Source organism: Faecalimicrobium sp. JNUCC 81 (assembly GCF_053667625.1).
This window is the reverse complement of record NZ_CM132203.1, coordinates 3,344,182-3,459,524: the sequence shown is the minus strand read 5'-3', so window position 1 is coordinate 3,459,524 and position 115,343 is coordinate 3,344,182. Positions and strand designations below refer to the sequence as shown.

Genomic DNA, 115,343 nt, shown 5'->3' with positions numbered 1-115,343 from the left:
TTTAGAAGTATGCAAATCCTTAGGATATAAAGTTGTTAAATGGGATGTGGATTCTATGGACTGGAAAGAAATAGGACCAAATCATGTAATAGAAAGAGTAGCTAGAGGCTCACAACCAGGATCAATAGTATTATTCCATGCAAACATAAGTAATGTAGAAGATTACTTAGATTCAATAATAAGTAACCTTCAAAAAGATGGATATGAAATAGTTCCAGTGTCAGAACTAATACATAAGGACAATTATACGATAGATAGCAACGGAGTACAAAAAATTAAAGATTAAATAGATATTAAGAAACTGTAATAAAAAATAAACTTAATCAATATATTTATTATATAAAAAAGATAAAACATAAGAATTAACAATTGTGGGGGGAGAAAAAAATGATAACTGTTAAAGACGATACTAATGTAGTAAACCTAAGGGGAGAATTAGAAGAAAATTTAGAATTTAGTCATGAGATATTTGGTGAAAAATTCTATAATACTAAAATAAAAATAAATAGACTTAGTGATTCATATGATGTACTTCCGATAACTGTATCAGAAAGATTATTAGAGGAAATAGATTTTGAAAATAATAAATCTGTTAAGGTAGTAGGCCAATTAAGATCTTATAATAAAAATATTGATAATAAAAACAGATTAGTTCTTACTATATTTGTTAGAGATATAAAAGTCTGTGATGAAGAAAATAAAGACCCCAATAGTATATTCTTAGATGGATACATATGCAAAAATCCAATATATAGAAAAACTCCATTAGGAAGAGAAATAACTGATTTATTAGTTGCTATAAATAGGCCATATAATAAATCAGACTATATACCATCAATAGTATGGGGAAGAAATGCCAAGTTTGCTAAGAGTTTAAAAGTAGGGGATAGAATACAAATGTGGGGAAGAGTACAAAGTAGAGAGTACGAAAAGAAGACTGATGATGGAGATGTTCTTAAGAAAGTTGCATATGAAGTTTCTATATCTAAAATAAAGAAAACTAGTGAAAATAACAATGAATAGGGTTTCATAAAAAACATTGAAATTTACCTATTGAATAGTTCCCTCGGATTGATTATAATCTATTCTATGATGATTTATATAAATGTATAAAATAAAAGAGGGGGAACACTGTGAAAAGCGTATTATATCATGATTACGAGCCTAATGCTGATTTGATTGATACTTCTGATGATGTAACATGTTTTTTAGATACTATCAAGTATAATATAGGAAACAATATATTACTTGTTGGAGAAATAGGCAATTTAGGAAAAAGATTAAGAATGTTAGGTGTGTATGTAACGATACTAGAAAATAGTGCATATGAGGATGTATGTTACTCTTTAATACACAATGAAAACTGTAGCGTTGTAAAAGGTTGTTTAGAACTACTACCGTTTGAAGATAAATATTTTGATAAAGTTATAATATTAGATCACTTTAATAATACTAATAATTGTAGTAAAGCTTCAAAAGAAATAAATAGAGTTTTAAAGAATAATGGAGAACTTATATTAGAAGATTTAAATCTAAAAAATTTAAAAGTCAAGTTAAAGCATTTAAAGCGTAAGTTATGTGGTGAAAATATAACATATCATTACCCTCAAGATATAATCAATATGTTCTCAAGCTTAAACTTTGAAGGTACTCTTAAAGAAGTTCAAAATGAAAGATATATTTATATAGGAAAAAGAAAGTAGATAATGTAAAATAAAATATATAGATAATAAAAATAAAGACTAGGTTATCCCTAGTCTTTATTCAATATGATGATGAATTTATAAATTCAAACTGTAAACTTGAGCAATATGTTGATTACATGAAGTGTAGCACCAAAGCAATAGCTTAAAATGTTTCGCCTACACGTAGCTCAAGAGTATCGAATTTTATTATAGGAGAGGAAAAATGAACATAAATTATGCTTTAATTATTATTGTAATGTTATTTGTAGTACTTATATCGATTCAGTTAACACTAAATAAGATATATTTAATATTAAAAGATATAAAAGAAATAATTAATATTAAGAAATTAAGGAATGATTAAGATGATAAGCTTAGAATATATTAAAGATGATATTCAAAACATAGCAGAGGCTATTGTGGCTGTTTTAGGTATAGATGTAACTATAGTAGATCAAAATTTAGTAAGGATTGCAGGTACAGGAATATATATAGATAAAGTAGGTAAAAAAGTATATGGATACTCTGCATTTAAAAAATCACTAACTGAACAAATTGATATATTAATTGATGATCCAAGCTGCAATGATATTTGCAAAGAATGTGACAGTAATATAGGATGTAAGGAGTTTGCAGAGGTGTGTTGCCCTATAATATGTGAAGAAAAATCATATGGTGTAATAGGTCTTATAGCCTTCACAGAAGATCAAGCAAATATTATAAAAGACAATAAAGATAATCTTATGAATTTTTTAGGTAAAATGGCTGATTTGATTTCTAATAAATTAAAAGCTCAAATCAAAACTTATGAATTAGAGTTGGAAAAGAAAAGATTAGAAACATTAATAGACAGTATGGATAAAGCTATAGTATCTATTAATGTAGATGGAAAAATAGATAAATATAATTCAAAGTTTATGAAGATATTTAACTTAAAAGGAAGTATAAAAAATAAAGATATATCAGATATACTAAAATTTATTGATAGACAGTCAATGAATAATTTTAAGAAAGATAAATCTTGTAGTTTTAATTATGAAAGTGGAGATTATACTTTAAAAGGAATATACAATGCAAACAAAATAATTTTAAAAAACGAACTTAAAGGATATGTTATAGATTTTATAGATAAAAGAGATGCTATAAAAAACTATAACAAAATAAATAAAGATTATATAATAACCCTAGATAATATAATAGGAGAAAGTGATATTATAAATAGTACAAAAAAAGAAGCTCTTATTGCATCAAAATCAACATCTACAGTTCTTATTACAGGAGAAAGTGGGACAGGCAAAGAGTTATTCGCAAGGGCTATACACAATCATAGTAATAGGAATGAAAATCCTTTTGTAGCGGTAAACTGTGCAGCTATACCAGATAATCTACTTGAAAGTGAATTATTTGGATATGAAGAAGGTGCATTTACTGGAGCTAAAAGAGGAGGTAAATTAGGTAAGTTTGAGCTTGCTCATAAGGGAACTATATTCTTAGATGAAATAGGAGACATGAGTTTGCATTTGCAAGCAAAACTACTTAGGGTGTTGCAAGAAAAGGAGCTTAATAAAATAGGTGCGAAATCAAATGTGTTCATAGATGTAAGAATTGTAGCAGCAACTAATAAAGACTTAGAGAAGATGGTCAATAAGGGAACATTTAGAGAGGATTTATATTATAGATTAAATGTAATTCCAATATCATTACCAAGCCTGAGAGAGCGTAGAGAAGATATTCCTTTATTAGCTAATTTTATGATGAAAGAATACGCTATCAAACTTAATAAAAATGTAGTCGATATAGATAAAAGTGTTATAAACTTAATGATTAATTATAAATGGCCAGGCAATATAAGAGAGCTTCAAAATATTATAGAATATAGTGTAAATATGTCTTCATCATCTGTAATTACATTAGATACAATGCCAAATAGAATGAAAAAAATAGATAAAAATGAAGATATAATAATTAAAGAAGGAATAATTAATCTAGAAGAATTGGAAAGAAGAGAAATTATAAAGGCATTAGATAAATATAAGGATTATAAAAAAGATAAAGATTTAGCAGCAAAGGCCTTAGGTATATCAAGGGCAACTTTATATAGAAAACTAGAAAAGTATAAAATAGTCTCAAAATGATACTAAATCTCATTTTGAGATTTTTTTATATTATTTTTGAGAAAAGTGAAACTATATAATGATATACTCAATTTATAAAAAGTGAATAATCTATTATTATATAAAAAAATTAAAAAATTCTACATAGTTTTATAAAATAATTTATATATTATTTAATTTAAAAAATATGTTTAAATTTCAATGTTTATATAATACTTAATAATAAAAATTTAAATATAAAAAATAATTTTAATCATTCCCAAAATATATAAAAAATAATTTGAATAAAAGTTGGCACGCTTATTGCTATAATTATAAGTCATAATATTATTATTTTGGAGGGATTTATTATGATGGATACAAAAGCTATGGATATAAAAGGAAGATTAATTAATATATTAGTTGAAGAGGTAAAACCAGCTATGGGATGTACTGAGCCTGTTGCAGTAGCACTAGCTTGTGCAAAAGCTAAAGAATTATTAGGAGAAGAAATAGTTAAGCATAGAGTATTAGTAAGCCCTAATGTTTATAAAAATGGTTTATGTGTTGGTATACCGGGAACAGAGAGAGTAGGACTTAAAATATCGGTTGCACTTGGATTTATAGGTGGTCATTCAGAGGATGGGTTAAGAGTATTAGAAGGTATAACTAACGAAGAGGTTAAATTAGCTGAAAGCTATATGGACAATACGCCAATATCAGTATCTCCAGCAGATACAAAAGAAAAAGTATATATAGAAGTTAATTTAGAAGGAAAGAATAATACTTCAAAGGTAATCATAAGAACTAAGCATGATAATTTTGTATACTTAGAAGCTAATGGAAAAGTTCTATTAGCACAAGAAGGATTAGACGAAATTGCTTCTACAACTGAAGTAGCTACAGAAAATATATTAGATACAATAACTATAAAAGAATTAATAGCAAATGTTGAAGATATGGAATTTAAAGATATAGAATTCTTATTAGAAGGAATAACTATGAATGAAGAAATAGCTAATTGTGGATTAGAAAATAAGATAGGTATTGGCGTTGGATACGGAATGAAAAAGTCTATTGAAAAAGGTTTATTAGGTGATGACTTAATGAATAATACAATGATGATAACAGCAGCAGCGGCAGATGCTAGAATGAACGGAGTAAAATTACCAGTTATGAGTTCAAATGGTAGTGGAAATCATGGTATAACAGCAATACTTCCTATAGTTGCATACAATAAAAGATTCCCACAAAGTGATGAAAGATTAGCTAAATCATTAGCAATATCTCATTTAGTAACAGCTTATGTTAAAAACTTTACAGGAAGACTATCAGCAGTGTGCGGATGTGGTGTTGCAGCATCAACTGGGGCGACAGCAGGTATATCTTGGTTAATGGATGGAAGTACAAAACAAATAGAAGGTGCTATGGAAAATATAGTAGCAAGCTTAAGTGGAATGATATGTGATGGAGCGAAATCAGGGTGTTCTTTAAAATTAGCATCAGCAGCATCAGCAGCTATACAAAATGCTATAATAGCAACTCAAGACTGTATAGTACCTCCATTAACAGGTATAGTTGGTAATACGGTAGAAGAAAGTATACAAAATTTAGGAAAAGTATCAGATAAGGGAATGACTACTACAGATGAGGTTATAATAAATGTAATGGATGATATGAACAAGGTTGACTAATTTTGTTGCAAAAGAAGATAATCTTCGATAAAATGGAAAGTATCATTATATATAGTGGAGGATTATACTATGGATATAGAAACTAAAAAATGGGAAGTCCTATGTTCGCAGGAACAGATAGCAAATAGGCTAAAAGAATTAGGTTCTCAAATATCAGAAGAATATAAAGGTGAAAAACTTATAGTTATATCTTTATTAAAGGGAAGCTTCATATTCTGTGCAGATTTAGTAAGAAACATAACTGTACCAGTTAAGATTGAATTTATGACTACTTCAAGTTACGGACACGGAGAAGAAAGTTCAGGTAGAGTAAAATTAGTATCAGATATAGGTTCAGAAATAGAAGGATGCCACGTATTAGTTGTAGATGATATAACAGATACAGCTCTTACAATGGACTTTGTTATGAGCCACTTAAAGTCTAAAAATCCAGCAAGCTTAAAATGCTGTGTGTTATTAGATAAGCCAAGCAGAAGAAAAGTAGAATTAGTTCCTGACTACTGTGGATTTGAAATAGAAGATAAATTCGTTGTTGGATATGGATTAAACTTTGGAGATTACTACAGAAATATACCATATGTATTTAATGTAACAAACGAAGATAGATAATATAAAAAGTTGCTCTAATGGAGCAACTTTTTATATTACAAATAAATTGAATTTTAAGTAACGAATATAACTGAGTGAATACGAATCTATATTCGTTGTCGATATGAAGTGTAGTGAATCTTATGCACATATTAACTATAAAAATTTACAAAAAGTGGATAACTCAGATAAAAAAATATTATAGGAGGTAACAACATGGGGATAAAAATGGTACATCATATATGCATTCAAACTGAAAATTACAAAGAATCTTTAGATTTTTACACAAAAATACTAGGTTTTGAGGTAGTAAGTGAAACACCAAACTTCCATAGTAGAGATTATAATACCTGGATACGTCTAGGTGACTTTATGATAGAGCTACAAACACCGAAATCTGGGGATAAGTTTAATAAATGGAGTTCATTAAATGAAGGACCTGTGCATATGGCATTTTTAGTGGATAATGTAGAAGAAGAATATAAAAGAATTATACACTTAGGATATAATAATTTTAAATTGAAAAATGGAGAAGTTGTGTATAAAGTTGAAGGTGAGAGTTTATTTAAAATAAAGGCTCCTGAAGGAACTGAAATAGAAATAAGAGATACAGATATAAACTAAGAAGGCAGACTAATAAGTCTGCTTTTTTATATAGAAAGATATTATTTGGGCAATGGATTTGAGCGAAGGGAATTTCAAGCAACGGATGTAACTGAATGAATACAAAGTTATATCGTTGGCGACATGAGCGAAGGGAATTTTAGTGTCAAAACTATATGGATAGCAATACTATTATAGTAGAGGGTAAATTTAAATTTTAGGAGGGGATAATAGTGAGAAATTTTGAAGAAGAATATTCATTAATTAGGGCTTTGCACGCAGTTCCGAATAGTGATGCAGTAGATATATATATAAATGACACTTTATTTTTTAAATCTATAAGATTTACTCAATTTAGTCCGTATGTATATGTTCCTGAGGGAACGTATGAGATGAAAGTATATGCTGTTGATACAACAGAAAATCCAATGTTAACAGAAAATATTGAAGTAAGGAATGGAGAACTAGTAACTATTGCAGTATCAGGAAATATTGATGATTTACAAGTAGTTAGTATAAAAGAAGACAAAGAAAGAGCTCAAATAGGATACTCTAAAATAAGAGTAGTTCATTTATCACCGAACGCACCAGAAGTAGATATATTAATAGATGGAGAAGTTTTATTTAAGGATATTGAATTTAGAGATATTAGTGACTATGTAGAGATATTAGCTGGAGACTATAGATTAGATATAGAAGCTGTAGCCAGTGGAAGAATTTTAAGAAGTAATCAAAAAACTATAAATCCAGATAGAATATATACATTTTATGCATTAGGAAATCTACCTAACGTACAAGTGTTTCAATCTTTAGACGGTGCAACTTTTATAGCACCTTCAATATCAGAATAAAAAAAAGCTTAGTTACTATAAGTAACTAAGCTTTTTTATTAATCTAAATCTCTAAGTCCATCCATAGTTTTAGTCTTATCAGATGTTTTTTCATCTTTCATTTTAATAACTTTTGCAGGAGAACCAGCAACTACACACCCTTGAGCTACGTCATGAGTTACAATAGCTCCAGCAGCTACAACAGCTCCTTTTCCTACCTTTACACCTTCAAGTATTACAGCATTAGCTCCAACTAATACATCATCTTCTATTATTGCAGGAGAAGCTGATGGTGGTTCTAATACTCCGGCGATTACAGCACCCGCACCTAAATGAACATTTTTACCAACTATACCCCTGGCTCCAATAACAGCATTCATATCTATCATAGAATTTTCTCCAACAACAGCACCTATATTAATAACAGCACCCATCATAATAACAGCATTCTTTCCGATAGTAACCATGTCTCTAATAATCGCACCAGGTTCTATTCTTGCATGCTCATGTAAGTAGTTATACATAGGTATAGCTGAGTTTCTTCTATCAAATTCAATATGAGTATCAATTATATTATCACTATTATCTTTAAGCGTTTTTGATATTTCTTCATAATCTCCTATTAAAATATATGAATTATTAGAACCAAAAACCTTAAAGCTATCAGTTGATTTAAGTATAATATTATTACAATTTACGTACACCTTTACAGGTGTAGCCTTTTTAGACTGTTTAATAAAATTAGCAATTTCATAAGCATCGTTTAAATTTATCATTAGATATCCCCCTTAGTATATTAATTAAAATCTAATTTAGCATATCGTCCATATTATAATAACCGCAATCTTGATTAACTAGATATTTAGCAGCAGTTATAGAACCTTTAGCAAAAATATCTTTAGACTGAGCACTATGAGAAATTTGAACAACTTCATCATGTCCTGCAAAAATTACATCGTGTTCACCGACAATCGTTCCACCCCTAATAGCATGTATACCAATTTCATTTTCACTTCTTTTTGCAGAACGCCCATATCTACCATAATTGTATTCAACACTAGGTAAAACATCCTTTACAGCGTTAGCGATCATAACAGCTGTACCGCTTGGAGCATCAACCTTCTTATTATGGTGTTTTTCTATTACCTCAATATCAAAACCATTTAAAACTTTTGAAGCTTCTCTTACCAATTTTAAAATAACATTAACTCCTAAGGACATATTAGAAGAGTGGAAAATTGGTATACTTTTTGATGCTATTTTTATTTTTCTTAATTCATCATCGTTATACCCTGTAGTAGCTATTACTAAAGGTGTTTTATTTTGTAGTGCAAATGATAACACATCATTTAGTGCCTCATGATGAGAAAAATCTATAATCACATCAGCTTTTTCCTCTATATCAACCATTTTAGAATACATTTTAAAGGTCGGATTACTTGGTAAATCTTTAGATACTCCACAAACTAATTCCAATTCACTATCTTCTTGAATACATTTTGTTAACACACATCCCATTTTACCAAGGCAACCATTTACTATAACTTTTAGCATAATTAATCTACCACCTTTAATCCTCTATTAATTAATTCTTGTTTTAATACTTGAAGATTTTTTTCATCCATTTCTGCTAAAGGTAATCTTAAATTTCCAACTTCAAATCCTAGTAAATTCATTGCTGTTTTTACTGGTATTGGATTTACTTCAATAAATAAAGCATCTATTAAAGGTTTCATATCAAGCTGTAATTTTCTAGAACCTTCTATATCTCCGTCTAAGAATTTTTGAACTAAATCATGAGTTTCCCTAGGACAAACATTAGCAAGAACAGATATAACTCCGCTTCCACCAACAGATAGTAATTGAACTATAGAATCATCATTACCTGAATATATAGCGAAATCATCAGGAACTAATCTAGCAATTTCAGCTACTTGAGCAAGATCTCCACTAGCTTCTTTAACTGCTACTATATTATCTATTTTAGCAAGTTCAGCTACAAGACTAGGTTTTATGTTCATAGATGTTCTTCCAGGAACATTGTAAAGTATTATTGGTAAATTAACACTTTTAGCTATTTCTTCAAAATGAAGCTTAAGGCCTCTTTGATTAGCCTTATTATAATAAGGAGTGATTATTAATAATGCATCAGCACCTAATTTTTCAGCTTTTTGACTTAAATAAATTGAGTGAGCAGTATTATTAGATCCAGTACCTGCTATAACAGGTATTCTTTTTTGAACCTTATCTACTACATATTTTATAACAGCTAATTGTTCATCATCACTCATAGTTGTAGCTTCACCAGTAGTTCCGCAAATAACCAATGCATCAGTATGATTTTCTATGTGATACTCTACTAATTTACCTAATTTTTCAAAATCAACACCATTATCATTGAAAGGTGTAACTAAAGCGACTGCAGATCCCTTAAATATCATATATAATTCTCCTTTTATATAAAATTCGCTTTGCTTATTTTGCCAACGATTACGTCTGTTGCTTGAGCAACGTGTTGGCGAATTATTTCAAGCTTAGCAGTTGGAAATTATAATTTCCTTCAATTAAAAAATTTAATATTATAGTTAGTTTATATAATTAAGAAATTAAACTAGGTTATAAGATAATAATAATTCAGCTATTTGTACTGCATTAGTAGCAGCACCTTTTCTAATGTTATCAGCTACAACCCATAGGTTAATTCCGTTATCAACACTAAAATCTCTTCTTATTCTTCCAACATAGACTTCATCTTTTCCAGTACAATCTATAGCAGTAGGGTATTCATTGTTTAAAGGCTCATCAACAACTACAATACCAGGCATAGATTCAAGAGCATCTACAAGGTGAGATAAATCAAATGCTTCTTCAAATTCAATGTTTATAGATTCACTATGACAATTTTTAACTGGAACCCTTACTGTAGTAGCAGTAACTTTTAGTTCATAATCATTAAATATTTTCATAGTTTCATTAATCATTTTCATTTCTTCTTTTGTATAACCATTTTCAGTAAAATCATCTATATGAGGTAAGCAGTTAAATGCTATTGGATGTGGATAGAAATTATTAGGCTCTCCTAAAACTCCACCTTCTAGGTCTTTAACTCCTTTAACACCAGAACCAGAAACCGCCTGGTATGTAGAGTAAACAATTCTTTTTAATTTATATTTATCATGAAGAGGCTTAAGTGGAACCATTGCTTGTATAGTAGAACAATTAGGATTTGCAATTATTCCATTATGATTTTTTACAGCCTCAGGATTAACTTCTGGAACAACTAAAGGTACATTTGGATCCATTCTCCAGTAACTAGAGTTATCTACTACTATAATACCATTAGATGCTGCTATAGGAGCATATTTTTTACTAATTTCTCCTCCAGCTGAAAATAATGCAATTTGTATATCTCTATTATTAAACACATCTTCTTTTAGTTCTTCAACTATAGAATCTTTTCCATTAAAAGTGACATGAGAACCTGCAGATTTTGCAGACGAAAATAAATATAAATTCTCAATAGGGAATTGTCTTTCTTGTAATACCTTTAAAAAGGTTCTCCCAACCATACCAGTTGCTCCAACTAAAGCCACATTTACCTTTTTCATTAAAATCACCCCAATTAATAAAATTCAATTAAATTATTTAAAACTTTAATTGTTTAAAATATAGTGCCAAATTGTTATTATAAGACACATTTATTTAAGATGAAGCTAAGTAGATTTATATAAAATAGTCTTTAATTTTATGTATATTCTATTTACTTTAAAAGGATACCTTTTATATAAAATAGAGAAAATTTAAAATATATGTATTTAAAATTTATGCAAGAACATATATAAATATGGGATAAATTTATAGGGGGATTGTATATGATAAAAGATACTAAAAGCTTACAAGAAAATATTTATAATCATAGAAAAACACTTCATAATATAGCAGAGGTAGGTAGAAAAGAATTTAAAACAGCAAAGTATATAAGAGATTATTTAGATAGTATTAATGTTAAATATGATACGTATTTAAAAACAGCAACATTAGGTATTTTAAAAGGAAAAATAGGAAAGAAAACAATAGCTTTTAGAGCTGATATAGATGGTCTTGTTACAGAAGAAGGTGTTAAGCACTTATGTGGCCATGATGGACATACTAGTATATTATTAGGATTGGTTGAATTTATAAATAATAATTTAGAAAACTTAAATGATAATGTAGTATTTATATTTCAACCAGCAGAAGAAGGTCCAGGAGGAGCAGAAGATTTAATAAATGAAGGTATAATAGATAAATATAAAATAGATGAAATATATGGACTTCATATATATCCGGAGTTAAAAGAAGGGTATATAGGTCTTGCTCCAGGATATTTTATGGCACAGGCGGGGGATTTTGATATTGATATAATATCTAAAAGTGGACATGGGGCTATGCCTCAAAATGGTATAGATGGAATTTTGATAGCTTCAAATCTTGTAAATATATTACAAAGTATAGTTTCTAGAAATGTAAGTCCATTAGATAATGCTGTACTTACTGTCGGTAAAATAAATGGAGGAAGTAGAAGAAATATAATCGCAGAAAATATAAGATTAGAAGGGACTCTTAGAACTTTTGACCCGAAAGTTTATGATAGTATGAAAACTAGAATGAGAGAAATATGCCAAGGTATGGAGAAGTCTTATAATTGTAAAATAAATCTTCATATAAAAGATGATTATCCTTCTGTAAACAATAATAAACATTTATATGAAGAATTTGTAGATGCCCTAGGAGAAGAAAAAGTAATAAGATTAGACCCAATGATGATATCTGAAGATTTCTCTTATTATCAAAGGGAAGTTCCAGGATTATTCTTTATGCTTGGATCAAGAGATGAAGAAAAAGGATTTATAAATGGACTTCATAACCTAAACTTTAATTTTAACGAAGAAGTTTTATTAAATGGATTAAATTCATACATTCAATTATTAAGATATAAAAATGTATTAGAATAAAAAATTATTTCATTTTATATTAATAACGACTTAATAATATTATCTGTTACTTAAATATACCCCTTAAATATTTGTATAATTTTTCTTTATATGACAAAAATACAAATATAAATAAAAAGGGGTGTTTTTTATGAATAATGAATTATTAAATAAACCAGGTAAAAAAAGTCAATCAAATAGTAAAAAGAAAAGAATATTGACAGATAATGATATAATGAAATATGAGATAGCATCAGAACTTGGCCTTATGGACAAGGTTAGCGAACAAGGCTGGGCAGGGCTTACAGCTAAGGAAGCTGGAAAAATAGGTGGAATGCTTACATCACGAAAAAAACAAAAGAAGAAGATGATGGAGGAAGCAAATAAGGACGATGGAACAGTATAAAAATTTTGCATTCGTTTATGATGAACTTATGAATGAAGTTGATTATGATGGATGGGTTAAATATATAGAAGACATAATAAAAAGTGAAAATGTTAAAGTTCAAAATATATTAGAATTAGCATGTGGTACAGGGAATATGACTATACCTTTAACTAAGAAAAACTATGATATAGCAGCTATTGATATATCAGAAGAAATGCTTAGTGTTGCTAGGGAAAAAGCAGAAAAAGAAGGTGTAGAATTAGTTTTACTACAACAAGATTTGGCAGAATTAGATTTTGATATACCAAATCTAGACTGTATTTTATGTGCATGTGATGGATTTAATTATATAACTTATGATGATGATTTAGAACATGTATTTAAAAAATCTTATGAACTACTAAAAAAGGACGGTTTATTCATATTTGATATAAGCTCATTTTACAAATTATCTACTATACTAGGAAACAATATGTATGGTGAAAATAGAGAAGATATAGCTTATATGTGGCAAAATTATTTTGATGAAGAAGAAAATTTAGTAGAAATGGAATTATCATTCTTTATTAAAGGTGAAGATGGAAAATTTGAAAGATTTGAAGAAATACATCAACAAAGAGCTTATACAGAAGACGAAATAATAGATTTACTTAAAGAAGCAGGTTTTGAGCATATAAAAACATATGCAGACTTCACTTTTAAAAGTCCAAGTGGAGAAGATGAAAGAATATTCTTCGTATGCAAAAAATAGAGTAAAGTTATTGGAGGAATACAATGAAAGATTACGTAATAAGAGCAACAGCAGGACAAGGACAAATTAGAGCTTTCGTAGCAACTACTACTAATATGGTAGAAGAGGCAAGAAAATTACATGAAACTACTAAGGTTGCAACTGCAGCTTTTGGTAGAACATTAACAGCTACATCTATGATGGGCTTAATGATGAAAAATGATAACGATAAATTAACAGTTATAATAAAGGGTGGAGGACCTATAGGAACAATACTTGCTACATCTAACTCAAAAGGTATAGTAAAAGGATACGTAGAGAATCCATATGTAGAAGTGCCTGATTATGAAAATGGAAAGTTAAATGTTGCAGCAGCTGTAGGAACAGATGGTGTTGTTAAAGTTACTAAAGATTTAGGTCTTAGAGAGCCATATAATGGAGCATATCCATTAGTAAGTGGAGAAATAGCAGAAGATTTTACTCATTACTTTGCACTATCAGAACAAACTCCATCAGTAGTAGCATTAGGAGTTTTAACTAAAGAAGATGAAGTAGAACATGCTGGTGGATTTATAGTTCAATTAATGCCAGATGCAACAGAAGAAAATATATGCAAGTTAGAAGAAAATGTATCTAAATTAACATCTATAACTAATATGATGCAAGAAGGTAAGACTCCAGAAGACATATTAAATATAGTTTTAGATGGATTAGAGCCTAATATATTAGGTAAATATGAAGTTGGATTTGAATGTGAATGTTCAAAAGAAAGAGTTCAAAAAGTTTTAATAGCAATAGGTAAAAAGGAATTAGCTTCTATAATAGAAGAAGATAAAAAAGCTGAGATAGGATGCCAATTCTGTAACTCAAAATACCACTATAGTGAAGAAGATCTTTTAGAAATATTAAAAGAGATGTAATATAATAAATATCAGTACATAAACCCTTTTAGACAAGTTATATTTTAAATGATAAAATATAATTGTATAAGAGGGTTTTTGTATATTAGTGGGAAGTATGAGGTGAAATAAGATGAATTTTAATCAAAGTTTAGACCTAACTCAGTCTCAAAAATTAATAATGACAACTGCGCTTAAGCAATCCTTAAACATATTAAATATGAGTAAGTTAGAAGTAGAAGATATAATTTTAAAAGAAGCAGAGGAAAATCCATTATTAGAAGTAGAGATAAGCAGTGAAGTAAATTGGGAAGAATACATAGCAAATATTGAAAAATCAACTCATATAAGTAAAAATGAATTAAATTATAATCCGGATAATGATATAAATTTAGAAAATATGATAAAAGACTCATCAAATATATATGAACATCTTAAGCTTCAAATAAGCTTATATAAGTTGAATAAGGAAGAAATGAATATATGTGAGTATATTATAGATAGCTTAGATAAAGATGGATATTTAAGAATTGATGAAGGTGAAATTATTGATCTATTAAATATAGATAAAAAATTATTTAATAGTTGTTTAGAAAAAATTTGGCAACTAGAACCAAGCGGTGTTGGAGCTAGAAATTTATCAGAGTGTCTGACAATACAAATGAATAACTTAGGACTACATAATAAGACACTAGAGGAAATAGTTAATAAGGATTTAGATTTAGTGGCAAGCAATAAGTATAAAGAGATAAGTAAAAAATATAATATATCTCTAAAAAGATGTATTGATATGATAAACATAATAAAGGCATTAGACCCTAGACCAGCTGGGTCTTTATCTATAGAAAAAAGTATATACGTACAACCTGATGTAATAGTAGAAAAAATAGATGATGAATTTATTGTTTATACAAATAGTAATGATGCTTGTAGAATAAAAATAAACAACTTTTATAAAGAAGTATTGAAAAATGCACAATATGATAAAAGTGCAAAAGATTTTATAAAGGAAAAATTAAATTCTGCAACAGGGTTAATTAAAAATATAGAAGGTAGAAAAAATACTGTATTAAAAATTGCAGAAGAAATAGTTAAATCACAAGAAGATTTTTTTAGAAAAGGAATTAAATACATAAAACCTATGAAGATGAAAGATATCGCTAACACTTTGAATTTTCATGAATCTACAATAAGTAGAGGTGTAAATGGAAAATATATGTTAACACCTTTTGGATTATTTGAATTCAAATATTTCTTTAGTAGTTCATTAGAAACAAATTATGATGGAGTAATATCTAGTACTAGTATAAAAAAGATAATACAGGAGACAATAAAGGGCGAAAATAAAAAGAAACCTTTAAGTGATGACCAAATATCAAAGCTATTAAAAGACAAAGGATTAAGTGTGGCTAGGAGAACGATTGCAAAGTATAGAGAAGAGCTAGGAATATTATCATCAAGTAAAAGAAAGAAATTTTAAAAATAAAAAAATATAAAAATATCGTAAAAACTATTGAAATATCTTTCCAATTCCTTTAAAATAAAGTTATCTTGTGGGACTGAAATAAATACAAGGGACAAAAAAAGTCCCAAGATGTTTAACAAAGGAGCACAATATGAAAAATTTACTAAAAATTCAACAAAAGTTGATTCCACAAGTAATAGAGCTTATGGAAAGAAGATACTCTATACTAAGGCAGATTTCAATAAGTGAGCCTATAGGGAGAAGAACCTTATCGAATGTAACTGGAATTAGTGAGAGAATAGTAAGATCAGAAACTGAATTTCTAAAAGAACAAAGTCTTATAGATGTAGCAGTATCTGGAATGACTATTACAAGAGAAGGTTCAGACCTTTTAGATGAGCTTAAAGAAATTATGAACGATATCATGGGATTATCTACACTTCAAGATAGAGTGAGAGATAAACTTGGTATAAAAAAGGTAGTATTAGTACCTGGAAGTTATGATAGTAATGAAACATTACTAAGAGATGTAGCTAGATCTGGAGCCGAGTACTTCATAGATGTACTAAAAGATGGAGATATAGTTTCTATAACTGGTGGAAGTACTATGTTAGAGTTTGCAAGTAGTATAAAGACTGATAAAAAATACAACGACGTAGTAGCAGTTCCTGCAAGGGGGAGTATGGGTACAGACGTTGATATTCAGTCAAACAACATAGTAGCAATGGTTAGTAAAAAACTGAACTCTGAGTATAAATTATTACATATACCAGATGAGCTAGGTGAAGAAGCTATGAAAACACTTACTCAAGAGCCACAAATTAAAAAGACATTAGATATTATAGAGAAGACAGATGTATTAGTTTTTGGAATTGGTAGAGCAGATGAAATGGCAACAAGAAGAAAATTACCAAAAGGGCAAGTTGAAGAAATAGTATCAAAAGGTGCAGTAGGTGAAGCTTTTGGTCACTACTTTAACAAAAAAGGTGAAATAGTATATAAGTTAAATACAGTTGGTATTAACTTAGAAACATTTAAAAATGTTAAAGAAAACATTGCCGTATTTGCAGGAACTAGAAAAGCAGAAGCTTTAATAGCTATGGCAAATATAAACAAAAATATAGTGCTTATAACAGATGAAGAAAGCGCTAACAAAATATTAGAACTAATATAATTAAAAGGTTGATTAACTAGCATCGCTAGTCATAATATAAACACATTTTTACTTTATAGGGAGGTAGCAAAATGGTTAAAGTTGCGATAAATGGATTTGGAAGAATAGGAAGATTAGCTTTAAGAAAATTAATGGAGCAAACAGATAAGTTTGAGGTTGTTGCAATAAACGACTTAACAGATGCTAAAACTTTAGCTCACTTATTCAAATATGATACTGCTCAAGGAAGATTCAATGGTGAAATAGAAGTTAAAGAAGGTGCTTTCGTAGTTAACGGACAAGAAATAAAAGTTACTGCTGAAAGAAACCCAGCTGATTTACCATGGGCGCAGTTAAATGTTGATATAGTATTAGAGTGTACAGGATTCTTCACTTCTCAAGAGAAAGCTGGACTTCACTTAGAAGCTGGAGCTAAGAAAGTTGTTATATCAGCACCTGCAACAGGGGATTTAAAAACTGTAGTATTCAACGTAAACAATGATGTATTAGATGGATCAGAAACAGTTATATCAGGAGCATCTTGTACAACTAACTGCTTAGCACCAATGGCTAAAGTATTAAACGATAAATTTGAATTACAAAAAGGATTCATGACTACTATACATGCTTACACTAATGACCAAAATACATTAGATGGACCTCATGCTAAAGGAGACTTAAGAAGAGCTAGAGCTGCTGCTTCTAACATAGTTCCTAACACTACAGGAGCTGCAAAAGCTATAGGTTTAGTTATACCTGCATTAAAAGGTAAATTAGACGGTGGAGCTCAAAGAGTACCTGTTGTAACTGGTTCTTTAACTGAATTAGTTTGTACATTAGGAAAGAAAGTAACTGTAGAAGAAATAAATGCTGCAATGAAAGCTGCATCTAATGAATCATTCGGATACACTGAAGAACCATTAGTATCTTCTGATATAGTAGGAATAGACTTCGGATCATTATTCGATGCTACTCAAACAAGAGTTATGGAAGTAAACGGAGAACAATTAGTTAAAGTTACTTCTTGGTATGACAATGAAATGTCTTACACTGCTCAATTAATAAGAACATTAGGATACTTCGCTGGTTTAGCTAAGTAATTTAATATAAAGTCCGAGGATATGTAGTTTATTACTGCATAACTCGGATTTTTTAAACAGAATATTTAAATAAAGTACACTGTTTAAAATAAATAGAGTATACTTTTGGTAAAAATATATTACATAAAGTGTGAAAAATAGCAAAAATGTGATATGCTAAATTAGAAATTAATTTGCTTTTGAGAGGAGATATAATTATGTCAATGCTTAACAAAAAAACAATAGAATATATAAATGTGAACGGGAAAAAGGTTTTAGTAAGATGTGACTTCAATGTGCCATTAAAAGATGGTGTAATAACTGATGAAAACAGATTAAATGGGGCACTACCTACTATAAAATACTTAATAGATAATGGAGCAAAGGTTATATTATGTTCTCACTTAGGAAAGCCAAAAGGGGAAGCTAAACCAGAATTATCTTTAGCGCCAGTTGCTAAAAGGCTATCGGAGATGTTAGATAAGGAAGTAGTATTTGCTGCGGATGATAATGTTGTGGGGGAAAATGCGAAAACGGCTGTAGAAAAGATGGAAAATGGTGATGTAGTATTATTACAAAACACTAGATACAGAAAAGAAGAAACTAAAAATGAAGAAAACTTCTCTAAAGAATTAGCATCTTTAGCTGAAGTATTTGTAAATGATGCATTCGGGACTGCTCATAGAGCTCACTGTTCTACAGTAGGTGCTGGAGAATTCTTAAATGAAAGAGCTTGCGGATATTTAATACAAAAAGAATTAAAGTTCTTAGGAGAAGCTGTTGCAAACCCAGTAAGACCTTTCACTGCAATATTAGGTGGAGCTAAAGTTTCTGATAAGATAGCTGTTATAGAGCAGTTATTAGAAAAAGTAGACAACATAATAATAGGTGGAGGAATGTCTTATACATTCTTAAAGGCTTTAGGACACGAAATAGGAACTTCATTAGTTGAAGAAGATAGAGTAGAATACGCTAAAGAAATGATGGCTAAAGCAGAAGCTAAAGGTGTTAAATTCTTATTACCAATAGACAATGCTGTTGCTGACAAGTTTGCTGATGTAACTCCAGTTATAACTGAAGGAGCTGATATACCAACTGGTCACATGGGACTTGATATAGGACCTAAGACAATAGAATTATATGTAAATACAGTAAACGATTCTAAAACAATAGTATGGAATGGACCAATGGGAGTATTCGAATTTGAAAACTTCAACAAAGGTACATTAGCTGTTGCTAAAGCTATGGCAGCTTTAACAGAGGCTACTACTGTAATAGGTGGAGGAGATAGTGCTGCAGCTGTTAACCAATTAGGATTTGGAGATAAGATGACTCACGTATCAACTGGTGGTGGAGCATCACTTGAATTCTTAGAAGGTAAAGAGTTACCAGGAATAGTAGCATTAGATAACAAATAAATTTGATAAAAATCATAAAGTATTAAATATGCTAGATGTTTATATAAATATGTCCACAGTTTAAGTTTTACTTTTAGTAAAACTACCTATAAAATATAAGTTAAATCATGAGAAATCTTAATATTAAGATTTCTCAAAGATTTAATTCCAAGTGGGAGGAATAATAAAATGAGAAAACCAATAATAGCAGGAAACTGGAAAATGAACAAAACTATAGCTGAGGCTGTAGAATTTGTGAATGAAGTTAAAGATAAAGTAAATAATGATAAAGTAGAAGCTGTAATATGTGCACCTTTTTTAGCTTTAAAAGATTTAAAAGAAGCTACTAAAGGAAGCAACATAAAAATAGGTGCTCAAAACATGCACTTTGAAGAAAGTGGAGCTTTCACAGGTGAAGTATCACCAGCTATGTTAAAAGAAATAGGAATAGACTATGTAGTTATAGGACATTCTGAAAGAAGACAATACTTCAATGAAACTGATGAAACAGTAAACAAAAAAGTTTTAAAAGCATTAGAACATGGAATAGATCCAATATTATGCTGTGGTGAAACTTTAGAGCAAAGAGAAAATGGTGAAACTAAGTCAGTTTGTAAAGTTCAAATAGAAAAAGCTTTAGAAAATGTAACTAAAGAAGATTTAGTAAAAGTTGTTATAGCTTATGAACCAATATGGGCTATAGGAACTGGAAAAACTGCAACAGCTGAAGATGCTAACGATGTTATAGCTTACATAAGAGAAGTTGTAGCTAACCTTTACGGAGAATTAGCTAATGAAGTTAGAATTCAATACGGAGGAAGCGTTAAGCCTTCAAATGTAACTGAAATAATGAACCAAAGTGATATAGATGGAGCTTTAGTTGGTGGAGCGTCTTTAGCACCTAGCGACTATACAGAGCTTGTTAATTTCTAAGGAGTGACAGATATGAAAAAACCAATTGCTTTAATAATAATGGATGGTTTTGGTGAAAGTAAGATAGAAACAGGTAATGCTGTGGCTGCTGCTAAAACACCTAACTTAGATAAAATAGTTGAAGAATATCCTCATACTTTAATAAATGCTAGTGGACTTGATGTAGGTCTTCCAGATGGACAAATGGGTAACTCAGAAGTAGGGCACACTAACATCGGGGCAGGAAGAATAGTATACCAAGATTTAACTAGAGTTACTAAGGCTATAAAAGACGGAGACTTCTTCGAAAATGAAGTCTTATTAAAAGCTATGGAAAATGCAAAGAGCCACTCTCTTCATTTAATGGGATTATTATCTGATGGAGGAGTTCATTCTCATATAGATCATTTAAAAGCACTTTTAAAAATGGCTAAAGAAAACAATGTTGAAAACGTATTTGTACACGCTTTCACAGATGGTAGAGATACTGCACCAAGAAGTGCTATAGGATATATACAAGACGTAGAAGACTACATGAAAGAATTAGGGGTAGGTAAATTTGCTTCTGTTTCTGGTAGATACTATGCAATGGATAGAGATAAAAGATGGGAAAGAGTACAACTTGCTTATGAAGCGATAGTAGATGGAAAAGGTGTGACTTCAACATCTGCAGTTGAAGCTGTACAAAACTCATATAATGAAGATAAAAATGATGAATTTGTTCTTCCAACTGTAATAGTTGAAAACAATAAGCCAGTAGGCCTTATAAAAGAAGATGATTCTATAGTATTTGGAAACTTTAGACCAGATAGAGCAAGAGAAATAACTAGAGCAATAGTTGATACTGATTTTTCTGGATTTGAAAGACCAAATATGAAAACATTATTCGTATGTTTAACTACATATGATATAACTATAAAAAATGTTAATGTAGCATTTGGACCTCAAAGTTTAACAAATACTTTAGGTGAATACTTAGCTAATAATGGAAAAACTCAGTTAAGAGCTGCAGAAACTGAAAAATATGCTCATGTTACATTCTTCTTTAATGGAGGAGTAGAAGAGCCAAATAAAGATGAAGATAGATTATTAATACCATCTCCAAAGGTTGCAACTTATGACTTACAACCAGAGATGAGTGCTAATGAATTAACAGATAAAATATTAGCAAGAATAGATGAAGATAAATATGACTTTATAGTGCTAAATTATGCTAACCCAGATATGGTAGGACATACGGGAGTAGTGGAAGCTGCTATAGTCGCTGTAGAAACAGTTGATACATGTGTAGGAAAAGTAGTTGATAAAATACTTTCTAAAGGTGGTAGCGCAATAATAACTGCAGATCATGGAAACGCTGAGTACATGAAAGACCCAGAAAGTAATGCAACAATAACAGCTCATTCAATTAATCCAGTACCATTTATAGTAGTAGGGCAAGATTTAAAATCAGCTAAGCTAAAAGAAGATGGAAGATTAAGTGATATAGCACCAACAGTTTTAGATATGATGAATTTAGAACAACCATCAGAAATGACAGGTCATTCTATAATAATAAAATAATATAAGTTAAAAAAGGAAATTATTAATTTCCTATAATATAAAATATTACATGGAAAATTTACAAATTTACCCATCAAAGATAGTTTTTATGTAATATAATAAAAAGGTAAAATAAATTTACGAATATCGAGAGGAGATATAAATATGTCAGTTATCGAATTAGTATATGCAAGAGAAGTATTAGATTCAAGAGGAAACCCAACTGTAGAAGTTGAAGTTGCTTTAGAAAGTGGATCAATAGGAAGAGCTATAGTACCATCAGGAGCATCAACAGGAGCTTTCGAAGCTGTTGAATTAAGAGACGGTGACAAAGGAAGATACTTAGGAAAAGGTACTGAAAAAGCTGTTAATAATGTAAACGAAATAATAGCACCAGAATTAGAAGGTATGGATGCATTTGACCAACCTGGTATAGATGGTTTAATGATAGAATTAGATGGAACTCCAAACAAAGGTAAATTAGGAGCTAATGCAATATTAGGTGTATCTATGGCTGTAGCTAGAGCTGCTGCTGATGAAATAGGATTACCATTATTCCAATACATAGGTGGAGTAAATGCTAAGCAATTACCAGTTCCAATGATGAACATAATAAACGGTGGAGAGCATGCTGATAATAACGTTGACGTACAAGAGTTCATGATATTACCAGTTGGAGCTCCAACATTCAAAGAAGGATTAAGAATGGGTGCAGAAGTATTCCATTCATTAAAGAAAGTTTTAGCTGACAACGGATTAGCTTGTGGTGTAGGTGATGAGGGAGGATTTGCTCCAAACTTAAGTTCAAACAGAGCTGCTTTAGAATTAATAGTAGATGCTATATCTAAAGCTGGATATGAGCCAGGAAAAGACGTTATGTTAGGACTTGATGTTGCTGCTACAGAAATGTACAACAAAGAAACTAAGAAATATGTTTTAGCTGGAGAAGGAAAAGAATTAACTGCAGCTGAAATGGTTGAGTTATACGAAGATTGGTCAAATAACTTCCCAATAATAACTATAGAAGACGGATTAGATGAAGAAGATTGGGATGGATGGAAGTTATTAACTGAGAAATTAGGAAACAAATTACAATTAGTTGGAGACGACTTATTCGTTACTAACACTGAAAGATTAGAAAGAGGAATAGAGCAAGGTGTTGCTAACTCTATATTAGTTAAAGTTAACCAAATAGGTACAATAACTGAAACTCTAGATGCAATAGAAATGGCTAAGAGAGCTGGATACACAGCAGTTATATCTCATAGATCAGGAGAAACAGAAGATACTACTATAGCTGATTTAGCTGTAGCTGTAAATGCAGGACAAATAAAAACTGGTGCTCCATCAAGAACTGATAGAGTTGCTAAGTACAACCAATTATTAAGAATAGAAGAGATGGTTGGAGATTCTGCTAGATACTGTGGATTAAAATCTTTCTACAACTTGAAAAAATAATTTAATTTTTAATTAAATTTAATATATGATAAAGGGTAATAGATATATCTATTGCCCTTTATTTTTTTTATAAAAATGATAATATAAAAATATACTAAAATATAAAAGACATAAAATTTCATGAGAAGAAGGTTGAATTTATGGCAATTAATAAGATTAGTTTTAACTTAGCGCAAGAGATAGTAAATGCAGTAAAAGAAGTTGTAGATAAAGATATAAACTTTATAGATAAAAATGGAATAATAATAGGTAGTACAGATAAAAAAAGACTAAATACATTTCATCAAGCTGGATATGAAGCAATAAGAACATTAAATAATATAGTTGTTGATGATGATAGTGAGTATAAAGGAAGCAGAAATGGTATAAATTATCCTATAAAAATAAATAAGACTGCAATTGGAGCAATTGGGATAACTGGAGAACCTAGCGAAGTTGGTAGATATGGGTTTCTTGTTACTAAGATTACAGAAATATTTATAAAGGAACAGCAATTGAATTTCAAATATGAGGCTGATAAGCAAAGAATAAGCTATGTGGTAAAGTCTTTAATATACAATGATATAGAAGATAAAGATGAAATAGAAAATATATTAGAAGAATTTAATATATCATCTAATCAGAAGTTTGCAGTTGTTATTATGAAAATTAATAAATATCATAGAGATGGAGATTTAGAAATTATAGAAAATGAAATAAAAAAGGTATTTGATTCTATTGGAAATGTTTTTAAGGTATATATTTATCCAAATGAGTTTATTGCTTTAATTAATGAAGAAAGATATGAAAAGCTTAAAACTGTTTATATGGATTTTTTAAAAACATATAAAGGAACATTAAGTGGAGGGGTAGGAAGATTAAAAGAAATTTACGAAACTCATAAATCATACCAAGAAGCTAGAATAGCATTAAAATACTCTACTAATTATAAAAAAATCTTAACCTATATTGATTCTTTAAATTTAGAGCTTATATTAGAAAATGTTGATGCAGAAGTAAAGAAACAATATATGGACAAAATTTTAGATAATCTAGACAAAGAGGAAATAAGTTTATTAGAGATTTATTATAAAAATGATATGTCATTAAAGCAAACATCAGAAGATTTATATATTCATAAAAATACACTACAGTATAGACTAGATAAAATAAACCAAAAAAGTGGTTTTGACCCAAGAAAATTTAATGACTCAGTTATACTGTATTTAGCTATAAATATAAAACTAGGAATATAAATGAATATAAAAAAAGCCATAAATTTATGGCTTTTTTTATATTTAAGAAAATTATAAATTTAAACAAGTATTTGATTAAGGATTTAAAATATATGAAATGCTTATATGTATATAGATTAAGTAAAGTTAAATTTTTACTATTACAATAAAATTAATAGATTTTCAATGTTATAGGTAACAGAAATAAGTGTAGGAAAACGAAATTATTTGTTACAAATAACATTCATGTCGAAATATGTATTTGATACAATATTATCAAAAGGAGGAGAGAAATATGAAAATAGTAATTTCGATAGATTCTTTAAAAGGAAGTTTAACTTCAATAGAAGCAGCAAATGCAATAAAAAAAGGAATATTAAACGTTTATAATAAAGCAGATATAACAATAATGCCTCTGGCAGATGGTGGAGAGGGTACTGTAGATGCCTTAGTAGAAGGTATGAATGGAGAAAAACAAATAATATCCGTAACAGGACCTTTAAATAAAGAAGTGAACGCAGAATATGGAATATTAAAAGATACAAATACAGCAATAATAGAGATGGCTCAAGCTTCTGGACTTACACTAGTTGAACCAGAACTTAGAAATCCTTTAAATACAACAACTTATGGAGTTGGAGAAATAATAAAAGAAGCAATAGATAAAGGATGTAGAAACTTTATAGTTGGAATTGGTGGAAGCGCTACTAATGACTGTGGAGTTGGAATGCTTCAAGCACTAGGCTATGAATTCTATGATGAAAATAATAACTTAGTAGGATTAGGTGGAAAAGTACTAAATGAAATAAAAAGTATAAAAATAGATAATAGATTAAAAGAACTTGATGAGTGTACATTTAAAATAGCTTGTGATGTTAACAATCCATTATACGGAAAAAATGGAGCAGCTCATATATACGGACCTCAAAAAGGTGCAACAGAAGAAATAGTTGAAGAGTTAGATAAAGGTCTTATTAATTTCTCACAAGTTGTTAAAAAAGACTTAGGTAAAGATATAGCACATGTAGAAGGTGTAGGAGCAGCTGGTGGTCTTGGATTTGCATTCTTAGGATTTTTAAATTCAAAATTAGAATCAGGTATAAAGATAATATTAGATGAAATAAAACTAGAAGAAGTAATAAAAGGTGCTGATTTTGTTATAACAGGAGAAGGTAGATTAGATAATCAAACAGCTATGGGAAAAGCGCCTATTGGAGTAGCAAAACTTGCTAAAGCTAATAATGCAAAAGTTATAGCAATAGCAGGATGCACAACAGATGATGCAGTTAAATGTAATGAAGAAGGAATAGACGCATATTTCTCAATAGTAAACTCTTCAATGACAATAGAAGAAGCAATGGAGAAAGAAACTGCAACTAAAAATATGATAGCGACAACAACACAAATATTTAACCTTATAAAATCAGTTAAGTAAATACCGCACAAAAATTCGCTTCACTCATATAGGCAACGGCCTAAGGAGAGGGTACGTTGCTCAAGTTTAGAGGTTGAAAATAATATTAAAAAAACTTATTAGGTGGTGGGATAAATGGATGTACAAATAACAACACTAGGAGCATTACTAGGACTTGCAGTAGCAATTATATTAATAATTAAAAAAATACATCCTGCATATAGCTTAATATTAGGAGCTGTAGTAGGAGGATTAGTAGGTGGAGCAGGACTTAGCGGAACTGTAGATGTAATGATAAGTGGGGCAAAAGATATAATGCCTGCGATACTTCGTATAGTAACATCAGGAGTTTTAGCTGGAGTACTTATAAAAACAGGAGCAGCAGCTAAGATTGCTGATCAGATAATAAAAACATTGGGTGAAAAAAGAGCTTTATTTGCACTAGCTTTATCAACAATGATATTAACAGCAGTTGGAGTATTCGTAGACGTAGCAGTAATAACTGTTGCACCAATAGCACTTGCAATATCTAAAAAATTAGGATATGCACCAATGGTTATTCTTTTAGCTATGATAGGTGGAGGAAAAGCAGGTAATATTATATCTCCAAATCCAAATACTATATCAGCAGCAGAAAACTTTGGAGTTGATTTATCATCTCTAATGGCAGCAAATATTATACCAGCAATAGTAGGGCTTATAGTTACTGTAATATTAGCAAGTATGCTAGCTAAGAAATTTAAAGGAACTAAGATAGAAATAGTAAAAGATGAGCAAGATAATTTAGAATTACCATCTTTCTTTGCAGCAATAATTGGACCACTAGTAGCAATACTTTTACTTGCGCTAAGACCAATAGCAGGAATAGCAGTAGATCCACTTATAGCATTACCAGTTGGTGGAGTAATTGGAGCATTAGCTATGGGTAAAGCAAAGAATCTTAATGAATATATAACTTTTGGACTTTCAAAAATGATGCCAGTTGCAATTTTACTAATAGGAACAGGTACAGTTGCAGGAATAATAAAAGCGTCAACTCTGCAACAAACAACAATAGGATTACTTGATGCAATGAATATGCCAGCATTTTTATTAGCTCCAATATCAGGTATATTAATGTCAGCAGCAACAGCATCAACTACATCAGGAGCAACTATAGCATCAGCAACATTTGGACCAGCTATAATGGGAGTTGGAGTATCTCCAATAGCAGGAGCAGCTATGGTTCATGCAGGAGCTACAGTACTGGATCACTTACCACATGGTTCATTCTTCCATGCAACAGCGGGAGCAACAAATATGAGTATAGGTGAGCGTTTAAAATTAATACCATATGAATCTTTAGTAGGACTTTCTATGACTATAGTTTCAACTATAATGTGGGGAATAATGATGTAATAAATGTAAATTATAAAATAAATAATAGAGACTTATGATAAACAATTAGGAGGCAATAATGTTAAATAATATAAAAAGAACTAAAATAGTATGTACATTAGGACCGGCATCAGATAGAGAAGAAACATTAACAGAGCTTGTAAAGAACGGATTAAATGTATGTAGATTTAATTTTTCTCATGGGTCTCATGAAGAGCACAAAGAAAGAATGAATTTAGTAAAAAAAGTTAGAAAAGATTTAAATCAACCAGTAGCTATATTATTAGATACAAAAGGACCAGAAATAAGAACAGGAAACTTTGCAGACCCTGAAGTTTTATTAGAAGAAGGTCAAAAATTCACTATAACTATGAAAGATGTTATGGGAAATAAAGAAATGTGTAGCGTAAGTTACAAAGGTCTCTCAAAAGATGTAGTGTCTGGAGATACTATATTAATAGATGATGGATTAGTAGGACTTAGAGTACAAGAAGTTAATGGTGACGATATACACTGTATAGTAGAAAACTCTGGAATAGTCAAAAATCATAAAGGAGTTAATGTACCTGGAGTAAGTATAAAACTACCAGCATTAACAGAAAAAGATGTTAGCGATATAGAATTTGGTATAGAGCAAGGAATAGATTATATAGCAGCATCATTTGTTAGAAAAGCATCAGATGTATTAGAAATAAAAGAAGTATTAGAAAAAAATAATGCTACACATATTCAGATAATATCTAAAATAGAGAACCAAGAAGGAATAGATAATATAGATGAAATATTAAAAGTATCTGATGGAATAATGGTTGCTAGGGGAGATTTAGGAGTTGAAATACCAACAGAAGAAATACCTATAGCTCAAAAGATGATGATAAAAAAATGCAACAAATTAGGTAAGCCAGTAATAACTGCTACTCAAATGTTAGATTCTATGATTAGAAATCCTAGACCAACAAGAGCAGAAGTTACAGATGTTGCAAATGCTATATATGATGGAACAGATGCAATAATGTTATCAGGGGAAACTGCTGCTGGTAAGTATCCGATAGAAGCTGTTAAAACTATGGCTACCATAGCAAAAAGAACGGAAGAAACATTAAATTATAATGAATTATTAAGAAAAAGAAAGATAGAAGAAGTAACAGTAACAAATGCAATAAGTCATGCTACATGTACTACAGCTAGAGATTTAAGTGCAGCTTCAATAGTAACCTTTACTTCAACTGGACATACAGCTAGAATGGTTTCTAAATTTAGACCGCAGTGTCCAATAATAGCTACAACAGAAGATGAAGGAGTTATGAGAAGATTAGCTTTAACTTGGGGCGTATACCCAATCAAAACATCTCATGCAGGAAGCACAGATGAAATAATAAATAACTCAATAGAATCAGCTAAAGAAGTTAATTATTTAAAAGATGGTGACTTAGTTGTAATAACAGCAGGTGTACCAGCTGGAGTAAGTGGAACTACAAACTTAATAAAGGTACATGCTATAGAAAAATAATAAAAAATTTAAATGATTAATCTGTTAATTATTTTTAACAGATTAATCTATACATATAGTAAGAATTTGAGAGGAGAATTAAAATGTCAGCTATAGAATTAGTATATGCAAGAGAAGTATTAGACTCAAGAGGAAACCCAACTGTAGAAGTTGAAGTTGCTTTAGAAAGCGGATCAATAGGAAGAGCTATAGTACCATCAGGAGCATCAACAGGAGCTTTCGAAGCTGTTGAATTAAGAGACGGTGACAAAGGAAGATACTTAGGAAAAGGTACTGAAAAAGCTGTTAATAATGTAAACGAAATAATAGCACCAGAATTAGAAGGTATGGATGCATTTGACCAACCTGGTATAGATGGTTTAATGATAGAATTAGATGGAACTTTAAACAAAGGTAAATTAGGAGCTAACGCAATATTAGGTGTTTCTATGGCTGTAGCTAGAGCTGCTGCTGATGAAATAGGATTACCATTATTCCAATACATAGGTGGAGTAAATGCTAAGCAATTACCAGTTCCAATGATGAACATAATAAACGGTGGAGAGCATGCTGATAATAATGTTGACGTACAAGAGTTCATGATATTACCAGTTGGAGCAAAAACATTCAAAGAAGGATTAAGAATGGGTGCAGAAGTATTCCATTCATTAAAGAAAGTTCTAGCTGATAACGGATTAGCTTGTGGTGTAGGTGACGAAGGTGGATTTGCTCCAAACTTATCATCAAACAGAGCTGCTTTAGAATTAATAGTAGATGCTATATCTAAAGCTGGATATGAGCCAGGAAAAGACGTTATGTTAGGACTTGATGTTGCTGCTACAGAAATGTACAACAAAGAAACTAAAAAATACGTTTTAGCTGGAGAAGGAAAAGAATTAACTGCAGCTGAAATGGTTGAATTATATGAAGATTGGTCAAATAACTTCCCAATAATAACTATAGAAGACGGATTAGATGAAGAAGATTGGGATGGATGGAAGTTATTAACTGAGAAATTAGGAAACAAATTACAATTAGTTGGAGACGACTTATTCGTTACTAACACTGAAAGATTAGAAAGAGGAATAGAGCAAGGTGTTGCTAACTCTATATTAGTTAAAGTTAACCAAATAGGTACAATAACTGAAACTCTAGATGCAATAGAAATGGCTAAGAGAGCTGGATACACTGCAGTTATATCTCATAGATCAGGAGAAACAGAAGATACTACTATAGCTGACTTAGCTGTAGCTGTAAACGCTGGACAAATAAAGACTGGTGCTCCATCAAGAACTGATAGAGTTGCTAAGTACAACCAATTATTAAGAATAGAAGAAATGGTTGGAGATTCTGCTAGATACTGTGGATTAAAATCTTTCTACAACTTAAAAAAATAATAAATATTTAAATTTTTATAAAAAAGCTTTTGGTATATGCGAAAGCTTTTTTAGTAACTGTGTTTGAGGTAAATTAGTTAATCGATATATACTTTAGTATAAGCTGATTTTTAGCTTGGATACCTTGAAATGCCTATTTTATTATGATATATTAAAGTGTAAATAAAATTTGACAATACTAAAAGAGAATGGAGGGGTTACAGATGAATCTAGGAACTATATTAATGGGTGTACAAGTTGTACTAGCTGTACTTTTAATAGTTAGTATAATGCCACAAGATAGTAAAGGAGCTGTGCCTTCACAATTTGGTGGAGAAGGAAATCAAACTTACTTCAAGCCAAAAGGAAAAGAAGCTTTTCTTGGTAGATTAACTAAAATAACATCAGTGTTATTTTTCTTAAATGCATTAGCAATGCTTTTATTAAAGAAGTAATATTAAATAACAGGCCATTATTTAATAAATGTATTTAAGTTATTATTTAAAAGTTAAATTTAATTTTTAAAAGAATAATGTATTGAAGTAAAATATAAAAATTTTATTTTAATACATTATTTTAGTTTAAATAAAAAAGCTATGGAAAAAGGTTATATACCAATTCCATAGCTTTTTTAGATTTTTAGTTATCAAATACTGTATTTTTAGCTTTCCATTCTTCCATTTTTATTTCAAGCCAGAATCCATATATTCCAAGTGTTATTATAGTTAATAACCACCATTTGATATAGTTAACAAATAATGATCCACCTGTTCCAGTGAACTTAAGTCTTCTACCTTCTATAACTGTGTGTTTTTTAATCCAGCTATGCTTTAAAGTAACTGCCCAAGGTGTAGCAATTCCTAAAGTGAAAAATGTTATTAAAAATGCCATGATATTAATTCCTATAAGTTCTAAAACCCCACCATCAAATTCTGATTTTTGATAATCCATTATGCCATCTCCCTCTGTGATTTATGATATTGTAATTATACACTAATATTAAAAAAATGAAAATTAATTAAACCTTAAATAAATATTATTTAATTTTAAAGTAAACTGTGAGATTTAGATTGAGGGGATTTATAGGAATTGTTTTATTATTAGACTTAACAATGTAGTTATTTGGTGGAACGTAATTTATTAAATACTAAACGTATAAAAAACGTAACCTTAGGTATAATATATACTTAAGGTTACGTTTTTTACTATCCTTGAGAAACTTGTTGTTTAACTATTGAAATTTCAGTTGGTGAAGCAGGCTGTGCTGGAATATAATAGCCTTTTTCTTTAGCTTTTTTGAAAAGATTATATTGACGTATTTCATCTTGGTCTCTCATTTGTTGTAGAGTTTGACGAAGTTGTTCATTTTCAGTTTGAGCTATTATACCACCATAGCCAGCTAAGCTAGCGTTTATACCAGCTAAATAATCATTTACTATCTCTTTTTCTTGCATTTAGTTACCTCCTATCCTAAGAACATTATTAGTTTTTCTTTGCTTGATTTTGCATCTTGAGCGTCTTTTTCAAACATTTGCTTTAACTCTGCATCAGCACATTGTAAAGCATAGTCATTTAATTTCTTTTCAATTGTGCAGTGAGCACCAATTAAATGTCGTAGGTTTTGTAGCTCTAATTCATTTAAATTATCCATAATAGTCAACTCCTTTACTTTAGATTCAATAGTAGTATTATCGAAGTTGTATGAGTATATTCAACAAAATAACTAATAATATATTTTCTTATTATAGAAGATAATGTAATATAGTTTATTTATTAGTTATTAGAATGGTTTTGCTATGAAATATTAAACAATAAATAATATTAAAAAAATATATAGCTTATAAAAAGTATTTAAATCATAAAAAAGTATTTTAATTGTTTAATTAATTTAATGGCTGGAATTTGACAGTTTTACCAAAGTATTACAATGGTGTATAATGATTAAATGGTAATAATAAAATATAAATATAGAATTAATAAAGTAAATTAATATTAATTATATACAATTAATATCATAGTATAAAATATAATAAATTTTTTGAAAAATAAGATTTATATAATAATGAACATGGAGGTACGTTAATGTTACCAGGACTTAAAGAACGTTTATTGGGACTTATAAATGACCCAGATTATAGCCCTTTAAAGAAAGAAGAACTAGCTGTTATTTTTGATATACATGCATGTGAAGCAGCAATGTTTTATAACTTCTTAAATGAACTAGAAGAAGACGGCTATATTTGTAAAACTAAAAAGGAAAAAATAATAGCACCTAAAACTATGGGATATTTTGTAGGTAAGTTTGTATCGCATAGAAAAGGATTTGGATTTGTTGAATCTGATGAAGAATACACACAAGATTTATTTATACCAGCTTGTGATATAAATGGAGCTATGCATAACGATAGAGTTATGGCGGAAATAGTAACTCCGGCTACAGATGAAAGAAGAGCTGAAGGTAAAATAATAAAAGTTATTCAAAGAGAAGTAACTCGTATTGTTGGTACATTTCAACCAAATAAAAATTTTGGATTTGTTATACCTGATGATAAGAAGTTTAATAAAGATATATATGTACCTAAAAAATTCTTTAGTGGTGCAAGAGAAAATGATAAGGTTGTATGTGAAATAACTGTATGGCCTAAAGAAGATAGAAAACCAGAAGGTAAAGTTGTTGAGGTATTAGGACAAAAAGGACTAAAAGAAGTAGAAATACATTCTATAATAAAAGCACATGGATTACCTGAAGAATTCCCTAAAAAGGTATTAGATGAAGCAGAACATGTAGCTATTCCAATACCACAAGAAGAAATGGAAAGAAGATTAGATATAAGAGGATTAAAAACATTTACAATAGATGGAGACGACGCTAAAGACTTAGACGATGCTATATCTATAGAAATGCTGGATAACGGAAACTTCAGCTTAGGTGTTCATATAGCAGACGTTACTCATTATGTAAGAGAAAAAAGTAAATTAGATAAAGAAGCTTTAAAAAGAGCAACTTCAGTTTACTTAGTAGACACAGTAATACCAATGCTACCTAAAACACTTTCTAATGGAGTTTGTAGTTTAAATCCTAATGAAGATAAACTTGCTTTATCAGTATTTATGGAAATAGACCATAAAGGTAATGTTGTTAAATACGATATAAAAGAAACTATAATAGATTCAGATGCTAGAATGACATATACAGAAGTGTCAGATATTTTAGAAAATGATGATGAAAAGTTAAAAGAAACATATTCTAATCTAGTAGAAGAATTTAAAAATGCAGAAATACTAGCTAGAATATTAATGGATAGAAGAACAAAAAGAGGTTCAATAGACTTTGACTTCCCAGAAGCTAAAATAATATTAGATAAAGAAGGTAAAGTTTTAGAAATACAACAATATGAAAGAAGAATATCAAATAAAATAATAGAAGAATTCATGCTTATAAGTAATGAAACAGTAGCAGAGCATTTCTTCTGGTTAAATGTTCCTTTCGTTTATAGAATACATGAAACTCCATCGGTAGAAAAAATGCAAAACTTAAGCAAGTTTGTTTCTACATTTGGGTATACTATAAAAGGTGATATGGAAGAAGTACACCCTAAAGCTCTTCAAGCAATAGTTGAAGGAATAAAAGGAAAAAGAGAAGAAGAAGCAATAAGTACAATAATGCTTCGTTCATTAAGACAGGCAAAATATGCTCCTGAATGTGTAGGTCACTTTGGATTAGCAGCTAAATATTACTGCCACTTTACTTCTCCAATAAGAAGATATCCAGACCTTCAAATACACAGAATAATAAAAGAGCAATTAAATAATAAATTAAATCAAAAAAGACAAGATCAACTTAAAAATATAGTAGATTATGCATCAGTTCAATCATCTGAAAGAGAAAGAAGTGCAGACCTTGCAGAAAGAGATGTTAAAGACTACTATAAAGCAGTATATATGTATGATAAGATTGGTGAAGAATTTGACGGTGTAGTATCAAGTGTAACTTCATTTGGTATGTTTATAGAACTTCCAGATACTGTTGAAGGACTTATAAGACTTGCAAATATTACAGATGACTATTATATTTATGATGATACAACATATACTATAATGGGAGAGCGTACTAAGAAGACTTTCAGAATAGGTGATCCTGTTAGAATAAAAGTAGATAATGTGAATATAGATGCTAGAGAAATAGACTTTAAATTACTATATAAAATAGATGAAAACACAAATGTAGATAGCGAATAGTGATATATATTGTATTAGTCAATATGACATAGTTATATTGACTAATACATGTAAATATGGTATATTTTTACTAATAATAAGCTTATTGTTTATGAATAATATAGAAGTTAAGAAGGTGAATTTATATGAGTGGTAAAAAGGTATTAGCTACAAACAGAAAAGCAAGACATGAGTACTTTATAGAAGAAACTTATGAATGTGGAGTAGAATTAAAAGGTACAGAAGTAAAATCTATAAGACAAGGTAAGTTAAACTTAAGTGATGGATTTGCATCTGTTGATAATAGTGAAGTATTTTTAAAACAAGTTCATATAAGTCCATACGAGCAAGGAAACATATTTAATGTTGATCCTTTAAGAACTAGGAAATTATTACTTCATAGACATGAAATAAGAAAGCTTATAGGTGCTACTACTATAAAAGGTTACTCATTAGTTCCTTTAAGTGTTTATCTTAAAAATGGTAAAGTTAAAGTAGAATTAGCACTAGCTAAAGGTAAAAAACTATATGATAAGCGTCAAGATTTAGCTAAAAAAGATGCTCAAAGAAATATAGAAAGAGAAATGCGTGGAAAATACTAATGCTTTAGGTAAAGATTTCTTTAATAACAAGTTAATTACATTGATTTTTGCTCTAAAAAGTATTATATTATAGATACACTAAAAAACTAAATATAGATGGTGAAACAAATAAGTTTGCGAATTAAGAAGTCTTTAAGACTCTAAACTTACCACGGGGGCGTAAAGGTTTCGACGTGGGTTTGGAACTTGGGGCTGCGTGTCGTGTTACTCTGGGTCACGTAAAAACTGGGGAAAAAAATAAACGCAAACGATAATTACGCTTTAGCAGCTTAATGCTGCTCGACCCGCCGAGCCCTCCTGCCGGTTAGGCCTGGTCGTCATTTATGCAGGGAACTACTTTTAGGGTGTCTCGACTGAAAGTGGACTAATTGGGACTGGTCGATCACATAGCCCGCAGCTGGGCGATGTGTGAGACGAGAATCTAAATCAGTTGGCTACACACGTAGATGCAACAGGGAAAGAGCTTGCGGACAGGGGTTCGACTCCCCTCGTCTCCACCATTGAAATCCACGAAAAAGATATTGGCTATGTAGTCAATATCTTTTTTTAGTTTAAAATAAATAATAATGAACTGTATCAAAAGTAATATTCTAAATTTCAATTTATTTTAGTAGAACTTACATAGAGTGTAAGTAAGGATTGATTTGCAAATTACATTATAATAAGTTTAAAATGAAATATAATTCTAAATCAGAAATTTATATTGTTATATTATATAAAAAATGGAATTAGATATTATGATAATAATAAAAATAAAGATGAAATAAACCCAAAATTATTATAAGGGGAGTGAGTACTATAGAGAAAACTTATAAAACAAGTGAAGTAGCTAAAATGATAGGAATACATCCAAATACTGTACGTATGTATGAGGATTTAGAGTTAATATCAAAACCTATTAGAAAAGACAATGGTTATCGTGTATTTACAGATTTGCATATATATCAGTTTAAGTTAGCACGTAAGGTTTTCGAAGTTGAAGTTCTACAAAATGGATTAAGAAAAAAGGCTATAGCTATTGTTAAGATGTTAGCTAAACAAGATTTTGATGGATCTATTGTATTAACTAATCAGTATATTAAATCTATTAAAAAAGAGATTGCTAATGCTAATGAGGCTGTAGATATTGCAGGAAAATTAATAAATGGATTAAATCATGAAAAAGAATTTAATTTAAAGCGTAAAGAAGTTTCTGAATTGCTTGGAATAACTATGGATACTATTCGTAATTGGGAGATGAATGGATTAGTAAATGTTAAGAGACAAGAAAATGGATATAGGATTTATACTTATAAAGATATCCAACGCTTAAAGGTAATTCGTTCTCTTAAATGTGGTAATTATTCTCTTTCTGCTATACTTAGAATGCTTAATAAATTATCAGAGAATAATGAAGCTGATATTAATGAGATATTAAATTCACCTGATGAAAATGAAGATATTATTTCAGTATGTGACAAGCTTATAAACTCTTTAAATTTAGCGGCCCAAAATGCTGAGGAAATATTAGAAATGTTATATAAAATGAAAAGAAAATATTCAAACTCTCCACTTTAACACCAGACTTTTGTTTGGTGTTATTATTTTTACATAAAACAAGAGGAGGATGTAAAAATGGATTATGCAATTAAGGTAGATAAACTATCAAAAAGTTATAAAGGTTATGCAGCGATAGATAACCTAAGCTTTGAAGTAAAAAAAGGAACTGTATTTGGGTTACTTGGAGCTAATGGAGCAGGAAAGAGTACAAGTATTGAATGTATACTTGGAACTAAAAAGATAGATAAAGGTGAAGTTTCAATACTAGGATTAAATCCAATATCTAATCGTAAAGAGTTATTCGAAAGCGTTGGAGTCCAGTTTCAAGAGGCTAATTATCAAGAAAATATAAGAGTTGAAGAGCTTTGTGAAGTGACAGCATCACTTTATAAAAATCCAGCTGATTATAAAGAACTATTACAAATATTCGAAATCGAAGATAAAAGTAAAGCTTTAGTAAAGGAAATTTCAGGAGGACAAAAGCAAAGACTGTTTATTATACTTGCACTTATTCCTAATCCGGAAGTAGTGTTTTTAGATGAGCTTACAACTGGACTTGATGCAAGAGCAAGAAGAGATGTATGGAAAATATTAGAAGATTTAAAGAAAAAAGGCTTAACAATTGTGTTAACTTCACATTTCATGGATGAGGTAGAAGTATTATGTGATATTATTTGTATTCTTAAAAAAGGAAAGGTAGTATTTCATGGAACAGTTAAAGAGGCTATTAAAGCAAGCCCTTATGAAAAATTAGAAGATGCATATCTTTGGTATACGGATGAGGAGGTAATGTAATATGAGGTCATTTATTACAATGTTAAAAACAGAGTTGAAGTTATCATTAAGAGGACTAGACATGTTTATATTTGCTATATGTATGCCTATAGTTGTACTTGTAGCAATAGGTATTATTTATGGAAGCAAACCTGCTTTCGAAGGAGCAAATTATACATTTTTAGAGCAATCATTTGGAGCAATAACATCTATTGCGATTTGCGCGGGAGGAGTTATGGGATTACCTTTAGTAGTTTCAGATTATAGAAGTAAACATATTTTAAAGAGATTTAAAGTAACACCTGTTAATCCAATAGTTATATTATTAGTACAAGTTGCTATATATGCTCTATACTCTTTAGTGTCTATGATTTCATTGTTTTTAGTAGCGAAACTTTTCTTTAAATTTAGTATGCAAGGAAGTGTTTTAAAGTTAATTTTAGGGTGGCTGCTTATTATGGTTTCAATGTTTAGTATTGGAATTATGGTTGGTGGTATATCAAAAGATTCAAAAATTGCAGGAGTTATAGCAAGTGTATTATATTTCCCTATGCTGATATTTTCAGGGGCAACAATACCATATGAGGTTATGCCAAATATGATGAAAAACATAGTAGATGTATTTCCACTTACACAAGGAATAAAAATATTAAAATCAGTAACCCTAGGACAACCAGTTGAAAATATTATAATGCCAATATTTATAATGCTAATAATAGCTATTATTTGTTCAACAGTTGCAATTAAGTGCTTTAAATGGGAATAAAAATGATGTATTTATAGCGGATATTAGAAGATTAAGTATAAAACATATTACTAATAGCAACAAGGACTTTGTTTTTGCATGATATCTGAGGGTAAAAATTGTGTAGAAATATGTAAGATTAAATCGTGGGTATTATTCCTACGATTCGTCTCCACCATTGAAATCCACGAAAAAGGTATTATCATAACTTTATGATAGTACCTTTTTTGCATATAAAAAATATATAGTAAAAAGAGAACTCGGATATACTAAAAGAAAATTACTGATTAGGATGTAAATTAGCAAATAACAAACTAAAAACATATATAATGTATGAAAATAAATATATAACTTGATATTTAGACTATCAACCATTCAATGATGGATATACTTTAATCTTACCTAAGAAATACTACAGAAAAACTGAAGAATTAGAGATTAAAACTATAATGCAATTATGAAAGCATCAATACTTACCTCTAAAGCGATTAAATTTTCATACAGTCCAGATGGTATTACAAGATGAAAAATACTTTAAAAGTCAGCATAGACAAATAAGCTCAGACTCAATTCTAAAGTAAGGGTAATACTATAATGGAAAGTAAAATAACAAAATAGCAACTCTACGGTTAGTTTATTGTATGATACCCTGATTTAGTTTAAATTAATAGAAGAGGTGATACAGATGGATTGTAAAAAAATCGGAAATTTAATATATCAACTTAGAAAAGAAAAAAACATGACCCAAAAACAAATTGGGGACATGATGAATATAAGCGATAAAGCCATAAGCAAGTGGGAGAGAGGTCAAGGATGCCCTGATGTATCATTACTACCAGAATTAGCACAAATACTAGGGACTAGTGTAGATGAAATATTATCAGGCGAATTAAATTTAAACGATTTAGTGGGAGGTAATATGAATAAAATAAAATTTTATATGTGTAAACATTGTAATAATTTAATGACAGCTACAGGTGAGGCAACTATTTCTTGTTGTGGAAAAACTATAGAGCCATTAGAACCAAAGAAATCAGAAAGTGAACACACACTTGAGGTTGAGAAGGTAGAAGATGAACTTTATGTAACATCACAACATGAAATGAAAAAAGAACATTATATATCTTTTGTGGCATATGTAAGAGGTGATAGAGCTCTTATAGTAAAGCAATATCCAGAATGGAATATGGAATTTAGATTTAGAAAACAAGGTCATGGTAGGCTGTATTACTACTGCACTAATCATGGACTGTATTATATAAATATATAAATATATAAAATAAGGTTAGCCAATAGATTAATAAGTTAATATAAAAATGATCGGAGATTGAATATGAAAATAATAACATTTAACGGAAGCCCTAGTGGCAGCAATAGTAATACAAATATTATTGTTGAAGCTTTTTTAGAAGGAGCAAGACGTGGAGGGGCTGAAACAGAGAATATATTTTTAATTGATAAAGATGTAAAACATTGTAAAGGATGCTTTACTTGTTGGTTTAAGACACCAGGAAAATGTGTATATAAAGATGATATGGAGGAATTAATAAATAAGTATATGGAGTCAGATATAGTATGCTTTGCTAGTCCTGTATATACTTGGAACATGACAGCAGTACTTAAAAATTTTGTAGACAGATTAGTTCCTTTAAAAAGTCCAATATTGATGAAACAAAATGGTAACTTTGATTTGGAAAATAGTATATTAAAGACACAACAATTTATGGTTATATGTAATAGTGGTTTCCCTGGTGAAAATAATTTTGGGACTATGAAAGAGGTATTTAAGTCTTGTAATCCAACTTTAGAGATTTATAGAAATTGTGGTAGATTGCTTAAGAGTAAGGATGAAAAAATCAAAAAAATAGTAGATGATTATTTGGAGTATGTAAAACAAGCTGGATATGAGATGGCAACTAAAAAGGTAGTTTATGAGGATGTAAAGATGAATTTAGAAAAAGATTTGATTTCATTAGAAGAATATATAAAATACTTAGGAATGTAGATTAGATAGTATATAAATGAATGTAATTCATATAATTAGTACTTATTAAGATCAGATAAGGTTAAGATTACGTATGCTCTTGTTCATTTAAAACAAGTAAAAGATGAAATGAAAAGTAAAGAATTTTAAGATTCCTTAAATATTGTCGTTATCCATAATATTTAAGGGTTTATTATGTAGTGCAGTTATTGACGAGTTATAGAGAAGACTATCTATGTAATGATATTAAACAGTGGGCATTATTCTTGTGAATCATTTCCACAATTGAAATTCATTAAAAAGCTATTGATAAATTATCAATAGCTTTTTAATTTTATATAAAGTTTATTTTACGATATAAATTAAAAATAATAACGTAATACTTATAAATAAGTTTTTGTTTATTTTTATTATTAATATAGTATAATTAAAAAGAAATTACAGGCTAGAGGGAAGAGAGTGTGGTTTCTATATAACTAATTGATATTAATCGATTAAAGCACTCTTATTGTATTAGTAAGAGTGATTTCTTGCGCCTAAGAAAAAAGTTATGAAGCTTTAAAAGTACGAACTAATAATATACGATAGAAATGAGGTTTAAAGTGAAAAAATTTAAGTCTTTTAAGACAATAATTCTAACAATTTTAATATTAACATTAACATCTCTTAGCAGTATAGCTAATGCACAAGAGAACATAGGTCAAATTCAAGGAATAGTTGCCCAATCAGCAATAGTTATGGATATGGACACTGGTGAAGTTATTGCATCAAAAAATGCTGATAATCAGATGCCTATAGCAAGTACTATAAAATTACTAACATCATTAATTTACGCAGAAAATACTTCAAAGTCAGAGAACATTTCATTTACTGAAGATGCACTTAAAACCACTCAAACTGCATTAAATAATTTCAAGAAAGTTAATCCAGGAGATAAAATTTCAAGTGATGATCTTATGAAAGCTGTTATGATTTTTTCTGCTAATGATGCTGCATATCTAATGGGAGACTCTGTAGCTGGAAATACTAAAGATTTCGTAAAGATGATGAACGATAGAGTAAAGTCTATGGGATTAAAAGATACATATGTAGTAAATCCATGTGGGTTAGAAAGTGATGCTCTAAATCCAGAAAATAAAGAAATAAATTTATCAAGTGCGTATGATATAGCAATAATTGCAAGAGAAGCTTATAAGAATGAATGGATTAGAGATACAATATCAGAAAAAAATAAAAAGGTAACTATTGAATTAGCAGGATCACCTATTATTCTTGAAACAAGAAATAAAATGATTGACGAATATGGCAATATAGGTGGAAAAACAGGAAATGAAACTAAAGCAGGTCGTTGCTTTGTTGGTTTCTTTGAAAGAGGCGGTAGAAATCTAGTTACGGTTGCTCTTAATTCTGAGTATGGAGTACATGATGTAGATGTATTTAATGATAGTAAGATAATAGCAGACGATGGATATAATGCTAAAAAGCAAGTATTTAAAAAGACTGGAGAAAAAATTGATACAGTAAAATTAGAGTACAACTTATTTGGGTTCTTTGGACCTAAAAAGACTGTAGAGGCTCCAATTGTAGCATCAAAAGATATAATGTATTATAAAAATCCTATCAATGATAAAAATACAAAAATAGAATATAAAGATAAAAATAAAAATGCATGGAAATTAGCAGATAAAGAAGTAGAGCTAACATTTTCATTACCAAATTATAAAGCAAAAGTATCAGGAAAAGTGGATATATCATTATTTGATTTAATTAAAATGAATATAGTACCATATGGTATTGCTGTTACTGTTTTCGGATTTATTTCAGCAGTGTTTGTAATATTATATAGGAAAATATCTACGAATAGAATACGTAAAAGAAAAGGATATATGTTTTATAAAAAATAAATAGAAGTTAAGAAATAGTGGATATGATTCTTGTGAATCGTCTCCACCATTGAAATCCACGAAAAGGTATTGGCTAAATAGTCAATATCTTTTTTAGTATGTAAATGTTAAGATATGATATTATAAAATAAAACACAAAACAGGGAGATTATGTGTATGTTTAAAGAACATATTTTAGTAGTAGAAGATGATGTAGATATAAATAATCTAATAAAAAAGAAATTAGAAAAAGAAGGATACAAAACAACTCAAGCATTTTCAGGTACTGAAGCATTATTACAGCTATCAATATCAGAATTTGACTTAATATTATTAGATTTAATGTTGCCAGGAATAAATGGGGAGGAAATAATAAATAAAATAAGAACTGAAAAAGAAATAGCAATAATAGTAATATCAGCAAAAACATCTCTAAAAGATAAAGTAAAGGTATTAAATATAGGTGCAGATGATTATATAACCAAGCCTTTTGAAACAGAAGAAGTATTAGCCAGAGTAAATTCAAGCCTAAGAAGATATAGAAAGTATGAGATAAGCGCAAATCAAAGTGAAAAATACAAATTTAAAAATATAGAACTTGAAGAAGATACAAGAAAAGTAACAGTAAAAGGAATCGAGATACACTTAACGGGTCATGAATTTGATATTTTAAGTATCTTAATAAAAAATCCTGATAGAGTATATTCGAGGGAGACTCTATATGAACAGGTGTGGAAGAATGGATACTATGGAGAAGATAATTCAGTAAATGTTCATATAAGCAATATTAGAAAAAAGATAAAGTTAGTATCAGAGGATGAAGAGTACATAAAAACTGTGTGGGGAATTGGATTTAAATTAAATACTAATTAAGAATAATCTTTATACTTTCTTTAAACTTTCTTGAATATTTATTAAAAAAAAATTTATATCATATATATTGTAGGTTAGTTAATGATTTCTAACTTAATTAAATAATAAAGGAGAAAGGTATGAAGGAAGTTATAAAAACTTATGGTTTATCAAAGCAATATAAGAATTTTGATGCCTTGAAGGAGATTAATATTAATGTTAAACAAGGGGATATATATGGATTAGTAGGTGATAATGGAGCAGGTAAGACTACTTTACTTAGGATATTAACAGGTCAGTCATTATCTAGTGAAGGTAGTTTTGAATTATTTTCAACTTCAAATGATAAAGACTTAAAGGAAGTAAAAAAACACATAGGTGTTATCATAGAATCACCAAGTTTTTATCCAAATCTTACTATTGAAAAAAACTTAGAATATTATCGTATTCAAAGAGGTATACCAGGAAAAGAGAAAGTAGGAAAAGCACTTAGAGAAGTTAATATATATGAAGCTAGAAAGAAAAAGTTTAGTCAATTATCTTTAGGTATGAAACAAAGACTTGGGTTAGCATTATGTATTATGGGAGACCCAGAGTTATTAATACTTGATGAACCTATTAATGGATTAGACCCATCAGGTATTATTGAAATTAGAAATCTTTTATTAAGACTAAATAAGGAAAAAAATATCACTATATTAATATCAAGCCATATACTTTTAGAGTTAGCTAATATTGCGACTTGCTATGGATTTTTAAATAAAGGAAGATTAGTAAAAGAAATATCTGCAAGTGAACTTAATGAAAATTGTAAAAGCTATTTAGAAATTAAGGTAACTAATGCTAATAAACTAGCGGCATTGTTAGAAGAGAGGCTGGGATATAGTGATTATAAGGTTTTACCACAAGATGTAATACAGTTGTTTGATGAAGATAGAAATCCAGAAAAAGTAAGCGAACTTATAATTAAAAACGGAATTGGACTAAGCTCACTAGAGGAAAAAACTATCGATCTTGAAAACTATTATATGTCATTGATGGGGGGGACTTATAATGTTTAATTACATAAAAAGTGAGTTTTATCGTAATATAAATACGAAAGGAAACTATATATTTTTATTTGGAAGTATAGGGTTTGTGGTATTTATAAATGTAGCTTTAGGATTATTTGCAAATAGTCAGGTTAATTTTCCATATGGATCTACTAAATATTCTCTTAGTAGTTTCTATACTTATATTGGATTATTAATGCTTATATCTGTTTATTTAGTATCATTAATCTTTGGTCAAGAATTTAAAAATTCTACACTAAAAAATTCTATTTCATTTGGTATTTCTAGAGGTGAAATATATTTTGGAAAGTGGTTAGTAGAAGTAGTAATATGTATAATAAACTTAGTATTAATTAGTAGTGCATATGTTATAGCAGCCTATGTAATGTTAGAGGATAGTGGGATAATATATTTACAAGATTTTATGCGAGCAATAGTAGCAAGTTTACCGTTATTATTAGTTTGCGTTAGCGCATCTAATTGTTTTTATTTTATATTTGATAATGAAGCTATGGCTGTGACAGTTTGGTCAATTATTATAGTTTTTGTGCCATTATTAATATCAATGGCAGGAAGAAAAATAATCATATTAGAGAAAATATCAGGCTGGTTACCATGGAATATAGCTGGAAATGCTATATTTGATAGTAGTATAGGCAGAATAATTATGCCATGGAATAGTAGTGATGGTTTTATTAGATGCTTTATAGTAGGAGTTATTGGAGTGGGAGTTTTCTATATCTTTGGACTTATAATGTTTAAGAAAAAAGAAATAAAATAAGAGAAAGTAGGTGTGTAGATGATGAAATTTATTTTATTAATGTTATTAATAACAAGTGTATATTTTTCTACACGCTTTTTCTTACTTTCTAGAAATATTAATAAAGTAATTAAAGATTTTAAATATATTTCTGAAAATATGGATACAAATCGAAAGTTTAAATTAGGATATCCAGATAGAAATTTAGAAAAATTACTAGTTGAGATAAATAACTATTTAGAAGAAACACAAAACTATAAATTAAAATATATAAAAAGAGAAGAAGATATTAGAAAAGAAATTGAAAATATATCTCATGATTTAAGGACTCCATTAACTTCTATTAGAGGATATTTAGAGTTAATAGATGATGAGGATATTACGGAAAATGAAAAGAAAGATTATATTCAGATTGTAGAAAAAAGGGCTAAAGTTCTTCAAAATCTAATTCAAGATTTTTATGATTTAAGCAGGCTTGAAAATAATGATTATAACTTTAATATAGAAATTATAGATATTAATAAAGAATTAAAAGAACAGATACTTATGTTTTATAATGATTTTGAGAAGAAGAATATAGATGTGGACATAAAATTAGAAGAAAAACCGATGTTTGTAAACTTAGACAAAAATGCTATTGAAAGAGTATTTCATAATCTAATTCAAAATGCTACTAAATATAGTAAGAGTAAGTTCTGTATTTCAATGAATAGTACAGATAATGGAATTATTATAGAGTTAAAAAATGATGTAGATGATATAAATAAAGAGGAGTTAGATTTATTGTTTAATAGATTCTATATTAAGGATAATTCAAGGAGTAGAGATAGTTCGGGACTAGGTTTAACTATAACTAAGTTTTTAGTTGAGTCTATGAATGGAAAAATTGAGGCTAAATTAGATAAAGGATATATTATATTTAAAATTAAGTTTTAGTTTAGATCATTTTAAAATAAACTAGATAAGTGTTCCAATAAATATTTAAAACGTGGGTATTATTCCTGTGAATCGTTTCTACTATTGAAATCAACGAAAAGATATTAACTATTTGCTAATATCTTTTTATTTGTCAAAAACAAGTATATAAGCTATATAATAACTATATATAGCAAACACAAAGAGGTGAAGAATTATGGCTAAAATTGATAACATGATGGCTATACTATGGATGTTAAACTCAGATAAAAAAGTTACAGCAAAACAAATATCTGAAAAACTAGAAATAAATATAAGAACTGTATATCGATATATTGATGCAATTTCGGCTAGTGGAGTGCCTATTATTTCAGATACAGGCCATAATGGTGGATATAGCCTTTTGAATAATTTTGTTAAAGCACCTCTTTTTTTCAATATTGAGGAGAAAACAGCATTACTTCATTCAACGATATTTGCTAAAGAAGCGGGATATTTTTTTGATGAAGCATTAAATAAGGCAACATCAAAGTTAAAAATGTATTCAAATAAAGAACAAGAAAAAATTCTAGATCAACATTTAGTAGGTTTTGAAGTAATAAAACCAATTGGAAAAATATCCATAGAATCAATACTTAAAACATTGGAGTATGGAATAGTAAATGAGTTATCTGTAGAAATTGACTATCGTACAGGTCGTGAAGAAAAATCAAAATGTAGAAATATAAATCCATATGGAATTGTTTATTGGAATAACAATTGGTATGTAGTTGCATTTTGCCAAATGAGAAATGAGATTCGTAGTTTTAGAGTAGATAGAATTAGTAGTATCATGGAAACAATAAATACATTTAATAGACCAAAGGAGTTCTCAGCAAGTGAGTTTTTTATAAAAGGAATTGTAAGTGAAATAAAAGATGAACAAGGTATGATTTCATTAGTTATAGAAGGAAGTATAAATGCTTTGGATAACTTATGCCAGCATTGGTTTTTAGGATATTATTTAAAAGAAAGAACTCCGAATCAGGCAATATTTCTACTTAAGGAAGAAGTAATATGTAAATATATACCAAATATACTTTTATCTTATGAAAAATCGGTACAAGTAATCGAACCACTAAGTTTAAAAAAGAAGATGGTTGAGGCTCTATTAGAATTAGTTAATCATTATCAAGTTTAATAACTTAACTGACTGAATATGTCAGTTAAGTTATTTTATAATTAGTTATATTAATTAGTCACACAAGGAGTAAAAAAGATGAAAAATAGAAAAGTGTATATGTATGTATTTGATACTATGTCAGATTGGGAAGTGGGATATTTAACTGCTGAATTAAATACAGGAAGATATTTCAAAAAAGGATTAGAACCATTAAAGGTAATTACAGTGGGAATTGATAAAAATCTTATAACGACAATGGGGGGATTGAAAGTTATTCCTGATATTTCTATAGAGGAGTGTAATATTGAAAGTAAGGATGTATTAATTTTGCCAGGAGGAGATACTTGGACATCAACAATTCATGAAATAATATTAGAAAAAGCTAAAGAAGCTTTGGTACAAGGGTCTATAGTAGCAGCAATTTGTGGATCTACGTTAGGTCTAGCGAAAAAAGGAATACTAGATTTTAGAAATCATACAAGTAATGACTTAGAATTTCTTAAAATGGTAATACCAAATTACTCAGGAGAAAAATATTATAAAATGGAAGCTGTAGTTAATGATGAAAATTTAGTTACGGCTTCGGGAATTGCTCCGTTGGAATTTACATTTCAAGTATTGAAAATTTTAGAGGTTTTTGAATCAGAATCATTAAATTCATGGTTAAATCTTTATAAAACTTATGATTCAAAATATTTTTTTGAACTAATGAATTGTAACAAATAAATTTAAGGTTTATTTTTAAATTTAATGTAGTACAGTATAATTATATAAAAAATAAAAAGAAACTACAATCTAGTGGAATAGATTAGTGGTTTATAATATAGATTACTTTTTAGTGAACTTGAATTTTATTTTAAATTCAAATTCTAAACCACTTTTTCTACGGCTAATAGATATGTGGTTTTTATTTTATCATATATGAAATTAGTACTTATACCAATACAAATAGGCTAATAGCTCCTATAATAAAATTTATTATTAGTTACATATAGAATGTACCTTTACTGTAGGAACTATGACTATATGAAACCACCACTAATAGATTGCATAGAATAATAAATTCATGTGAATTTTAGGTATAAGTTAATAGTGGGTATTATTCCTACGATTCATATCTACCATTGAAATCCACGAAAACACATTGACAATTTTGTTAGTTTGTTTTTGTGTGTACGGAACAGGCAACAACTTGACGGTGAAAGTCCGTTTCTGTAACCAGTGAAGTATCGCGTAAAATTATTTCACAATCTTTATCAGATTTAACAATTAAGTTAATCCAATCTATTATATCTTTTCTATAATCCCATTTCATTGCAATGTAATCACCTTGATTTTTTCCGTAAGCTCTTAAGTCAGGAATTATCCATGAATAACAATAGCCAATTTGTTAGTTTTATTTTTATTTAAAACTTTATATCCATGTAGCTTAAGATTGTAAAATGAAGTTAGATATACATCTTCATTTACAAGCCTTATGATTTAGGTAAAAGCGGTGATAAATGCAAATGTTTCATATAAAAATAATTTTAAAATTAAATTATTAACATAACGTATTGATTTATTATAAAATATTCAATATACTTAAATTAATAAGATATATATACAGAAAATACCATGAAGGTAGAAATTTCTACATGAAGTAGAATAATATTTTTGTGGTATTTTTTGTTATGCAAAAATATATTGAGGGGGTATATCATGATAAGGGGTATTAGAAAGAAACTTAGTTTATTTTTAATAGTAAGCTTAATGACAGCGAGCATGATTGGATGCAGTTCATCAACTAGTGAGGAAAATAAAGAAGTCAAAAAAAATGATATGTTAGTAATAGCAACGGCTAATGACATTGGAGACTTAAATGCACATGGATATAGTCCTATGTATGGCCAAAATTTTTTGTATGAGGGGTTAACTACTTTTGAAGAAGGGGAAGTAAAACCTGCATTAGCAGAAAAATGGGATGTTTCAGAAGATGGTAAAGAATACACTTTCTATTTACGAAAAAATGTAAAATTTACTGATGGTTCAGAGCTTAATGCTAACGTAGTTAAGAAGAATTTTGATTCGTTTTTAAAGAATAAAGATGCACATTCTTTCTTGGAGTCAGTTAATTTAATGGAATCTGTAGAGGTAGTAGATGATCATACAGTAAAAATAAAGTATAAAGAGTCATATTATCCAGTTTTACAAGAACTTGCTTTATCTAGACCAGTTCGTATAATGGCTGAAGCATCATTTCCAGATGATGGAGATACATCTGAAAAAATAAACGAGCCAATAGGTACGGGTATGTGGAAGCTAAAAGAGCATAAAGCAGGAGAGTATGCTATTCTTGAGAGAAATGAAGATTATTGGGGAGAAAAACCAAAGTTTAAGGAAGTTAAAATGGTAGTTACTCCAGATGGTGATACTGCAGTAAATGCTCTAAAAGCTGGAGAAGTTAATATGATATTTGATGTTGAAAGTAGGCTATCACCAGATGCATTTAATGAATTGAAATCAAGTGGATTTAAAACTCAGGTTTCACAGCCTTTAAGTACAGTTTCTTTAATTGTAAATGCTACTAATGGAGCTACAAAAGATTTAAAAGTTAGAAAAGCATTACAACACGGAGTAGATAAAGAAGTTATTTCAAAGCATGTATTTTATGGATTGCAAGAACCGGCAGATACATTATTTGATAAAAATGTTCCTTATTGTGATATCAATTTAGCAAAATATGAATATGACCTAGAAAAAGCAGGAAAAATGCTTGATGAAGCGGGTTGGAAATTAGAAGAAGGTAAAGAGTATAGATCTAAAGATGGAAAAGAACTAGAATTAGGTTTTTATTATGATGGGGATAATGTCATATACAAATCTTTAGGAGAAGTACTACAAAGTGAATATAAAAAGATGGGTGTAAAGATAAACTTAGAATCTCAAGAAAGACAAGCTTTAATTGATAAGACTAAGAGTGGTGATTTTGACATAACTATAACTGAAACATGGGGAGATCCGTATGATCCACATACATTAGTAGCTTCTATGAAAAATGAGGGGTATGCAGATTATCAAGCTCAAAAGGGACTTCCTATGAAGAAAGAATTAGATGAAAAAATAGGTAAGGTTATAGTTGAAAATGATGAAAAGACTAGACAAGATCTATATACTGATATATTAACAACATTACATGATCAAGCAGTATACTTACCAATTTCTAAGACTACAAGATTGGTTGCATGCGATAAAGACTTAGAAGGAATAAAGTTTAATACACTTTACTACATACCAATTGAAGAGGTTACTAGAGAGTCTAAATAAGATAAATACATAGTTAGATTAAAGTATAAATAAACTTAAGCTCTAGTTATAGGAAATTAATACTAGAGTTTAAGTTTATTGTAATTATAAGACAGGAGGACTTATAATGAAGAAATATGTTTTAAAAAGACTGATTACATTAGTACCCATATTGATTGGAATCTCAGTAGTAGCATTTCTTTTAGTTAGGATTATGCCAGGAGATGCAGCAACAGCATATTTAACTACAGCAAATATTCCTGTAACTGAAAAAAACATACAAATAGCAATGGCAAATCTAGGATTAGATAAACCTATAATAGTTCAATACTTTGATTGGATAAAAAACGTAATACAATTTAATTTAGGAACATCATATATATCTAAAACTTTAGTATCTCAAGAGTTATTATCAGGTCTAAAATATACTATGATGTTAGCAGCTACATCACTATTGTGGATATTTGTTATTAGTATTCCACTTGGTATGTACTCAGCAACTCATCCAGGTAAAAGAGTGGATAATCTAAGCCGTATATTTGCATTTATCGGTTCGTCTATGCCCACATTTTGGCTAGGATTTTTATTGGTACAATTCTTTTCAATAAGATTAGGCATATTACCAGTGGCTGGAGCTGAGAAATTATCAAATATTATATTACCATCAATAACACTAGCTTTTGGATATATTCCAACTTATTCGAGAATATTACGAAATAGCTTACTAGAAAATATGAAGTCACCATCAGTCACTTATGCTAGGGCAAGAGGAATAAGTGAAAGAAAGATATTATTTAATAATGTTTTAAGAAATTCTTTGATACCTATAATAACTTCTCTAGGAATGAATTTTGGAGGAATGTTATCAGGAAGTGTAATAGTTGAGAATGTTTTCTCATGGCCAGGTCTTGGACGTGTAATAGTCGGGTCAATTTCACAAAGAGATTATCCTATGATTCAAGGATACATAATACTTATGGCAGTAATATTTATTTTGAGTAATCTTTTAGCTGATTTAGCATGTGCAAGTATTGATTCAAGAATAAGATTGGAAGGATAGATTTATGAATATAAAAGAAATTACACAGAATCTATTAAAACACAAGTTAACACTATTATGTTTTATTTTTATAATTATAGTAATAATAACAGGAGTTTTTGCACCAATTATAGCACCACATGATCCTTTGGAAATGGAGCTTACAAAAAAATTTATGCCGATATCGATAGAATATCCTATGGGTACTGATAATATGGGTAGGTGTATATTTTCTAGAATAGTTCATGGAATTAGACCAACCATTGGATTTTCTTTAATTGCATGTGCAATATCATCAACTTTTGGAATATTTATAGGAATGTTATCAGGATTTAAAGGTGGGAAAATAGATATGATAATTATGAGATTATGTGATGTATTATACTCTTTTCCAAGTTTAGTTTTAACCTTAGTAATAGTAAGCTTCTTAGGACCGGGTATAAAAAATATTATTATAGCTATGATTTCTGTACAATGGATTTGGTATGCAAGAGTATCAAGAAATTTGACAATAAGAGAGAGAGAGCTAAGCTATGTAGCTTGTAGCAAACTAGTTGGATCATCAAATATAAAAATTTTAACTAAATCTATTTTGCCAAATATTTTTCCGCAAGTATTGTCTATAATAACAATTGATTTTGGTCACACAATATTAGCAGTATCAGGATTTTCTTTTTTAGGGCTTGGAGTTAAGGCACCTCTGCCAGAGTGGGGGATGATGATAAATGATGGACGTTCATTTATGCATAGTAACCCAATGCTAATGTTTTGGCCAGGTATTATGATTTTACTTGTAGTTTTAAGTACAAATATAATAGGAGATAAATTAAGAGATACTTTAGAAGAGGTAGTTAGTTAGTAAATATTAATTTTATAGGGGGATTTTAAACATGGGAGATAATTCAGTTTTAAAAATTGATAATTTAAAAATTGAATTAATTCATAAAAATCAAAAGCTAATAGCAGTAAAGGATGTAAGTTTTGACTTAGACCCGGGAAAGACGATAGGAATTATAGGAGAAAGTGGTAGTGGTAAGTCTATTACATGTTCTGCAATACTAGGGCTTTTAGAAGATAAAAAATGGATTATAAATGGAGATATTTACTTTGGAGAAACGCCAATTCCATATAGAAATAATAAAGATATGAATAAATTTAGGGGAAAGCATATTGCACTAATAACACAAAATCCAATGAGCGCCTTTGATCCTCTAAGAACTATAAGATATCATTTTATAGAAACACTTACTACTCATAAAAATATGTCTAAAAAAGATATTGAAAAAAAAGCCATATATATTCTTAATAAGATGAAAATTCAAAACCCTAAAAATGTATTAGATAGTTATTCTTTTGAGCTAAGTGGTGGTATGCTACAGCGTATAATGATAGCGATAGCAATTGCACTTGAGCCAGAGGTATTAATTGCTGATGAGCCAACTACAGCTCTTGATTTAACAGTTCAATACGAAATAATAAAAATACTTTCTAAAATGCAAAAGGATTTAGGTACTTCAATAATTCTAGTATCTCACGATTTAGGAGTAGTATCAGAATTAGCAGATGAAGTACTAGTAATGTATGGCGGAAGTATAGTAGAAAAAGCACCTATAAATAAAATTATGATAAGTCCAAAACATCCATATACAAAAGGATTAATATCATCTAGACCTAATTTTTCTAAAGAAAGATTAGCTATATTAGAGGGAACACCACCGAACTTATTTGAAAGAGGAAATGGATGCGAATTTTATAATAGGTGTAATAGAAAAAATGAAAAATGTAAAAATAATGTGATTTCTAGTATTAAAGTAAATCAAAATCATGAGGTAAGATGTATTCATTTTGAGGAGGGGGCATATAGTTGTGGAACTGCTTAATATAAATGAAGTAAAAAAAGTATATAAACTAAAAAGTAAAGAGAAATTATATGCAGTTGATGGAGTTAGTTTAAATATTAAAAAAGGTAAGTGTGTAGGATTAGTAGGAGAAAGTGGATGTGGAAAGAGTACTTTAGGTAAAATGATATTAGGAATAGAAGGTATTACAGATGGAAGTATAGTTTTTAAAGGTAAAGAAGTACGAGATATTAAAAGAAGGGATTTACTTAGAAAAGAATTACAAATGGTTTTTCAAGATAGTCTAGCAGCAGTAAATAGAAGAAGTACAGTACTAGAAATTATAGGAGAACCACTAAGGAATTTTTATAAATTATCAAAAGAAAATACAATAAAAAGAGTAGAAGAGCTTCTAGAAAAAGTTGGAATGAATAGAAGTGATAAAAATAAATTTCCACACCAATTTAGTGGGGGTCAGTTACAACGTATATGTATAGCAAGGGCATTGGCATCGAGTCCTAGTCTATTAGTTCTTGATGAACCTTTAAGCAGTCTAGATATTTCAATACAAGCACAAATTCTAAATTTATTATCAGATCTTAAGAAAGATTTAGATTTAACTTATATTTTGATATCTCATGATTTAGAAGCAGTGTATTATCTATCAGATTCAATAGTCGTTATGTATAAGGGAAAGATTATGGAGCAGATAGAAGATATAAAAGATTTTTATGAAATGAAGCATCCTTATACGAAAAGGCTGTTAGCATCATCATTTCAATATAGAAGTAAAGTTGATGATTTGATAGAAGAGGTTAATAACTATGAGAGTATAGATGGATGTCCTTATCTTAATAGGTGTATAAATGCTAGAGATATTTGCAAAGAAAATTCTCCAAAACTTGTTGAAGTATCTAAGGGGCACAAAATTGCGTGCCATTATGCATAATAATTAATTGAAAAACTTTGTGATGAAATTTATATTGTTGGAGATGAAAGTTTAAAGATTATTAGTGAAAAAGAGATACAAAGGTATAAAAGAAGATATATGTAAGAGGGTGCTTTTTATATGACTTAATAAATCATTTATAAGCACTCTCTTTTAATTATTTAATTATTGTGTATGTAAGATAGGTTACATATATGGTAAATAAAACGAAATCTTGATTTTTAACAATATATAAGTGGTTTTTAATTTTATCATATATGTAATTAGTATTTAGACCAATACAGAGAGAGCTAATATCCCACACAATAAAATTTATAATTAGTTCCATATAGATGGCACCTCCTTCCTGATTAATGTAGGAACGATGACTATATGAAACTACCACTCATAGACTGTAGTTTCTTTTGTTGTATTAACTTATTATTACTTTTATCTATAATATTTCTTTGTTCTATCCTAAAGATAATTAAGAATTGATATAATAATTAATGTAAAATAATAAAAGGGGGAGAGTATTATGGAAAAAATTATTCTAATAGAAGATGATGCAAAAATAAGAATAGAACTCAAAAATTTCTTAGTAAATTACAACTATGAAGTAGTAATAATGGAAGAATTTGAAAATATAATAGAAAATACATTAAATGAAAATCCTCATTTAATATTATTAGATATAAACCTACCAATATATGATGGTTACTACATATGTAGAGAAATAAGGAAAAAATCAGATGTACCAATAATAGTAGTGACAAGCAGAGATACAGAAATGGACGAGCTAATGAGTATGAATCTAGGAGCAGATGATTTTATAACAAAACCATATAATACTCAAATACTTCTAGCTCATATAAATTCAATTCTAAAAAGAGCCTACAAAAAAATATCACTAGAAACCCTTACTTATAAAAAATTAGAATTAGATTTGTCAAAAAATAGTATTTATTTTAATGATAAGGAATTAGATTTAACGAAAAATGAATTTAGGATACTTAATTGTTTAATGAAAAATCAAGGTAAGATAGTATCTAGAGGAGACCTAATGGACTATTTATGGGACTTAGATTTATTTATAGATGATAATACACTAACGGTAAATATAAACAGACTTAGAAAAAAACTAGAAACTGTAGGATGTAGCGATTATATACAAACAAGAAGAGGTGTAGGCTATATAATGCCGTAAATTATGAACATAAAAAAATATATAAAAGATAAACAGTTATACATAGTATTAAGACTAGTATTTATAGTTTTTGTAATATATATATTAAATTTGCTTCAAGTAGAAGTTATAACTATAAAATTTATAATAATGTTATGGATTGTATTGAATGCTATTGAAATTGTACATGACTATAATAAAAAAGCTATCTATTACAATGAAGTTGAAAATATTTTAAGACATTTAGATAAAAAGTACTTACTACCAGTAATAATAAATAGGCCAGAATTTATAGAAGGCCAGATTTTATATGATGTACTTAGTATCACAGACAAAGGTATGAATGAAGAAGTAAATAGGTACTTATTTATGCAAGAGGAGTATAAAGAGTACATAGATATGTGGGTACATGAAATAAAAACACCAATAGCTTCAAGCAAACTGGTAATAGAAAATAATAAAAACGAACATACCTTAAGTATATTAGAGGAAATAGAGAAAGTTGAAGACTACATAAATCAAGTACTATATTATTCTAAAAGTAACGAGCTAGAAAGAGATTATATAGTGAAAAAAATAAACTTAAGAAGATGTGCAAATAACGTAATAAAGAAAAATAAAAAAAGTATTAGAGAAAAGCAAATTTCAATAGATATAGAAGATTTTGAAAGGGAAGTTTATTGTGATAATAAATGGTTAGAATTTATTTTAAATCAAATAATAGTTAACTCTGTAAAATACATAGCTAATAAAAATGTAAATAAGAAATTAGAAAAAGAAAAGGGAAAAATAAAAGTTTATATTAAAGAACACAATCATAGCACAGAGTTATACATTGAGGATAATGGAATAGGAATTGATGAAAAAGATGTAAAGAAAGTATTTGAAAAAGGATTTACAGGGATTAATGGAAGAAAACTAAAAAAATCAACAGGTATGGGACTGTATATATCTAAAAAACTGGCAGATAAAATGTCCTTAGGTATATCGATATACTCAAAAGTAAATGAATATACAATAGTTAAGATTACCTTCCCAGAAAATAACACAATGAGAGTGATAAATAATTAATATATATAACTGAAACTTACATTGATGTAAGCTTTATGTAAGGTTTAGTTATTAAAGAAAACCTCTAATATCTATAAACTATAAATATAACAAAAATGAAATCAAGTAAAAGTGCCTTGAGGAACTGTATAAGAGAGATACACTAGAGAAAAATTTATTAGATAATAGATGAGATATTTTAGGGAGGTAAAATATGAGTACAATATTACAAGTAAAAAACATAGAAAAGTACTACGGAAATAAGAGGAACTTAACAAAAGCTATAAATAATATATCTTTTGAAGTTGATAAAGGTGAGTTTGTAGGAATAATGGGTCCAAGTGGAAGTGGAAAAACTACTTTATTAAACTGTATAGCTACAATAGATAAGGTAACAACAGGATCAATAAATATAGAAGGTAAAGACATAACCACTTTATCTAGAAAAAATATAGAAAAGTTTAGAAGAGAAAATTTAGGATTCATATTTCAAGATTTCAACTTACTAGATACATTAAATGTTTATGAAAATATATCATTAGCATTATCAGTTATAGGAGTAAAGGGAAAAGAGATAGATATAAAAGTAAAACAAGTAGCTAATAAGCTTAATATATCAGATATATTAAATAAGTTTCCTTATGAAATATCAGGTGGTCAAAAGCAAAGGGTAGCTTCTGCAAGAGCAATAATAACTAATCCATCATTGATACTAGCTGATGAGCCAACAGGTGCACTCGATTCTAAGTCTTCAAGGATACTCCTTGAAAGCATGGAAGATTTGAATGAAAGCTTAAATTCTACAATAATTATGGTTACTCATGATGCTTTTACAGCAAGTTATTGTAAAAGGATATTATTTATAAAGGATGGTAAGATATTTAACGAACTTATAAGGGGAAATGATAGTAGAAAAGACTTTTTCAAAAGAATAATAGAAGTAGTAACGCTGCTTGGAGGTGACAATGAAAATGTTATTTAAGTTATCTTCAAGAAATGTAAAAAGGAGTATAAAAGATTATACTATATACTTTTTAACTCTAGTATTAGGTGTATGCATATTCTATGTATTTAACTCATTAGAATCTCAGACTATAATGATGGACTTACCAGAAAGTAAAAAAGTATTTGTAGAGTTAATATCAAGAGTAATATCAGTAGTTTCTGGATTTGTATCATGTATTTTGGGATTTCTAGTAATATATGCTAACAGCTTTATAATAAAGAAAAGAAATAAAGAATTTGGTATATATATGACCTTAGGTATTAGCAAAAGTAAAATATCAATAATGCTATTTGTAGAAACTATTATAATAGGGATTTTATCACTTTTAGTAGGTATATTTATAGGAGTATTTTTATCACAAGGTTTAGCTGGCATAACTGCTAAACTGTTTGAAGCGAGTATGACAAAATATCAATTTGTATTTTCAAAAGAATCTTGTTTAAAAACAGTATTTTATTTTGGAATAATGTTTTTTGTAGTAATGTTTTTAAATTTTGTAGTAGTATCAAGATACAATTTAATAGACTTAATATATAGGTCAAAAGCTAATCAAAAGCTTAAAGGTACAAATCTTTTACTATCAGTATTTTTATTTGTAATGTCTATAGTTTGTTTAGTCTTTGCATATAAATTTATACTTGATAATCAGATATTCAATTTGAATGGTAAAGAATTTAATAGAGCCATAATTTTAGGAATTATAGGGACAGTTTTATTTTTCAGAGCTTTAGCTGGATTTTTAATAAAAGTTACACAAAGTAGTAAAAATTATTACTTAAAAAATCTTAATACATTTACTTTAAGACAACTAAATAGCAAAATAAATCTTCATTATGTATCTATGAGTATAATATGTTTAATGTTATTTATAGCAATAGGAATGTCTTCAACTGGAATTGGGATGAAGAGTACTCTTGAAAATACAGTAAGATTTCAAACTCCATTTGATATGTCAATGTATATAGAGGCTTTAGAAGAAAAAGATAACATAGAAATTGATGAATTTTTAAAATCTAAAGGTATACATTTAGGTAATTATGCTAGTGAAGCTATAAAGTATAATTTATATGATAATAATATTCCATTTAAAAAAATGTTTGAAAAGACTAATAGTCAATTTTTGAAAAAGCAGATAGACTCTATGAGAGAATTTAATGTGCCTGTAATTAAAATATCTGATTATAACAAAGTTATGAAAACTCAAGGAAAAGAAGAAATAAAATTAAAAGAAAATGAAGTTGTATTACTTACAGATATGGAATCTATGAGAGAACCTATTGTAGATTTTATAGAGAAAAATCATATCATAGATATAAATAATACTAAGCTAAACATTAAAAATAATTATGAATTTAAAGCAATAGAGACACTTCCGATGAGTATTAATTTTTTAACTTTAATAGTAGATGATAAACAAGTTGAAAATATGAATATTTATAAAAAATTACTAAGTTTTAATTACAAGGGAGATAAATTGGAAACAGAGAGTAAGGTACTAAATGATCTTGAAAAAGTAGCAACTAATAATTTTGAAAAATTAGACATCAAAATATCAGCTATGACAAAAATACTATGTTTTGAAAGTAACATGGCAACAGCAAATATATTCTTGTTTGTAGGTATATATATAGGAATAGTATTTTTAATATCAAGTGCTGCAGTACTTGCTCTTAGTCAATTGTCTGGAGCTACTGAAAGTATAGAAAGATATAAGGCGATTAGAAATCTTGGAGTAAGTACAGAAATGATAAATAAGTCAATATTTGTACAAGTATTACTGTACTTCTTTTTACCAATAGGGCTTGCATTAGTTCATAGTATATGTGGAATAAAGGTAGCAAATAATTTTATTAAGGTCTTTGGAGACCATGATATGATAAGTAACAATATAGTTTCTATTGGAGCGATATTAGTTGTCTATGGAATTTATTTTATAGCAACTTATAATGGATATAAAAGAATAGTCAATAATGACTAATAATAAGCAAAATATTTAATTGTCGATAAAAATATATTGACAAAAATAAAATAGTAGGATTATAATAAATAATAATTTAAAGAATGGAGGAAATATTATGAAAATTATAAATTCGAAAACAACAATAATATCACAATTTAATAGAGTACTCTTGTTAGTAGCCGACTTAATTTAGCAATTGTGTTTATTGATATATATAAATTTATATTTATTACTGTAATAGATGCAATTGCTACTTAGATAATTGTATCTATGACGGCTAATTTTTATTTTACATAAAGTAAGCCTCATAGAATTATTATGAGGCTATTATTATATTATTTTTGATAAAATAAGCCTCATAGATTAATATGGGGCTTTAATTATATCCTAGGTGTAAAGCTCTATATATAACTATGGGGCTTTTATTTTATATTTTAGCAAAATTTTAGCAATAGATCTATATAGGCTGTTGACCAAATAGTTATGCTAAATAAATTTAACTTAGGAGGAAATAAAATGCAAGAAGATAGAGAACAATGGGGAACTAAGATTGGATTTATACTTGCTGCAATTGGATCAGCAGTAGGTTTAGGTAATATATGGAGATTTCCTTATGTAGTATATTCAAATGGAGGAGGAGCATTTTTAATACCTTATTTATGTGCCATATTTACAGCAGGAATACCACTTTTAATATTAGAATATGGAATGGGACATAAGTTTAAAGGTTCAACACCACTTTCTTTAGCAAGAGCAAACAAAAAATTTGAATGGATAGGATGGTGGCCGATAATTAGTTCGTCGGTTATATTATGCTATTACTCAATGATATTAAGTTGGGCAATTAAATACATGACTATGAGTTTTACTAAAGCTTGGGGTCAAGATTCTAATTCATTTTTCTATAATGATTTCTTAAAATTATCAGATTCACCACTTAATTTTGTAGGAATAGTTTGGCCTATATTAATAGGTATTGCGATAATATGGGTTATAAATTGGTTTATATGTTACAAAGGAATAAAATCAGGCATAGAAAAAACTAGTAAGATATTATTACCATCTCTATTAGTAATAATGATAATAATTGTTATAAGAGGTGTTACTTTAGAAGGTGCAAGTGTTGGGTTAAATACATTATTTACACCAGATTGGGGTAAGGTAAAAAATCCTCAAGTTTGGATAGCTGCATATGGACAAGTATTTTTCTCATTAAGTATAGGTACTGGTATAATGATGACATATTCAAGTTACTTACCTAAAAAGACTGATATAAATAATAGTGCATTTATGACTGCGTTTGCTAACTGTGGATTTGAATTTCTATCGGCTATAGGAGTATTTGCCATACTTGGAGTAATGGCTACAAGCCAAGGTGTACCTATGGAAGAAGTTGTTACAGGTGGAATAGGGTTAGCATTTATAGCTTTTCCTAAGGTATTTACAATGATGGGGATATGGGGGAATATATTGGGGGTCTTATTTTTTTCTTGCCTAGTGTTTGCAGGTATAACATCATCAGTTTCTTTAGTAGAAGCAATATCATCAGCTATAATAGATAAGTTTGGTGGGAAGCGTAAAAAAGTTGTTACATATATGTGTTTAATAGGATTTGCTACAAGTATAGTATTTGCAAGTAATGCAGGTTTATATTTACTAGATATTATGGATAACTTTATAAATAATTATGGAATAGTTGTAGTTGGACTATTAGAAGCTTTTATTATCGGATGGATAATTAAGCCTAAGGTTATAAGAGAACATACAAATAATATATCTTATTTTAAAATTGGTAAGTGGTGGGATATAATTATAAAATATGTAACACCTACTTTATTAACAATAACCTTAATTCAAAGTCTTATAAATGAGTTTAAAAGTCCTTATGAAGGTTACGATTCAATATCTTTATTATTATATGGCTGGGCTATTATAGCTCTTGGAATTATCGGTGGATTACTAATTAGTAAAAAGCCTTGGAAAAATAGTAAGTTAGAGAATATAAGTAGTAAGGAGATATTATAAATGACAAGTGTATCAATAGGATTTTTTATATTAGGAGCGACAATTCTTTGGGGTGGATTTATAGTAACTTTAGTTATAACCATTAAGAATGAGAGAAAAACAAATTAAGTAATATACTAAAATATAGTAGTTATAACAGATTTATCAGGTATATGCTAGTAACTGATTCACTGTGTGTCTGAGAATTTCTTGTGGTTTAATGACCACTCAGGACGAAAAAATTTAAAAAGATGTGAAAATAATAATTGGTATTATTCCTGTGAATCGTTTCAATCATTGATAGCTACAAAAAGGTCTAGCTCATATATTTATTGGAAGCTAGACCTTTTTGTAGCATTTCATAGTTGCAAACTTAGATAGTTAAAAATTGATATAAATCAGCTTGATTTTCTTCATTATAACCAATACTGTTTATTTCACTTAATATATTTAAAATTTTTGTAAATATATATATTTCTTTAAAGTTATTTGAAGATTTTATATCTTCTTTAATTCTAGATTCTAGAATTCTTATAGTATTAGAGTTTTCTATATTCTTTTTTAATTTAGAGAATACATAGCTATAATCTTTATTATCTTTTTCTAATAAGTGAATTTGATATAAATCATTTATTATTATTTTACTTTTATTTATTAAAGACATATCCATATTTAAACCATTAACTTCAAGATAATTTGTTCTTAAATCTATTAAAGATGGAATTAAAGATAAAATAGCAACAGAACTTTCGCTTTTTTCCTCTCTATTAAGAAGTACTTTTTCCATCATTTTATTTAATGCTTTTATTTCCATATTATTCAAATTTTCCTCTTCATTGGAAAGATGACGAGGGAATAAAAGTTTACTAGCTACTATAGCTATAACTGCACCTATTATAACGAATACAACTCTATTCACTATAATAAAGTTAGGATTAGTTACAGATAGTGCAGCAGAAGCAACAGAAGAGAATGTAATAAATATTACAAGATTTCTATAGTCAGACATATATGACATTATATAACCAGCAGCTAACAGCATTAAAGTTCTTAAAGATGGGTCAGGGATTAAGTTAAACAATACTCCTATTAGTATAGCACCTAATATAGTACCAATAACTCTCTTTTTAGACCTAATTATAGTATACTCTGAGTGTAGCTGTGTTAATGTAAATGCTGTATATAAAGCCCAATCTCCGTATTCTATATTAAATAATGTTATAACAAAGTAAATTATTGAAACAACTATACCTAATCTTAATCCATATGCAAGTCTAGGTTGTTTTAAGTTTAAATTCCTTTTATGAATAGTTGAATCTTTAAATTCATCATCAAGAGATAATTTAACTTTAGCATCTTCTTCTTTATTACTAACATTAGAATAGTCTTTTATTTCACTGTTTAAAACTTTAACAGTATTTATAAAATCATAAACATCTGTTGAATTATTATCTTTATATTTATTTATTAATTCAGAGATACTAATATAAGACTTTTTATCTTTTATATCTTTTAGTACTGTAGATATATCACCTAAAAGCTCTGAATTTACATTTGAACCTTTTGTATTATCTAGTAATATGTTTATTTTTTCTAAACAAGATAATATAGTAAGAGTATTTCTTCCACACTCTGTAAGATTTAACTTATTTTTTCCACTATTAAACACACATGATTTAAGCTCATTTATAGATATAGATAATGCTTTATCTGTATTCACAGTATCTTTATTTGATTTTATTAATTCTATTTTTAGTAATATATTATCAAATATAGAATTAAACATTTTGTCTCTTGATTTAGATAATTTGTTTTTATTAGCCAATAATTGAGCAGCCATTATTAAAATAGGACCTGCAATTAATGCTAAAAATCTCACTGGTAAATCTGCAGCTGGCACTGGGCTAGTCATAAGTAACAGATAGTGTAGTGCAAATAAAGAACTAACTGGTTTTTGTAGCTCATAACTGAAGTAATATCCTATAAATGCTAATACAGCAAAGTTAAGTATTAATTCTAATATTAGATTTTGAGAAACTAAAAGGGCGCATACTCCAAATACTAAGTTAAGCCCTATTAATCCAAATAAATTTTTTAGTGTATGAATAGTTAAATCTTTTGGCAATAGAACTAACATTAATACTACGCTAGTAACTCCAAGTAGTGAGTTTTCTTCTCCAAAGATACCTTTGAATGTACTTACTAATAAAACTACGACTAAAAATATTAAAGTCTTAGAGAAAATAAGTGATATAATCTCTTTTTTGTTTTTATTCATTTTTATATATTCTCCTTATTACCACGTATTGTACTTGGTTTTTTAATATTTATAAATAATATCATGTATTTTTTTGTAAAACAATTTTTTTATACGGCTAAAAAATCGAATACTAAATCTAAAAAACGGAAAATATACGAGTTATAATAAGGTATATATTTTTTATAAGTGATATGCTTCGACTGCATATGTATAAAATCTACAAAAAATAAAATATAATTCAAAAAAAATTACAATAAAATTATTTGTTATTAAAGATTTATAAAGATAATTTACATTTTTTCAACACTTTCCTTTTTATTTGGAGATTTATTAATTATAATAGGAAGAAATATATTTTGGTGAGGTGTAGCTGGATTTGTACATTCTTTTACGATGCCATTTAGCACAATTTCAGTTGGGGATTGCTAGGTGGTTTTCTTAGGATTATGTATTTGAGCCTATTATGGAATCCGAACTAATCTTAGATGATTAGTAGCTACTGAGCTAGAAAAGGAAATAAATGATAAAAATATCTCAACTAGAGTAATTGTACAAGTAAAATTTAAAAAATAATTAGCTTTCTTATAGAAATTTTACTTTTTTTATCTAGTAATTAATAGGTATTTATAATGTTTCCTGTATATATAGTTATGTTAAATGCAATACCTAAACATTCTCTAAATAAAAACAACTGATGTCCCATAAAAAAGAAACCAGATTAGTGACAATGAAATCTGAGCAAGAAGTAGGTATCAACCCTATAAAGAACAATGAAATTGATTCTAAAACCAGGTCTAGTTTTCTCCAATTCCCCTTGAATCTATGTCTTACAAGTATAGATCTAACTAATTCACTAAATGTAGCACTTAGTATACAAGTAACCATTGGAATAAAGTAGCTTAGTAATCTTGCCACTGACCAAGTGCAATTCTAATTCCTAATTTAGACATATTAGCAGTGTGTATATTAGTTAATGTATTATGTCTTGTAATATAGGTATATCCATTAATATATCCTCCAACAAAGGTTGTTATCATCATAAACAGAGGCTTTTCCAAAGGAGAGAGATTCTGTGTTATATGATTTTTATCATCCATATAATTCCACATCTTATATATGAATATCACAATTAATGACTTATGTATTATACCCTAGACTAGGATATTTTTTAATATTAGGAAAAGGATTTGAAAATATAACTTAAGTAGAATAGAATTTGAATTGAAGGTAATATATTTGCGATTCGTTTACAACTTTTAAAATCCACAAAAAACATATTGATAGATTAATTAATGTGTTTTTTATTTTTGTTGAAAAATGATTTTGAAAGTTTTTATTAAAATTTGCAACTTAATTTAAAAAAGGCGTGTCTATATATGTATAGCAAAAAGCAAGGGAGGTAGTATGTGAATAATATAATTTCATTACCATATATAAGAAAAAAAGAAAATTTGTCTGAAGAAAGACTAATAAAAAAATCTATAAAAGGAGATGGGGAGTGCTTTGAAGAGTTAGTAAAAAAGTATAAATTTTATTTATATAAAGTGGCATATAGTTATACAAAAAATGAAGACAAAGCACTAGATTTGATACAAGAATGTACATATAGAGCATGGAAAAATATAAAAAATTTAAAGCAGGAATCATCATTTAAACCATGGATATCTAAAATACTTGTAAACATAGCTATAACTACAATAAAAAAAGAAAGCAAAATTATTATAAGTGAAATCGATGAAAATATAGTACATGTTAAAAAGGACATATCAATTGAAGAAAAAGTAGATATACATGAAGCTATAGATACCTTAAAACCTGAGTATAAAATGGTAATAATATTAAAATATTTTGATGATATGACTATTGAAGAGATAGCATATGTAATGGAAATACCAATAAATACAGTAAAAAGCCATCTTAGAAGGGCAAGACAAAGTATGAAAAATATACTAAAGGAGGACTATCTATATGAGTAAAAATTATTTTGATAAAATAGAAGTACCAGAAAACATAGATTTATTTATAAAAGAAGGGATAAAAAAAGCTTCATATGAAAAAAAGCGTGATAAAAAGAGAAATGTAAAAAACATCCTTATAGCTAGTATTTCAGGAATAATAATAATTGGGGTTATAAATCCAGCATTAGCAGCTAAAATACCACTTGTAGGTAATATTTTTGAGATGATTGAGAAAAATTTAATATTTCCATCAAATTATTATCAGTATTCTACATCAGTTAATCAAGTAGCTAAATCTAATGGTATAAGCGTAACATTAAAAGAAGTTGCTAGTGATGGCTTCAAACTATACGTAACATACTTAGTTGAGAATGAAAAAGCATTTAAATGGACATATACTGAAGAAAAATATAAGCATTTAGATGTAGCTCAACTGGATACAATAGAAGCATACAATAAAGTAAGTTTTACTGATAAAGAATTACCAACATGGGATATAACGGGTTTAAATGGTAAATTTATAGATAAAAATACATTTGTAGGGATGCATACATACGATTTAGAAGGCTTAGGAGAAGAAATACCAGATGAATTTGATTTTCAAGTGAAGATAACATCGTTTATGACAAATAAGCAAGGAGTACGAATGACGTTTCTAAATGATACAAAAAGATATAATGGAACTTGGGCTTTTAAAGTTCCTGTAAAAATAAATAGAGAGCTAAGTAAAAAAATAGATTTTAAAGATGATGAACAAGAGGAGATTACATTAGACTCAATAGTAATTACACCGTTTGAAACTCTATTAACAGTTGATTATAAAGATAAAGAGTATATAGATGAAAAAGGTTTAGAGTTATACGAGATTAAACTATATAATGAAGATAATACAGAGATAAGATTAAAAGGAGGGAACACATACGAAGGTGAAAAAAAGTACTTTTTTAATAAAGTTAACGAAAATAATAAAAAGATAAGAGCAGTATTATATAAATATAGTTATAAACTAGCAGATGAGAATTCAAATAAGTTAAATATAGTAGACTTAGATGGAACTGAATATGAGAAATTTGAAGAAAAAATTCTTGATAAGAGTATTGAAATAAGTTAAAAATATTATAAAACTGAAAAAGACAATCTATATAATTATTATACGCAAACACTCATGTTCATTGAATATGAGTGTTTGTGTATATATAGAAATATATTAAATAGACAACAGTAATAAAAATACATTATAATACCTAAATTATTTATAATAATATCCGATTATATTAATATATAGTATAAATTTAACTATAAAATTAAATAAAATTAGCAGACCCAGAGTGATTTGGCAATTCAAAGCTAGAGGGAATTTTTAAGTTAGCCAGTTTCACAAATTTGTCTTTTAGAGAAGAGTGTTAATAGGTTTATGTTGATGCTCTTTTATTTTACACATTATGCAAGTGAATTTTAATAATTAGAATATTTTAATGTGAAAAATGCTCGATTAGACGAATAAATTATTAAGACTTAAATAGTTAATTTTATTAATAATGCTAAAAAATTAATAGGCAAAGTAAAATAATATAGGGAGATAAATAGAAATGAAATTTAAGTTAAGACACAAAAGTAAAGACAAAAGCAAAAGTATAAAAACCAAACTTACTTTAATAATTGTTTGTTTTGCAGTTATTTGCTGCTTATTATTAGGAGCAATCACAAGTTTTCTAAATTATAAGACTTCTAATGATATTTTATCAAAGGCAATTGTAGAAACAACTAAGCAAGCTTCTGAAACTGTTTCTCAAAAAATTATAAATCTTGAAAATGCAGCAATTCAGACAGGGATTATTAAAGAGATTTCAGATCCCAATGTAAGTAAAGAAGAGAAACAAAATATTATAACTAGACAAGAAAAATTATATGGATTAACGTTAGGTCACATTTTAGATTTAAAAGGTATAGAGTATTTTAGTGGAAAAGATTATTCTGATAGAAACTATTTTAAAATTGCTATGTCAGGAAAATCGTATATGAGTAGTCCTATTGTTAGTAAAACAACAGGAAAACCTACAATGCTAGTTGCAGCACCTATTTGGGAAAATGGAGTACAGGGTAGCAAAATAGTTGGGGTTGTAACTTTTAATGTAAATAAAGATTTCTTAACAGATATTGTTTCTAATATACAAATAGGAGAAAATAGTTATCCTTATCTTCTAGATAAAGAAGGAACAACAATTACGGCTAAAGACACTAGCCTTATTGGAAAAGAAAATACTATAAAAAGATCAGAAACAGATAAAAGTTTGATTCCTTATGCAGAGGCGGATAAAAAGGTTATTTCAGGAGACACAGGATCTTTTAATTTAGAATACAGTGGTGAAGGTAAGGTCTTGGGATATGCTCCGATAAAACATAGTGATGGTTGGGGTATAGGTATAACGACAAATAAAGATGATTTCCTTGGAGAGATGTATGCTTCAATAATAATTACAGTAATATTAGCTATAGTATTTACAATTGTAGCATTTATTGTAGCAATAAAGCTTTCTAATAAAATAGGAAACCCATTAAAAGAATGTAGTGAAAGACTAGAAATGTTAGCTGAAGGTGATTTAAATTCAGAAACTGCAGTTGTAGATGAAGATAATGAGATAGGTCTGGTAGCAGATGCTACAAGCAAAATAGTTGATGACTTCAGAAAAATGATAAATGCATTAACATATATATTAACTGAAATTAGCAATGGTAATTTAGACGTTAATGTAGATAATGCGGAATTAAGTGATTTATTTGTAAATGATTTTGAACCTATGCTAGTATCTGTAAATAAAATTGTAGATAGTTTAAATAGTACTTTAACACAAATAAATGTTGCAGGTGAACAAGTTGCAATTGGTTCAAATCAAGTGTCAGAAGGTGCACAAATACTTTCACAAGGTGCTACAGAACAAGCAAGCTCAATTCAAGAGCTTTCAGCAACTATAAATGAAGTTTCATCACATATAAAGCAAACCGCAGAAAATGCAGTAAGAGCAAAAGAAATATCTATGAAATCAAGTATGGCTATAGATAGAGGAAAAGACCAAATGCAAGAAATGGTTGCTGCAATGAATGAAATTAGCAACACATCAAATAGAATCGGAGATATAATAAAAAATATTGATGATATAGCATTCCAGACAAATATTTTAGCACTTAATGCAGCCGTAGAGGCAGCACGTGCTGGAGAGTCAGGTAAAGGATTTGCTGTTGTTGCTGATGAAGTTAGAAACCTTGCTGCAAAATCTGCACAAAGTGCGAAAGATACATCTGATTTAATTGAAAAAGCACTTGTAGCAATAGAAAATGGTACAATAATTGTTTCAGAAACTGCAAAGTCTCTTGAAGAAGTTGTTTATAGTGCACAAGAGTCATCAGAAATTATACAAGAAATCGCAGATGCAAGCAATGAACAAGCGCAGCATATTAATCATGTAAATATTGGAGTGGAACAAATATCTACAGTTGTACAGGCTAATTCAGCAACTTCTGAAGAAAGTGCTGCTTCAAGTGAAGAGTTATCAAGTCAAGCTTACATGCTAAAAGAACTTATTGGTAAATTCAACTTAAAGAATGAGCAAGACAAGTTCTTTGATAGCAAAATGATATTTGATAGTAAAGAATTTTAAATATCATTTTATATTATAATCGTCGACATTATACCTGTGAATCTTCTCAGCCATTGAAATTAATAAAAAACGTATTGATTTAATAATCAATACGTTTTTTATTTTAAATAATAGCATAATAAAATGATATTTTACTCAAAGGATATTTATTCTTAAAATACCTATAGCTATATTTAAAAAAGGTATAAGCTATATTATAAGGTCAAGAACAAACCATATTAAGCACACTATCTTGAAATACATCGCTCTTATAGATAAATGCAAATACGAACTCCCATGATAGATTAAGGCACATTGCAAGAAATGGCATACAGTAAGTCTTGTCTTTAATACTTTTCTTAATTACTAATATGTAAGTTATAATCCACTTAATCCTTGTAATATTATATAAGTACTCAAAAAAACTCCCCTTTATATACTTATGAAGTATATAAATACAATATAATAAATATATTTTAGCTATAAATCATTAAATGTTCAAATGACATACGAATTAAGTACAGTTTATTAAAATATTTTTAAGGGAACGAATATGGAGAAAAGGTATTAAATATATAATTTGGAAAAGTTGTTGAAAATTAAAGTGTTGTATGCTACATTTTATGTTGTGGATAAAAGTTTAGAGAAAATACAATACAACGTGCGCTAGAGAATGAGAGCCAAGCACAAGCCTTAAAATATTGGTATTATTAGTACTAATATAGGCTTAGCTTGGCTTTTTTTAGCGTGAAAGGGGGATTTTTAATGTTAAAATTTTTAAAGCCAGCGCCATATGTAAACAGGTTACCAGAAGATGAAATAGCTCCAACGTATAAGAGATATCGTATCCAAATGTTTATAAGTATTTATGTAGGATATCTTATATACTATTTTGTAAGAAGTAACTTTGCCTTAGCAAAGGTTTATCTTATAGAACAGGGGTTTACAAAAGTTGAGATAGGGTTTGTTGCATCAGCTTTAGGATTATCTTATGGTATTAGTAAATTTGTAATGGGGAATGTATCAGATAGATCCAATCCAAGATATTTCTTAGCAATGGGTCTTATATTGTCTGGTATAGTAAATTTATTTTTACCAAATGCAACTAATGTTGCTTTTATGTTTGTTTTAATGCTATTAAATGGATGGTTCCAAGGAATGGGATGGCCTCCATGTGGTAGAATAATGACTCACTGGTTTTCAGATAAGGAACGTGGTGTAAAAATGTCTATTTGGAACACTGCACACAATATAGGTGGAGGATTTATAGCTACAATTGTATTAATTGGAGTATCATTATTTGGAACATGGAAAGGTACTTTTTATTTACCAGGAATAATAGCAATTGTAGGTGGATTAATATATATTATATTTGCAAGAGATACTCCACAATCTGTTGGATTACCGCCAATTGAGGAATTTAAAGATGATTATCCAGAGTATGAGGTTGAAGTTAAAGATGCTGAAGCAGAACTTAGCGCTAAGGAAATTCTATTTAAGTATGTATTAAATAATAAGTTTTTATGGTGTGTAGCTCTGGCAAACGTTTTTGTATATTTAGTTAGATATGGAGTTATAAACTGGGTTCCCACATACCTACAAGAAGTTAGAAATTTTAATCCAAAAGATTCTTCTATAGCATTTGCATTATTTGAATACGCAGCTATACCAGGAACTATTATAGTTGGATGGATTAGTGATCATATATTCCATGGTAGACGTGCTCCAATGGGAATAATATGTATGGTTGGGGTAGCTATAGCAACAATGGTATACTGGAAAAGCACAAGTCCGTTTGCTATAAATTGCGCATTGGCATCAATAGGAGCATTAATTTATGGGCCTGTTATGTTAATAGGGGTAAGTGCACTAGATCTTGTTCCTAAAAAGGCAGCTGGAACTGCGGCAGGATTTACAGGTTTATTTGGATATATGGGAGGTCAGGTATTAGCTGAGTTGGCAATGGGTATGGTAGTTGATAAATTTAATTGGGATGGAGGATTTATAATGCTAATAATATCTTCAATCTTAGCAATAGTATTTTTATCATTTACTTGGAATACTCATAATATAAAAGAAAAATCTAATGCTTAGTTAGATATATAATTAAAGGGGGGGTCGTAAAAACGAACCCCCTTTAATTATATTAATTTATATTATTGGTTTATGCTATAGTTTTACTACTTACAATATCAACACCTGTACCCAAAACATCTTTGATTATTATATCTCCTACATTAACAGGAGATGTAACAATTATACTATCTAAAGCTTCCATAACATCAAACATCATACCTTTAGGTACAGAGCCATTAGTCTTAACTGGAAGTAAGTTTAAGTAAGAACCGTCAAGCTTAACTGTAGAAGTTATAACTCTTTTAGGGCTAGTTATTTCTTCAATACCGTATTTTTCTCCTCTTTTACAGGTATTACCACTTACTTTATATGTGCCATCTATCTTATCAATAACCATTCTACAACCCATTGGACAAACTACACAAGTAACTTCAGTTTTCATAATTAAACCTCCTCAACACTTATATAGATATCGCTATCTATTTTACCTAAAAGGTCTTTATTTATATTAATACGCTCCATTTCAGAAGGTATCATATGAGCCCTTTTCTTTTCAAAAATAACTTCATTATTACATCTACCTACTAGCTTTTTACCAGTACATATACTACGAACTCTCATAAATAGATTTACATCTTCATTAGAGTTTGTATTTATATATTGAGGAACCACATAACCAATTCCATCACTAGCAACGGTTTTTATATTATTAGATGCACAAGAATCATTTTTAGACTTCTTGTTTAAAACATATAAAGCAGCATTTTTACCAGCAATTCTACTTTCTTTTGTAACAAAGTCAACTAAATCATGAACATGAACAACATTACCACAAGCGAAAAAACCTTCTTTATTTGTAGACATACTATTATTAACTATAGGCCCGCTTGTTTTGTTATCTAGATTGATACCAATACCACTAGAAAGTTCATTTTCAGGAATTAATCCAACTGAAAGTAAAACAGTATCACATTCTATAAATTCTTGGCTACCTTCAATAACCTCTCTATTATCATTAAGCTTAGCTAAAGTAACTCCGCTAACTCTATCTTTTCCGTGTATATAGTTTATACAAGTTTGTAATTTTAAAGGTATATTAAAATCATCTAGACATTGTACTATGTTTCTTGTAAGTCCGCTTGAGTGAGGATTTATTTCTACAACACATTGAACCTTAGCACCTTCTAATGTCATACGTCTGGCCATAATAAGTCCGATATCACCAGAACCGTAGATAACTACTTTTTTACCAACTAAGTATCCTTCCATATTAATAAATCTTTGAGAGGCACCAGCATTATAAACTCCAGCAGGTCTATAGCCTGGAATATCTATAGCACCTCTAGTTCTTTCTCTACAGCCCATTGCAAGAATTACAGCATCTGCACTTATTTCTATAAGACCATCTTCGCCCATAGCAGATATAACTTTTTCATCATTAGTTTCATCTATATTAAGAACCATAGTATTTAACATAAAGTCTATATTTTCTTCCTGAACCATTTTTATAAACTTACCAGCATACTCAGGTCCTGTTAATTCTTCTTTAAATTCATGAAGACCAAATCCGTTATGGATACACTGATTTAAGATTCCCCCAAGTTCTCTATCTCTTTCAATTATTAATACCTTTTCACATCCGTTTCTCTTAGCTTCTAGAGCGGAACCTAATCCAGCTGGACCACCACCGATTACAACAACATTATATTTCAACAGTCTCACCCCTTAATTCTTTTATTTTTCCTACAACCATATTTGAACCTTCATAATCTTTTAAAACATCTTCAACAGATATGTTTAACTCTCTAGCTATTATTTCAACAACCTTTGGACCGCAGAAACCTCCTTGGCATCTTCCCATACCTGGACGAACTCTTCTTTTAACCCCATCAACAGTTCTTGCACCACATGGTCTATTTATAGCATCTATAATTTCTCCTTCAGTTACATTTTCACATCTACATATTATAGTTTTATGTTTAGGATTTTTCTCAGTAGCTAAAATTCTTTCATCATTAGTCATTTGAGAAAATGGCTTATCTTTTACCCTCATAGGATTAAAATTAGTATTTAATTCTAAAGACTTACTATCTCTAGCAAAAATATCTTTTAATATACCTTCAACATAAACAGCTATACCAGGAGCAGAAGCAAGTCCTGGAGATTCAATTCCAGCTACATTTATAAAACCTTTTGATTTTTTAGATTCAAATATTATAAAGTCACCTGTATTTGGAGTGGCACGAATTCCAGCAAAAGAAGTTATAGTTTTTGAGAAATCTATATTCTGCACAGATTTTAAAGCTTTATCCATTATTTCTCTTAAGCCAGATTTAGTAGTTGTTATATCTTCTAACTCAACTTGCTTAGCGTTTGGACCAACAAGTAAGTTTCCATGAACTGTTTTAGTAACCAGTATTCCTTTACCTTTTTCAGTAGGGCATGTAAATAATGTGTGTACAGCTTTATTTCCTTCAACTTTATCTAATATTTTATATTCACCTTTTCTTGGGATTATATAAAATTCATCTCCACCAATTAATTTGTTTATTTTATCAGAATATAAACCAGATGCATTTATAACATATTTTGATTTTATAACACCATTTACAGTTTTTATTTCAAAGTATTCTTCATTATCAGAAGTAACCTTTTTAATATCTATAACTTCGCTTTGTAAATTAAGTTTGACACCATTATCAATAGCATTTTCCATAAGTGCGACATTTAGGTTAAAAGGACAAACTATACCTGCACTTTTGCATAAAAGAGCTCCAACTACATTTTCACTAACATTAGGCTCTATTTCTTTAACTTTATTTCCATCTATTATTTCAAGGCCAGAAGCCCCATTTTTTAATCCTCTTTCATAAAGCTCTTTTATATGAGATAAGTCTTTATCATCAAAAGCCAAAACTAAAGATCCATTTTGCTTAAACTCAACATTAAGATATTTGCAAAGAGAAGGGTATAGGCTATTTCCTAAAACATTAAGCTTTGCTTTTAAGCTACCTTCATAAGCATCAAATCCACCATGAACTATGGCGCTATTAGCTTTAGTTGTACCTTGGCATACTTCAACACCTTTTTCTAAAACAACAGTTTTTAAATTATATCTAGATAGGTTTCTGGCGATAGCACTTCCTGTTATTCCAGCTCCTATTATAGCTATATCAAACATAAATAAATCCCCCTGAGTATTAATATTTGGCAAAAAAACAGAGAGCCCACCTATAATTTATTATAGAAGGCTCTCTTATCTCTGCCATAAATATTTAATTAATACAATTTCGTTCATAAAATTATATTAACGTTTTCATTACCATAATTATATTCCATAATTTTGAATTTGTCATTATATTAAATTAAAAAACTTTCATAAATAAATAGCTTTAGATATTTTGTGCAGTAGCTAAATTAGATTAAATAAAATACTATTTTATTAATGTAGGATTATATTACTATAGTTAATGTTATCTATTATGTATTTACTGTACTTAATAATAATACTTTGGTAGAATTTAAAATATACACTACTTTACTTGGATAAATAAACCATAAAGAGGATTATAATAAAAAAAATTAGAAAGGTTAAAAATATTTATGATAAGAAAAATTGTAAAAGATATATCATTTTTAGAACAAAAATCAGAATGTGCAACAAAAGAGGATGTAGAAGTTATCGATGACTTAATTGATACGTTAAAAGCAAATTTAGATCATTGCGTGGGAATGGCAGCTAATATGATAGGAGTAAAAAAACGTATATTGGTATTTTGTGCAGGTAATATGATAATTCCTATGGTAAATCCAGTTATATTAAAAAAAGAGGATTCTTATGAAGCGGAAGAAAGTTGCCTATCTTTAATTGGATCTAGAAAAACAACAAGATATGAAACAATAGAGGTAGAATATCTAGATAAAAATTTTAATAAGCATAAGCAACTATTTACTGGATTTACTGCACAGATTATCCAGCATGAAGTAGATCATTTCGAAGGAATAATAATTTAATAAAAAATTACATCATGGGTAGGGAATTAATGATAAAAATAGCAATTTGTGAAGATGAAAAAGATCAACAAGAGTTGTTGAAAACATATATAGACCAAATATTTGAGGGATTATCTGTTAAATATAAGTTGGAAGTATTTAATTCAGGGGAAGAATTACTTGAAAGCTATCCAAAAGATACTGATGTACTTTTATTAGATATACAAATGGGGCAAATTAATGGAATGGATACTGCAAGAAAAATCAGGACATTAGATGATAAAATAGAAATAATATTTATTACATCATTAATAGAATACGCCCTAGAAGGTTATGAGGTAAGGGCTTATAGATATTTAATAAAACCAGTAAAATATGAGAATTTAAAAGAAAATATAATAAACTGCATAAAAGAAATAGATATAAAAAATAAATATATTATAGTAAAAGAACAAGGCAATCAAATTAAATTAGACATAAATAAAATAATGTATATAGAAGTGCAAAAAGAAACTATAACTATACATACATTAGATGAGATTTACAAGATAAATAAAACTATGAGTAATATTGAAAAGGAGATAGATTGTAGTAGATTTTTTAGATGTCACAAGAGTTTTTTAGTTAATCTAGAACATATAAAAAGTATAAAACAGTATATCGTAATACTTGAAAATAGTGAGGAAATACCTGTTAGTAGGTATAGGTTTAAGGAGACAAAAGATAAATTTTTCGACTTAATAGAGGCGAAATTATGTTAGTAAGAACCTATATTTTAGCTGTTTTAAATATGGTAATATTTATAGTTTCATTTTTTATGCTAATGAATAAAAAAGGTTATGTCTATCAATATAAATTAGAGAGTAGATATATACTTACAAGTATATTCTTAATTTTTACAATTATAATGGGATTAGGATTTGGAACAACATCCATACAGGGGATACTACGGATGTTTTTAACTATATATTTAATTTGTAACATTTTTTATAAAATTAATACAAGAAAATCTATTATTAGCGCAGTAATATATAGCTTAGTTTATATTTTAGTAGGATGTAGTATTTATTGGTTTATACAGATTTCAATTATAAAAACAGATTATATAATTGAAATAACTCTTATAGGTAGTGCTATTATTTTTTTAATAAGCATCAGTTTTTATGATAGATTAGAAAAAATATATAAAAATAAGAAATATTATTTATATATTGCATTAACCACTATAATTAATTTATTAATAATAGCATTTATAAATAAGTCAAATACAGATATAGGTAATTTATATGAGACACTAGCTAAAAATAATATTGAATTTACTAATGCCTCAGCGGTACTTATATTTTCAGAGACTATTAAAGAAACATTTCCTTATCTTTTAATTATAGTAAATATATTATTAATATCTATATTTTTAAATTCTATAAAATCAGAAAAAGAAAAAGCTAAAGCAGAGTTTGTAAATGAAAAATTAGATATGCAGTATAAATACTATTTAATGGTTAAGGATTCACAAGAAAAAATGAGGCAAGTATACCACGATATGAATAATCATATGGAAAATATAAAATCACTAAAAAATAGTAGTGAAGATGTAAATAAATATATTAACAATATAGAAGATGAAGTGAAAGGAACTAAAAATATTTATAACACAGAAAATGTACTACTAGATATTATATTATATGAAAAAAGTAAAGTCTGTATAGAAAATAATATAGATTTTAATGTAGGCATAGATTTTAGTAAATGTGATTTTATAGATATGATTGATATAAGCAGCATATTTTCAAACTTAATAGATAATGCAATAGAAGCATGTGATAAAATAGATGATAATAATATAGAAAAATATATAACTATAAAAAGTACTTTTATAAAAGGGTACTATGTAGTTAGATGTGAAAATAGCAAGACAAATAAAGTAATAATAAAAAATAATAAGATTTTTACTTCTAAAAAAGATAAATTCCTTCATGGAATTGGCCTTGAAAGTATAAAATCTTCAATAAAAAAATATAATGGAGAATTAAAAATTAAGGATAGCAGGTCTAAGTTTATAGCTACTATTCATATACCAGTTGAATAATATATTATATAATTGTTTGTTTATAAAAATAAACAATTAAGCTTTTAGTATGCTAGTTGGCGGTAAAAACATACCACTTGTCGGTATTATATTGAAGCAAAAATTTATAAATGTTACCTTCTATACAAAGAAGGTAGCATTTTTTGCGTATAAGGGTTTTATATTTACTACCAAAGAAAACAAGGAGGGAAATGATGAGAGTAAGTTTTAGATTAGCTATAGCATACTTAAAAAAACAAAAGGGAAGAACTTTATCATTAATAATAAGTATTGCATTAGCTGTTATGTTAGTATTTACACTTAATGTAGTGCCCGAGTCTAAGAATAAACATGATATAAAAGAAGCGTATAAAAACTTTAGTGATTATCATGTAGAATACAGTGATCTTAACTTAGAAACTGTAAATCAATTAAAAAATGATAAAACTATAAAAATTATCAATGATATTATAAACCTAGGTAATGCGGTAAGTAATAAAGGGGTATCTATAAGTCTAAACTCTTATAGTAAAGATTTTATAGATTCTTATGGTTATAAGCTTATAGAAGGTAATGAACCTAAAAATGAAAATGAAATAGTAATAGAAGAAAGAGCTCTTAAAGAGATGGGACTTGGCGATAAGCTAGGTCAAAGTATTGATTTTAATATTATTAAAAATTATACGGATGAAAATAATCAAAATCAGATTTATAGTAAAGAAAAGTCATTTAAGTTAGTTGGAATAGTAAAAAAGCCAGATGGATTTTACGATGAAAATTTATACTATAAAGTCAAAGCATTTACTAAATACACAGAGAATCAAAGTATTTTACCTAAAGAATTAATAAGTCATTCAGGTGTACTTAACTTTACGACTAGCATGGATATGGCAAGTACAGCAATAGCCAAATATAAATTAGATGATGAGAAATTTAGGATAAATGTAGAACTAAATGAAGCTATACAAAACTATGGTAAGTATAGAGATGAAAAGACTAAGCTTGATAATAAGTTGATTCCTATGGTTGCAGCTACCCTAGTTATATATAACATATTTAATATTATATTAATAGATATGAAAAAACAAATAGAAATGGTAAGAGCAATAGGTATGACTAAGAAAAATGTAAGGAACATGGTATGTATCCAAAGTCTTATAGTGTTACTTATTGGACTAGTAGTAGGATTTTTACTGGGAACAATAGTGTCATTCATAGGTCTTAGAAGTATATATAATGAACATATAAGTGTTTATATAAATAAAAAAAGTATAATAGAGCCTTTAAGTATGGCAGTGGTTTCAGTAGCTATGGCTAGTATTTTTACTATTTATAAGTGTAAAAAGATATCTCCAATAGAAGCTATTAGAAGTACTAATAGTTCAAAGTCAATAAAAAAAGATAGATTTTATCATAAGTTAATAAGGAAAGTATTTGGGACTTGCGGATATATGGCATACAAAAATCTATGGAGATACAAAACAAGAACAATTTTATCAATACTTTCAATAAGTATGACAGGTTTTTTATTTATAACTAATATGGTTGCATTTAATCAACATGAAAAGAATGTAGATAGTCTTAGTATGATTATCATGGCTATGGGAGAAAGTGATATAATACTTAGTCATAATTCTAATAACTCAAGTGAATATTTTAATGAATACACAGATGATGAAGCAAGTAAGATATCTAAGATAGATGGAGTTAGTGAATTAACTAAGAAAATGAATGTTACAGGATACTTAAACTCAAACAAAGAAAATATAAGCGACTATTATAAACAATACAATCCGCTAGATGAAGATGAATCAAATTTAGAAATAGGAACAGCTATAAAAGGATACGATAAAGGGACTCTTAAAGAACTAGAAAAATATCTAGTAGATGGAAATATAGATAATCTAAAAGAAGAAGGCGATACAATAAGTGGGGTAGTATCTAACCATTTTTATTCAGGTTTAGGAGAATCAAAGAATGCAATTACATTAAAAGATTTAAAAGTAGGAGATATTATTGAAGTTAAGATTCCAGTAATTAATGGTAAAGAAGTAAAATATGTTAATCAAAAAATTAAAGTTGCAGGACTATTAAATCCTGACTATGTTTTAAATGCTGAAGGTGGAAGGGTCTCACATTTCCAAGTGATATTAGATAAAAATAGTTTTGAAAACTTAACAGGAAAAAAAGGCTTTAATAATATATCTATAAAATTACAAAAGGATAAAGAAGAAGAAGTTGTTTCAAAGGTAAAAGAAATAATAAATGAAGATGATTTTAAGGAAATAGAAAGTAAATATGAAAATAGGAAAATATCTACTGAAGGAAATGAAAAACTTAAAAAAGAGGTATTAGTGAGTGTAGTACTTACAATGGTTATATCATCTATAAATATAGCTTGTATAGTTATAACAAATATAATGATTAGAGTTAAGGAAATTTCAACACTAAGAGCTATTGGAATGAGTATGAAAAATATTAAAAAAATGATACTAAAAGAAAGTATTATATATGGTGTTTTAAGTTCAATAATAGCTGGAGTATTTTCTAGTTATGATGTTTATAAAAATATGCAAAGAGCAAATGAAATTTTTTCAGAGGGATTAGGAATTAAACAGGCATATGAATTTAAGATACCCGTAGTAGAAATACTTCAGTTTGGGGTAGCGGCGATACTTATATGTATAATTGCTGGATATTTAGCAAAAAACAGAGTTTCAAAATTAAGTATAGTAGAAGGTCTTAGAAATGAAGAGTAAAGGTGGGGCTGAGATGAACATATTAGATGCGATAAATTTAAGTAAGACTTATGGAAAAGGCGAAAATAAAGTAAAAGCTCTAAAAAATATTAACTTATCTATTGAAAAAGGAAAATTTACAGCAATAATAGGCCCTAGTGGGAGTGGTAAAAGTACGCTACTTCATTGTATAGCTGGTCTTGATAGCATAACAAGTGGAGAAGTTATACTAGATGGAGATGATATATCTAAGTTATCAGAGGATAAATTATCAAAGCTTAGGAGTAGAAAGTTTGGGTTTATATTTCAAAGTTTCAATTTAATACCAGTTATAAGTGTGTACGATAACATAGTACTTCCAGTAGATATAGATAATAAAAAAGTAGATAAAAAATATATTGATAGCATAATTGATATCTTAGGACTTAGAGACAAGATTAATAAATTTCCAAATCAATTAAGTGGTGGTCAGCAGCAAAGGGTAGCGATAGCTCGTGCACTTGCAAATGAGCCAGAGATAATATTTGCGGATGAGCCTACAGGAAATCTAGACAGTAAGACAACAGATGAAGTTATTAATCTTCTTAAAGAGTGTGTTGAAAAATTTGGTAATACTTTGGTTATGATAACTCATAACAATGATATAGCAAATATAGCGGATAAAGTAGTTGTTATAAAAGATGGAAAAATAGCTTAAATTAAAGTTCACGATATGGAGGGGGGACTGCACCCTGTCAAGTGGACAGTGTAAATAATCAAACTAGGCAATTAAGGTCTGACTTCGATATTCCAACGGAGCCAGACCACCTAATTTTTTGTAATCTTTTTTCATTATAAAATTTTATATAATTACCTATTACTGATTTTAATTCATCAAATGTATGAAATTTATTTAAATAGTACATCTCTGATTTAATAATACCCCAAAAACCTTCCATAGAACCATTATCTATACATTTTGCCACTCTGGACATACTTCCTCATAAATTCACAGATATAATCTAATACCAGTGATGTATGGTATTATAATAAGGTAAATAGCACACAACAATCAGATATAAAGATTATATAAATGGATAGCTATTAAGCTATCCCTTATTTTTGATTTACTAATATAAAAATACTGTGCTATAAAAATAAATTTATAGCTAGAGCTTACATTCTCTAAATAATATATTTTACCTAAATTTGTTAGCAAAGTTCAAAACAAAACATTGAAAATAATATAGTAAATGATTTTTACTCTTTAAATTTATCTAATTAAGAGATATTATAAAAAAGAATATATATTAATATACTAGAATATTAATACTAATTTTATAATATAGATTAAAATAATATATTGGAGGAAAAATGATACTTTACAAGAGAAAACATAAAGAAACAGCGAAAGAATATGCTTATAGAGTTTTAAAAGATAACATTATGTCTTTAGATTTAAAACCAGGTGAATTGTTAAGTGAATCTAATTTATCTGAAACATTGAATATATCTAGAACACCAATAAGAGAAATATTAATGAGATTAAAAAATGAGCATCTTATAGAGGTTAAACCGCAAGCGGGAACTTATGTATCATTGATAAATAGAGATCTTATAAATGAAGCAATATTTATGAGATCTGTACTAGAAAAAGAAGTATTAAAAGAAGCTTGTAGGGAATTTCCAGAAGAATTATTTATAGAACTAGAAAAAAACTTATTTGCCCAAAAACTAGTTGTAGGTAAAGAAGGAAAAGAAATTGAATTTCATAACTTAGATAAAAATTTTCATAGGCTAATATTCCTAGGATGCAATAAAGGGAATATATGGGATACTATTATGAATATAAGCACTCATTACAATAGAATGAGACTTTTATCTGAAATGAAAAGTAATAAAATGCAAATAATAAAACATCATGAAGAAATGATAGAAATAATTAAAAATAATGAGTTTGATAAGATAGATACATATGTAGATAAACACATAGTAGAGCCTGCAAATGAATGGGAAATATTAATAAATGAAAATGAAGAAATAAAGGCATTTTTCCAATAAGAGTATATAAAAAAATACATCTGTAATTACAGGTGTTTTTTATTTGTAATTTTTTGTAGAATTTAGGGAAAAGGTATTGCATTAGAAAAATTAATATGCTAGTATACAAGTATATAAGAGAGGTGGAGGTACAACAGATGAAATTACCATTTAATATTGATTTAAATAATAAAGTAGCTGTAGTAACAGGTGGAACAGGAATACTTTGTGGGGCTATGGTTGAAGCTTTAGCTAAATGTGGAGCTAAAGTAGCTATACTTGCATTAGGAAAAGATGCTTGTGAAGCTAAAGCCCAAGAAATAATAGATAATGGTGGATGTGCCATAGGAATAGAAGCTAACGTTTTAGATAAAGAAAGTTTAAAAAGAGCACATGAGATAATACTAAAAGAATTTGGACCATGTGATATATTAATAAATGGAGCAGGTGGAAACCATCCAAAGGGAACAACAACTAAGGAATACTTATTAGAAGAAGATTTAGATAATGAAGAATTAACATCATTCTTTGATTTAGATCCAAAAGGAGTAGAATTCGTATTTAACTTAAATTTCTTAGGAACATTACTTCCATCACAAGAGTTTAGTAGAGATATGATAAACAGAGAAGGGTGTACAATAATAAATATATCTTCAATGAATGCATACACTCCACTTACTAAAATACCAGCATACTCAGGAGCAAAAGCTGCAGTAAGTAACTTTACTCAATGGCTAGCTGTACATATGTCAAAAGTAGGTGTAAGAGTAAACGCTATAGCACCAGGATTCTTTGTAACGGCTCAAAATGAAAAATTATTATTTAATGAAGATGGATCTCCAACAGAAAGAAGCCAAAAGATATTAAATAGTACACCAATGGGAAGATATGGAGAAGCTGACGAATTAATAGGAACATTATTATACTTAGTAAGTAGTGAAGCATCAGGATTTGTAAATGGTGTAGTAATACCAGTAGATGGTGCATTTAGTGCTTACTCAGGTGTATAGGAGGCAGTTATGTTAAATTCTATAAAGAATGAAGGTATAGTTGCTGTAATAAGAGCAAAAGACCATGAAGAAGCTAAAGGATATATAAATGCTTGTGTAAATGGTGGAATAAAAGCAGTAGAATTAACTTACTCAATACCAAATGTTGTTGATTTAATAAATGAATTAAGAAATGATGAAAATCTAATACTAGGTGTTGGAAGTGTTTTAAATAGATCAATGGCTAAGGATGCAATCTTAGCCGGAGCAAAATATGTTGTAAGCCCAGGATATAATGAAGAAGTTAATGAAGTTTGTAAGGAACTAAACACTCTTTATTTACCAGGATGTATGACAGTTACTGAGATAATGAATGCCTTAGAAAAAGGAAACAAGATGGTTAAATTATTCCCAGGAGATGCATTTGGACATAAATATGTAAAGGCAATAAAAGCTCCAATACCTAATGTTGAGATAATGCCAACAGGTGGAGTTAGTATAGATAATGTAGATAAGTGGTTTGAAATGGGAGTTTCTTGCGTAGGAGTAGGTAGTTCATTATTTAATGCAGGAAGCTTAGAAGATATAGAAAAACTAGCTAAAGAATTTGTGGAGAAAATAAAAGATGTTAGAAGCAAATAATAAAAAGGTTTTAGGATTTGGAGAAATAATGCTAAGACTTACGCCTCCTAATAATCAAAAGATTATACAGGTTAGTTCTTTTGATGCAACTTATGGTGGAGGAGAAGCAAATGTAGTTGCAAGTTTAGCAAGCTTTGGACATGAAACTAAGTTTGTAACGAAATTACCGAGTAACTCTTTAGGTGATAAAGTTATAAGAGACTTAAGAAGCTATAATATAGATACAAGTGATATATTACAAGGTGATGGAAGACTTGGTATTTATTTTTTAGAAATCGGACATGGACTTAGAAGTACTGAGGTTATATATGATAGAAAATATTCAGCCATATCTATGGCTAATAAAGATGAATTTGATATAGAAAAAATACTAAAAGGTATAAAAATGGTTCATTTATCAGGTATAACACCAGCTTTAAGTAAAGACTTATATGATTTAACTATAGAAATAGCAAAATATTGCAATGAGACTGGTATACTAGTATCCTTAGATTCTAATTATAGAGCGAAGCTTTGGAGTTTAGAAGAGGCTAAAGGTTTTTTAGAAGAAATACTTCCTTTTGTGGATATAGCTTTTTTAGGAAACTTAGATATGACAAATATATTAAAATATGAAGCTTGCGATTTAGAATTTGAAGATAGTCTTAAAAATTTATATGAAAGATTATTTGAAAAATATCCAAATATAAAATATGCAGCTTGTACAAAGAGAAGCGTTCATTCAATAAACAATAACTCATTAAAAGGTTACTTATTTGATAAAGAAAATTTATATATTTCAAATGAATACAACTTTGACATATTAGATAGAGTTGGTGGAGGAGATGCGTTTACAGCAGGTATACTTCACGGAATATTAGATAACTTAGATAAAAAAGAAATCATAGAATTTGGAGTTTGCGCAAGTGCATTAAAGCACTCTATAAAAGGTGATATAAATATAGTAGATAAAGATAGTGTAACTAGTTTAATAGAAAAAGGATTACAAAATATAAAAAGATAATTCGGGGGAACTAAAATATGGAAATGACATTTAGATGGTATGGACAAGATGATCCTGTAAAAATAGAGTATATCAGGCAAATACCTGGTATGAAGGGCATAGTAACTGCAATATATGATATACCAGTAGGAGAAGCTTGGCCATTAGAAAAAATATTAGAGTTAAAGAAGAATGTAGAAGATAATGGACTAAAACTTTCAGTTATAGAAAGTGTACCAGTTCATGAAGATATAAAATTAGGTTTACCAACTAGAGATAGATATATAGAAAACTACAAGGAAACATTAAGAAACTTAGGAAAAGCAGGTATAGAAACAGTATGTTACAACTTTATGCCAGTATTTGACTGGACTCGTTCAGATCTAAATTATGAGCTTGAAGATGGTTCAACTTGCTTAATATATGATGAAGAAACAGTTAAGAAAATGGATCCAGCACTTGGTGAGTTAGAGCTTCCGGGATGGGATACTTCTTACGGTGAAGGTGGACTAGGTGCTTTACTTGATAAGTATAAAAATATAGATGAAGAAAAATTATGGGAAAATTTAGAGTACTTTATAAAAGAAATAATACCTGTAGCTGAAGAAAGTAACGTAAAAATGGCTATACATCCGGATGATCCACCATGGGGAATATTTGGGCTTCCAAGAATAATAACTAACTTTGAAAATTTAGAAAGATTTATAAATATTTATGATAGTGAATATAACGGTGTAACTTTATGTACAGGATCATTAGGATGTACTAAAACTAATGATGTAGTAGAAATGGTTAATTATTTTGGAAAAGAAAAGAACAGAATAAACTTTGCTCATTTAAGAAATGTTTTAATAACAGGAGATAGTAGTTTCAATGAGGTGGCTCATTTATCTGAAGCAGGGTCACTAGATTTCTATGAAATAGTAAAAGCATACTGTGATTATGAATTTACAGGGCCATATAGACCAGATCATGGAAGAATGATATGGGGAGAGACTGGAAGACCTGGATATGGATTATATGATAGAGCATTAGGGGCTGTATATATAAACGGATTAATAGAAGCAATAAATAAAAATAAATAATAAAAATAAAATAGTGTTTTGAAATAAATTTTATTTTAAAACACTATTTTATAAAAAATGTATAAAAAAGTAAAATAATGAAATATATTGGAGAATATTCAGATTCATGTTAATATTTAATATATTAAGAAAACGATATCAAAACGTTGATTTAGGAGAGAACTATGAAAAAGTTTATGGACCAAGATTTTATATTATCAAATGAAATAGCTAAAACATTATATCATAATAATGCTTCAAAAATGCCGATATTTGATTACCACTGTCACTTGCCAGCAGTTGAGATAGCAGAGGATAAAGAATATGAAAATATAACTCAAATGTGGTTATACCATGATCATTATAAGTGGAGAGCCATGAGAAGTTTTGGAATAGATGAAAAATATATAACTGGTGATGCTAGTGATTTTGAAAAGTTCTACGAATTTGCAAAGATGATGCCATATTTAATAGGAAATCCTATATATCACTGGTCACATCTAGAGCTTAAAAGATACTTTAATGTTGAAGAAACTTTAAGTGTAAAAACTGCCAAAGACATTTGGGAAAAATGCAATAATGCTATATCTGAGAATGGTTTAACTGCTAGAAAATTAATAAGCATGTCTAATGTAGTTTATATAGGAACGACAGATGATCCAATAGATGATTTAAAGTATCATAAAGAAATTAATGCTGATGATAGCTTTGAGTGTGAGGTAAGACCTACATTTAGACCAGATAGAGCATTAAAAATACAAAATAAAGATTTTTGTGATTATATAAAGTTATTAGGGCAAATAGAAAATACAGAAATTAAAGACTATGATAAATTAATAGAAATATTAGAAAAAAGGTTAGATTACTTTGTAGATAATGGCTGTAGTATAACAGACCATAGTTTAGAAAGAATTTATTTTAAATCTACTAACAAAGAAGAAGTTGCAAGTATATTTGTTAAAGTTTTAGCGCGAGAAGAGATAAGCATAGAAGATGCTCAAAAATACACAACATTTACATTAATAGAATTAGGGAAAATGTATAGTGAAAGAAATATGGTAATGCAACTTCATATAGGAGCACTTAGAAATAATAATACTAGAATGTTTAATATTGTTGGAACAGATGCAGGATTTGATAGTATTGATGATGGGGAAATCGCTTACTCTACATCGAGATTATTAGATAGTTTAGATGTAGAAGATAAGTTACCGAAAACTATTCTTTATTGTTTAAATCCAAAAGATAATGAAGTATTAGGAACTATGATTGGAAACTTCCAAGGGGGACAAGTTGCAGGTAAAATTCAATTTGGATCTGGATGGTGGTTCAATGACCAAAAGGATGGAATGGAAAGACAGCTTGTAGCACTTTCACAATTAGGTCTAGTTAGTAAATTTGTAGGAATGCTTACGGATTCAAGAAGCTTTTTATCATTTACAAGACATGAATATTTCAGAAGAATTCTTTGTAATTACTTAGGAAAGCTAGTTGAAAATGGAGAATATCCATGTGATTTAGAAGTATTAGGAAATATAGTAGAAGATATATGTTACAACAACGCTAAAAAATATTTTATAAGATAATCCTAGGGGGAATTTATAGATGAATAAAAGGATTAAGGCACTTTTACTTGTTGCCATAACTAGCTTATCAGTAGTTGGATGTAGCTCAAGTAAAGAAAACGAAGCAAGAGTTATGAGGGTTGCTCACAACCAAGGAGAAGAACATCCAATACATTTAGCTCTAAAAGAGTTTGAGAAAATAGTAGAAAATAAAACTAATAATGAAATAGATATACAGGTATACCCAAATGAGTTATTAGGAGGACAGCGTGAGGCGGTAGAGCTTACTCAAACAGGAGCTATAGATATAGCTGTTGGAAGTATAAGTTTACTTGAAAGTTTTAATAAATCATATAGCGTATTCAATCTTCCATACTTATTTAATAGTAAAGAACATTATCACTCTGTAATGAATGATAAAAATATAATGGATGATATATATGAATCAACTAGAGAATCTGGATTTGTTGGTCTTACATGGTTTGATGCAGGTTCAAGAAATATGTACACAACAGATAAGCCTATAATGAAACCAGAAGATTTAAAAGGGAAGAAAATAAGAGTACAACAAAGTCAAACAAACATAAGAATGATGGAATTATTAGGTGGTTCAGCTACACCAATGAGTTTCGGAGAAGTTTATACTGCTCTTCAACAAAAGGTTATAGATGGCGCTGAGAATAATGAATTAGCGCTTACTAATAATAAGCATGGAGAAGTTGCAAAACATTATTCATATAACCAACATGGTATGATTCCAGACATATTAATAATGAATGCTAAATTATTAGATAACTTAAGTGAAGAACATAGAAATATAATATTAGACGCAGTTGATGAAATAAATAAATTTGAAGTTGATGCTTGGGAAGATAAAGTAAATGAAGCAGTAAAACAATCTAAAGAGATGGGGGTTAAATTCTACTATCCAGATATAGAGCCATTTAAAGAAAAAGTTTTACCACTTCATAGAGAGATGACTGACAATGATAAAGAAGTAAAAGCTGTATACGATAAAATACAAGAAAAAGCACCAAAAGAAAGTAAATAAATACTAGTAGGGAGGAATTAAGATGGATAATTTAAGAAAAGCATTAAACAAAGTAATAGAAGTCATATGTATGACACTACTAGCATTTATGGTAGTTTTAGGTACTTGGCAGATAATAACTCGTTATGTGTTAAATAATCCAAGTACAGTATCAGAAGATTTATTAATATATTCATTTGTATGGATGGCTTTACTTGGTTCATCATATGTATTTGGAAAAAAAGATCATATGACTATGGTGTTTTTTAGACAGAAACTTGAATCAAAAAGCCCTAGTGTAAAAATGATATTAAATGTAATGACAGAATTAGTGGTAATGGCATTTTCAGCATTAGTTTTAGTTTTAGGTGGGGTTCAAATAAGTATGCTAGCTATGGGACAAGTTTCTCCTGCACTAGGTATACCAATGGGATATATTTATCTAGCTCTACCTTTATCAGGGATAATAACGATTATATATAATATTTTAAATTTAGTTGATTTAAAAAAAGTATCAACATCATCAAAAAAAGTTGTAAATAATAATTAATCTGAGGGAGAGAAGATTATGGAATTAGCATTTCAAGCAGGTACAGCTATAGCTATTGTTTTTCCTATATTACTTTTATTAGGAATACCAATATCTATAACTATAGGAATAGCATCTATATTTGGTATACTAACTACATTATCATGGGATGTAGCAGTATTAACTGGGGCACAAAGAATATTTACAGGTATAAGTAGTTTCTCATTATTAGCAATACCATTTTTCGTATTAGCAGGAATCATAATGAACAATGGTGGTATAGCTTTAAAATTAGTAAACTTTGCAAAAGTGTTAAGTGGTAAATTACCTGGATCTCTAGCACATACAAATGTAGTTGGAAATATGTTATTTGGAGCTGTAAGTGGTTCTTCAGTTGCAGCAGCTGCTGCTATAGGTGGAACAATGTCTCCACTTCAAGAAGCTGAAGGATATAATAAAAATTATAGTGCAGCAGTAAATATAGCTTCTGCACCGACCGGACTTTTAATTCCTCCAAGTAACTCGCTTATAATATATTCACTAGTAAGTGGTGGAACATCAGTAGCAGCACTATTCATGGCAGGTTACATACCAGGTATATTATGGGGATTATCAGTAATGGCAGTTGCTTTTATACTAGCTAAGAAATATAAATATTCATCAAAATATCAAATAAGTTTCAAAGAAGCTATGAAAATATTTGTAGATGCTTTACCAAGTTTAGCTTTAATATTTGTAATAATAGGCGGTATAGTAGGTGGGATATTTACAGCTACAGAAGGAGCAGCAGTTGCAGTTGTATACTCTTTCATACTATCATTTTTCTTCTATAAATCAATAAAAGTAAAAGACATACCAAGAATATTACTAGAAACAGTTGAAATGACAGGTATAATAATATTTTTAATAGGGGTATCATCTATAATGTCTTGGGTTATGGCATTTACAAATATACCAAGTGCTATAACTGAAATATTATTAGGAATATCTTCAAATCCAGTTGTTATATTATTAATAATGAACTTAATATTATTAATAGTTGGTACATTTATGGACTTAACTCCAGCAATATTAATATTTACACCAATATTCCTACCAATAGCTAAAAACTTTGGTATGGACTCAGTACAATTTGGTATAATGCTTATATTTAACTTATGTATAGGAAATATAACACCACCAGTTGGAAACACCTTGTTTATAGGATGTAAAGTAGGTAAAACGAAGATAGAAGATGTAATAAAATACTTATTACCATTCTACGTAGGTATATTAATAGTTCTTATGCTAGTAACATTTATACCTCAAATAAGTTTATTCATACCTAAACTTATGGGAATGATATAGTATAAAATGGCGTTCAAATATATGGAAATTTAAGTAGTAGTTATATCAAACATAGATGTTGGATAATTAATAGATTATATAGCATACAAAGAAGGAGATTATGATAGGTATAATGGATTGTAACGTATACCTATCAAAGATTTTGATGAGCAAAATATGCATAAAGTAACAAAAAATAGGGTATTTTATTTAGAATATAAATTGCAAATATATATCTTCAAGATAAACAGTTACATCTGGTTTTAATGATAATTCTTTGAAATTATACGAAGAAATGGTGAGCTCTAAATGAGTTCACCATTTCATTTTTGTGTAGCTATACTTTTATTTTTAGACAGTCTCTAATTATATTATTCATTTTCTGAGTGTTTACTATCACTTGAATGTTTACTCTCTTTTAAGGGAGTATTATTATGAGAGTGCTTACTATCACTTGAATGTTTACTCTCTTTTACGGGAGTATTATTATGAGAGTGCTTACTATCACTTGAATGTTTACTCTCTTTTACAGGCGTATTATTATGAGAGTGCTTACTATCACTTGAATGTTTACTCTCTTTTACGGGAGTATTATTATGAGAGTGCTTACTATCACTTGAATGTTTACTCTCTTTTACGGGAGTATTATTATGAGAGTGCTTACTATCACTTGAATGTTTACTCTCTTTTACGGGAGTATTATTATGAGAGTGCTTACTATCACTTGAATGTTTACTCTCTTTTACGGGAGTATTATTATGAGAGTGCTTACTATCACTTGAATGTTTACTCTCTTTTACAGGCGTATTATTATGAGAGTGCTTACTATCACTTGAATGTTTACTCTCTTTTACAGGCGTATTATTATGAGAGTGCTTACTATCATTTACATGTTTACTATTATCTGAGTTTTTTATTTGATTCATAATAATTATTCTCCTTTATAATATATTATTCTTCAGAAGTTCTATATTTGCAACCATTATGGCAACCACTATGGCAATCATTACAGCAATCATTATGACAATCATTATGACAATCATCATGACAATCATTACAGCAATGACTATCCTGAGGTTCTATATCTGTGATTACTAAAGCATTTTCATGGCATTTATGTTTTTTATCACAGCATCCGCAAGTAATATATATATTTATAGGAGTATTAACATTTATTGGTCCAACATTGTTATTTGCATTTGATTGGTTATCATTATTTGCACTTGACTCAGCATTAGTATCAGCATCAGCAGTAGCATCGGCATCAGCAGTAGAGTCGGCATCAGCAGTAGAGTCAGCGTCAGCAGTAGCGTCGGCAGTAGAATCAGCATCAGCAGTAGAGTCGGCATCAGCAGTAGCATCAGCATCAGCAGTAGCGTCGGCAGTAGAATCAGCGTCGGCAGTAGAGTCAGCGTCGGCAGTAGAATCAGCATCGGCAGTAGCGTCGGCATCGGCGTCAGCAGTAGCATCGGCATCGGCGTCAGCAGTAGCATCGGCATCAGCATCAGCAGTAGAGTCAGCATCAGCAGTAGCATCGGCATCAGCAGTAGCGTCGGCATCAGCAGTAGAGTCAGCATCAGCAGTAGCGTCGGCATCGGCAGTAGAGTCAGCGTCAGCAGTAGCATCGGCATCAGCAGTAGCGTCGGCATCAGCAGTAGAGTCAGCATCAGCAGTAGAGTCAGCATCAGCAGTAGCGTCAGCATCAGCAGTAGCATCGGCATCAGCATCAGCAGTAGCGTCGGCATCGGCAGTAGAGTCGGCGTCAGCATCAGCAGTAGCGTCGGCATCAGCAGTAGAGTCAGCATCAGCAGTAGCATCGGCATCAGCATCAGCAGTAGCATCAGCAGTAGAGTCAGCGTCAGCAGTAGCATCGGCATCAGCATCAGCAGTAGAGTCAGCGTCAGCAGTAGCGTCAGCATCAGCAGTAGCATCGGCATCAGCATCAGCAGTAGCGTCGGCATCGGCAGTAGAGTCAGCGTCAGCAGTAGCATCGGCATCAGCAGTAGCGTCGGCATCGGCAGTAGAGTCGGCGTCAGCATCAGCAGTAGAGTCAGCATCAGCAGTAGCATCGGCATCAGCATCAGCAGTAGCGTCGGCAGTAGAGTCGGCGTCAGCATCAGCAGTAGCGTCGGCATCAGCAGTAGAGTCAGCATCAGCAGTAGCATCGGCATCAGCATCAGCAGTAGCATCAGCAGTAGAGTCAGCGTCAGCAGTAGCATCGGCATCAGCATCAGCAGTAGAGTCAGCGTCAGCATCAGCAGTAGCGTCGGCATCAGCAGTAGCGTCAGCATCAGCAGTAGCATCGGCATCAGCATCAGCAGTAGCGTCGGCATCGGCAGTAGAGTCAGCGTCAGCAGTAGCATCGGCATCAGCAGTAGCGTCGGCATCGGCAGTAGAGTCGGCGTCAGCATCAGCAGTAGCGTCGGCATCAGCAGTAGAGTCAGCATCAGCAGTAGCATCGGCATCAGCATCAGCAGTAGCATCAGCAGTAGAGTCAGCGTCAGCAGTAGCATCGGCATCAGCAGTAGCGTCGGCATCAGCAGTAGAGTCAGCATCAGCAGTAGAGTCAGCATCAGCAGTAGCATCGGCATCAGCATCAGCAGTAGCGTCGGCATCGGCAGTAGAGTCGGCGTCAGCAGTAGCATCGGCATCAGCAGTAGCGTCGGCATCAGCAGTAGCGTCGGCATCAGCAGTAGAGTCAGCGTCAGCATCAGCAGTAGAGTCAGCATCAGCAGTAGAGTCAGCGTCAGCAGTAGCATCAGCATCAGCAGTAGAGTCAGCGTCAGCAGTAGCATCGGCATCAGCAGTAGCATCGGCATCAGCATCAGTAGTAGCGTCGGAATCAGCAGTAGAATCAGCATCAGCAGTAGCATCAGCAGTAGCGTCGGCATCGGCAGTAGAGTCAGCGTCAGCAGTAGCGTCGGCATCAGCAGTAGCGTCAGCATCAGCAGTAGCGTCGGCATCGGCAGTAGAGTCGGCGTCAGCAGTAGCATCGGCATCAGCAGTAGAGTCAGCGTCAGCATCAGCAGTAGAGTCAGCATCAGCAGTAGCGTCGGCATCAGCAGTAGCATCGGCATCAGCAGTAGAGTCAGCGTCAGCAGTAGCATCGGCATCAGCAGTAGAGTCAGCGTCAGCAGTAGCATCGGCATCAGCATCAGCAGTAGAGTCAGCGTCAGCAGTAGCATCGGCATCAGCATCAGCAGTAGCATCGGCATCAGCATCAGTAGTAGCGTCGGAATCAGCAGTAGAATCAGCATCAGCAGTAGCGTCGGCATCAGCAGTAGCGTCGGCATCGGCAGTAGAGTCAGCATCAGCAGTAGCATCGGCATCAGCATCAGCAGTAGAGTCAGCGTCAGCATCGGCAGTAGAGTCAGCATCAGCAGTAGCATCGGCATCAGCATCAGCAGTAGCGTCGGCATCAGCAGTAGAGTCAGCATCAGCAGTAGAGTCAGCGTCAGCAGTAGCGTCGGCATCGGCAGTAGAGTCAGCATCAGCAGTAGCATCAGCATCAGCAGTAGAGTCAGCATCGGCAGTAGCGTCGGCAGTAGAATCAGCATCAGCAGTAGCGTCGGCAGTAGAATCAGCATCAGCAGTAGAGTCAGCATCAGAAGTAGCGTCGGCAGTAGAATCAGCGTCAGCAGTAGAATCAGCGTCGGCAGTAGAGTCAGCATCAGCAGTAGCATCAGCAGTAGAATCAGCGTCAGAGCAAGCATCAGCATTAGCGTCAGCACAAGCATCAGCGTTAGCACAAGCATCAGAATCAGCGTAAGCATTAGCATCTACGTCTACATCTAAATATTTATCATAGTCAGTATCTATTTCTGGATCTAAACAATTATCACAGCTATCGCAGCAATTATCACAGCTATCACAGCAATTATTATTGCAATCACAATGTCGTCTTCTATTTAATTTTGCTTCTTCAAGCTCTCTCTTTCTTTTTTCAATTCTTTTTTTTCTTTCTTCTCTCTTTTTTTCTCTTAAAAATTTATCGTTATTTGTTCTATTGAATGATTTTGGTGTCAATTTATATTCTATTATAGGTCTATTCATATAGTGCTCTCCTCTATATTATATAATCAAGTAGATAATTGTTATCGACTTAATTATATATATGTATTTTCTAGACAATTTGATACAATATATTTTATTTTTTGCTAAAATATAATGAAATACTAGTAATTAAGAGATCTGCCATTGATACAACTCATAGGGAGAAGAAAATTATAGAAAAATAGATAGATGGTATATAGCTTATAATAAAGTGCATTTAAAATAATAAATAAAATATATAATAAAAGTTATTGACAAACCTGAATGGTAAATATAAAATAGTATTGCAATGATATTGATAATTATTATCAATAAAACGGGTAATTAAAAATTTATACAAAAAATACTAACAGACAATCAGGAGGGTGATTATGAAACTAAAAAAAATAGGTTCTGTTGTTATTGCTTGTGCTTTACTAATAACAGGATGCTCAAGCCCAGCGGGCAAAGATCAAGATAAGTCTAATACAGGACAAAGTAGTTCTGCTAGTTATCCAATGACAATAAAACATGCATTTGGAGAAACTGTAATAGAAAAACAACCGGAAAGAGTTGCTACAATTTCTTGGGGAAATCAAGATACACCTTTAGCATTAGGTGTCAAACCAGTTGGTGTATCTAAGGCTAACTATGGTGAAAAAGATAAAAATGGTTTATTACCGTGGACAGGTGAAAAATATAAAGAATTAGGAGTAGAAAAACCAGCTACTTTTGATGATATAGATGGTTTAGATTATGAAGCTATAAGTAATTCTAACCCAGACGTTATATTAGCTGCATACTCAGGAATTACAAAAGAGGAATATGATTTATTAAGTAAAATCGCTCCTGTTGTAGCATATCCTAAACTTCCATGGCAAACATATTGGCGTGACCAAATAACTATAAACTCTACTGCTATAGGTAAAAAAGATGAGGGAGAGAAATTAGTTTCAAACTTAGAAAAATTAATAAAAGAGAAAACGGGTAGTTACTCTAACCTTAAAGGGAAAAAGGCAGTATTTTGTTACTTTAACCCAGCTGATTTAGGTAAGTTTTACATATATCTTCCAACAGATCCTCGTGCAGCATACTTAACTGACTTAGGACTTGAAGTACCTGAGAGTATAACTAAACTAGCTGAAACTTCAGATAGTTTTGCTGTTGAAATTAGTTCAGAAAATATTGATAAGTTAAAGGATGTAGATGTTATAGTAGCTTATGGAAATGACAAGTTATTAAAACAATTACAATCAGATGCTTTATTAGGAACAGTTCCAGCAGTAAAAAGAGCTTCAGTTGCCCTTATAGAAGATGGTTCAGCTTTAGCTGCATCTGGTACTCCTAGTGCATTATCTATTCCAGCAACAATAGATGAGTACTTAAAGGTACTTAACGAGGCAGCAGATAAGGTAAAATAATGAGACTTTCAAAACCAATATTAATATACTTAGCTAGTTTTATTTGCCTGGGTATATGTATAATAGCATCATTAGCATTTGGTTCAAAAAATATTGAATTTAATCAAGTAATAAATGCTTTATTTAATAGTGATAATACGTCTTTTGCAGCATTAGTAGTTCGTGAACGTATTCCAAGAACTATTTTTAGTATTATGGCAGGGGCTTCTCTTGGAATATCAGGAGCCCTTATGCAATCTATTACTCGAAATCCAATAGCTGATCCAAGCATTTTAGGAGTAAATACGGGTGCATCTTTATTTGTTGTAAGTGGGATTGCATTTTTTAATATAGGTACAGCCAATGAATATATTTGGTTTGCACTAGCAGGAGCAGGGATAACGGCAATATTTGTTTATGGTATAGCATCGATTGGAGCGGGAGGTATGACACCTATAAAACTTGCTTTAGCAGGTGCAGCCACTAGTGCAGCTTTATCATCTTTAGTAAGTGCGGTTATCTTGCCACGTGCAGATGTTATGGATGCTTATAGATTTTGGCAAGTTGGAAGTGTAAGTGGTGCAACCTGGGAAGGTATTAATTCCATATTACCATTTTTAATAATTGGCTTAGTTATAAGTATAATAGCAACACCAGCACTAAATGCTTTAGCATTAGGAGATGAGGTGGCAACTGGGCTAGGAGTAAATACAGGGATTATTAGATTTATATGTGCATTAGCAGGTGTTATACTATGTGGTGCAACTACTGCAATAGCAGGACCTATTGGATTTGTAGGTTTAATGATACCTCATAGTATACGTCTTATTTTTGGTTCAAATATGAGAAGTTTAGTTCCGATGTCTGCTATTGGAGGAGCAATGATTTTAACAATTTCGGACGTTATAGGAAGAGTAATTGGAAGCCCAAGCGAACTTGAGGTAGGAATTATAACTGCATTTTTAGGAGCACCAATTCTTATTGTTATTGCTAGGAAAGCGAAGGTGAGAGCAATATGATAAAACAAGGATATGCTAAAAGAAAAATGCGTATGATTAGTGTAACGATTATACTTCTTGCTTTAACAGTAGGTATTTGCACTATTATGCTTTTATATGGTAAGACTAATTATCCATTAAGTGTAGTTATGAAAACTTTAGGTGGAGAACAAATCCAAGGTGCTTCATTTACAATAGTAACTTTACGTTTACCAAGAATGCTTTGTGGACTTTTAGTAGGATTAGCTTTTGGAATAGCAGGAAGTACATTTCAAACTATGCTTAGAAATCCATTAGCTAGTCCTGATATTATAGGTATAACTTCAGGTTGTAGTATTGCAGCAGTATTTTGTATATTAGTTCTTCGTATGAGCGGAAGTAGTGTTTCTATAGCAGCAGTAATTTCTGGGATTATAGTAGCAACACTTATATATCTATTATCTAAAGGTTCAGGATTCTCAGGTGGTAGGTTAATACTTATAGGAATTGGAATACAAGCAATGATAAATGCACTTGTATCATTTTTATTACTTAAATCATCACAATATGATGTTCCAAGTGCACTTAGATGGTTAAGTGGTAGTTTAAATGGAATGAGTATGAAAGATGTACCAAGTTTATTTATTGTTGTAGTTATATTTGGAAGTATTATTTTATGCTTAACAAAGCATCTTCAAATATTAGAACTAGGAGATGAATTTGCTACTACACTTGGTGTTAAAATAAATTTAGTTAGAATTATATTAATTTTAAGTTCAGTATTTTTAATTGCATTTGCAACTGCTGTTACAGGGCCAATAGCATTTGTTGCATTTTTATCAGGTCCAATAGCATCAAAACTTGTTGGACCCGGAGCTCCAAATGTTTTAGCATCAGGTCTAGTTGGAGCGTTATTAGTACTTGGAGCAGATATGATAGGCCAGTTTGTATTTAGTACAAGATTTCCAGTAGGTGTAATTACGGGAATTTTAGGAGCGCCATACATGCTATTTTTACTAATATGTATAAATAGGAGGGGGCAAGCGTAATGAATAAAAAACAACAACTATTTGAAGCAAAAAACATAGTAACAGGCTATGAAAAAAAGATTATAATTGATGGAATTGATATAACTATTCCAAGTAATAAAATAAGTGTTATTATAGGAGCAAATGCATGTGGTAAATCAACTTTATTAAAAACACTTGCTAGGCTTATAAAGCCTAAATCAGGAGAAGTTATAATTGATGGTAAAAAAATAACCTCAATGCCATCAAAAGAACTAGCTAAAGTTTTAGGTCTACTACCTCAATCGCCAATAGTTCCAGAAGGTATAACTGTTTGTGATTTGGTTTCAAGAGGTAGATTTCCATACCAATTACTTTTAAAAAATATGGATCAAACTGACTTTGAAGCTGTAGAAGAGGCACTTGAAATAATGGGAATAACAGAACTTGCTAATCGTAGCGTAGATGAGCTATCAGGAGGACAACGTCAGAGAGTTTGGATTGCTATGGCACTTGCACAGCAAACAGATATACTTCTTTTAGATGAGCCAACTACTTATTTAGATATTACTTATCAAGTAGAGATTCTTGATTTATTAACTGACTTAAATCGTAAAAGAGGAACCACTATTGTAATGGTACTTCATGATATAAATTTATCTGCTAGGTATGCAGATTATATATTTGCTCTTCGTAAGGGAGAGTTAATTGATCAGGGTAAACCATCTGAGGTTATAACATCAGAATTAATTGATACAGTATTTGGATTAGATTGTATGGTTATAAAGGATCCGGTATCATCTTCACCTTTTATAGTACCAAGGGGAAGGCATCATGTTAATAGTTAAAAATTATGTGATAAAAAAACAATAGAATTAATTCTATTGTTTTTTTATGTGTATGGAATTGGCATCAATTTGACTGTGAAATTATATTTTAGAAATTGATAGTCATGACTATAATTTAAGGAAGATACTTATTTATTCATTATCACATTTACTAGAGCAAGAAGAACAACTTGATTCACAAGTCAAACCTTCAACTGGCTTATATTTTGATTTTGAAATAAGTTGAGTTATACTTCCCATTGGACAATAAACGCACCAAGATCTTGGCTTGTATAGTATCATAGTTACAATACCAAGAATTGAGGAAGTAATCATCATACTATAGAATCCAAATGCAAATTGTGCAATCCATGGAGATACAATACTTGTATCAGCCCAATTCCAAGGTACTTTAAATGTCCAAACTAAAGTAATAACTTCTTTTAAATCTTTTACGTTGCTAAATACTAAATAAGTAGTATACAACATAGATACAAACATACTTAAAAAGAATATTAAAAATCCATATCTAAACCACTTGCTTTTTAAAAAAGAAGGAATATCCTTATTTCTAGAAAGTTTAAGTTTATTACCCATTAGCTCTAACATCTGTCCTCTACCGCAGTAGATATTGCAGTATTTTTTTCCTCCACCAGCTACTGAAATTATTAGTGGAATAAAGAAACATAAAAGTCCTAACCATGCAAATAATACATTAAATAATCCTAATGTTAAATAAGTAACACTTAAAATCCACATATAATCTGTAAGCTTCTTTTTACTTTTTTTCATATATTATTCAACCTCCATAGTTTTAATATCTATAACTGATGCAGGACAAGTTTTAGCGCATTTACCACATCCAACACATTTATTAGTATCTATTTTTGCAAATACACCTTGTTCTATATTTATAATTTGAAGTGGACATACCTTAACGCATGAACCACAAGCGACACAAAGATTAGTATCGACAATAGCTTTTCTTTTTATTTTAGCCATATATTTACCTCCATAGAAATTTAATACTTTTTAGATTATATGATTAATGCAAACTTTGTTCTGTGACTTAATCACTAAAAAATATGAAAGTAGACTTTTATTAAAGTTACAATATTTAATAATTATTCAAAAAGTAGAGATAATAAGTATATAAACATATAGAACTTAGCAAAATATATACATAATTTTAAAAAGGAGAGATATATGAAGAAATATACTTTTAATACTAGAGAGGAACTCGTAGAATTTTTAGATAAACATCATTTTAAGTATTATATTCCAAGAGTAAGAGAGTACATGAGTAGCATTAAAGATGAGTTTAAACGTTATTATGTAGAGCTAACAGATTCTAATGAAGTAAAATGTTGTGCTATTATATCCATTACAGATGGAGAAGAGATTAAAGAGACTTTCTTTGATATTAATAAAGTTATTGAATTTAAAGATACTGCTTATAATAGAGTATATAGAGAGAGAAAGTATAAAGACGGTATTGAAAATGGGTATTTTTAAATAATTAGTAAGAAAATATAGATGGAGGAGAATGTCCTCCATTTTTTATTGTAAATAATTATATAAAAAACAAAAATAAAAAAGTAAATCAAAAATGCAGAGTAATCTGCCTTTTTTTAGTAAAATATTAAGTTGAGTAAAGTAATTATTAAAATATATTATAAAAAAATAAAACCTTTTATAAATAGAACTCGTTATATAAATGAAGGGAGGGGGATAAGTTGGCACAGACGGATGAAAAGTTAATAAAAGAAATACTAAAGGGAAATGAAAGTGCAATGGAAATATTGGTTAAAAGGCATTATGACCTTGTGCATAGCTATATTTATAGAAGTACAAGTGACTATAATATAGCTTACGATATAACCCAGGATGTATTTATAAAAATGATGAAAAACATAGATAAATATAATTTAGAAAATGGAAAATTTCAAAGCTGGTTATTAAAAATAGCAGTAAATACAACAAAAGATTATTTTAGAAGTAAAACATACAAACAAAGAATTGAAAATTATGATATAGAAAATCATCAAATACAGGATTCATCAAATGTTATTGATATAATTTCTAAAAAAGAAGAAGCAATAAAAATAAAAGAAGCTGTTGAAAAGTTACCAAGTCTTCAAAGAGAAGCAATACTTTTAAAGTATTATAATGATTTAAAAATAAAAGAGATAAGTAGCATTACCGGAGATAATGAAAATACTATAAAATCTAGATTATTTAATGGAATTAAGAATTTAAAAAAACTACTTGGAGGTGATATATTTGAAGAAAAATCACAACATACACAACCTAAGGTGTGAAAATTTAGACGATGAACAATTTGAAGATTTATTAGAATCAGATTTAATGGATATAGAGAACTTTTTAGATAGTTATGTAGTTAATAAGGTTGATGAACAAAAAGTAGATTCTACAATTGATATATTAAAATCATATATGCCAAAAGTAGAAGTACAGACTATAAATGAGCAGAGTACATTCTTAGAAAGAATAAAAAATAATACTGAAATAGTTAAATTTCAATTTAGCTTAATTAGCAAAGTATATTTCATATTATCATTATTATTAATACTAGTAGGTACTGTAGCCACAATAGAGTTAAATTTAAGTATATATTTAAGTGCATCTATAATTGGGCCTATACCAATATTACTTGGAATATTTGAAATTATAAAAGGAAGAGATGAAAATGTTTGGGAATTAGAACTTAGCTATAAATACTCTTTAAGAGAAATTGTTTTATCAAGATTAATAATTATAAATTTAGTTTCTATATTAATAAGTATAATTATTAGTATTGGTTTAAATAATACTTACTCAGATATTAACTTATTTAAAATGATTAGTATATGGCTAATTCCTATATTTTTGGTAGGAGCAATATCTTTAGTTATTACTTCTGTATATAGAAGTATAAATAGTATTACTTTATGTGTAGCAATATGGATATTAGGAGCACTTGGTATTAGCATGTATGAAAAAGTAGCGGAAATAACTAATATTAATATAATAGTAGCTTTAGGTATGTCAGTAATATTTGTAGTAATAGCATTAAAATTATTTTATAAAAAAAGTATAAATAGTATAGATTACAGAACATTTGATTTTTAGGGGGATATTTTATGGAACTTATTATAAATAGTATAAGCAAGGAATTTAAAGATAAATTAGCAGTAGATAAATTTAATGTAACTTTAAGTAGTGGAATATATGGATTACTTGGACCAAATGGGTCAGGTAAAACAACTTTAATGAGGATAATTGCAGATGTATCAAATCCTAGCAGTGGAGAAATTTTAGTAAATGGTGAAAGTAAAAATAAATTAGGATGTAAGTATAGGGATTTAATAGGTTATTTACCTCAAAATATAGGATTTTATAAAAATTTTACAGCTGAAAAGTTTTTGTATTATGTAGCGTCTCTAAAGGGAGTAGATAAAGAAACTCAGAAAAGTAAAATTGATGAACTATTAAAGTTTGTAAATTTAGAAAAAGATAGAAAAAGGAAAATAGGAAAATTTTCAGGGGGAATGAGGCAAAGACTAGGTATTGCCCAAGCTCTTCTAAATAACCCTAAGATACTTATATTAGATGAGCCAACAGCAGGACTTGATCCAAATGAAAGAATAAGATTTAAAAATCTAATAGCAGACTTGTCAAAAGATAAAATAGTAATATTATCTACTCATATAGTTTCAGATATAGAATTTATAGCAAATGAAATAATAGTTATGAAGGATGGAAAATTAGTTGAAAAATCATCACTAAAGGATATTTTAGATAGAGTAAGAGGTAAGGTATATACTCTCAAAGTTAGTGATATGGAGTTAGATAATATCCAAGATGAATTTAAAATATCTAGCATGGTAAGAACTAATAAAGAAGTTTTTGTTAGGGTAGTTGGAGATAGTAAACCTAATATAAAAGAAGTTGAATACATAGAAGAAGAGCCAAATTTAGAAGATGTATTTTTATATTATTTTAATGAAAGTGCTAATGCATAGGGGGATGTAAAATGTTAGATTTAATAAAGTTTGAGTTATACAAAATATTTTCAAAAAAATCAGTGATTATAGTAATGCTACTGACTGTGTTGTTTTGTGCTTTTAATGTATTTGGAGACAGTGTGTATATGAAATTTCAGGGACTTGATAGCATGGATGACGTGTATAGCGTTATGAAGAAATATGAAGGCAAAGTAATTACACAAGAAGGAATTCTTAAAGCAGAAGAGACTATAGAAAACCTAAAACAAAAAGAGGAAAGCGGTAAAAAACTTACTAAAGAAGAGATAGTTTATAAAAACTACTTATATGAAACAATGGTATTATCTAATCCCACATATACAGTAAATAATAAAAACTATACAATAGATGAAATGAAAAATGAAATTAGCAAGCTAGAAAATGAAAAAAAAGAAGGTACATATGAATACAAAAATCTTAATTTTGTATATGATAAGGTTAAAGATATAAAAGAATCAAAATATTATTTTTCTCATGGATGGCTTACAAGTACTGATTTTAATGTATTTGCAACTTTAATCACTACACTAATAGCAGTTGGATTAGCTCCAATATTTAGTGATGAATATCAAAGCAATAGTGCTCAAATAATGCTAAGCTGTAAGCGTGGAAAGAATAAATTAGTTATATCTAAAATAGCAACTGGATTAATATATACGAGTATTATATGTATTATAATACATACCATATATATTTTTGGAGCAATGAAATTTGATTTTATGGGGTGGGACAAACCTTTAGAACTATTTAAGTATTATAGAACTACTCCTTTTGATATGAGAATTATTGATTTTTATGTTGTTGGATTAGGGATTAGCTTTATAGGTGCTATGTTATATTCATTAGTTACTATGTTAATGTCATTGATAGTTAAAAATAACATGGTGTCACTTTTATTAAGTTTAGGTATGTATTATATACCAGCATTTTTAGGAAACTTTATTCCGATGGATTCTATAGCCAGAGTTTTTAGAGAAATAAATTTAGCAGAAGCTGTTAGGACATCAGGCATGTTTGTTTATCCTACTACTTATAACATTTTTGGAAATCCAGTATTATATTCAACTGTATTAATTAGTTTAGTAGTTATAGCAATACCAGTTGTAATATATTTAATAAAATATTTTGGAAAAAAACAAACTATATAATTATTTAAAGATATACACAATAATCGTGATCAGTATCTCTGTTATTTGTTTAAAATATTGAAATCTGTAAAACACATTGACAATTTTGTTAATGTGTTTTTTATTTATGTCAGAAGTTTGTAAGAAGTAGAGGTTATTATATAAGTATAAAATAAGTAAATGGGGTGGAGAAAATGAGTATATTAAAAGCAGAAAACTTAGTTAAAATATATGGACAAGAAGAAAATATAGTAAAATCATTAGATAATATAAGTATAGAAATAAATGAAGGTGAATTTGTTGCTATAGTTGGAACATCAGGAAGTGGAAAATCGACTTTATTAAACATGTTAGGAGGTCTTGATAATCTAACTAGTGGAGAAGTAACAATAAATAATAAAAAACTAAGTGAAATGAACGATGAAGAAATAACTATATTTAGAAGAAGAAATATAGGGTTTATTTTTCAAAATTATAACTTAGTACCTATTTTGAATGTTTATGAAAATATAGTGCTACCAATAGAACTGGATGGAATGAAAATAGATAATGAATTTATTGATTCTATAGTAAATACTTTAGGATTAAAAGAAAAGTTAAATAGTAGTCCTAATAAGCTATCAGGGGGACAACAGCAAAGAGTAGCGATAGCAAGAGCATTAGCGACTAAGCCAGCAATAATACTAGCAGATGAACCAACAGGAAATCTTGATAGTAAGACGAGCATGGATGTTATAGGGCTTTTAAAAATGACTTCTCAAAAGTTTAATCAAACTATGGTTATGATTACCCATAATGAAGAAATAGCTCAGTTGTCTGATAGAATAATAAGAATAGAAGATGGTAAGGTAGTAGGAGGAAATTAATAGATGAAACTAGAGAATAATAACAAAGAGATTATAAAAAGAATCTCCAATTCTTCAATAAAATATAATAAAGGAAGAAATATTTTTGTAGTTTTGGCTATAGTACTTACTACTTTTATGATATCTTCAGTATTTAGTATAGGAGCTAGTTTTATTAAGAACTATAAGACTACGCTTGTGAGGATGAACGGAAGCACTGCTAATGTATATTTACCAAATCCTAGAGAAGAACAAATTAAAGCAATAGAAAAATTAGGAATAAGTGATTTTATTGGTAAGGAAATTTTGGTAGGTCAAATTGTTAAGAAAGATATACAAAAAAGTAAGGGGAATGTTTTTCTTCAATATTATGATAAAGAGAACTGGAAAAAACAAATAACACCAGCTATTGGAGATGTTAAGGGAAATTATCCTACTAAAGAAAATGAAGTGATGATGTCTAAAAAGGCATTAGAATTATTAGGGAAAGATAAATCTAAAATAGGCGATAAAATAAAGATTTCTTATATAGATAATGAAGGAAGCGAAATAAAAAAAGAGTTTGTACTAAGTGGTATATATACGACTTATGGACTTAAATTCTATACAGGATATATAGCAGTGTCAGAAAAATTTATTAAAAGCAATAATTTAAATATATCCGACAATGGAACACTATCTTTTACATTAAAAAATAGCAAAAAAAATGAAGCGCCAAATTTATTAAAATCAAAGATAAAGTTATATGAAGGTCAATTATATAATTATAGTTATGATACAGACCGTAATTATATAGAAATGGTTATATACTCTATAGCGACTATAGGAACAATTGGACTATTTATAGTGCTTAGTGGTTATTTATTAATATATAATATTATGCATATAGCAGTAACTAAGGATATACATTTTTATGGATTGATGAAAACAATAGGAGCATCTCCTAAACAAATAAAAAAAATAGTAAAGGGTCAAGTTTTTAGACTTTCTACAATAGGAATACCTATAGGTTTAATACTAGGATTTGTAGTACCTTTTATATTGGTACCAATGCTACTAAGCACAATTCCATCAGGCGCAGATGTAGATGCTATGCCATCAGAGATATCCTTTAGCCCTTTAATATTTATATTTGCTACATTATTTTCATTATTTACTATTAGTTTAAGTTGTAGAAAACCAGCTAAAATAGCAGGTACTATATCTCCAACAGAATCGCTAAGATATAGTGGATCAAAACAGAATAAACAAAAGAAAGACAGAAAAAGTACTAATGGTGGAAAGCTCTATAAAATGGCATGGTATAATGTATTTAGAGATAAAAAACGTGCAATTTTAGTATTTGCATCTTTATTTATAGGGATTATAACATATTTGAGTGTTAATACTTTTTTAGATTGTCTAAGCATAGAAAATTGTATTAATAGATATACAAGATATGATTTTGAAATACAAAATAGCAAAGCTATTGATGGAAAAATAGATTATAGACTTATTAAAGAAATACAAAGTATAGATGGAATTAAGTCGGTTAGTAATTTCAAACTTTCAAACTTACAAAAGGATACAAATGAAATACCTGACCCACGAGCTCGATATGGAGAAGATAGCGGAGAGTTATTCGATGAAGTAACTCGTTTTAAGGATGAAATTGAAAAAGCTCACTCTACTTATGTATCGCCTATAATAGTAGGAGTAGACGACTTAGCTATAGAAAACTTCAATGATAAAAGTAATTTGAAAATAGATGTTGAAGCTTTCAAATCAGGAAAGATGGCTTTAGTAGATAGTAACTATTTTTCAGAAGAATATAACAAATTTATAAAAGATAAAAATTTTACTAAAGAAAAGATTGTTTTAAGAGGAAAGCATAAGAACTCTTTAAATTTCAATGTAACTCAAATTATAAATGATTCTAATTTATTAGTACATACAGGGTTACCTACTGTTTATATTAGTTTAAATCAGTTGGAAAAATTAGATAAGAATGCTGTAAATTATACGCTACACATAAATGTAGACAAGAAATATAATGAAGCTATAAATTCTAAAATTAAAAGAATGACAAAAGATAAGAGCTTATTTGTGATATCAAAGTTTGAAGAATTTAAGCAACTTAAGAGTAGCAAGATGATTATGAATATTATAGGGGGAGGGATGTCTATCATACTTATATTAATAGGCTTATTAAACTTTATAAATGTTATGGTTACAAGTATCAATATAAGGTTAAAAGAGCTTGCAGTTATGGAAAGTATAGGTATGACTAAAAAGCAAATTAAAAAAATGTTAACTCTTGAAGGAGCCTACTATGCAGGTATTACCACTTTACTTGTATCAACTTTAGGTGTGAAGATAGTATTTATAATTGGTGAAATGGCAAGAAAAATAGATAATTATGCTAGTTTTGTATTACCAGTAATTCCTTTTATTTCTTTAACAATATTAATACTTGCAGTATGCTTAATTACTCCAAGTATAGCTTATAAATACTCTAGCAAAAAAAGTGTAACGGAAAGACTCAGAGAAAATGAACTATAGATAATAACTAATTTGTAAATGATTATTAAAATAAAAATAATTTTATTATAGTGGTAGATTTTAAAAGTCTACCACTATTGTTATAATTATGAAGGTGTGTAGAGTAAGTTATAAGATATTAGGAGGATTATGTGGAGACTATTTTAATAATAGAAGATGATAGAATTTTAAATAGAGGAGTGTCATTTGCTTTAAAGAAGGAAGGGTATAATGTAATAAGTAATTATAATATATCAGAGGGGAAAGTTTCTATTATGGAAAATGATATAGATTTTTTACTTTTAGATATTAATTTACCTGATGGTAGTGGCTTAGATTTATGTGAACAAATTAATGATAAAATCAATTTTCCTATAGTCTTATTTACTGCCAATGATACAGATGAAGATATGATTAAAGGTTTTGAAATGGGGTGTGATGATTATATTGCAAAACCTTTTTCTATGGATGTACTAAAATTAAAAATTAATGCCATTCTAAAAATAAGTGCGAAGGTAGAAACAGACATTTTCAAATACAAAGACTTAAACATAGACTTTGAAAGCAGAAAGGTATTTGTAAAAGATGAGGAAGTTAACTTAACAGTGACAGAATATAAACTTTTAGAGTTACTTTCAAAAAATAAGGGGAGAGCTGTTACCAAGGAGATTATCTTAGAAAAGCTTTGGGATAGTAATGGCAATTATGTAGATGAAAATACCATAAGTGTAAATATTAGAAGATTACGAAAAAAGATAGAAGAAGATACTAAAAACCCACAGTATATAATTACTTTATTTGGTATTGGCTATATCATGGGAGATTAAAAATGGGAAAAAATTATAATGATAACATACTAAGGGATTTTAATAAGTACAATACATTTTTTAGGATTATAATAATAACTTTATGTATAATCTTTAATATTATTATATTATTTGTAAGTAAAGATTTAAAAATAACATATATATGTTTAGGTTTTACAGTTATTATTTTACTAGGGTTTTATATTTATGAAAAATTATTTGAAAACTATATGAGTAATATTTTAATAAAATTATCAGATATGTTATCTACTATATCCGATATGAGAGAAAAGGAAGTGTTTTCTCAAATAGATGATTCTTTATTCTCGAAATTGCAATACCAAACTATTAAGTTGACTAAATTACTAAAGTCTCAAAATCTTAAAATAGAGAAAGATAAGGAAAGAATAAAGTCACTAATATCTGACATAGCTCATCAGCTAAAAACACCCTTAACCAATATGAAGATTTATAGTGAGTTTTTGCAGTATGAGGATATAAGTAAGGAAGAGAAAGATGAGTTTAACAAGGCAATGATAATCTCTTTGGATAAACTATGTTTTTTAGTAGAAAGCATGATAAAAATGTCTCGCCTAGAAAGTTCTATTATAAATTTAAGACCTCAAAAACTAAGTATAAATGAAACTATAATAAGTGCGATAACTCAATTACATAAAAAGGCAGAGATGAAAAATATACATATAAATTTTAATTCTGAAAATGATATTTTGTTAATTCATGATAAAAATTGGACAACAGAAGCTATATTTAACATAATAGAAAATGCTATAAAATACTCTCCAATAGAAAGCGAGATTAATATTTCTGTTGAAAGTTATGAGATGTTTACGAAAATAGATATAAAAGATGAAGGAATAGGAATAAGTGAAGAAGAAATTCCGAAAATTTTCTCAAGATTCTATAGAGGTGAAAATGCCTATGAAGAGGAAGGGATTGGTATAGGACTTTATTTAAGTAGAAAAATAATTACTAAGGAAGATGGATATATAAAAGTTAGTTCAAATAGTAATGGAAGTATTTTTTCAGTGCTTTTACCTAATAAGATTTTAAAGTAAAAACATTGTGTTTTACTCAATCACCCTTAGGGATAAATTTCATATGGAAATATAATTGTGGATATTATTTTTGTGAATCGTATCTATAATTTAAATAAAAAAAGTACTAATATTAGTACTTTTTTTATTTAAGAGTATTAGCAATTTTAAACTTAATAATTTTATATAAATTATTTTTTATTTTTTGTCAGTTTTTTATGATAAATTTCGTATTAACTGTTGTAAAAGCTTTTACAAGGAGGAATCAAATTGCAAGATAAATTGATAGTTAAATATATAAAAAGGTGTAATCAGAAGGGGATGGAGATGTTAATAGACAGTTATAATGGATTACTAACATCAGTGATTCGTAAACATATTAATCCTCTACTAATCTATGAAGAGGAATGCATAAGCGATGTCCTTTTCTTAATTTGGGAGAATATAGAAGGATTTGATAGTAAACAAAACACTTTTAAAAATTGGATTTGTGCAATTGCAAAATATAAAGCAATTGATTATAAAAGAAAATATATATCTAAATTAAACTTAGATATAGACAATGACATATTTTATATAGATGAAAATTTAGCAAGAGTAGAGATAGAAGAAGAAATAAATGAGATTTTAAACTTTTTAAATGATAAGGACAAAGAACTTTTTACTAGATACTACTTAGATGGATATAAGCTAGAAGAAATAGCTATTGATACTAAAACCAATGTATCAAATTTACATAGCAGGCTATCTAGAGGTAGGAAGAAGATTAGAAAAATATTTTCAAAATAGGAGAGTTAAATTATGATGGACAAGTTTAAAATTTTTAATAAAGTAAAAATAGATACAAATAAATATATGGAAATAAAAACTAATAACAATAAAAAGTTAAAGATAGAAATGCAAGATAGATTGAAATCATCAGAAAGATCAAGTAAAAAAGGAAAAAAAACTAATATACTAATATCATGGATAGCATCAATAGTAATTGTAGTTACAGGGATTGGAATAATTAACCCATCTTTAGCTGATAACATTATAAAAATTATACCTGAATTTCAAACTATGCTAGATAAAATAAGTAAATCTATTAATGATGATTCTGATATTGAGTATGATCCAAATCTCTATCCTGAAATAGAAGAAGAGAAGGAAGAAAATCAAAAAAATAAGCTTATAGCAACCCCTGTTAATGTATCAAGTAAAGATAATGGTTTAAAAATAACTATAGATAAAGCAATGTATGATAAAAAGAAAATATATTTAGATATGACATTAAAAACAGATAAGCCATTTAAGAAAAGTGAGTTTATAAAAGCGGTATCAGATTCTCCTTATGGAGATGGTGAGAAAAATATGTATATAGACAATTTAAAAATGTATATAAATGAAGTGAAGCTAGATGGATATTCATATAGTGCTGGAGTTGTTGAATTTATTGATGAACACACTGTTAATCTTAACTACCTAATAGAGCTAGACCCTACTAATAATATAGATGAGGCAAACTTTAAAATAAATTTTGGTATTCAAAAGTTTAAGCATAATAAGGCTGATGGAAATATTAAAGGTAAATGGTCTTTTGATTTTAACATAAAACCTATAGATGATGGCAAAAAGCATATAGAGATAAATAAAAAGGATGGAGACTATACATTAAAAAATGTAAATATATCTAAAACTTATGTTGAGTTAAAAATGGAACTTCCTTTTCAACCATCTTTAGGTAATCCTCATAATAACTTTATAATAGTTAAAGATAATAAAGGAAGAGAGCTACAAATGTCTGTAGGTACTGATGGAGAAAATAAAATATATACTCAAATAAATGAATTAATTAATATAGGAGAGATTCCAAAATATATTGATATTTTAGTATATAAAAATATTCCTGTTGAAGGTCAAGATTCTAAGGTTTTATCTAGTTTTAGAATCAACTTAGAATAGATTTATTAGATTATACATATTACAATGTTTAAAAAAATTAAAAAACAACAAAAAATATTTATAAGCTAAGGCAGGATTTGGGGGCATTATTATACAACCGTAATTACCCAGATATTTTAAAAAAGCCATTTAAAAAGACTTAAAACTTTTTAAATGGCTTTTTACAAAGTATGTAATAATAACATTTATTTTATAGAAGTTAATTCTATTGAATTTAATGTATCTATAGGATACTCCCAAATATTTCCCTTAATTTCAATATCATAATTACATATAGGATTTTTACAAATTAAGTAAGATATAAATTTATACTGTGTTTTTGTTCCTTGAGATTTTTTATTAGAACTAACTTTTTCAATATCTTTAATGCTAAAGTCATATAAATTTTTATAATCACAATTAGGACATTTGATATTAAAACTATGATTTATAGGAGTTTCTAAACTCATAAAAGCTGTACCTCCAGAATTATAATTTTAGTTTGTATTTATTTTTATTTAATCTATATTAAATATTAAGTTTTATAATAATATCTGCATCTTCATCAAAAAATACACACTTTATAAATAAATTGAAATTATAAAATACAAATAATTTAGAAAGTAAATAGCTCTATTTTTAGAATTATTTTTAGTACAAAAATTTTATATCATATTATACCTAAGTCTATTGCACCTTAGGTATTTTTATTATAATTGGTATAATTATTCTGTTTAAATTGACGTAAAAAGTATATTAATTATAATAAGTAATAATTATATAAATAAAAATAAAAATTAATAATAGAAAGAAAGGCGCGTTATGGAAGAATCAAAAATTATTAACATGATAAATAACAATCCTAATATAATATCAACTATAAATAACCCTACAGATGAGATGAAGTTATTAGCTATTAAAAAAAATGGGCGTGTATTAGAATATATAGATAATCCAACTATAGAAATGCAAGAGTTAGCTATAGATAATAATGCTAGAGCAATTAAATTTATAAAGAATCCAACAGAAGATATGATGATAAAAGCTGTAAGTGAAGGATGGAGTATTTTAGAAGATATTAAAAATCCAACTGATAAGGTAATTAAACTAGCAATAAGTAAATCAGGATGGGCTATTCAATATGTAAAAAATCCAAGTGAAGAGTTACAACTATTAGCAGTAAGAAAAAATTACGATTCAATAAAGTATATAAAAGAACCTTATGAAAATGTTCAGAAAGAGGCTGTAAAAATAAGTTATGATGCATTAAGATATATAAAAGCACCAAAACTTAGTGCAGAGATTGCAGCTATTAAGAACAATGAAGCTGCTGTTAGTTTTGTAACTAATCTAGATAAAGATAAAATTTTAGAACTTTTAAAGGTAAATATCTTAGTTATTAAATATGTTGCAAACAAAATATCTAAAGATGAATTAGAAGAAGTATTAAAAATAGTACTATCAAAGGAAGATGTCTCAGAAAAATATGTTAGAGATTTTATAAATTGTAGTACTATAGATAGAAAAAATGACACAATAACAATGGACAAGGTAATGTTCATTTATAAGTATGGAAATAAAAAAGCAAAAAAAATAGCTGTAGATGAAAAACTAAAAATGATATAGGAGAAAGACAAAATGAATTTTATAGATACATTAAAGAGCGTTGACTTAGTATTAGCTACAAAAGAAGTACCTTTAGTGGTTGGTGAAAGTGGAATCGGAAAAACAGCTTTAGCAAAGAAGTTAGCTAAAGAAAATAATTGGAGCTTAGTCGTTATTGATGGAAACTTACTTAAAGAAGGTGAAATAGGTGGTCTTCCAACTATAGAATCTTATGTAGGAATTAACTCTGATGGAGATGAAATAGAAAAGAAAACTACAGTATATGCTGTTCATAACAAGTTAAGAGAAATTGATGAAGAAATATCTAAAGGTAAAGTAGTTCTTTTATTTATAGATGAGATAAACCGTTGCGAACATACAGTACAGCAGGAACTTATGAATTTAATATTAAATAGAGAAATCAATGGATATAAGTTAAATGATGATGTGAAAATTTTAGCAGCAATGAACCCATCAAGTAAATATGGTTCAGATTTTGATTATCAAGTTGTAGATATGGATGCAGCTCAAGAAAATAGATTTGTATGGTTAAACATGGAACCTGATTATACACAGTGGTTAAATTGGGCAATAGGTGCAGGTATTGAGCAAAAGGTTATAGAGTTTATTTCAACTTTCCCAGAATATCTGCATAAAACAAATGAAGATGACGTACGTGCTACTCCAAGAAGTTATGAAAGAGTTTCTAAGAGTTATAAAATTTATAAGGAACAAAAAGATAGAGTACCTAGAGCTGTATTTTTAAATGTTATAAAAGGAAATGTAGGAAAAGTTATTGCAGAAGAATTTATAAGTTTTGTTGAATCAGATTCTAGCCCATTAATATCTTATGAAGATGTTTTTTTAGGTGAAAACTTAAGTTCATCTGTGGTAGAAAAGGTGAAAACTGAAAGTCACACAAGACTTTATTTATCAGCAATAAATATTTTAAAAACTTTAGAATCAAATATGAAAGATGATAATTATGATTCAAGCTATTATATTAATAGATTTATTGAATTTTTAAAAATATATCCTGTAGATTTAATGGTTGGAATTATGAAGGATATTAAGCATAGTTATATTGAAGTATATAAAAGAGCTATAGAAAACGAAGAGTTTGTAAAATCGTATTTTGAATCTTATAGTTTAATAAGGGGATAATCTATGGAAAGTTATTTTGACAAAAAAACAAAAGAGCTCTATGATAAAGCAGATAAAATTATAGATACTTATGCTGTGTTAAAGGCAAACCATAAAGATGAGAAATTTGAGATAGATATACCACAAGATTTTAAAAATGAGTTTTTTAGCCTTGTAGATAAAGTAAATTTAAGTCTTATGGAAGAGAAAGATAATTTTTATGGATATTTTTTATTTCAAATGTCAAGAGAGATAAGATTTGATATAAGTAGTCCAACTGCTGTAAATTTTAAAGGAGCTAAATATGTTATATACTTTAATCCAATAATTTTTTTAAACCTTAATATGAGACAAATGGAAAGTACAATCAAGCACGAAATTCTTCATATAGTATCTATGCATTTAGTAAGAGCAAAGGAATTAAAAGGCAAGTATAGTACACTTGCAATTAATATAGCGATGGATATAGTAGTAAATAAATATTTAGATTATTTACCACCATATTCTACTACTTTAGAATGGTTAAATTCAAAGTATTCTTTAAACCTTGAACCATATGAAACTTTTGAATACTATGTAGAAAAAATTCAAATTGAATTAGATTTACAAGAAGAAGATGAAGATGGGGAAGAGAACGATAGTAATAATAATGAAAATATAGAAACTGATTATAATCCAGAAAAAACTCATGATATTTGGGAAGATTCTAATGATATAGATGAAAAAACTCTAAAAGAATTTACAGAAAAATTTACTGATATTTCACAAAAAGGTAAAATTCCAGAGTATTTACAAGGTATGATATCATCACTTAAAAATAGTAAAGGTGAATTGCCTTGGAATGTTTATCTTAAGAAGCTAATGGGAACAGTTGAAAGTAATAAAAAGAAAACTATAACAAGAAGAAATAGAAGACAGCCTAATAGATTAGATTTAAGAGGTGAACTTAGAGGTCACAAAGCAGAGATAGCTGTTGCGATTGACATAAGTGGAAGCATTAGCGATGAAGAATTTAAGCAAGCTATTAAAGAGGTACTTAATATAGTTAAAAATTATAATCATGAAATTACTATCATAGAGTGTGATAACGAAATTAGACGTGCATATAAAGTAAAATCTGTAAAGGATATAAAAGATAGAATTAATACAAGGGGAGGGACTAAATTTACTCCAGTTTTTGATTATGCTAATAATAAAAAATTTAATTTATTGGTGTATTTTACAGATGGCGAAGGTGAGGGCAAGTTACAAGTAATACCTAGAGGGTATAAAATTTTATGGGTTATTTCTGGAAGAGGAGATAAACTTTCATTAAGAGAACCTTATGGGGTAGTTAAAAAACTTAGCAAGGTTAAAATAAAAGAAGATGCATCAGATATAAGTGTTGTTAGAGATGATGGATATTCAATGGCTAACCAATCACCGATTTTATAATGATAAATAGTTTGATATATAGAAAATATAAATAATACCGATCCTAAGTATTTGATTTTTGTATAAATATTGGAGATTTATATTAATTATGATAAAATTATCGATGGCAAATTTCCTCAATTTAAATGATGGAAAAAATAACGGAGGATAATTATGAAAAGAAAATTAATTAGTGCGTTAGTTGGTGTTACAATAGTAGCAGCAATAGGTGTAGGGTGTAGCAAGCCTTCAAATGATTCTCAAAATACAAATAAAGAAAAAACAGATGTAAAGGCAGAACAAGTAGACGCAAAAAAAGTATTTGTATCACCAGACTGGGTACAAAGTGTAATAGATGGAAATCAACCAGAGTCTAAAAATTATACTATATTAGAAGTTTCATGGGGGACTTATAAAGATAGTCCAACTTATACAAAAGGACATCTTCCAGGAGCGTTACATGTGGATACTTCAAGCATTGAATCTGAACCAATTTGGAATATATCAGAGCCTAAAGTAGTTGAAAAAGGTATGTTAGATTTAGGAGTAACAAAAGATAAAACTGTTATCTTATATGGAACAGATATTTCAGCAGTAAGTAG

Annotated in this window: 106 protein-coding genes, 1 other RNA gene and 1 pseudogene (2 of these 108 only partly in view); 89 read left to right on the top strand and 19 right to left on the bottom strand. The window is 29.0% G+C overall.

The features are described from left to right. From JNUCC81_RS16985 to JNUCC81_RS16945, 9 genes are all read left to right on the top strand, one after another. Positions 1–286: the end of a polysaccharide deacetylase family protein gene (locus JNUCC81_RS16985; protein ID WP_208333927.1), read on the top strand. It extends 479 nt beyond the left edge of the window; only the last 286 of its 765 coding nucleotides appear in the window; its start codon lies beyond the left edge, outside the window; its stop codon occupies positions 284–286. A 101-nt stretch (positions 287–387) separates the two neighbouring features. Further along, positions 388–1,023 carry a single-stranded DNA-binding protein gene (locus JNUCC81_RS16980; RefSeq protein ID WP_208333928.1) on the top strand — a complete coding sequence of 212 codons (636 nt, stop codon included), beginning with the start codon at positions 388–390 and terminating at the stop codon, positions 1,021–1,023. 110 nt (positions 1,024–1,133) lie between these two features. Beyond that, entirely contained in the window at positions 1,134–1,703 is a 570-nt protein-coding gene (locus tag JNUCC81_RS16975; RefSeq protein ID WP_208333929.1) for a class I SAM-dependent methyltransferase, read from the top strand. A gap of 205 nt (positions 1,704–1,908) precedes the next feature. Next, the gene (locus JNUCC81_RS16970; RefSeq protein WP_208333930.1) at positions 1,909–2,049 is read left to right on the top strand and encodes a hypothetical protein; all 141 of its coding nucleotides are present in this window, start codon (positions 1,909–1,911) and stop codon (positions 2,047–2,049) included. After that, positions 2,042–3,820, top strand: coding sequence for a sigma-54 interaction domain-containing protein (locus tag JNUCC81_RS16965; RefSeq protein ID WP_454094545.1), 1,779 nt, complete (start codon positions 2,042–2,044; stop codon positions 3,818–3,820). Before JNUCC81_RS16970 ends, JNUCC81_RS16965 begins: the two co-directional genes overlap by 8 nt. A gap of 329 nt (positions 3,821–4,149) precedes the next feature. Next, a complete protein-coding gene (locus JNUCC81_RS16960) occupies positions 4,150–5,472 on the top strand; it encodes an L-cysteine desulfidase family protein (protein ID WP_454094544.1) in 1,323 nt (440 codons plus the stop codon). A 69-nt stretch (positions 5,473–5,541) separates the two neighbouring features. Continuing rightward, complete coding sequence (gene hpt / locus JNUCC81_RS16955) at positions 5,542–6,081, top strand: hypoxanthine phosphoribosyltransferase (protein ID WP_454094543.1); 540 nt, start codon at positions 5,542–5,544, stop codon at positions 6,079–6,081. Positions 6,082–6,276: 195 nt separating this feature from the next. Then, complete coding sequence (locus JNUCC81_RS16950; RefSeq protein WP_454094542.1) at positions 6,277–6,684, top strand: VOC family protein; 408 nt, start codon at positions 6,277–6,279, stop codon at positions 6,682–6,684. Between the two features lie 212 nt (positions 6,685–6,896). After that, entirely contained in the window at positions 6,897–7,514 is a 618-nt protein-coding gene (locus JNUCC81_RS16945; RefSeq protein ID WP_454094541.1) for a DUF4397 domain-containing protein, read from the top strand. Between the two features lie 38 nt (positions 7,515–7,552). On the opposite strand, the gene dapD is transcribed toward JNUCC81_RS16945, so the two are convergent. The 4 genes from dapD to JNUCC81_RS16925 form a co-directional block, all read right to left on the bottom strand. Beyond that, positions 7,553–8,269, bottom strand: a complete 717-nt coding sequence (dapD, locus tag JNUCC81_RS16940; protein WP_454094540.1) for a 2,3,4,5-tetrahydropyridine-2,6-dicarboxylate N-acetyltransferase — start codon at positions 8,267–8,269, stop codon at positions 7,553–7,555. Positions 8,270–8,300: 31 nt separating this feature from the next. Next, complete coding sequence (gene dapB, locus JNUCC81_RS16935) at positions 8,301–9,047, bottom strand: 4-hydroxy-tetrahydrodipicolinate reductase (RefSeq protein WP_454094539.1); 747 nt, start codon at positions 9,045–9,047, stop codon at positions 8,301–8,303. Between the two features lie 2 nt (positions 9,048–9,049). Then, complete coding sequence (dapA, locus tag JNUCC81_RS16930) at positions 9,050–9,934, bottom strand: 4-hydroxy-tetrahydrodipicolinate synthase (protein ID WP_208333937.1); 885 nt, start codon at positions 9,932–9,934, stop codon at positions 9,050–9,052. Positions 9,935–10,099: 165 nt separating this feature from the next. Continuing rightward, positions 10,100–11,101: an aspartate-semialdehyde dehydrogenase gene (locus tag JNUCC81_RS16925; RefSeq protein WP_454094538.1), complete on the bottom strand. Its 1,002-nt coding sequence runs from the start codon at positions 11,099–11,101 to the stop codon at positions 10,100–10,102. 267 nt (positions 11,102–11,368) lie between these two features. Between JNUCC81_RS16925 and JNUCC81_RS16920 the strand changes: the two genes are divergently transcribed. From JNUCC81_RS16920 to secG, 17 genes and pseudogenes are all read left to right on the top strand, one after another. After that, complete coding sequence (locus tag JNUCC81_RS16920; protein WP_454096416.1) at positions 11,369–12,487, top strand: amidohydrolase; 1,119 nt, start codon at positions 11,369–11,371, stop codon at positions 12,485–12,487. Between the two features lie 130 nt (positions 12,488–12,617). Continuing rightward, on the top strand, positions 12,618–12,872 hold the full coding sequence (locus JNUCC81_RS16915; RefSeq protein WP_208333939.1) for a small, acid-soluble spore protein, alpha/beta type: 255 nt from the start codon (positions 12,618–12,620) through the stop codon (positions 12,870–12,872). Further along, positions 12,859–13,605, top strand: a complete 747-nt coding sequence (locus tag JNUCC81_RS16910) for a class I SAM-dependent DNA methyltransferase (protein WP_454094537.1) — start codon at positions 12,859–12,861, stop codon at positions 13,603–13,605. Before JNUCC81_RS16915 ends, JNUCC81_RS16910 begins: the two co-directional genes overlap by 14 nt. 23 nt (positions 13,606–13,628) lie before the next feature. Continuing rightward, a complete protein-coding gene (gene hslO, locus JNUCC81_RS16905; protein WP_454094536.1) occupies positions 13,629–14,504 on the top strand; it encodes an Hsp33 family molecular chaperone HslO in 876 nt (291 codons plus the stop codon). Between the two features lie 112 nt (positions 14,505–14,616). After that, positions 14,617–15,963 (top strand): RNA polymerase factor sigma-54, encoded by a 1,347-nt coding sequence (gene rpoN, locus JNUCC81_RS16900; RefSeq protein ID WP_454094535.1) that lies wholly within the window; start codon positions 14,617–14,619, stop codon positions 15,961–15,963. 136 nt (positions 15,964–16,099) lie between these two features. Then, positions 16,100–17,122 (top strand): sugar-binding transcriptional regulator, encoded by a 1,023-nt coding sequence (locus tag JNUCC81_RS16895; protein ID WP_454094534.1) that lies wholly within the window; start codon positions 16,100–16,102, stop codon positions 17,120–17,122. 71 nt (positions 17,123–17,193) lie between these two features. Then, positions 17,194–18,201: a type I glyceraldehyde-3-phosphate dehydrogenase gene (gene gap / locus JNUCC81_RS16890; protein WP_454094533.1), complete on the top strand. Its 1,008-nt coding sequence runs from the start codon at positions 17,194–17,196 to the stop codon at positions 18,199–18,201. A gap of 197 nt (positions 18,202–18,398) precedes the next feature. Beyond that, positions 18,399–19,598, top strand: coding sequence for a phosphoglycerate kinase (locus JNUCC81_RS16885; RefSeq protein WP_454094532.1), 1,200 nt, complete (start codon positions 18,399–18,401; stop codon positions 19,596–19,598). Positions 19,599–19,766: 168 nt separating this feature from the next. Continuing rightward, the gene (gene tpiA / locus JNUCC81_RS16880; RefSeq protein WP_454094531.1) at positions 19,767–20,510 is read left to right on the top strand and encodes a triose-phosphate isomerase; all 744 of its coding nucleotides are present in this window, start codon (positions 19,767–19,769) and stop codon (positions 20,508–20,510) included. Between the two features lie 12 nt (positions 20,511–20,522). Beyond that, positions 20,523–22,052 carry a 2,3-bisphosphoglycerate-independent phosphoglycerate mutase gene (gene gpmI / locus JNUCC81_RS16875; RefSeq protein ID WP_454094530.1) on the top strand — a complete coding sequence of 510 codons (1,530 nt, stop codon included), beginning with the start codon at positions 20,523–20,525 and terminating at the stop codon, positions 22,050–22,052. A gap of 144 nt (positions 22,053–22,196) precedes the next feature. Next, on the top strand, positions 22,197–23,489 hold the full coding sequence (gene eno, locus JNUCC81_RS16870) for a phosphopyruvate hydratase (protein ID WP_454094529.1): 1,293 nt from the start codon (positions 22,197–22,199) through the stop codon (positions 23,487–23,489). A gap of 140 nt (positions 23,490–23,629) precedes the next feature. Next, the gene (locus tag JNUCC81_RS16865; RefSeq protein ID WP_454094528.1) at positions 23,630–24,724 is read left to right on the top strand and encodes a CdaR family transcriptional regulator; all 1,095 of its coding nucleotides are present in this window, start codon (positions 23,630–23,632) and stop codon (positions 24,722–24,724) included. Between the two features lie 274 nt (positions 24,725–24,998). Next, the gene (locus tag JNUCC81_RS16860; RefSeq protein WP_454094527.1) at positions 24,999–26,138 is read left to right on the top strand and encodes a glycerate kinase; all 1,140 of its coding nucleotides are present in this window, start codon (positions 24,999–25,001) and stop codon (positions 26,136–26,138) included. A gap of 114 nt (positions 26,139–26,252) precedes the next feature. Next, on the top strand, positions 26,253–27,515 hold the full coding sequence (locus JNUCC81_RS16855) for a GntP family permease (RefSeq protein ID WP_454094526.1): 1,263 nt from the start codon (positions 26,253–26,255) through the stop codon (positions 27,513–27,515). Between the two features lie 58 nt (positions 27,516–27,573). After that, positions 27,574–29,001, top strand: a pseudogene (pyk, locus tag JNUCC81_RS16850) (pyruvate kinase); the annotation flags it as partial. A gap of 86 nt (positions 29,002–29,087) precedes the next feature. Beyond that, entirely contained in the window at positions 29,088–30,380 is a 1,293-nt protein-coding gene (gene eno, locus JNUCC81_RS16845; protein WP_454094525.1) for a phosphopyruvate hydratase, read from the top strand. A gap of 203 nt (positions 30,381–30,583) precedes the next feature. Further along, entirely contained in the window at positions 30,584–30,814 is a 231-nt protein-coding gene (gene secG / locus JNUCC81_RS16840) for a preprotein translocase subunit SecG (RefSeq protein ID WP_286184047.1), read from the top strand. Between the two features lie 184 nt (positions 30,815–30,998). On the opposite strand, the gene JNUCC81_RS16835 is transcribed toward secG, so the two are convergent. From JNUCC81_RS16835 to JNUCC81_RS16825, 3 genes are all read right to left on the bottom strand, one after another. Continuing rightward, positions 30,999–31,310 carry a DUF898 family protein gene (locus tag JNUCC81_RS16835; RefSeq protein WP_454094524.1) on the bottom strand — a complete coding sequence of 104 codons (312 nt, stop codon included), beginning with the start codon at positions 31,308–31,310 and terminating at the stop codon, positions 30,999–31,001. 254 nt (positions 31,311–31,564) lie between these two features. Then, the gene (locus JNUCC81_RS16830; RefSeq protein ID WP_042276236.1) at positions 31,565–31,813 is read right to left on the bottom strand and encodes a spore coat protein; all 249 of its coding nucleotides are present in this window, start codon (positions 31,811–31,813) and stop codon (positions 31,565–31,567) included. Positions 31,814–31,824: 11 nt separating this feature from the next. Next, positions 31,825–32,010: a hypothetical protein gene (locus tag JNUCC81_RS16825; protein WP_454094523.1), complete on the bottom strand. Its 186-nt coding sequence runs from the start codon at positions 32,008–32,010 to the stop codon at positions 31,825–31,827. Between the two features lie 431 nt (positions 32,011–32,441). Here JNUCC81_RS16825 and rnr point away from each other — a divergent pair, with 431 nt between their 5' ends. The 26 genes from rnr to JNUCC81_RS16695 all read left to right on the top strand — a co-directional run bounded on the left by rnr (position 32,442) and on the right by JNUCC81_RS16695 (position 61,270). Continuing rightward, positions 32,442–34,598, top strand: coding sequence for a ribonuclease R (gene rnr, locus JNUCC81_RS16820; protein ID WP_454094522.1), 2,157 nt, complete (start codon positions 32,442–32,444; stop codon positions 34,596–34,598). Between the two features lie 125 nt (positions 34,599–34,723). Continuing rightward, positions 34,724–35,179, top strand: coding sequence for an SsrA-binding protein SmpB (gene smpB / locus JNUCC81_RS16815; protein WP_454094521.1), 456 nt, complete (start codon positions 34,724–34,726; stop codon positions 35,177–35,179). 153 nt (positions 35,180–35,332) lie between these two features. Continuing rightward, positions 35,333–35,679: a transfer-messenger RNA gene (gene ssrA / locus JNUCC81_RS16810) on the top strand. A 289-nt stretch (positions 35,680–35,968) separates the two neighbouring features. After that, positions 35,969–36,736, top strand: coding sequence for a MerR family transcriptional regulator (locus JNUCC81_RS16805; protein ID WP_454094520.1), 768 nt, complete (start codon positions 35,969–35,971; stop codon positions 36,734–36,736). 57 nt (positions 36,737–36,793) lie between these two features. Beyond that, entirely contained in the window at positions 36,794–37,513 is a 720-nt protein-coding gene (locus JNUCC81_RS16800; protein WP_454094519.1) for an ABC transporter ATP-binding protein, read from the top strand. A 1-nt stretch (position 37,514) separates the two neighbouring features. Continuing rightward, complete coding sequence (locus tag JNUCC81_RS16795) at positions 37,515–38,258, top strand: ABC transporter permease (protein WP_454094518.1); 744 nt, start codon at positions 37,515–37,517, stop codon at positions 38,256–38,258. 664 nt (positions 38,259–38,922) lie between these two features. Continuing rightward, entirely contained in the window at positions 38,923–39,507 is a 585-nt protein-coding gene (locus JNUCC81_RS16790) for a helix-turn-helix domain-containing protein (RefSeq protein ID WP_454094517.1), read from the top strand. A gap of 63 nt (positions 39,508–39,570) precedes the next feature. Next, positions 39,571–40,242, top strand: coding sequence for a flavodoxin family protein (locus tag JNUCC81_RS16785; RefSeq protein ID WP_454094516.1), 672 nt, complete (start codon positions 39,571–39,573; stop codon positions 40,240–40,242). 581 nt (positions 40,243–40,823) lie between these two features. Further along, complete coding sequence (locus tag JNUCC81_RS16780; protein ID WP_454094515.1) at positions 40,824–42,125, top strand: D-alanyl-D-alanine carboxypeptidase family protein; 1,302 nt, start codon at positions 40,824–40,826, stop codon at positions 42,123–42,125. A gap of 156 nt (positions 42,126–42,281) precedes the next feature. Continuing rightward, entirely contained in the window at positions 42,282–42,977 is a 696-nt protein-coding gene (locus JNUCC81_RS16775; protein WP_454094514.1) for a response regulator transcription factor, read from the top strand. Between the two features lie 119 nt (positions 42,978–43,096). Further along, positions 43,097–44,017, top strand: a complete 921-nt coding sequence (locus JNUCC81_RS16770; RefSeq protein ID WP_454094513.1) for an ABC transporter ATP-binding protein — start codon at positions 43,097–43,099, stop codon at positions 44,015–44,017. Beyond that, on the top strand, positions 44,010–44,789 hold the full coding sequence (locus tag JNUCC81_RS16765) for an ABC transporter permease subunit (RefSeq protein WP_454094512.1): 780 nt from the start codon (positions 44,010–44,012) through the stop codon (positions 44,787–44,789). The genes JNUCC81_RS16770 and JNUCC81_RS16765 overlap by 8 nt, the downstream gene beginning before the upstream one ends. A gap of 18 nt (positions 44,790–44,807) precedes the next feature. Continuing rightward, entirely contained in the window at positions 44,808–45,704 is an 897-nt protein-coding gene (locus JNUCC81_RS16760) for a sensor histidine kinase (RefSeq protein WP_454094511.1), read from the top strand. Positions 45,705–45,900: 196 nt separating this feature from the next. Continuing rightward, positions 45,901–46,863, top strand: coding sequence for a helix-turn-helix transcriptional regulator (locus tag JNUCC81_RS16755; protein ID WP_454094510.1), 963 nt, complete (start codon positions 45,901–45,903; stop codon positions 46,861–46,863). A 78-nt stretch (positions 46,864–46,941) separates the two neighbouring features. Continuing rightward, positions 46,942–47,571: a type 1 glutamine amidotransferase family protein gene (locus JNUCC81_RS16750; RefSeq protein ID WP_454094509.1), complete on the top strand. Its 630-nt coding sequence runs from the start codon at positions 46,942–46,944 to the stop codon at positions 47,569–47,571. Positions 47,572–48,546: 975 nt separating this feature from the next. Continuing rightward, a complete protein-coding gene (gene nikA / locus JNUCC81_RS16745; RefSeq protein WP_454094508.1) occupies positions 48,547–50,151 on the top strand; it encodes a nickel ABC transporter substrate-binding protein in 1,605 nt (534 codons plus the stop codon). Positions 50,152–50,257: 106 nt separating this feature from the next. After that, a complete protein-coding gene (nikB, locus tag JNUCC81_RS16740) occupies positions 50,258–51,190 on the top strand; it encodes a nickel ABC transporter permease (RefSeq protein ID WP_454094507.1) in 933 nt (310 codons plus the stop codon). 4 nt (positions 51,191–51,194) lie between these two features. Next, positions 51,195–52,028 (top strand): ABC transporter permease, encoded by an 834-nt coding sequence (locus tag JNUCC81_RS16735; protein WP_454094506.1) that lies wholly within the window; start codon positions 51,195–51,197, stop codon positions 52,026–52,028. Between the two features lie 31 nt (positions 52,029–52,059). After that, positions 52,060–53,049, top strand: a complete 990-nt coding sequence (locus JNUCC81_RS16730; RefSeq protein WP_454094505.1) for an ABC transporter ATP-binding protein — start codon at positions 52,060–52,062, stop codon at positions 53,047–53,049. After that, the gene (locus tag JNUCC81_RS16725; RefSeq protein ID WP_454094504.1) at positions 53,036–53,956 is read left to right on the top strand and encodes an ABC transporter ATP-binding protein; all 921 of its coding nucleotides are present in this window, start codon (positions 53,036–53,038) and stop codon (positions 53,954–53,956) included. Before JNUCC81_RS16730 ends, JNUCC81_RS16725 begins: the two co-directional genes overlap by 14 nt. A gap of 517 nt (positions 53,957–54,473) precedes the next feature. Beyond that, positions 54,474–55,142 (top strand): response regulator transcription factor, encoded by a 669-nt coding sequence (locus tag JNUCC81_RS16720; RefSeq protein WP_454094503.1) that lies wholly within the window; start codon positions 54,474–54,476, stop codon positions 55,140–55,142. 3 nt (positions 55,143–55,145) lie between these two features. Continuing rightward, on the top strand, positions 55,146–56,192 hold the full coding sequence (locus tag JNUCC81_RS16715) for a sensor histidine kinase (protein WP_454094502.1): 1,047 nt from the start codon (positions 55,146–55,148) through the stop codon (positions 56,190–56,192). A 193-nt stretch (positions 56,193–56,385) separates the two neighbouring features. Further along, entirely contained in the window at positions 56,386–57,153 is a 768-nt protein-coding gene (locus JNUCC81_RS16710) for an ABC transporter ATP-binding protein (RefSeq protein WP_208332895.1), read from the top strand. Then, positions 57,137–59,155: an FtsX-like permease family protein gene (locus JNUCC81_RS16705; protein ID WP_454094501.1), complete on the top strand. Its 2,019-nt coding sequence runs from the start codon at positions 57,137–57,139 to the stop codon at positions 59,153–59,155. Before JNUCC81_RS16710 ends, JNUCC81_RS16705 begins: the two co-directional genes overlap by 17 nt. Positions 59,156–59,653: 498 nt before the next feature. After that, positions 59,654–61,162, top strand: a complete 1,509-nt coding sequence (locus JNUCC81_RS16700) for a sodium-dependent transporter (protein ID WP_454094500.1) — start codon at positions 59,654–59,656, stop codon at positions 61,160–61,162. Continuing rightward, positions 61,163–61,270 (top strand): MetS family NSS transporter small subunit, encoded by a 108-nt coding sequence (locus JNUCC81_RS16695; RefSeq protein WP_208331593.1) that lies wholly within the window; start codon positions 61,163–61,165, stop codon positions 61,268–61,270. It abuts the gene before it with no gap. A 244-nt stretch (positions 61,271–61,514) separates the two neighbouring features. On the opposite strand, the gene JNUCC81_RS16690 is transcribed toward JNUCC81_RS16695, so the two are convergent. Together JNUCC81_RS16690 and JNUCC81_RS16685 are read right to left on the bottom strand one after the other, a co-directional pair. Next, positions 61,515–63,419, bottom strand: a complete 1,905-nt coding sequence (locus tag JNUCC81_RS16690) for an FUSC family protein (protein WP_454094499.1) — start codon at positions 63,417–63,419, stop codon at positions 61,515–61,517. Between the two features lie 881 nt (positions 63,420–64,300). Beyond that, positions 64,301–64,441: a DUF1275 family protein gene (locus tag JNUCC81_RS16685; protein ID WP_454094498.1), complete on the bottom strand. Its 141-nt coding sequence runs from the start codon at positions 64,439–64,441 to the stop codon at positions 64,301–64,303. A gap of 366 nt (positions 64,442–64,807) precedes the next feature. Between JNUCC81_RS16685 and JNUCC81_RS16680 the strand changes: the two genes are divergently transcribed. From JNUCC81_RS16680 to JNUCC81_RS16670, 3 genes are all read left to right on the top strand, one after another. Further along, positions 64,808–65,377, top strand: coding sequence for a sigma-70 family RNA polymerase sigma factor (locus JNUCC81_RS16680; RefSeq protein ID WP_454094497.1), 570 nt, complete (start codon positions 64,808–64,810; stop codon positions 65,375–65,377). Continuing rightward, positions 65,370–66,470, top strand: a complete 1,101-nt coding sequence (locus tag JNUCC81_RS16675; protein ID WP_454094496.1) for a DUF4179 domain-containing protein — start codon at positions 65,370–65,372, stop codon at positions 66,468–66,470. Before JNUCC81_RS16680 ends, JNUCC81_RS16675 begins: the two co-directional genes overlap by 8 nt. Positions 66,471–66,948: 478 nt before the next feature. Then, positions 66,949–69,015: a methyl-accepting chemotaxis protein gene (locus JNUCC81_RS16670; RefSeq protein ID WP_454094495.1), complete on the top strand. Its 2,067-nt coding sequence runs from the start codon at positions 66,949–66,951 to the stop codon at positions 69,013–69,015. A gap of 202 nt (positions 69,016–69,217) precedes the next feature. On the opposite strand, the gene JNUCC81_RS16665 is transcribed toward JNUCC81_RS16670, so the two are convergent. Continuing rightward, positions 69,218–69,358, bottom strand: a complete 141-nt coding sequence (locus tag JNUCC81_RS16665; RefSeq protein ID WP_454096415.1) for a transmembrane-type terpene cyclase — start codon at positions 69,356–69,358, stop codon at positions 69,218–69,220. Between the two features lie 401 nt (positions 69,359–69,759). On the opposite strand from JNUCC81_RS16665, the gene glpT reads away from it, so the two are divergent. Further along, positions 69,760–71,088: a glycerol-3-phosphate transporter gene (gene glpT, locus JNUCC81_RS16660; RefSeq protein WP_454094494.1), complete on the top strand. Its 1,329-nt coding sequence runs from the start codon at positions 69,760–69,762 to the stop codon at positions 71,086–71,088. Between the two features lie 70 nt (positions 71,089–71,158). On the opposite strand, the gene JNUCC81_RS16655 is transcribed toward glpT, so the two are convergent. The 3 genes from JNUCC81_RS16655 to JNUCC81_RS16645 are packed head-to-tail and all read right to left on the bottom strand — an operon-like array spanning position 71,159 to position 74,251. After that, positions 71,159–71,512, bottom strand: a complete 354-nt coding sequence (locus JNUCC81_RS16655) for a DUF1667 domain-containing protein (protein ID WP_454094493.1) — start codon at positions 71,510–71,512, stop codon at positions 71,159–71,161. A 2-nt stretch (positions 71,513–71,514) separates the two neighbouring features. Then, positions 71,515–72,786 (bottom strand): NAD(P)/FAD-dependent oxidoreductase, encoded by a 1,272-nt coding sequence (locus JNUCC81_RS16650; protein WP_454096414.1) that lies wholly within the window; start codon positions 72,784–72,786, stop codon positions 71,515–71,517. Next, positions 72,773–74,251, bottom strand: a complete 1,479-nt coding sequence (locus JNUCC81_RS16645) for an FAD-dependent oxidoreductase (RefSeq protein WP_454094492.1) — start codon at positions 74,249–74,251, stop codon at positions 72,773–72,775. Before JNUCC81_RS16645 ends, JNUCC81_RS16650 begins: the two co-directional genes overlap by 14 nt. Positions 74,252–74,673: 422 nt before the next feature. On the opposite strand from JNUCC81_RS16645, the gene JNUCC81_RS16640 reads away from it, so the two are divergent. The 5 genes from JNUCC81_RS16640 to JNUCC81_RS16620 all read left to right on the top strand — a co-directional run bounded on the left by JNUCC81_RS16640 (position 74,674) and on the right by JNUCC81_RS16620 (position 80,566). Continuing rightward, complete coding sequence (locus tag JNUCC81_RS16640) at positions 74,674–75,084, top strand: peptide deformylase (RefSeq protein WP_454094491.1); 411 nt, start codon at positions 74,674–74,676, stop codon at positions 75,082–75,084. A gap of 29 nt (positions 75,085–75,113) precedes the next feature. Further along, positions 75,114–75,824 (top strand): LytR/AlgR family response regulator transcription factor, encoded by a 711-nt coding sequence (locus tag JNUCC81_RS16635; RefSeq protein ID WP_454094490.1) that lies wholly within the window; start codon positions 75,114–75,116, stop codon positions 75,822–75,824. Then, positions 75,818–77,152 carry a sensor histidine kinase gene (locus tag JNUCC81_RS16630; protein ID WP_454094489.1) on the top strand — a complete coding sequence of 445 codons (1,335 nt, stop codon included), beginning with the start codon at positions 75,818–75,820 and terminating at the stop codon, positions 77,150–77,152. Before JNUCC81_RS16635 ends, JNUCC81_RS16630 begins: the two co-directional genes overlap by 7 nt. 194 nt (positions 77,153–77,346) lie before the next feature. After that, positions 77,347–79,890, top strand: a complete 2,544-nt coding sequence (locus JNUCC81_RS16625; RefSeq protein ID WP_454094488.1) for an ABC transporter permease — start codon at positions 77,347–77,349, stop codon at positions 79,888–79,890. Positions 79,891–79,903: 13 nt separating this feature from the next. Continuing rightward, complete coding sequence (locus tag JNUCC81_RS16620; RefSeq protein ID WP_454094487.1) at positions 79,904–80,566, top strand: ABC transporter ATP-binding protein; 663 nt, start codon at positions 79,904–79,906, stop codon at positions 80,564–80,566. A gap of 58 nt (positions 80,567–80,624) precedes the next feature. On the opposite strand, the gene JNUCC81_RS16615 is transcribed toward JNUCC81_RS16620, so the two are convergent. Next, positions 80,625–80,807, bottom strand: coding sequence for an IS3 family transposase (locus tag JNUCC81_RS16615; RefSeq protein ID WP_454096413.1), 183 nt, complete (start codon positions 80,805–80,807; stop codon positions 80,625–80,627). A 415-nt stretch (positions 80,808–81,222) separates the two neighbouring features. Here JNUCC81_RS16615 and JNUCC81_RS16610 point away from each other — a divergent pair, with 415 nt between their 5' ends. From JNUCC81_RS16610 to JNUCC81_RS16570, 9 genes are all read left to right on the top strand, one after another. Beyond that, positions 81,223–81,909 (top strand): GntR family transcriptional regulator, encoded by a 687-nt coding sequence (locus JNUCC81_RS16610; protein ID WP_454094486.1) that lies wholly within the window; start codon positions 81,223–81,225, stop codon positions 81,907–81,909. A 137-nt stretch (positions 81,910–82,046) separates the two neighbouring features. Continuing rightward, a complete protein-coding gene (locus tag JNUCC81_RS16605; protein WP_454094485.1) occupies positions 82,047–82,898 on the top strand; it encodes an SDR family oxidoreductase in 852 nt (283 codons plus the stop codon). Between the two features lie 9 nt (positions 82,899–82,907). Further along, positions 82,908–83,519 (top strand): bifunctional 4-hydroxy-2-oxoglutarate aldolase/2-dehydro-3-deoxy-phosphogluconate aldolase, encoded by a 612-nt coding sequence (locus tag JNUCC81_RS16600; protein WP_454094484.1) that lies wholly within the window; start codon positions 82,908–82,910, stop codon positions 83,517–83,519. Continuing rightward, positions 83,503–84,522, top strand: a complete 1,020-nt coding sequence (locus tag JNUCC81_RS16595) for a PfkB family carbohydrate kinase (RefSeq protein WP_454094483.1) — start codon at positions 83,503–83,505, stop codon at positions 84,520–84,522. The genes JNUCC81_RS16600 and JNUCC81_RS16595 overlap by 17 nt, the downstream gene beginning before the upstream one ends. 17 nt (positions 84,523–84,539) lie before the next feature. Further along, positions 84,540–85,586, top strand: a complete 1,047-nt coding sequence (uxuA, locus tag JNUCC81_RS16590) for a mannonate dehydratase (protein ID WP_208331610.1) — start codon at positions 84,540–84,542, stop codon at positions 85,584–85,586. A gap of 164 nt (positions 85,587–85,750) precedes the next feature. Beyond that, the gene (gene uxaC, locus JNUCC81_RS16585) at positions 85,751–87,151 is read left to right on the top strand and encodes a glucuronate isomerase (RefSeq protein WP_454094482.1); all 1,401 of its coding nucleotides are present in this window, start codon (positions 85,751–85,753) and stop codon (positions 87,149–87,151) included. Positions 87,152–87,170: 19 nt separating this feature from the next. After that, on the top strand, positions 87,171–88,181 hold the full coding sequence (locus tag JNUCC81_RS16580; protein WP_454094481.1) for a TRAP transporter substrate-binding protein: 1,011 nt from the start codon (positions 87,171–87,173) through the stop codon (positions 88,179–88,181). Between the two features lie 22 nt (positions 88,182–88,203). After that, entirely contained in the window at positions 88,204–88,710 is a 507-nt protein-coding gene (locus JNUCC81_RS16575; RefSeq protein WP_454094480.1) for a TRAP transporter small permease, read from the top strand. Between the two features lie 18 nt (positions 88,711–88,728). Beyond that, positions 88,729–90,036, top strand: coding sequence for a TRAP transporter large permease (locus JNUCC81_RS16570; protein ID WP_208331614.1), 1,308 nt, complete (start codon positions 88,729–88,731; stop codon positions 90,034–90,036). Positions 90,037–90,386: 350 nt separating this feature from the next. Here the strand turns inward: JNUCC81_RS16570 and JNUCC81_RS16565 are convergent, their stop codons facing one another. Then, positions 90,387–90,941, bottom strand: a complete 555-nt coding sequence (locus JNUCC81_RS16565; RefSeq protein ID WP_454094479.1) for a hypothetical protein — start codon at positions 90,939–90,941, stop codon at positions 90,387–90,389. Between the two features lie 246 nt (positions 90,942–91,187). Then, a complete protein-coding gene (locus JNUCC81_RS16560) occupies positions 91,188–93,788 on the bottom strand; it encodes a hypothetical protein (protein ID WP_454094478.1) in 2,601 nt (866 codons plus the stop codon). 651 nt (positions 93,789–94,439) lie between these two features. Here JNUCC81_RS16560 and JNUCC81_RS16555 point away from each other — a divergent pair. From JNUCC81_RS16555 to JNUCC81_RS16540, 4 genes are read left to right on the top strand one after another with little or no spacing between them, the layout of a single operon-like run. Continuing rightward, entirely contained in the window at positions 94,440–95,468 is a 1,029-nt protein-coding gene (locus JNUCC81_RS16555) for an iron-siderophore ABC transporter substrate-binding protein (protein WP_454094477.1), read from the top strand. Continuing rightward, complete coding sequence (locus tag JNUCC81_RS16550) at positions 95,468–96,466, top strand: FecCD family ABC transporter permease (RefSeq protein WP_454094476.1); 999 nt, start codon at positions 95,468–95,470, stop codon at positions 96,464–96,466. The genes JNUCC81_RS16555 and JNUCC81_RS16550 overlap by 1 nt, the downstream gene beginning before the upstream one ends. Beyond that, complete coding sequence (locus tag JNUCC81_RS16545; protein WP_454094475.1) at positions 96,463–97,473, top strand: FecCD family ABC transporter permease; 1,011 nt, start codon at positions 96,463–96,465, stop codon at positions 97,471–97,473. The genes JNUCC81_RS16550 and JNUCC81_RS16545 overlap by 4 nt, the downstream gene beginning before the upstream one ends. Then, on the top strand, positions 97,473–98,279 hold the full coding sequence (locus JNUCC81_RS16540; protein ID WP_454094474.1) for an ABC transporter ATP-binding protein: 807 nt from the start codon (positions 97,473–97,475) through the stop codon (positions 98,277–98,279). Before JNUCC81_RS16545 ends, JNUCC81_RS16540 begins: the two co-directional genes overlap by 1 nt. A gap of 132 nt (positions 98,280–98,411) precedes the next feature. Here the strand turns inward: JNUCC81_RS16540 and JNUCC81_RS16535 are convergent, their stop codons facing one another. Both JNUCC81_RS16535 and JNUCC81_RS16530 read right to left on the bottom strand, forming a co-directional pair. Beyond that, entirely contained in the window at positions 98,412–99,050 is a 639-nt protein-coding gene (locus JNUCC81_RS16535; RefSeq protein ID WP_454094473.1) for a 4Fe-4S binding protein, read from the bottom strand. Positions 99,051–99,053: 3 nt separating this feature from the next. Continuing rightward, positions 99,054–99,260: a 4Fe-4S dicluster domain-containing protein gene (locus tag JNUCC81_RS16530; RefSeq protein WP_454094472.1), complete on the bottom strand. Its 207-nt coding sequence runs from the start codon at positions 99,258–99,260 to the stop codon at positions 99,054–99,056. A 204-nt stretch (positions 99,261–99,464) separates the two neighbouring features. Here JNUCC81_RS16530 and JNUCC81_RS16525 point away from each other — a divergent pair, with 204 nt between their 5' ends. The 11 genes from JNUCC81_RS16525 (at position 99,465) to JNUCC81_RS16475 (ending at position 110,601) form a co-directional block, all read left to right on the top strand. Next, a complete protein-coding gene (locus tag JNUCC81_RS16525; RefSeq protein ID WP_454094471.1) occupies positions 99,465–99,773 on the top strand; it encodes a hypothetical protein in 309 nt (102 codons plus the stop codon). Positions 99,774–99,994: 221 nt separating this feature from the next. Next, a complete protein-coding gene (locus JNUCC81_RS16520; RefSeq protein WP_454094470.1) occupies positions 99,995–100,579 on the top strand; it encodes an RNA polymerase sigma factor in 585 nt (194 codons plus the stop codon). Then, positions 100,542–101,390: a hypothetical protein gene (locus JNUCC81_RS16515; RefSeq protein ID WP_454094469.1), complete on the top strand. Its 849-nt coding sequence runs from the start codon at positions 100,542–100,544 to the stop codon at positions 101,388–101,390. Before JNUCC81_RS16520 ends, JNUCC81_RS16515 begins: the two co-directional genes overlap by 38 nt. An 11-nt stretch (positions 101,391–101,401) precedes the next feature. Then, on the top strand, positions 101,402–102,283 hold the full coding sequence (locus JNUCC81_RS16510; protein ID WP_454094468.1) for an ABC transporter ATP-binding protein: 882 nt from the start codon (positions 101,402–101,404) through the stop codon (positions 102,281–102,283). Between the two features lie 11 nt (positions 102,284–102,294). Next, the gene (locus JNUCC81_RS16505; protein WP_454094467.1) at positions 102,295–103,452 is read left to right on the top strand and encodes a hypothetical protein; all 1,158 of its coding nucleotides are present in this window, start codon (positions 102,295–102,297) and stop codon (positions 103,450–103,452) included. Between the two features lie 173 nt (positions 103,453–103,625). Then, a complete protein-coding gene (locus JNUCC81_RS16500) occupies positions 103,626–104,297 on the top strand; it encodes an ABC transporter ATP-binding protein (protein WP_454094466.1) in 672 nt (223 codons plus the stop codon). A 3-nt stretch (positions 104,298–104,300) separates the two neighbouring features. Beyond that, positions 104,301–106,817, top strand: a complete 2,517-nt coding sequence (locus JNUCC81_RS16495; protein ID WP_454094465.1) for an ABC transporter permease — start codon at positions 104,301–104,303, stop codon at positions 106,815–106,817. A 131-nt stretch (positions 106,818–106,948) separates the two neighbouring features. Beyond that, on the top strand, positions 106,949–107,623 hold the full coding sequence (locus JNUCC81_RS16490; RefSeq protein WP_454094464.1) for a response regulator transcription factor: 675 nt from the start codon (positions 106,949–106,951) through the stop codon (positions 107,621–107,623). 2 nt (positions 107,624–107,625) lie between these two features. Beyond that, positions 107,626–108,678 (top strand): sensor histidine kinase, encoded by a 1,053-nt coding sequence (locus JNUCC81_RS16485; protein ID WP_454094463.1) that lies wholly within the window; start codon positions 107,626–107,628, stop codon positions 108,676–108,678. A gap of 249 nt (positions 108,679–108,927) precedes the next feature. Continuing rightward, positions 108,928–109,446 (top strand): sigma-70 family RNA polymerase sigma factor, encoded by a 519-nt coding sequence (locus tag JNUCC81_RS16480; RefSeq protein WP_454094462.1) that lies wholly within the window; start codon positions 108,928–108,930, stop codon positions 109,444–109,446. Between the two features lie 12 nt (positions 109,447–109,458). Then, positions 109,459–110,601, top strand: a complete 1,143-nt coding sequence (locus tag JNUCC81_RS16475) for a DUF4179 domain-containing protein (protein WP_454094461.1) — start codon at positions 109,459–109,461, stop codon at positions 110,599–110,601. A gap of 185 nt (positions 110,602–110,786) precedes the next feature. Here the strand turns inward: JNUCC81_RS16475 and JNUCC81_RS16470 are convergent, their stop codons facing one another. Then, positions 110,787–111,050, bottom strand: coding sequence for a hypothetical protein (locus tag JNUCC81_RS16470; protein WP_454094460.1), 264 nt, complete (start codon positions 111,048–111,050; stop codon positions 110,787–110,789). Between the two features lie 352 nt (positions 111,051–111,402). Between JNUCC81_RS16470 and JNUCC81_RS16465 the strand changes: the two genes are divergently transcribed. The 4 genes from JNUCC81_RS16465 to JNUCC81_RS16450 all read left to right on the top strand — a co-directional run. Continuing rightward, the gene (locus tag JNUCC81_RS16465; RefSeq protein ID WP_454094459.1) at positions 111,403–112,206 is read left to right on the top strand and encodes a hypothetical protein; all 804 of its coding nucleotides are present in this window, start codon (positions 111,403–111,405) and stop codon (positions 112,204–112,206) included. Between the two features lie 12 nt (positions 112,207–112,218). Then, entirely contained in the window at positions 112,219–113,349 is a 1,131-nt protein-coding gene (locus JNUCC81_RS16460; RefSeq protein WP_454094458.1) for an ATP-binding protein, read from the top strand. 3 nt (positions 113,350–113,352) lie between these two features. Beyond that, positions 113,353–114,762 carry a vWA domain-containing protein gene (locus JNUCC81_RS16455; protein WP_454094457.1) on the top strand — a complete coding sequence of 470 codons (1,410 nt, stop codon included), beginning with the start codon at positions 113,353–113,355 and terminating at the stop codon, positions 114,760–114,762. Between the two features lie 153 nt (positions 114,763–114,915). After that, positions 114,916–115,343, top strand: partial view of a sulfurtransferase gene (locus JNUCC81_RS16450; RefSeq protein WP_454094456.1) — the 5' end (the start) only. Its footprint extends 637 nt past the window's final position; 428 of the gene's 1,065 nt are visible here — the first part of the coding sequence; it begins with the start codon at positions 114,916–114,918; its stop codon lies beyond the right edge, outside the window.

Excerpts from the sequence above, each read along its gene's own strand:
- JNUCC81_RS16980 (WP_208333928.1), top strand. The coding sequence starts at position 388 with ATGATAACTGTTAAAGACGATACTAATGTAGTAAACCTAAGGGGAGAA.
- JNUCC81_RS16970 (WP_208333930.1), top strand. The coding sequence starts at position 1,909 with ATGAACATAAATTATGCTTTAATTATTATTGTAATGTTATTTGTAGTA.
- JNUCC81_RS16965 (WP_454094545.1), top strand. The coding sequence starts at position 2,042 with ATGATTAAGATGATAAGCTTAGAATATATTAAAGATGATATTCAAAAC.
- JNUCC81_RS16960 (WP_454094544.1), top strand. The coding sequence starts at position 4,150 with ATGATGGATACAAAAGCTATGGATATAAAAGGAAGATTAATTAATATA.
- hpt (WP_454094543.1), top strand. The coding sequence starts at position 5,542 with ATGGATATAGAAACTAAAAAATGGGAAGTCCTATGTTCGCAGGAACAG.
- JNUCC81_RS16950 (WP_454094542.1), top strand. The coding sequence starts at position 6,277 with ATGGGGATAAAAATGGTACATCATATATGCATTCAAACTGAAAATTAC.
- dapD (WP_454094540.1), bottom strand. The coding sequence starts at position 8,269 with ATGATAAATTTAAACGATGCTTATGAAATTGCTAATTTTATTAAACAG.
- dapB (WP_454094539.1), bottom strand. The coding sequence starts at position 9,047 with ATGCTAAAAGTTATAGTAAATGGTTGCCTTGGTAAAATGGGATGTGTG.
- dapA (WP_208333937.1), bottom strand. The coding sequence starts at position 9,934 with ATGATATTTAAGGGATCTGCAGTCGCTTTAGTTACACCTTTCAATGAT.
- JNUCC81_RS16925 (WP_454094538.1), bottom strand. The coding sequence starts at position 11,101 with ATGAAAAAGGTAAATGTGGCTTTAGTTGGAGCAACTGGTATGGTTGGG.
- JNUCC81_RS16915 (WP_208333939.1), top strand. The coding sequence starts at position 12,618 with ATGAATAATGAATTATTAAATAAACCAGGTAAAAAAAGTCAATCAAAT.
- JNUCC81_RS16910 (WP_454094537.1), top strand. The coding sequence starts at position 12,859 with ATGGAACAGTATAAAAATTTTGCATTCGTTTATGATGAACTTATGAAT.
- hslO (WP_454094536.1), top strand. The coding sequence starts at position 13,629 with ATGAAAGATTACGTAATAAGAGCAACAGCAGGACAAGGACAAATTAGA.
- rpoN (WP_454094535.1), top strand. The coding sequence starts at position 14,617 with ATGAATTTTAATCAAAGTTTAGACCTAACTCAGTCTCAAAAATTAATA.
- JNUCC81_RS16895 (WP_454094534.1), top strand. The coding sequence starts at position 16,100 with ATGAAAAATTTACTAAAAATTCAACAAAAGTTGATTCCACAAGTAATA.
- gap (WP_454094533.1), top strand. The coding sequence starts at position 17,194 with ATGGTTAAAGTTGCGATAAATGGATTTGGAAGAATAGGAAGATTAGCT.
- JNUCC81_RS16885 (WP_454094532.1), top strand. The coding sequence starts at position 18,399 with ATGTCAATGCTTAACAAAAAAACAATAGAATATATAAATGTGAACGGG.
- tpiA (WP_454094531.1), top strand. The coding sequence starts at position 19,767 with ATGAGAAAACCAATAATAGCAGGAAACTGGAAAATGAACAAAACTATA.
- gpmI (WP_454094530.1), top strand. The coding sequence starts at position 20,523 with ATGAAAAAACCAATTGCTTTAATAATAATGGATGGTTTTGGTGAAAGT.
- eno (WP_454094529.1), top strand. The coding sequence starts at position 22,197 with ATGTCAGTTATCGAATTAGTATATGCAAGAGAAGTATTAGATTCAAGA.
- JNUCC81_RS16865 (WP_454094528.1), top strand. The coding sequence starts at position 23,630 with ATGGCAATTAATAAGATTAGTTTTAACTTAGCGCAAGAGATAGTAAAT.
- JNUCC81_RS16860 (WP_454094527.1), top strand. The coding sequence starts at position 24,999 with ATGAAAATAGTAATTTCGATAGATTCTTTAAAAGGAAGTTTAACTTCA.
- JNUCC81_RS16855 (WP_454094526.1), top strand. The coding sequence starts at position 26,253 with ATGGATGTACAAATAACAACACTAGGAGCATTACTAGGACTTGCAGTA.
- eno (WP_454094525.1), top strand. The coding sequence starts at position 29,088 with ATGTCAGCTATAGAATTAGTATATGCAAGAGAAGTATTAGACTCAAGA.
- secG (WP_286184047.1), top strand. The coding sequence starts at position 30,584 with ATGAATCTAGGAACTATATTAATGGGTGTACAAGTTGTACTAGCTGTA.
- JNUCC81_RS16835 (WP_454094524.1), bottom strand. The coding sequence starts at position 31,310 with ATGGATTATCAAAAATCAGAATTTGATGGTGGGGTTTTAGAACTTATA.
- JNUCC81_RS16830 (WP_042276236.1), bottom strand. The coding sequence starts at position 31,813 with ATGCAAGAAAAAGAGATAGTAAATGATTATTTAGCTGGTATAAACGCT.
- JNUCC81_RS16825 (WP_454094523.1), bottom strand. The coding sequence starts at position 32,010 with ATGGATAATTTAAATGAATTAGAGCTACAAAACCTACGACATTTAATT.
- rnr (WP_454094522.1), top strand. The coding sequence starts at position 32,442 with ATGTTACCAGGACTTAAAGAACGTTTATTGGGACTTATAAATGACCCA.
- smpB (WP_454094521.1), top strand. The coding sequence starts at position 34,724 with ATGAGTGGTAAAAAGGTATTAGCTACAAACAGAAAAGCAAGACATGAG.
- JNUCC81_RS16800 (WP_454094519.1), top strand. The coding sequence starts at position 36,794 with ATGGATTATGCAATTAAGGTAGATAAACTATCAAAAAGTTATAAAGGT.
- JNUCC81_RS16795 (WP_454094518.1), top strand. The coding sequence starts at position 37,515 with ATGAGGTCATTTATTACAATGTTAAAAACAGAGTTGAAGTTATCATTA.
- JNUCC81_RS16790 (WP_454094517.1), top strand. The coding sequence starts at position 38,923 with ATGGATTGTAAAAAAATCGGAAATTTAATATATCAACTTAGAAAAGAA.
- JNUCC81_RS16785 (WP_454094516.1), top strand. The coding sequence starts at position 39,571 with ATGAAAATAATAACATTTAACGGAAGCCCTAGTGGCAGCAATAGTAAT.
- JNUCC81_RS16775 (WP_454094514.1), top strand. The coding sequence starts at position 42,282 with ATGTTTAAAGAACATATTTTAGTAGTAGAAGATGATGTAGATATAAAT.
- JNUCC81_RS16770 (WP_454094513.1), top strand. The coding sequence starts at position 43,097 with ATGAAGGAAGTTATAAAAACTTATGGTTTATCAAAGCAATATAAGAAT.
- JNUCC81_RS16765 (WP_454094512.1), top strand. The coding sequence starts at position 44,010 with ATGTTTAATTACATAAAAAGTGAGTTTTATCGTAATATAAATACGAAA.
- JNUCC81_RS16760 (WP_454094511.1), top strand. The coding sequence starts at position 44,808 with ATGATGAAATTTATTTTATTAATGTTATTAATAACAAGTGTATATTTT.
- JNUCC81_RS16755 (WP_454094510.1), top strand. The coding sequence starts at position 45,901 with ATGGCTAAAATTGATAACATGATGGCTATACTATGGATGTTAAACTCA.
- JNUCC81_RS16750 (WP_454094509.1), top strand. The coding sequence starts at position 46,942 with ATGAAAAATAGAAAAGTGTATATGTATGTATTTGATACTATGTCAGAT.
- nikA (WP_454094508.1), top strand. The coding sequence starts at position 48,547 with ATGATAAGGGGTATTAGAAAGAAACTTAGTTTATTTTTAATAGTAAGC.
- nikB (WP_454094507.1), top strand. The coding sequence starts at position 50,258 with ATGAAGAAATATGTTTTAAAAAGACTGATTACATTAGTACCCATATTG.
- JNUCC81_RS16735 (WP_454094506.1), top strand. The coding sequence starts at position 51,195 with ATGAATATAAAAGAAATTACACAGAATCTATTAAAACACAAGTTAACA.
- JNUCC81_RS16730 (WP_454094505.1), top strand. The coding sequence starts at position 52,060 with ATGGGAGATAATTCAGTTTTAAAAATTGATAATTTAAAAATTGAATTA.
- JNUCC81_RS16720 (WP_454094503.1), top strand. The coding sequence starts at position 54,474 with ATGGAAAAAATTATTCTAATAGAAGATGATGCAAAAATAAGAATAGAA.
- JNUCC81_RS16715 (WP_454094502.1), top strand. The coding sequence starts at position 55,146 with ATGAACATAAAAAAATATATAAAAGATAAACAGTTATACATAGTATTA.
- JNUCC81_RS16710 (WP_208332895.1), top strand. The coding sequence starts at position 56,386 with ATGAGTACAATATTACAAGTAAAAAACATAGAAAAGTACTACGGAAAT.
- JNUCC81_RS16705 (WP_454094501.1), top strand. The coding sequence starts at position 57,137 with ATGAAAATGTTATTTAAGTTATCTTCAAGAAATGTAAAAAGGAGTATA.
- JNUCC81_RS16700 (WP_454094500.1), top strand. The coding sequence starts at position 59,654 with ATGCAAGAAGATAGAGAACAATGGGGAACTAAGATTGGATTTATACTT.
- JNUCC81_RS16695 (WP_208331593.1), top strand. The coding sequence starts at position 61,163 with ATGACAAGTGTATCAATAGGATTTTTTATATTAGGAGCGACAATTCTT.
- JNUCC81_RS16690 (WP_454094499.1), bottom strand. The coding sequence starts at position 63,419 with ATGAATAAAAACAAAAAAGAGATTATATCACTTATTTTCTCTAAGACT.
- JNUCC81_RS16685 (WP_454094498.1), bottom strand. The coding sequence starts at position 64,441 with ATGATGATAACAACCTTTGTTGGAGGATATATTAATGGATATACCTAT.
- JNUCC81_RS16675 (WP_454094496.1), top strand. The coding sequence starts at position 65,370 with ATGAGTAAAAATTATTTTGATAAAATAGAAGTACCAGAAAACATAGAT.
- JNUCC81_RS16670 (WP_454094495.1), top strand. The coding sequence starts at position 66,949 with ATGAAATTTAAGTTAAGACACAAAAGTAAAGACAAAAGCAAAAGTATA.
- glpT (WP_454094494.1), top strand. The coding sequence starts at position 69,760 with ATGTTAAAATTTTTAAAGCCAGCGCCATATGTAAACAGGTTACCAGAA.
- JNUCC81_RS16655 (WP_454094493.1), bottom strand. The coding sequence starts at position 71,512 with ATGAAAACTGAAGTTACTTGTGTAGTTTGTCCAATGGGTTGTAGAATG.
- JNUCC81_RS16645 (WP_454094492.1), bottom strand. The coding sequence starts at position 74,251 with ATGTTTGATATAGCTATAATAGGAGCTGGAATAACAGGAAGTGCTATC.
- JNUCC81_RS16640 (WP_454094491.1), top strand. The coding sequence starts at position 74,674 with ATGATAAGAAAAATTGTAAAAGATATATCATTTTTAGAACAAAAATCA.
- JNUCC81_RS16635 (WP_454094490.1), top strand. The coding sequence starts at position 75,114 with ATGATAAAAATAGCAATTTGTGAAGATGAAAAAGATCAACAAGAGTTG.
- JNUCC81_RS16630 (WP_454094489.1), top strand. The coding sequence starts at position 75,818 with ATGTTAGTAAGAACCTATATTTTAGCTGTTTTAAATATGGTAATATTT.
- JNUCC81_RS16625 (WP_454094488.1), top strand. The coding sequence starts at position 77,347 with ATGAGAGTAAGTTTTAGATTAGCTATAGCATACTTAAAAAAACAAAAG.
- JNUCC81_RS16620 (WP_454094487.1), top strand. The coding sequence starts at position 79,904 with ATGAACATATTAGATGCGATAAATTTAAGTAAGACTTATGGAAAAGGC.
- JNUCC81_RS16615 (WP_454096413.1), bottom strand. The coding sequence starts at position 80,807 with ATGGAAGGTTTTTGGGGTATTATTAAATCAGAGATGTACTATTTAAAT.
- JNUCC81_RS16610 (WP_454094486.1), top strand. The coding sequence starts at position 81,223 with ATGATACTTTACAAGAGAAAACATAAAGAAACAGCGAAAGAATATGCT.
- JNUCC81_RS16605 (WP_454094485.1), top strand. The coding sequence starts at position 82,047 with ATGAAATTACCATTTAATATTGATTTAAATAATAAAGTAGCTGTAGTA.
- JNUCC81_RS16600 (WP_454094484.1), top strand. The coding sequence starts at position 82,908 with ATGTTAAATTCTATAAAGAATGAAGGTATAGTTGCTGTAATAAGAGCA.
- JNUCC81_RS16595 (WP_454094483.1), top strand. The coding sequence starts at position 83,503 with ATGTTAGAAGCAAATAATAAAAAGGTTTTAGGATTTGGAGAAATAATG.
- uxuA (WP_208331610.1), top strand. The coding sequence starts at position 84,540 with ATGGAAATGACATTTAGATGGTATGGACAAGATGATCCTGTAAAAATA.
- uxaC (WP_454094482.1), top strand. The coding sequence starts at position 85,751 with ATGAAAAAGTTTATGGACCAAGATTTTATATTATCAAATGAAATAGCT.
- JNUCC81_RS16580 (WP_454094481.1), top strand. The coding sequence starts at position 87,171 with ATGAATAAAAGGATTAAGGCACTTTTACTTGTTGCCATAACTAGCTTA.
- JNUCC81_RS16575 (WP_454094480.1), top strand. The coding sequence starts at position 88,204 with ATGGATAATTTAAGAAAAGCATTAAACAAAGTAATAGAAGTCATATGT.
- JNUCC81_RS16570 (WP_208331614.1), top strand. The coding sequence starts at position 88,729 with ATGGAATTAGCATTTCAAGCAGGTACAGCTATAGCTATTGTTTTTCCT.
- JNUCC81_RS16565 (WP_454094479.1), bottom strand. The coding sequence starts at position 90,941 with ATGAATCAAATAAAAAACTCAGATAATAGTAAACATGTAAATGATAGT.
- JNUCC81_RS16560 (WP_454094478.1), bottom strand. The coding sequence starts at position 93,788 with ATGCTTACGCTGATTCTGATGCTTGTGCTAACGCTGATGCTTGTGCTG.
- JNUCC81_RS16555 (WP_454094477.1), top strand. The coding sequence starts at position 94,440 with ATGAAACTAAAAAAAATAGGTTCTGTTGTTATTGCTTGTGCTTTACTA.
- JNUCC81_RS16550 (WP_454094476.1), top strand. The coding sequence starts at position 95,468 with ATGAGACTTTCAAAACCAATATTAATATACTTAGCTAGTTTTATTTGC.
- JNUCC81_RS16545 (WP_454094475.1), top strand. The coding sequence starts at position 96,463 with ATGATAAAACAAGGATATGCTAAAAGAAAAATGCGTATGATTAGTGTA.
- JNUCC81_RS16540 (WP_454094474.1), top strand. The coding sequence starts at position 97,473 with ATGAATAAAAAACAACAACTATTTGAAGCAAAAAACATAGTAACAGGC.
- JNUCC81_RS16535 (WP_454094473.1), bottom strand. The coding sequence starts at position 99,050 with ATGAAAAAAAGTAAAAAGAAGCTTACAGATTATATGTGGATTTTAAGT.
- JNUCC81_RS16530 (WP_454094472.1), bottom strand. The coding sequence starts at position 99,260 with ATGGCTAAAATAAAAAGAAAAGCTATTGTCGATACTAATCTTTGTGTC.
- JNUCC81_RS16525 (WP_454094471.1), top strand. The coding sequence starts at position 99,465 with ATGAAGAAATATACTTTTAATACTAGAGAGGAACTCGTAGAATTTTTA.
- JNUCC81_RS16510 (WP_454094468.1), top strand. The coding sequence starts at position 101,402 with ATGGAACTTATTATAAATAGTATAAGCAAGGAATTTAAAGATAAATTA.
- JNUCC81_RS16505 (WP_454094467.1), top strand. The coding sequence starts at position 102,295 with ATGTTAGATTTAATAAAGTTTGAGTTATACAAAATATTTTCAAAAAAA.
- JNUCC81_RS16500 (WP_454094466.1), top strand. The coding sequence starts at position 103,626 with ATGAGTATATTAAAAGCAGAAAACTTAGTTAAAATATATGGACAAGAA.
- JNUCC81_RS16495 (WP_454094465.1), top strand. The coding sequence starts at position 104,301 with ATGAAACTAGAGAATAATAACAAAGAGATTATAAAAAGAATCTCCAAT.
- JNUCC81_RS16485 (WP_454094463.1), top strand. The coding sequence starts at position 107,626 with ATGGGAAAAAATTATAATGATAACATACTAAGGGATTTTAATAAGTAC.
- JNUCC81_RS16475 (WP_454094461.1), top strand. The coding sequence starts at position 109,459 with ATGATGGACAAGTTTAAAATTTTTAATAAAGTAAAAATAGATACAAAT.
- JNUCC81_RS16470 (WP_454094460.1), bottom strand. The coding sequence starts at position 111,050 with ATGAGTTTAGAAACTCCTATAAATCATAGTTTTAATATCAAATGTCCT.
- JNUCC81_RS16465 (WP_454094459.1), top strand. The coding sequence starts at position 111,403 with ATGGAAGAATCAAAAATTATTAACATGATAAATAACAATCCTAATATA.
- JNUCC81_RS16460 (WP_454094458.1), top strand. The coding sequence starts at position 112,219 with ATGAATTTTATAGATACATTAAAGAGCGTTGACTTAGTATTAGCTACA.
- JNUCC81_RS16455 (WP_454094457.1), top strand. The coding sequence starts at position 113,353 with ATGGAAAGTTATTTTGACAAAAAAACAAAAGAGCTCTATGATAAAGCA.